At 56.6% G+C, this 114,146-nt stretch carries 115 protein-coding genes, 3 tRNA genes and 1 other RNA gene (2 of these 119 only partly in view); 56 read left to right on the top strand and 63 right to left on the bottom strand.

The window, feature by feature from the left end; all coding sequences use genetic code 11:
- The 13 genes from AC2FI8_RS02255 to AC2FI8_RS02195 all read left to right on the top strand — a co-directional run.
- Positions 1-1,695 carry the 3' portion of a PEP/pyruvate-binding domain-containing protein gene (locus tag AC2FI8_RS02255; RefSeq protein ID WP_496776831.1) on the top strand. 762 nt of this gene lie to the left of the window's left edge, so only the last 1,695 of its 2,457 coding nucleotides appear in the window; the start codon falls outside the window, past its left edge; it ends in the stop codon at positions 1,693-1,695.
- Entirely contained in the window at positions 1,688-2,788 is a 1,101-nt protein-coding gene (locus AC2FI8_RS02250; RefSeq protein WP_496776828.1) for a BtaA family protein, read from the top strand. The genes AC2FI8_RS02255 and AC2FI8_RS02250 overlap by 8 nt, the downstream gene beginning before the upstream one ends.
- The gene (locus AC2FI8_RS02245) at positions 2,785-4,116 is read left to right on the top strand and encodes a hypothetical protein (RefSeq protein ID WP_496776826.1); all 1,332 of its coding nucleotides are present in this window, start codon (positions 2,785-2,787) and stop codon (positions 4,114-4,116) included. The genes AC2FI8_RS02250 and AC2FI8_RS02245 overlap by 4 nt, the downstream gene beginning before the upstream one ends.
- Complete coding sequence (locus AC2FI8_RS02240; protein WP_496776823.1) at positions 4,113-4,958, top strand: hypothetical protein; 846 nt, start codon at positions 4,113-4,115, stop codon at positions 4,956-4,958. The genes AC2FI8_RS02245 and AC2FI8_RS02240 overlap by 4 nt, the downstream gene beginning before the upstream one ends.
- Positions 4,951-6,372 (top strand): AMP-binding protein, encoded by a 1,422-nt coding sequence (locus AC2FI8_RS02235; RefSeq protein WP_496776820.1) that lies wholly within the window; start codon positions 4,951-4,953, stop codon positions 6,370-6,372. The genes AC2FI8_RS02240 and AC2FI8_RS02235 overlap by 8 nt, the downstream gene beginning before the upstream one ends.
- Before the next feature lie 345 nt (positions 6,373-6,717).
- Positions 6,718-7,212, top strand: coding sequence for a hypothetical protein (locus AC2FI8_RS02230; RefSeq protein ID WP_496722821.1), 495 nt, complete (start codon positions 6,718-6,720; stop codon positions 7,210-7,212).
- Positions 7,213-7,395: 183 nt separating this feature from the next.
- A complete protein-coding gene (locus AC2FI8_RS02225; protein WP_496776817.1) occupies positions 7,396-8,424 on the top strand; it encodes an alcohol dehydrogenase catalytic domain-containing protein in 1,029 nt (342 codons plus the stop codon).
- Positions 8,425-8,499: 75 nt separating this feature from the next.
- The gene (locus tag AC2FI8_RS02220; protein ID WP_170557355.1) at positions 8,500-9,375 is read left to right on the top strand and encodes a branched-chain amino acid ABC transporter permease; all 876 of its coding nucleotides are present in this window, start codon (positions 8,500-8,502) and stop codon (positions 9,373-9,375) included.
- A 3-nt stretch (positions 9,376-9,378) separates the two neighbouring features.
- Positions 9,379-10,476, top strand: coding sequence for a branched-chain amino acid ABC transporter permease (locus AC2FI8_RS02215; protein WP_496764964.1), 1,098 nt, complete (start codon positions 9,379-9,381; stop codon positions 10,474-10,476).
- On the top strand, positions 10,473-11,237 hold the full coding sequence (locus tag AC2FI8_RS02210) for an ABC transporter ATP-binding protein (RefSeq protein ID WP_496776814.1): 765 nt from the start codon (positions 10,473-10,475) through the stop codon (positions 11,235-11,237). Before AC2FI8_RS02215 ends, AC2FI8_RS02210 begins: the two co-directional genes overlap by 4 nt.
- Positions 11,234-12,007 carry an ABC transporter ATP-binding protein gene (locus AC2FI8_RS02205; protein ID WP_496776812.1) on the top strand — a complete coding sequence of 258 codons (774 nt, stop codon included), beginning with the start codon at positions 11,234-11,236 and terminating at the stop codon, positions 12,005-12,007. Before AC2FI8_RS02210 ends, AC2FI8_RS02205 begins: the two co-directional genes overlap by 4 nt.
- A gap of 5 nt (positions 12,008-12,012) precedes the next feature.
- A complete protein-coding gene (locus tag AC2FI8_RS02200; RefSeq protein ID WP_496776810.1) occupies positions 12,013-13,899 on the top strand; it encodes an AMP-dependent synthetase/ligase in 1,887 nt (628 codons plus the stop codon).
- 30 nt (positions 13,900-13,929) lie between these two features.
- Positions 13,930-15,090 (top strand): ABC transporter substrate-binding protein, encoded by a 1,161-nt coding sequence (locus tag AC2FI8_RS02195; protein WP_496722807.1) that lies wholly within the window; start codon positions 13,930-13,932, stop codon positions 15,088-15,090.
- Between the two features lie 71 nt (positions 15,091-15,161).
- On the opposite strand, the gene rpsI is transcribed toward AC2FI8_RS02195, so the two are convergent.
- Positions 15,162-15,647: a 30S ribosomal protein S9 gene (gene rpsI, locus AC2FI8_RS02190; protein ID WP_058271904.1), complete on the bottom strand. Its 486-nt coding sequence runs from the start codon at positions 15,645-15,647 to the stop codon at positions 15,162-15,164.
- A gap of 5 nt (positions 15,648-15,652) precedes the next feature.
- Entirely contained in the window at positions 15,653-16,111 is a 459-nt protein-coding gene (gene rplM, locus AC2FI8_RS02185) for a 50S ribosomal protein L13 (protein WP_496722805.1), read from the bottom strand.
- Positions 16,112-16,348: 237 nt separating this feature from the next.
- Between rplM and AC2FI8_RS02180 the strand changes: the two genes are divergently transcribed.
- Entirely contained in the window at positions 16,349-16,711 is a 363-nt protein-coding gene (locus AC2FI8_RS02180; protein WP_496776808.1) for a nuclear transport factor 2 family protein, read from the top strand.
- A 4-nt stretch (positions 16,712-16,715) separates the two neighbouring features.
- Here the strand turns inward: AC2FI8_RS02180 and AC2FI8_RS02175 are convergent, their stop codons facing one another.
- Entirely contained in the window at positions 16,716-18,119 is a 1,404-nt protein-coding gene (locus AC2FI8_RS02175) for an aminotransferase-like domain-containing protein (RefSeq protein ID WP_496776804.1), read from the bottom strand.
- Positions 18,120-18,218: 99 nt separating this feature from the next.
- On the opposite strand from AC2FI8_RS02175, the gene AC2FI8_RS02170 reads away from it, so the two are divergent.
- Complete coding sequence (locus AC2FI8_RS02170; RefSeq protein WP_108858650.1) at positions 18,219-18,446, top strand: DUF1127 domain-containing protein; 228 nt, start codon at positions 18,219-18,221, stop codon at positions 18,444-18,446.
- Positions 18,447-18,504: 58 nt separating this feature from the next.
- Here the strand turns inward: AC2FI8_RS02170 and AC2FI8_RS02165 are convergent, their stop codons facing one another.
- Positions 18,505-18,948, bottom strand: a complete 444-nt coding sequence (locus AC2FI8_RS02165) for a PaaI family thioesterase (protein WP_282118460.1) — start codon at positions 18,946-18,948, stop codon at positions 18,505-18,507.
- A 58-nt stretch (positions 18,949-19,006) separates the two neighbouring features.
- On the opposite strand from AC2FI8_RS02165, the gene AC2FI8_RS02160 reads away from it, so the two are divergent.
- From AC2FI8_RS02160 to gluQRS, 4 genes are all read left to right on the top strand, one after another.
- Positions 19,007-19,792 (top strand): enoyl-CoA hydratase, encoded by a 786-nt coding sequence (locus AC2FI8_RS02160; protein ID WP_282168336.1) that lies wholly within the window; start codon positions 19,007-19,009, stop codon positions 19,790-19,792.
- A 264-nt stretch (positions 19,793-20,056) separates the two neighbouring features.
- Positions 20,057-21,397, top strand: a complete 1,341-nt coding sequence (gene trmFO / locus AC2FI8_RS02155; RefSeq protein ID WP_496764972.1) for a methylenetetrahydrofolate--tRNA-(uracil(54)-C(5))-methyltransferase (FADH(2)-oxidizing) TrmFO — start codon at positions 20,057-20,059, stop codon at positions 21,395-21,397.
- Positions 21,398-21,434: 37 nt separating this feature from the next.
- Positions 21,435-22,049 (top strand): class I SAM-dependent DNA methyltransferase, encoded by a 615-nt coding sequence (locus AC2FI8_RS02150; protein ID WP_496722790.1) that lies wholly within the window; start codon positions 21,435-21,437, stop codon positions 22,047-22,049.
- Positions 22,046-22,942, top strand: coding sequence for a tRNA glutamyl-Q(34) synthetase GluQRS (gluQRS, locus tag AC2FI8_RS02145; protein ID WP_496776803.1), 897 nt, complete (start codon positions 22,046-22,048; stop codon positions 22,940-22,942). The genes AC2FI8_RS02150 and gluQRS overlap by 4 nt, the downstream gene beginning before the upstream one ends.
- Before the next feature lie 6 nt (positions 22,943-22,948).
- Here the strand turns inward: gluQRS and hisI are convergent, their stop codons facing one another.
- Positions 22,949-23,338, bottom strand: coding sequence for a phosphoribosyl-AMP cyclohydrolase (gene hisI / locus AC2FI8_RS02140; protein ID WP_496776801.1), 390 nt, complete (start codon positions 23,336-23,338; stop codon positions 22,949-22,951).
- 48 nt (positions 23,339-23,386) lie between these two features.
- Between hisI and AC2FI8_RS02135 the strand changes: the two genes are divergently transcribed.
- On the top strand, positions 23,387-23,839 hold the full coding sequence (locus AC2FI8_RS02135; protein WP_496776796.1) for an iron-sulfur cluster assembly scaffold protein: 453 nt from the start codon (positions 23,387-23,389) through the stop codon (positions 23,837-23,839).
- A 59-nt stretch (positions 23,840-23,898) separates the two neighbouring features.
- Positions 23,899-24,537: a MarC family protein gene (locus tag AC2FI8_RS02130; protein ID WP_058271582.1), complete on the top strand. Its 639-nt coding sequence runs from the start codon at positions 23,899-23,901 to the stop codon at positions 24,535-24,537.
- Between the two features lie 184 nt (positions 24,538-24,721).
- On the opposite strand, the gene AC2FI8_RS02125 is transcribed toward AC2FI8_RS02130, so the two are convergent.
- The 5 genes from AC2FI8_RS02125 to sciP all read right to left on the bottom strand — a co-directional run bounded on the left by AC2FI8_RS02125 (position 24,722) and on the right by sciP (position 30,386).
- A complete protein-coding gene (locus AC2FI8_RS02125) occupies positions 24,722-24,844 on the bottom strand; it encodes a hypothetical protein (protein ID WP_496720389.1) in 123 nt (40 codons plus the stop codon).
- A 111-nt stretch (positions 24,845-24,955) separates the two neighbouring features.
- Positions 24,956-27,046: an ATP-dependent DNA helicase RecG gene (gene recG, locus AC2FI8_RS02120; RefSeq protein ID WP_496776914.1), complete on the bottom strand. Its 2,091-nt coding sequence runs from the start codon at positions 27,044-27,046 to the stop codon at positions 24,956-24,958.
- Positions 27,043-29,169, bottom strand: coding sequence for an NAD-dependent DNA ligase LigA (ligA, locus tag AC2FI8_RS02115; RefSeq protein WP_496776794.1), 2,127 nt, complete (start codon positions 29,167-29,169; stop codon positions 27,043-27,045). The genes recG and ligA overlap by 4 nt, the downstream gene beginning before the upstream one ends.
- A 124-nt stretch (positions 29,170-29,293) precedes the next feature.
- Positions 29,294-30,010 (bottom strand): response regulator transcription factor CtrA, encoded by a 717-nt coding sequence (gene ctrA, locus AC2FI8_RS02110; RefSeq protein WP_496776792.1) that lies wholly within the window; start codon positions 30,008-30,010, stop codon positions 29,294-29,296.
- Between the two features lie 97 nt (positions 30,011-30,107).
- Positions 30,108-30,386, bottom strand: coding sequence for a CtrA inhibitor SciP (sciP, locus tag AC2FI8_RS02105; protein ID WP_496722773.1), 279 nt, complete (start codon positions 30,384-30,386; stop codon positions 30,108-30,110).
- Positions 30,387-30,515: 129 nt separating this feature from the next.
- Here sciP and mnmA point away from each other — a divergent pair, with 129 nt between their 5' ends.
- Positions 30,516-31,661, top strand: a complete 1,146-nt coding sequence (gene mnmA / locus AC2FI8_RS02100) for a tRNA 2-thiouridine(34) synthase MnmA (RefSeq protein ID WP_496776790.1) — start codon at positions 30,516-30,518, stop codon at positions 31,659-31,661.
- Positions 31,662-31,671: 10 nt separating this feature from the next.
- Here mnmA and AC2FI8_RS02095 read toward each other — a convergent pair whose 3' ends face one another.
- The 18 genes from AC2FI8_RS02095 to AC2FI8_RS02010 form a co-directional block, all read right to left on the bottom strand.
- Positions 31,672-32,247, bottom strand: a complete 576-nt coding sequence (locus AC2FI8_RS02095; protein WP_496704259.1) for a hypothetical protein — start codon at positions 32,245-32,247, stop codon at positions 31,672-31,674.
- Positions 32,240-33,406 (bottom strand): lipid-A-disaccharide synthase, encoded by a 1,167-nt coding sequence (lpxB, locus tag AC2FI8_RS02090; protein ID WP_496704260.1) that lies wholly within the window; start codon positions 33,404-33,406, stop codon positions 32,240-32,242. Before lpxB ends, AC2FI8_RS02095 begins: the two co-directional genes overlap by 8 nt.
- The gene (locus tag AC2FI8_RS02085; RefSeq protein WP_496704261.1) at positions 33,406-34,200 is read right to left on the bottom strand and encodes an LpxI family protein; all 795 of its coding nucleotides are present in this window, start codon (positions 34,198-34,200) and stop codon (positions 33,406-33,408) included. The genes lpxB and AC2FI8_RS02085 overlap by 1 nt, the downstream gene beginning before the upstream one ends.
- A gap of 3 nt (positions 34,201-34,203) precedes the next feature.
- Entirely contained in the window at positions 34,204-34,989 is a 786-nt protein-coding gene (gene lpxA / locus AC2FI8_RS02080; protein WP_496776783.1) for an acyl-ACP--UDP-N-acetylglucosamine O-acyltransferase, read from the bottom strand.
- Positions 34,986-35,459, bottom strand: a complete 474-nt coding sequence (gene fabZ, locus AC2FI8_RS02075; RefSeq protein ID WP_496722762.1) for a 3-hydroxyacyl-ACP dehydratase FabZ — start codon at positions 35,457-35,459, stop codon at positions 34,986-34,988. Before fabZ ends, lpxA begins: the two co-directional genes overlap by 4 nt.
- A gap of 72 nt (positions 35,460-35,531) precedes the next feature.
- Entirely contained in the window at positions 35,532-36,116 is a 585-nt protein-coding gene (locus tag AC2FI8_RS02070) for an OmpH/Skp family outer membrane protein (RefSeq protein WP_496776781.1), read from the bottom strand.
- 7 nt (positions 36,117-36,123) lie between these two features.
- On the bottom strand, positions 36,124-38,484 hold the full coding sequence (bamA, locus tag AC2FI8_RS02065) for an outer membrane protein assembly factor BamA (protein ID WP_496765001.1): 2,361 nt from the start codon (positions 38,482-38,484) through the stop codon (positions 36,124-36,126).
- A 123-nt stretch (positions 38,485-38,607) separates the two neighbouring features.
- A complete protein-coding gene (locus AC2FI8_RS02060; protein WP_282151161.1) occupies positions 38,608-38,736 on the bottom strand; it encodes a hypothetical protein in 129 nt (42 codons plus the stop codon).
- A gap of 90 nt (positions 38,737-38,826) precedes the next feature.
- Positions 38,827-40,179, bottom strand: coding sequence for an RIP metalloprotease RseP (rseP, locus tag AC2FI8_RS02055; RefSeq protein ID WP_496776779.1), 1,353 nt, complete (start codon positions 40,177-40,179; stop codon positions 38,827-38,829).
- Positions 40,180-40,183: 4 nt separating this feature from the next.
- A complete protein-coding gene (dxr, locus tag AC2FI8_RS02050; protein WP_496776777.1) occupies positions 40,184-41,356 on the bottom strand; it encodes a 1-deoxy-D-xylulose-5-phosphate reductoisomerase in 1,173 nt (390 codons plus the stop codon).
- Entirely contained in the window at positions 41,356-42,138 is a 783-nt protein-coding gene (locus AC2FI8_RS02045) for a phosphatidate cytidylyltransferase (protein WP_496776774.1), read from the bottom strand. The genes dxr and AC2FI8_RS02045 overlap by 1 nt, the downstream gene beginning before the upstream one ends.
- Entirely contained in the window at positions 42,135-42,866 is a 732-nt protein-coding gene (uppS, locus tag AC2FI8_RS02040) for a polyprenyl diphosphate synthase (protein ID WP_496776771.1), read from the bottom strand. The genes AC2FI8_RS02045 and uppS overlap by 4 nt, the downstream gene beginning before the upstream one ends.
- An 8-nt stretch (positions 42,867-42,874) precedes the next feature.
- A complete protein-coding gene (gene frr / locus AC2FI8_RS02035) occupies positions 42,875-43,438 on the bottom strand; it encodes a ribosome recycling factor (RefSeq protein WP_496722742.1) in 564 nt (187 codons plus the stop codon).
- A 185-nt stretch (positions 43,439-43,623) separates the two neighbouring features.
- Positions 43,624-44,619: an acryloyl-CoA reductase gene (gene acuI / locus AC2FI8_RS02030; RefSeq protein WP_496765015.1), complete on the bottom strand. Its 996-nt coding sequence runs from the start codon at positions 44,617-44,619 to the stop codon at positions 43,624-43,626.
- A 59-nt stretch (positions 44,620-44,678) separates the two neighbouring features.
- Positions 44,679-45,782 carry a dimethylsulfoniopropionate demethylase gene (locus tag AC2FI8_RS02025; RefSeq protein WP_496776769.1) on the bottom strand — a complete coding sequence of 368 codons (1,104 nt, stop codon included), beginning with the start codon at positions 45,780-45,782 and terminating at the stop codon, positions 44,679-44,681.
- The gene (locus tag AC2FI8_RS02020; RefSeq protein ID WP_496776767.1) at positions 45,783-46,289 is read right to left on the bottom strand and encodes a DinB family protein; all 507 of its coding nucleotides are present in this window, start codon (positions 46,287-46,289) and stop codon (positions 45,783-45,785) included.
- Positions 46,289-46,993 (bottom strand): DUF1326 domain-containing protein, encoded by a 705-nt coding sequence (locus tag AC2FI8_RS02015; RefSeq protein ID WP_058271563.1) that lies wholly within the window; start codon positions 46,991-46,993, stop codon positions 46,289-46,291. Before AC2FI8_RS02015 ends, AC2FI8_RS02020 begins: the two co-directional genes overlap by 1 nt.
- A 4-nt stretch (positions 46,994-46,997) precedes the next feature.
- Positions 46,998-47,789 carry a DUF2182 domain-containing protein gene (locus AC2FI8_RS02010; RefSeq protein ID WP_496776765.1) on the bottom strand — a complete coding sequence of 264 codons (792 nt, stop codon included), beginning with the start codon at positions 47,787-47,789 and terminating at the stop codon, positions 46,998-47,000.
- A gap of 86 nt (positions 47,790-47,875) precedes the next feature.
- On the opposite strand from AC2FI8_RS02010, the gene AC2FI8_RS02005 reads away from it, so the two are divergent.
- From AC2FI8_RS02005 to AC2FI8_RS01975, 7 genes are all read left to right on the top strand, one after another.
- Positions 47,876-48,607 (top strand): FadR/GntR family transcriptional regulator, encoded by a 732-nt coding sequence (locus AC2FI8_RS02005; protein ID WP_058271561.1) that lies wholly within the window; start codon positions 47,876-47,878, stop codon positions 48,605-48,607.
- A gap of 10 nt (positions 48,608-48,617) precedes the next feature.
- Positions 48,618-48,980 carry a DUF4345 family protein gene (locus AC2FI8_RS02000; protein WP_496722729.1) on the top strand — a complete coding sequence of 121 codons (363 nt, stop codon included), beginning with the start codon at positions 48,618-48,620 and terminating at the stop codon, positions 48,978-48,980.
- 36 nt (positions 48,981-49,016) lie between these two features.
- Positions 49,017-49,362: a transfer-messenger RNA gene (ssrA, locus tag AC2FI8_RS01995) on the top strand.
- Between the two features lie 99 nt (positions 49,363-49,461).
- Positions 49,462-49,893: an ester cyclase gene (locus tag AC2FI8_RS01990; RefSeq protein WP_282168355.1), complete on the top strand. Its 432-nt coding sequence runs from the start codon at positions 49,462-49,464 to the stop codon at positions 49,891-49,893.
- A 126-nt stretch (positions 49,894-50,019) separates the two neighbouring features.
- Positions 50,020-50,832, top strand: a complete 813-nt coding sequence (locus tag AC2FI8_RS01985; RefSeq protein ID WP_496776763.1) for a chromate resistance protein ChrB domain-containing protein — start codon at positions 50,020-50,022, stop codon at positions 50,830-50,832.
- Complete coding sequence (chrA, locus tag AC2FI8_RS01980; protein WP_496776761.1) at positions 50,829-52,082, top strand: chromate efflux transporter; 1,254 nt, start codon at positions 50,829-50,831, stop codon at positions 52,080-52,082. Before AC2FI8_RS01985 ends, chrA begins: the two co-directional genes overlap by 4 nt.
- A 76-nt stretch (positions 52,083-52,158) precedes the next feature.
- On the top strand, positions 52,159-52,620 hold the full coding sequence (locus AC2FI8_RS01975; RefSeq protein ID WP_496765043.1) for an SspB family protein: 462 nt from the start codon (positions 52,159-52,161) through the stop codon (positions 52,618-52,620).
- A gap of 33 nt (positions 52,621-52,653) precedes the next feature.
- On the opposite strand, the gene AC2FI8_RS01970 is transcribed toward AC2FI8_RS01975, so the two are convergent.
- Entirely contained in the window at positions 52,654-53,217 is a 564-nt protein-coding gene (locus tag AC2FI8_RS01970) for a hypothetical protein (protein ID WP_496765046.1), read from the bottom strand.
- Between the two features lie 207 nt (positions 53,218-53,424).
- Between AC2FI8_RS01970 and fumC the strand changes: the two genes are divergently transcribed.
- From fumC to AC2FI8_RS01945, 5 genes are all read left to right on the top strand, one after another.
- Complete coding sequence (gene fumC / locus AC2FI8_RS01965) at positions 53,425-54,816, top strand: class II fumarate hydratase (protein ID WP_496776756.1); 1,392 nt, start codon at positions 53,425-53,427, stop codon at positions 54,814-54,816.
- The gene (gene aroQ / locus AC2FI8_RS01960; protein WP_496776754.1) at positions 54,813-55,337 is read left to right on the top strand and encodes a gamma subclass chorismate mutase AroQ; all 525 of its coding nucleotides are present in this window, start codon (positions 54,813-54,815) and stop codon (positions 55,335-55,337) included. Before fumC ends, aroQ begins: the two co-directional genes overlap by 4 nt.
- Positions 55,334-55,510 (top strand): DUF4169 family protein, encoded by a 177-nt coding sequence (locus AC2FI8_RS01955; RefSeq protein WP_058277875.1) that lies wholly within the window; start codon positions 55,334-55,336, stop codon positions 55,508-55,510. The genes aroQ and AC2FI8_RS01955 overlap by 4 nt, the downstream gene beginning before the upstream one ends.
- Positions 55,507-55,725: a ribbon-helix-helix domain-containing protein gene (locus AC2FI8_RS01950; protein ID WP_496776752.1), complete on the top strand. Its 219-nt coding sequence runs from the start codon at positions 55,507-55,509 to the stop codon at positions 55,723-55,725. The genes AC2FI8_RS01955 and AC2FI8_RS01950 overlap by 4 nt, the downstream gene beginning before the upstream one ends.
- Positions 55,726-55,789: 64 nt before the next feature.
- Positions 55,790-56,392, top strand: coding sequence for a DNA-3-methyladenine glycosylase I (locus AC2FI8_RS01945; RefSeq protein WP_496765052.1), 603 nt, complete (start codon positions 55,790-55,792; stop codon positions 56,390-56,392).
- A gap of 3 nt (positions 56,393-56,395) precedes the next feature.
- On the opposite strand, the gene AC2FI8_RS01940 is transcribed toward AC2FI8_RS01945, so the two are convergent.
- The 4 genes from AC2FI8_RS01940 to AC2FI8_RS01925 form a co-directional block, all read right to left on the bottom strand.
- On the bottom strand, positions 56,396-57,277 hold the full coding sequence (locus AC2FI8_RS01940; protein WP_496776749.1) for a fructose bisphosphate aldolase: 882 nt from the start codon (positions 57,275-57,277) through the stop codon (positions 56,396-56,398).
- Positions 57,278-57,349: 72 nt separating this feature from the next.
- On the bottom strand, positions 57,350-58,699 hold the full coding sequence (locus AC2FI8_RS01935; RefSeq protein WP_496776747.1) for a cytochrome P450: 1,350 nt from the start codon (positions 58,697-58,699) through the stop codon (positions 57,350-57,352).
- Positions 58,696-59,910 (bottom strand): hypothetical protein, encoded by a 1,215-nt coding sequence (locus AC2FI8_RS01930; RefSeq protein WP_496776745.1) that lies wholly within the window; start codon positions 59,908-59,910, stop codon positions 58,696-58,698. Before AC2FI8_RS01930 ends, AC2FI8_RS01935 begins: the two co-directional genes overlap by 4 nt.
- Before the next feature lie 63 nt (positions 59,911-59,973).
- Positions 59,974-60,726: a cytochrome c biogenesis CcdA family protein gene (locus AC2FI8_RS01925; protein ID WP_058271899.1), complete on the bottom strand. Its 753-nt coding sequence runs from the start codon at positions 60,724-60,726 to the stop codon at positions 59,974-59,976.
- Between the two features lie 105 nt (positions 60,727-60,831).
- Between AC2FI8_RS01925 and AC2FI8_RS01920 the strand changes: the two genes are divergently transcribed.
- Entirely contained in the window at positions 60,832-61,065 is a 234-nt protein-coding gene (locus tag AC2FI8_RS01920) for a sulfurtransferase TusA family protein (protein WP_058271547.1), read from the top strand.
- Positions 61,066-61,111: 46 nt separating this feature from the next.
- On the opposite strand, the gene AC2FI8_RS01915 is transcribed toward AC2FI8_RS01920, so the two are convergent.
- The 7 genes from AC2FI8_RS01915 to purC all read right to left on the bottom strand — a co-directional run bounded on the left by AC2FI8_RS01915 (position 61,112) and on the right by purC (position 70,275).
- Positions 61,112-64,000 (bottom strand): Rne/Rng family ribonuclease, encoded by a 2,889-nt coding sequence (locus AC2FI8_RS01915; protein WP_496776911.1) that lies wholly within the window; start codon positions 63,998-64,000, stop codon positions 61,112-61,114.
- Between the two features lie 509 nt (positions 64,001-64,509).
- Positions 64,510-65,844 (bottom strand): sigma-54-dependent transcriptional regulator, encoded by a 1,335-nt coding sequence (locus AC2FI8_RS01910; protein ID WP_496722971.1) that lies wholly within the window; start codon positions 65,842-65,844, stop codon positions 64,510-64,512.
- A gap of 12 nt (positions 65,845-65,856) precedes the next feature.
- Positions 65,857-67,635 (bottom strand): sensor histidine kinase, encoded by a 1,779-nt coding sequence (locus AC2FI8_RS01905; protein WP_496739934.1) that lies wholly within the window; start codon positions 67,633-67,635, stop codon positions 65,857-65,859.
- A gap of 36 nt (positions 67,636-67,671) precedes the next feature.
- Positions 67,672-68,340, bottom strand: coding sequence for a phosphoribosylformylglycinamidine synthase subunit PurQ (gene purQ, locus AC2FI8_RS01900; protein ID WP_496722696.1), 669 nt, complete (start codon positions 68,338-68,340; stop codon positions 67,672-67,674).
- A 23-nt stretch (positions 68,341-68,363) separates the two neighbouring features.
- Positions 68,364-68,594: a phosphoribosylformylglycinamidine synthase subunit PurS gene (gene purS, locus AC2FI8_RS01895; RefSeq protein ID WP_109311572.1), complete on the bottom strand. Its 231-nt coding sequence runs from the start codon at positions 68,592-68,594 to the stop codon at positions 68,364-68,366.
- 118 nt (positions 68,595-68,712) lie between these two features.
- Positions 68,713-69,381 (bottom strand): MarC family protein, encoded by a 669-nt coding sequence (locus AC2FI8_RS01890; RefSeq protein ID WP_496722693.1) that lies wholly within the window; start codon positions 69,379-69,381, stop codon positions 68,713-68,715.
- A 138-nt stretch (positions 69,382-69,519) separates the two neighbouring features.
- Positions 69,520-70,275, bottom strand: coding sequence for a phosphoribosylaminoimidazolesuccinocarboxamide synthase (gene purC, locus AC2FI8_RS01885; protein WP_058271542.1), 756 nt, complete (start codon positions 70,273-70,275; stop codon positions 69,520-69,522).
- 187 nt (positions 70,276-70,462) lie between these two features.
- Between purC and AC2FI8_RS01880 the strand changes: the two genes are divergently transcribed.
- On the top strand, positions 70,463-70,780 hold the full coding sequence (locus AC2FI8_RS01880) for a DUF1476 domain-containing protein (RefSeq protein WP_496765068.1): 318 nt from the start codon (positions 70,463-70,465) through the stop codon (positions 70,778-70,780).
- A gap of 117 nt (positions 70,781-70,897) precedes the next feature.
- On the top strand, positions 70,898-71,914 hold the full coding sequence (gene bmt, locus AC2FI8_RS01875; protein ID WP_496765071.1) for a betaine--homocysteine S-methyltransferase: 1,017 nt from the start codon (positions 70,898-70,900) through the stop codon (positions 71,912-71,914).
- Positions 71,915-71,919: 5 nt separating this feature from the next.
- Here the strand turns inward: bmt and AC2FI8_RS01870 are convergent, their stop codons facing one another.
- The 10 genes from AC2FI8_RS01870 to AC2FI8_RS01825 form a co-directional block, all read right to left on the bottom strand.
- The gene (locus tag AC2FI8_RS01870) at positions 71,920-72,696 is read right to left on the bottom strand and encodes an enoyl-CoA hydratase-related protein (protein ID WP_496776743.1); all 777 of its coding nucleotides are present in this window, start codon (positions 72,694-72,696) and stop codon (positions 71,920-71,922) included.
- Between the two features lie 75 nt (positions 72,697-72,771).
- Positions 72,772-73,227: a cytochrome c-type biogenesis protein gene (locus tag AC2FI8_RS01865; RefSeq protein WP_058271538.1), complete on the bottom strand. Its 456-nt coding sequence runs from the start codon at positions 73,225-73,227 to the stop codon at positions 72,772-72,774.
- Positions 73,224-75,188, bottom strand: a complete 1,965-nt coding sequence (locus tag AC2FI8_RS01860) for a heme lyase CcmF/NrfE family subunit (RefSeq protein WP_496776909.1) — start codon at positions 75,186-75,188, stop codon at positions 73,224-73,226. Before AC2FI8_RS01860 ends, AC2FI8_RS01865 begins: the two co-directional genes overlap by 4 nt.
- Positions 75,189-75,262: 74 nt before the next feature.
- Positions 75,263-75,841: a holin family protein gene (locus AC2FI8_RS01855; RefSeq protein WP_496765075.1), complete on the bottom strand. Its 579-nt coding sequence runs from the start codon at positions 75,839-75,841 to the stop codon at positions 75,263-75,265.
- On the bottom strand, positions 75,832-76,443 hold the full coding sequence (locus tag AC2FI8_RS01850) for a holin-associated N-acetylmuramidase (protein ID WP_496765078.1): 612 nt from the start codon (positions 76,441-76,443) through the stop codon (positions 75,832-75,834). The genes AC2FI8_RS01855 and AC2FI8_RS01850 overlap by 10 nt, the downstream gene beginning before the upstream one ends.
- A gap of 123 nt (positions 76,444-76,566) precedes the next feature.
- Positions 76,567-77,013, bottom strand: a complete 447-nt coding sequence (ccmE, locus tag AC2FI8_RS01845; protein WP_496739927.1) for a cytochrome c maturation protein CcmE — start codon at positions 77,011-77,013, stop codon at positions 76,567-76,569.
- Positions 77,014-77,020: 7 nt separating this feature from the next.
- Positions 77,021-78,049, bottom strand: a complete 1,029-nt coding sequence (gene argC, locus AC2FI8_RS01840) for an N-acetyl-gamma-glutamyl-phosphate reductase (RefSeq protein ID WP_496776741.1) — start codon at positions 78,047-78,049, stop codon at positions 77,021-77,023.
- Positions 78,050-78,143: 94 nt separating this feature from the next.
- Positions 78,144-78,953 (bottom strand): glutamate racemase, encoded by an 810-nt coding sequence (gene murI, locus AC2FI8_RS01835; RefSeq protein WP_496739925.1) that lies wholly within the window; start codon positions 78,951-78,953, stop codon positions 78,144-78,146.
- A gap of 8 nt (positions 78,954-78,961) precedes the next feature.
- Positions 78,962-79,840 carry a lysophospholipid acyltransferase family protein gene (locus AC2FI8_RS01830; RefSeq protein ID WP_496765084.1) on the bottom strand — a complete coding sequence of 293 codons (879 nt, stop codon included), beginning with the start codon at positions 79,838-79,840 and terminating at the stop codon, positions 78,962-78,964.
- Between the two features lie 80 nt (positions 79,841-79,920).
- Complete coding sequence (locus AC2FI8_RS01825; protein ID WP_496776739.1) at positions 79,921-83,340, bottom strand: indolepyruvate ferredoxin oxidoreductase family protein; 3,420 nt, start codon at positions 83,338-83,340, stop codon at positions 79,921-79,923.
- A gap of 171 nt (positions 83,341-83,511) precedes the next feature.
- Here AC2FI8_RS01825 and AC2FI8_RS01820 point away from each other — a divergent pair, with 171 nt between their 5' ends.
- The 6 genes from AC2FI8_RS01820 (at position 83,512) to grxD (ending at position 90,535) form a co-directional block, all read left to right on the top strand.
- On the top strand, positions 83,512-84,417 hold the full coding sequence (locus tag AC2FI8_RS01820; protein ID WP_058271530.1) for a LysR family transcriptional regulator: 906 nt from the start codon (positions 83,512-83,514) through the stop codon (positions 84,415-84,417).
- 277 nt (positions 84,418-84,694) lie between these two features.
- Positions 84,695-86,941 carry a mechanosensitive ion channel family protein gene (locus AC2FI8_RS01815; protein ID WP_496776735.1) on the top strand — a complete coding sequence of 749 codons (2,247 nt, stop codon included), beginning with the start codon at positions 84,695-84,697 and terminating at the stop codon, positions 86,939-86,941.
- A 189-nt stretch (positions 86,942-87,130) separates the two neighbouring features.
- A complete protein-coding gene (gene purL / locus AC2FI8_RS01810) occupies positions 87,131-89,290 on the top strand; it encodes a phosphoribosylformylglycinamidine synthase subunit PurL (RefSeq protein WP_496776734.1) in 2,160 nt (719 codons plus the stop codon).
- A gap of 136 nt (positions 89,291-89,426) precedes the next feature.
- Complete coding sequence (locus AC2FI8_RS01805) at positions 89,427-89,663, top strand: BolA/IbaG family iron-sulfur metabolism protein (protein WP_170412908.1); 237 nt, start codon at positions 89,427-89,429, stop codon at positions 89,661-89,663.
- 232 nt (positions 89,664-89,895) lie between these two features.
- Entirely contained in the window at positions 89,896-90,186 is a 291-nt protein-coding gene (locus AC2FI8_RS01800) for a hypothetical protein (protein ID WP_496776729.1), read from the top strand.
- On the top strand, positions 90,173-90,535 hold the full coding sequence (gene grxD, locus AC2FI8_RS01795; RefSeq protein ID WP_496765098.1) for a Grx4 family monothiol glutaredoxin: 363 nt from the start codon (positions 90,173-90,175) through the stop codon (positions 90,533-90,535). Before AC2FI8_RS01800 ends, grxD begins: the two co-directional genes overlap by 14 nt.
- Here the strand turns inward: grxD and AC2FI8_RS01790 are convergent, their stop codons facing one another.
- Genes AC2FI8_RS01790 through AC2FI8_RS01780 form a run of 3 tightly spaced genes read right to left on the bottom strand, consistent with a single transcriptional unit; the run spans position 90,536 to position 92,075 of the window.
- Positions 90,536-90,886, bottom strand: a complete 351-nt coding sequence (locus AC2FI8_RS01790) for an MliC family protein (RefSeq protein WP_496765100.1) — start codon at positions 90,884-90,886, stop codon at positions 90,536-90,538.
- Positions 90,883-91,278: a cell division protein ZapA gene (locus tag AC2FI8_RS01785; RefSeq protein ID WP_496776726.1), complete on the bottom strand. Its 396-nt coding sequence runs from the start codon at positions 91,276-91,278 to the stop codon at positions 90,883-90,885. Before AC2FI8_RS01785 ends, AC2FI8_RS01790 begins: the two co-directional genes overlap by 4 nt.
- The gene (locus tag AC2FI8_RS01780) at positions 91,278-92,075 is read right to left on the bottom strand and encodes a hypothetical protein (RefSeq protein ID WP_496765102.1); all 798 of its coding nucleotides are present in this window, start codon (positions 92,073-92,075) and stop codon (positions 91,278-91,280) included. The genes AC2FI8_RS01785 and AC2FI8_RS01780 overlap by 1 nt, the downstream gene beginning before the upstream one ends.
- 234 nt (positions 92,076-92,309) lie before the next feature.
- Here AC2FI8_RS01780 and tkt point away from each other — a divergent pair, with 234 nt between their 5' ends.
- Positions 92,310-94,334 carry a transketolase gene (tkt, locus tag AC2FI8_RS01775; protein WP_496776725.1) on the top strand — a complete coding sequence of 675 codons (2,025 nt, stop codon included), beginning with the start codon at positions 92,310-92,312 and terminating at the stop codon, positions 94,332-94,334.
- Between the two features lie 51 nt (positions 94,335-94,385).
- On the opposite strand, the gene AC2FI8_RS01770 is transcribed toward tkt, so the two are convergent.
- Positions 94,386-94,799 (bottom strand): hypothetical protein, encoded by a 414-nt coding sequence (locus AC2FI8_RS01770; protein ID WP_282151122.1) that lies wholly within the window; start codon positions 94,797-94,799, stop codon positions 94,386-94,388.
- A 15-nt stretch (positions 94,800-94,814) separates the two neighbouring features.
- A complete protein-coding gene (locus tag AC2FI8_RS01765; protein ID WP_282151121.1) occupies positions 94,815-95,786 on the bottom strand; it encodes a DUF808 domain-containing protein in 972 nt (323 codons plus the stop codon).
- A 181-nt stretch (positions 95,787-95,967) separates the two neighbouring features.
- Between AC2FI8_RS01765 and gap (AC2FI8_RS01760) the strand changes: the two genes are divergently transcribed.
- From gap (AC2FI8_RS01760) to gap (AC2FI8_RS01750), 3 genes are all read left to right on the top strand, one after another.
- Entirely contained in the window at positions 95,968-96,969 is a 1,002-nt protein-coding gene (gap, locus tag AC2FI8_RS01760) for a type I glyceraldehyde-3-phosphate dehydrogenase (protein ID WP_496722660.1), read from the top strand.
- A 71-nt stretch (positions 96,970-97,040) separates the two neighbouring features.
- The gene (locus AC2FI8_RS01755; protein ID WP_282151119.1) at positions 97,041-97,184 is read left to right on the top strand and encodes a hypothetical protein; all 144 of its coding nucleotides are present in this window, start codon (positions 97,041-97,043) and stop codon (positions 97,182-97,184) included.
- A gap of 82 nt (positions 97,185-97,266) precedes the next feature.
- Positions 97,267-98,271 carry a type I glyceraldehyde-3-phosphate dehydrogenase gene (gene gap, locus AC2FI8_RS01750; RefSeq protein WP_496733149.1) on the top strand — a complete coding sequence of 335 codons (1,005 nt, stop codon included), beginning with the start codon at positions 97,267-97,269 and terminating at the stop codon, positions 98,269-98,271.
- On the opposite strand, the gene coaD is transcribed toward gap (AC2FI8_RS01750), so the two are convergent.
- From coaD to AC2FI8_RS01735, 3 genes are all read right to left on the bottom strand, one after another.
- The gene (gene coaD, locus AC2FI8_RS01745) at positions 98,263-98,754 is read right to left on the bottom strand and encodes a pantetheine-phosphate adenylyltransferase (protein WP_170412872.1); all 492 of its coding nucleotides are present in this window, start codon (positions 98,752-98,754) and stop codon (positions 98,263-98,265) included. The two genes, gap (AC2FI8_RS01750) and coaD, sit on opposite strands and share 9 nt — an antisense overlap.
- A gap of 85 nt (positions 98,755-98,839) precedes the next feature.
- A complete protein-coding gene (locus tag AC2FI8_RS01740) occupies positions 98,840-99,277 on the bottom strand; it encodes a CBS domain-containing protein (RefSeq protein WP_058271514.1) in 438 nt (145 codons plus the stop codon).
- Positions 99,278-99,337: 60 nt separating this feature from the next.
- The gene (locus AC2FI8_RS01735; RefSeq protein WP_496765141.1) at positions 99,338-100,240 is read right to left on the bottom strand and encodes a LysR family transcriptional regulator; all 903 of its coding nucleotides are present in this window, start codon (positions 100,238-100,240) and stop codon (positions 99,338-99,340) included.
- A gap of 104 nt (positions 100,241-100,344) precedes the next feature.
- Here AC2FI8_RS01735 and AC2FI8_RS01730 point away from each other — a divergent pair, with 104 nt between their 5' ends.
- Positions 100,345-101,844, top strand: coding sequence for a CoA-acylating methylmalonate-semialdehyde dehydrogenase (locus AC2FI8_RS01730; RefSeq protein WP_496776722.1), 1,500 nt, complete (start codon positions 100,345-100,347; stop codon positions 101,842-101,844).
- A 405-nt stretch (positions 101,845-102,249) separates the two neighbouring features.
- A complete protein-coding gene (locus tag AC2FI8_RS01725) occupies positions 102,250-102,849 on the top strand; it encodes a L,D-transpeptidase (protein ID WP_496722651.1) in 600 nt (199 codons plus the stop codon).
- Between the two features lie 53 nt (positions 102,850-102,902).
- Here the strand turns inward: AC2FI8_RS01725 and AC2FI8_RS01720 are convergent, their stop codons facing one another.
- The gene (locus tag AC2FI8_RS01720; protein ID WP_496722649.1) at positions 102,903-103,379 is read right to left on the bottom strand and encodes a fasciclin domain-containing protein; all 477 of its coding nucleotides are present in this window, start codon (positions 103,377-103,379) and stop codon (positions 102,903-102,905) included.
- A gap of 71 nt (positions 103,380-103,450) precedes the next feature.
- Complete coding sequence (locus tag AC2FI8_RS01715) at positions 103,451-104,302, bottom strand: class I SAM-dependent methyltransferase (RefSeq protein ID WP_496776720.1); 852 nt, start codon at positions 104,300-104,302, stop codon at positions 103,451-103,453.
- Between the two features lie 140 nt (positions 104,303-104,442).
- Here AC2FI8_RS01715 and AC2FI8_RS01710 point away from each other — a divergent pair, with 140 nt between their 5' ends.
- The 5 genes from AC2FI8_RS01710 (at position 104,443) to AC2FI8_RS01690 (ending at position 109,172) form a co-directional block, all read left to right on the top strand.
- On the top strand, positions 104,443-105,558 hold the full coding sequence (locus tag AC2FI8_RS01710; RefSeq protein ID WP_496722645.1) for a carboxylate-amine ligase: 1,116 nt from the start codon (positions 104,443-104,445) through the stop codon (positions 105,556-105,558).
- Between the two features lie 117 nt (positions 105,559-105,675).
- Positions 105,676-106,818, top strand: a complete 1,143-nt coding sequence (locus AC2FI8_RS01705; RefSeq protein WP_496722643.1) for an acyl-CoA dehydrogenase family protein — start codon at positions 105,676-105,678, stop codon at positions 106,816-106,818.
- A 7-nt stretch (positions 106,819-106,825) separates the two neighbouring features.
- A complete protein-coding gene (locus AC2FI8_RS01700) occupies positions 106,826-107,866 on the top strand; it encodes an enoyl-CoA hydratase/isomerase family protein (protein ID WP_496776717.1) in 1,041 nt (346 codons plus the stop codon).
- A 3-nt stretch (positions 107,867-107,869) separates the two neighbouring features.
- The gene (mmsB, locus tag AC2FI8_RS01695; RefSeq protein ID WP_496776713.1) at positions 107,870-108,742 is read left to right on the top strand and encodes a 3-hydroxyisobutyrate dehydrogenase; all 873 of its coding nucleotides are present in this window, start codon (positions 107,870-107,872) and stop codon (positions 108,740-108,742) included.
- Between the two features lie 97 nt (positions 108,743-108,839).
- Positions 108,840-109,172 (top strand): hypothetical protein, encoded by a 333-nt coding sequence (locus tag AC2FI8_RS01690; protein ID WP_058271892.1) that lies wholly within the window; start codon positions 108,840-108,842, stop codon positions 109,170-109,172.
- Between the two features lie 9 nt (positions 109,173-109,181).
- Here the strand turns inward: AC2FI8_RS01690 and uvrA are convergent, their stop codons facing one another.
- The 3 genes from uvrA to AC2FI8_RS01675 form a co-directional block, all read right to left on the bottom strand.
- The gene (uvrA, locus tag AC2FI8_RS01685) at positions 109,182-112,040 is read right to left on the bottom strand and encodes an excinuclease ABC subunit UvrA (RefSeq protein WP_496776711.1); all 2,859 of its coding nucleotides are present in this window, start codon (positions 112,038-112,040) and stop codon (positions 109,182-109,184) included.
- Positions 112,041-112,216: 176 nt separating this feature from the next.
- A tRNA-Asp gene (locus tag AC2FI8_RS01680) sits at positions 112,217-112,293 on the bottom strand.
- A gap of 46 nt (positions 112,294-112,339) precedes the next feature.
- Positions 112,340-112,416: transfer RNA gene (locus AC2FI8_RS01675), tRNA-Asp, on the bottom strand.
- A 211-nt stretch (positions 112,417-112,627) separates the two neighbouring features.
- Here AC2FI8_RS01675 and AC2FI8_RS01670 point away from each other — a divergent pair.
- Positions 112,628-112,702: transfer RNA gene (locus AC2FI8_RS01670), tRNA-Val, on the top strand.
- Between the two features lie 127 nt (positions 112,703-112,829).
- A protein-coding gene (locus tag AC2FI8_RS01665; protein ID WP_496776709.1) for an APC family permease crosses the window boundary here: on the top strand, positions 112,830-114,146 show its 5' portion. Its footprint extends 270 nt past the window's final position; the window shows 1,317 of its 1,587 coding nt (coding positions 1-1,317); the start codon lies at positions 112,830-112,832; its stop codon lies beyond the right edge, outside the window.

Raw genomic sequence — 114,146 nt, 5'->3', positions numbered from 1 at the left:
TTCGAAGACCAGACACTTACTATTTTCGACAACTCCAATATCGTCGAAAGCTATCCGGGCATCGTCAGCCCGCTGACCTATTCTTTTGCTCTGCATGTGTATTCTCAGGTGTATCGCGCTTTCGTCGGGCTGTTGGGCGTGTCGCGGCACACGGTTGCCCGGAACCCAACTGTGTTTGACAATTTGCTGGGGCGGGTGGACGGGCGTGCCTATTACAATCTGATCAACTGGTACCGCGCGCTGGCGCTGCTTCCCGGGTTTTCGCTGAACCGCGACTATATGGAAACGATGATGGGCGTTTCTGAACCGATGCCGCGTGAGGTCACGGATGCTCTTGCTCCGCCCCCCACCACTGGCTGGACCAGGGTCGTGGAATACGCGAAACTCGCCAAGGTTGCGGGCGGTCTGATCTGGCAGGCTATCCGGCTGCCGCAAACCCGGCGCGATTTTAATCACAGGCTGAACGACATATTGCAGGCGGGGCTGGATGTGGACGCCTCCAACGCTACCGAGCTGGCGGCCGAGTACCGGCGCATCGAAAGCACCTTGCTGGATCGTTGGGACGCCCCACTGATCAACGATTTTCTATGCATGATTGCCTTTGGCGGCTCGCGCAACCTGCTGCAAAAGTGGCTGGGCGAGGACGGGTTAACCCTGCACAATGACCTCATGATCGGGCAAGGCGATATCGTTTCGGCAGAACCCGCTCAGCGCATTGCCCAAATAGGAAAGCTGGTTCGGGAGGCAGGTCTTGCTGCAACTTTGAAGGCCAACGCGCAGTTGTCGGTTTTGTCCGGGCACCGGCAAATCGAAGCCGAGGTTGATGCGTATCTTGAAAAATTCGGCGATCGGTGCACCGAAGAGCTTAAGCTGGAAAGCGTTCCTCTGCGCGACGACCCGACGAGCCTGTTGCTGGCGATTGCAGCCTGCGCCGAGCGTCCACCGTCCGGGCGTCAGGAGGGAGCCGAGCCGGATTGGCAAGCACTGTTTCCGGCAAACCCCCTCAACCGGCAGTCGGCCAAATGGATCCTGGGCTGGACCAAGGCGCGTGTGCGCGACCGCGAAAACCTGCGTTTTGAACGCACGCGAATCTTTGGCTATGCGCGGCGTGTGTTTTTGGGCATCGGCCGGGAATTCGCCGCCCATGATCTGCTTTCATCACCAAAGGATGTATTTTTCCTGACAACACATGAGGTTCTCGGAGCAGTCGAAGGCTATAGCCTGTCACCTGATCTGAAAGGCATCGTTGCGCGGCGCAAACAAGAGGACGAAGCTTCGTCCCGACGCCCCGACCCGCCGGAACGCATCGAAATCCGTGGTCCCGCCATCGCGCCGATCTGGTCCGAATGCGCGGAACTCGAGGTGGACACAGCACGGGTGAAGCACGGCACGGGCTGTTCTGCAGGACAAATCAAGGCGCGTGCGCGTGTGATCCGCGATCCACGCAGTGAGGCCTTGAACCCCGGAGATATACTGGTGGCGCGCCACACCGACCCGGGCTGGATCGCCGTATTCTCAAACGCATCGGCCATCGTCGTCGAGCGGGGATCACTGTTGTCACATTCGGCCATTGTGGCGCGCGAACTTGGTATCCCTTGCGTGGTTGGCCTGAAAGGGGCCACCAACTGGATCGAAGATGGAGAGATGATCTCGGTCGACGGGGCAAGCGGCGCGGTGGAGCGGTGCGATGGGTAGCAGTGAGATTGAGAATAAAGCGGATTTCGACTATGTCCGCTATGCCCAACTGTGGGAGGACGCAGATGTCCTGACTTCTGCACTAGGCGATTGTGCGGGCAAAACATTGGTGTCCATCTGCTCGGCCGGAGACAATGCGCTGGCTATGCTGACACTCGATCCCGTGCGCGTCGTGGTTCTGGACCTGTCACCGGCACAGATCGCCTGCCTCAAACTCAGAATCGCGGCCTATCAGCGGCTGACTCATTCCGAATTCATCGAACTTACTGGCTCGCGCCCAAGTACCCGACGGGGTACATTGCTGGGCCGGGTTTTGGACGCCACAGATACCGACACACGCGCCTTCTGGGAGGCTCTGACTCCGGAGGTCAAAAAACACGGCATTGGGGGCGTCGGCAAATTTGAACGCTATTTTCGCATTTTTCGGACCCGGCTTTTACCGCTGGTGCATTCACGCCGAACCGTCGACGAAGTGTTCACTCCACGCAGTCCAGAAGCACGACAAACTTTTTTCGACGCGCGGTTCAACACATTCCGTTGGCGTCTTTTGCTGAACATCTTCTTTTCTCGCTTCGTCATGGGGCGCATGGGCCGGGACAGCGCATTTTTCGATCATGTCGAAGGCAGCCCGGCGCAACATGTCGCCCGCCGCATCCGTCATGCGGGGGTCGCCACCGATCCTTCGCAAAATCCCTATCTGCATTGGATTCTCAAGGGCGACCACGGTGACGCGCTGCCGATGGCGTGGCGCCCCGAGCATTACGAGACAATCCGATCCCGATTGGATCGTCTCGACATCCGCCTCGGGTCGCTCGAGGCATTTGTATCGACCGGTGAAAAAGCCAGCGGGTTCAACCTGTCGGATATCTTCGAATACATGTCGCCTGAAAGCTTCCCGCAAGTCTACGGCTCTATCCTGACCGCCGCAGAGCCACACGCCCGACTGGTCTATTGGAACATGATGGCACCCCGGCGGGTTCCGCCGGTATACAGAAGCCAGATAGGCACACTGACCGACATCGAAACGCAGCAGAAAGCCCGTGACATGGCATTCTTCTATTCGGATTTCGTCGTTGAAGAGGTGCAGCCGTGACGGTTCCTGGGCAGGTTCTGCTGGCGGCGGGGTCCGTATTGGCTCTGGTCGGAGTAATGATGGTCATCCGAAGTCTGGGCAACACGGCGGGTTTGAGCGCCGAAGTGCAGCGCAAGCTGATGCATGTCAGCACGGGCCTCTTTGCGTTGCTGTTGCCCTGGCTCTTTCCTGATCGCTGGCCGGTTTACATGCTGATCGCAGCCACAATGCTGGTGATGCTTGTGCTGCGCCTGCCGCGTTTTTCATCGGGTCTTGGCGCGACCCTACATGGGGTTGAACGCACATCCTACGGTGATTTTCTACTCGCCTTGTCCGTTGGACTTTGCTTTTTGCTGGCGGGCGAAAACACGCTGTTCTACTTGCTGCCAATTGCAGTTCTGACACTCGCGGATGCTGCCGCAGCGCTTGCCGGGACCGCGTATGGAACCAAACGCTACGTGGTGGAAGATGGCGACAAGAGCCTAGAAGGGTCAGTGGTGTTTTTTGTCGTAACGCTATTGGTTGCGATCATCTGCTTCTTATTCTTGTCGAAACTCCCGCCATCTAACGTCATGATGTTGTGTCTTATGGTTGCGGCCTTTGGCACATTGGTCGAGGCGCAAAGTTGGCGGGGGTTTGATAACTTGTTCCTGCCGCTTGGCTTGCTAATTTTTCTGAACGGCCATTATCACAGCTCTTTGGCAGAGCTCGCCCTGTTGGCCGCCATGTTTTTTGCCGCCCTTGCCAGTTTCGGCGTGGTGGGAACCAAGCTGGGCCTGGCCAAGCATACGACCCGTGTGTATGTTGTCGCGGTTTTTTTGCTGCTTGCGGCCGCTAAACTGCAGAACACAGTACTCCCGATTATGGTTCTTGCCGCACATGGCTGGGCGCGCACCGCTTCTCCTTGTGACAGTAAGTACCCCGATCTGGATATCGTAGCCGCCTTAGGGTTTTTGGGATTCGGTTGGCTTGCGGCAGGAAATGCAACGGGATGGGATGCGATTTCTTTTTTTGGGCTCAGTGCGATGGGGTTGGCTATGGGGCTCACTGCTGTGGCGCTGTGTGCCAATCCTATTGCGATACCGTTTGCTGCGGCTTTCCTGTTCATAATTCGGACTTGGGCTGTTTCCCAGAATTCTGAACAGTCGAACTGGGCTGAGCCGCTGACGGCTCTGACCCTGCTCTCACTGCTGTGCACAGTTGCGGTTCCATTGGCCCGGCCACACTGGTTCGGAAAAGACCGGGTTCTTAGGTTGACGCTGTTGGCCCTCGCCCTGCCCTTGCTCTACTATGTTTGGGTCGTTGCTGGATCGCTTGGAGCGGGGTTCTTTGCCGGAGTGGTTTCATGACCAAAGAGACCATCAAAACGGCTGATGCTAAGCTGACCGTGTATCTGAACGGCCCAAACTGGGACGGCGTTCCCGCCGCAACCTTCGGCGATTTTTCCTGCAAAACGCCAGAAGCCGGCGCCGAAATCCTGCTCAACGGGATAAAGCGGGTGCAAGACACGGGCCTCGACCGCATCATTGGGCCGATGTCTGGCGATACCTGGCACAGTTACCGGTTTGTCTCGGGCAGCGACGGGTCTGCTCCGTTCCTGATGGAACCCACCAACAAACCTCATGAGCTCAAGGTGTTCCGGTCGGCAGGATTTACAGAGATCAGCCGGTACTTCTCGGCCCGAGTCCCACTGCAGGCCGCCGCCCGTTCGGCACCTCCGGAAACCGAAGGGTTCGTGGTGGAAGAGTGGGATGGAACAGACCCCGAGGCCCTATTCCGTCAGGTATTCGAACTTTCAACCCGGGCATTCTCAAGCAACGCATTCTATAAGCCGATTTCCGAGGCGGAATTTCTGGCCATGTATATGCCGGTTGTGCCAATGATGAAGCGCGAACTGATCCTGTTTGCGCGCCGCCGCGACGGGTCATTGGCCGGGTTTCTGTTCGGCATTCCCAACTATGCCGAAGGTCCCGATCCGACATCCGCAATCCTTAAAACCTATGCAAGTCTCGAACCCGGCGCCGGGCGGCATCTGGCACACAGGTTCCACAAGACGGCATTCAGCATGGGGTACGACACAGCCATTCATGCGCTGATCCATGATGACAATAACTCGGCCGACCGCAGTGCCGCGGAAGGTGCAACGATTTTCCGGCGATATTCCCTGCTTGGGCGGAAGCTGAATGGCTGACCTGCTCGCCCATTTCTCGGCTGCGGTTGAACGGTTTCCGGACAGGACCGCATTAGTGGACGGCAAGGGCCGCCAGATAAGTTTTCAAACACTGCACATGCGGGTTCAGCACTTGGCAGGTAGGTGGCAGGACAAGGGTATCCAACCAGGTGATCGCGTGCTTTTGGCCATGCCTGTCGATGCGGACCTGTATGCAAGTCTGGCCGCCCTATGGTCCCTTGGCGCCACCGTAGTCTTGCCGGAACCGGCCATGGGGTTGGCCGGTCTGCGCCACGCCGCCCGGACCACGAATCCAAAAGCGTTCTGTGCAGCGGGCGCGTATTCTTTGCTGAAGTTTCTGATTCCGAACCTTTGGTCCCTACCTCTGCTGAAGCCGGGGGGAAGTCGCTGCGATCCGGTGGTCCATGAGGTTCGACCGGAGGATATCGCCCTTATTTCTTTCACCTCCGGGACGACGGGCCAGCCGAAAGGCATTCCCCGCTCGCATGCGTTTTTGATGGCGCAACACGATGCCATCGCACCCCTCCTTGACAGCGATCAAGTCGAGCGCGATCTGGTGGCCTTTCCGGTGTTCACATTGATCAATCTGGCGGCTGGGCGCACAAGTGTTCTCCCGAACTGGAAGTTGAGCAAGCTGGACCGCCTGTCGCCGGAACAGTTGAACAGCTGGATCCATGTGCAGCAAATCACCCGAACGCTCATCCCGCCGTCGCTGTGTGAAAAACTTGCCCAATCCGGCGACACCAGTCCGTTGCACACGGTGTTCACGGGCGGTGGCCCGGTGTTTCCGGACCTGGTGGAGACGTTGAGAACTCGGCACAGGCTTTCGGTTGTTTGCGTCTACGGATCGACCGAGGCTGAACCGATTGCCCATCTCGACGCCAGGGACATATCGGAGGAGGATTACCGTCGGATGTCCGGTGGCGATGGGCTTCTCGTTGGATATCCGGTGCATGAGATCACGCTCCGTATTTACGACAATGAAATTCAGGTCGCAGGGGCGCATGTGAACAACGGTTATCTTGATCCGGCCCAATCAGTGGAAAACAAAATCAAAGAAGGCGGCGTCGTTTGGCACCGAACCGGTGACGCTGGCACGTTGGACGAGCACGGTCGATTGTGGTTATGGGGACGGATGGGGTCCGAAATTGAAGTGCACTCGGGTTCATTATTTCCCTTCGCAATCGAAGTCGCGGCAAGGCAATGGCCAGGTGTAGAACACTGCGCACTTGTGAATACGAAAGCAGGCCCGGCGCTTTGCATTCAAGGGTTCCCTGCTCAAGTTGAGGCTTGGAGTAGTTGTGCGCTTAGTTTTGGTGTTCCCAAGGTGATTTCAATTGACAAAATCCCCATGGACAAGCGTCACGCCTCCAAGGTCGATCGCGCGAAACTTGAACGCTTCTTGGGTTCTTAACGAAAAATGGGCCGAAACCGCACCGTTTTCAGTTGGCTTGAATTTCAGACCTGAGTGTCCGCGCCTGTACAGCGAGAAATTGGGCTTCGCTAGCGCGGTGAACGGCAGCTTCGCGGCCTTTGTGCAGAATGTGTCTGCTTCCGGCCCAATTCCGCCTCGGATTTTAGCGAATAATCAAGCTCACCTGCTGTGCTGTCCGCATGACGGCGTGTTATTGCCACCTGGTTCCATCAGATCGGCGTAGGCTGGCTCAAACCCCCGAATTGAAATGAATTTCTGGGAATTCCCCTTTGATCACCGATAATTTACCCTCATCTAAGCGGCACATATTTCAAGGAGAACCCCATGTCGCGTACTCTCATATTAGCTGTTATCGTCGCCGGACTTGGCGCCGGAGCTTACTATTATCTCAATCAACCCGAACCCACACCTGCCGAACAACTGCAATCGGCGGCCCAAGAAGCCGGTGAGGCTGTGAACGATGCCGTAGAAGCCGCGACCGAGCAGGCGAGCGAAGCCGCATCTTCCATTGCAGACCAAGCCAACGAAGCGGCCGAGCAAGCCGGACAAGCAGCTACTGATCTGGCCAACCAGGCCGGAGATCAGGTCGCCGCTTTGGCCAATCAGGGGCAAGATCTGCTGAATTCCTGGATCGAAGAAGGTACGCTTTCCGTCCAGAATTTTGACTATGACGCCATGGTGACTTCGGTTCAGGACAGCCAGTTGTCGCAGGACCTCAAAACAAAGGCTCTGGGTATCCTGGATGAAATCAAAGCATCCCCTCAGTTGATTGCCCAGAAGATCGAAGAGCTCCGTGTGCTTTTGACCGGACAACAATAATTTCCAAGGGCCGTTCGGAATTGAGCGGCCCTTATTCCATACGGCGCGCACGCTCCCGCAACGTCAGACGCAACTCTGATTGACGTCCCAACACCCGTTTGATTGGCTGCCCCTAAATCCAACGCAACACCATTGGCAACAGACCCGTTCTGTGCGGTGTCCGCACAGGAGATAGGAAACAAAATGACCACCCTGCCCCCAAACATGTTCGCTGTCATTCAAACCCATGACGGTTATTCCGGATCGGCCACCGGTCCGTTTATCGAAGATGCCGCCGATTGGCTGGCCGAGGCCGAGCTTCCTGTGCCCCAACCCGGCCCCGGTCAGGTCCTGATTAAATTGCGGGCATCGTCGGTGAACCCGTCCGACATCCACTTTATCAAAGGCGAATACGGGCAGCCGCGTGTAAAAGGCACGCCCGCCGGGTTCGAAGGCTGTGGCGACGTGGTGGCCACCGGCGCCGGTGCCGAAGCATTGCAGGATCAACGGGTTGCCTTTGTGGCGGCTGGTTCCGGGGCGTGGGCGGAGTATGTCGTGACGCAGGCGTTGATGTGCATCCCACTGCGACCCGATATCTCGGACGAAGATGGTTCCGCCCAGGTCATCAATCCCATGACTGCGATGGCCATGGTGGACATCGCGCGGGGTGCGGGCGATGCTTTTGTCGTTTCGGCGGCCACCAGCCAGTTGGGCAAACTCATGTGCTCATTGGGGCGCGATTTGGGACTGAAACCCATCGCAATCGTGCGTCGGGCCGAGGCAGTTGAATCCTTGAAGGAACTTGGCGCTCTTGAGGTCTTGGTCACGTCCGACCCGGACATGATACAGAAATTCGCAGCGCTCAGCATGGAACTAAAACCACGTGTCTTTTTGGATGCCGTGACGGATCAGGTTTCCGAGCAGATTTTTTGTTCGATGCCCAACGGTGCACGGTGGGTCATCTACGGCAAGCTCAGCCCCGAATTGCCAAAACTGACACAGACCGGTCAGTTGATCTTTATGGGCAAGCGGATCGAGGGGTTCTGGTTGACCAAGTGGATGACGTCAACGCCTCCGGCGGACCAGATGAGAGTTGTTGGAGAAGTACAGGCCCGGTTTGCTGACGGACGCTGGAAAACGGATGTTTCTGAACGGCTTGGCTTGCGCGATGTGGTGGCAAATCTGGCCAATGCTCTGAAAAAGAGTGACGGGAAGGTGATTATCACGCCATAGTAGAACAAAGCCCCGGACGAAGGAGGATGTCCGGGGCGTAAGGAACGCCGGACATACCGGCATGGGAGGACAGACTTGGATAACGCGCAGCTGCTGATCAGCGGGCTGGCGAATGGCTGTGTCTACGGCCTTATCGCTCTTGGCTTTGTTCTGATTTACAAGGCCACTGAGGCGGTGAATTTCGCGCAAGGCGATTTCATGATGCTGGGCGCCTTTGTGACAATCGGGCTTACGAATACCGAATATATGGGCCTGCCTTTCTGGTTGGCTCTTCCGATTTCGCTGGGGATCATGGGCGCGTTAGGTTACTTGGTAGATCGCCTGATCATTCGCCGTTTGTTTGGGGAAAGCCAAACAGCTGTCGTCATTCTGACCATCGCTTTGGGGTTCGTAATCCGGTTTGTGGCCGGGCTGATCTGGGGGCACGAGCCGCAGACACTTCAAAACCCATTGGCAGGCAAAGAAGTTCGGTTTGGAGGGCTGGTGCTGGGGATGGAGGACGTCGCCGTTATTGTCGTTACCATCCTTCTGACCTGGGGTCTGTATGTTTTCTTCAGCCGGACCAAATTGGGCCTGGCGATGCAAGGCGCGTCACAAAACCAGTTGGCAGCATATTACATGGGCATCCCGGTAAAGCGCGTTCAGGGTTTCATCTGGGCTTTGGCTGGGGTTGTCGCGGGGATTGCAGGGATCTTGTTCGCGGCCAAAGGCTCGGTTGATCCAACCACAGGTTTGCTTGGCATCAAGGCCTTTGCCGCAGCCGTTATTGGTGGTTTCGGCAGCCTGCCCGGTGCCCTCGCAGGCGGGCTGATCGTTGGGGTAATTGAACCCTTTGCCAGCCGTTACATCGCAGCAGGATACAGTCAGATCGCGCCTTATGCGCTGCTCTTGGCAGTGTTGATTTTCCGCCCCAACGGGCTGTTCAGTCAGGTTCGGGTCAAGAAGGTTTAAATCATGCGGATTGTGTTCAAAACCAACTATATGCAGGATATCCGACCTTGGAAGGACACCTATCAGCTGTGCCTGTATATGATCTTACTGACAGCCGTCGCAGCCGCGCCGTGGTGGCTGGATGATTTCTATCTAGGCGAGCTGACAAACGTGCTGATATGGGCCATAGCGGGACTCGGTCTGATGATCTTAACAGGTCACACCGGTCAGGTCAGTCTGGGTCACGCAGCTTTTCTGGCCTTTGGGTGCTACGCCAATGTCATCCTTTTGGAAGCGGGCGTACCATTTCTGATCGCCTTTCCGTTGGCTGGCATCCTAACCGGATTGGTTGGCGTGACCGTAGCAATCCCGGCCCTGCGGCTGCATGGCATTTACCTTGCGATCTTCACCATGGCCCTGTCCATCCTGATGGATGACGTCATTGTTCTGGCCGAGCCGATCACAGGCGGGGTCGCGGGTAAATATCTGGGCGGTGTCGAAATATTCGGGTTTCTGGTCGACCGCTGGGGCACTCCGGTTCAGTTCTTCTGGCTGGTCCTCAGTGTGGCGGTGTTGGTCACACTTGGCTACATCAACCTGTTGCGGGCACCTTTAGGACGCAGCTTTATCGCTGTGCGCGACTCAGAGGTATCGGCGCAGGCAATGGGCGTGGATATTGCCAGGACCAAGATGATCTCATTCGCGTTGTCCTGCGCTGTCAGCGGATGGGCAGGCGCGTTGATGGGCATGTTCTCGGGCGCATTCAACAATGAGACATTCAGCGTCCTGATTTCAATCCAGTTGCTGATGATGATCGTGATCGGCGGTCTGGGGTCCATCCACGGCGCGTTTCTTGGCGCCATTGTGATAGGGTTCCTGCCTCAGTTCTTATCTATCTCCAAGGAATACGTGGGTGCCCTTTTCGGTGGCAATACCGTCGCCATTCCGGGGCTGGAATTCGGCATCTTCGGAATGATCCTGATCGCCTTCATCCTTTTTGAACCGATGGGTCTGTACGGGCGCTGGCTGAAAATCCGGACGTGGTTCGAACTGTTCCCGTTTTATCGGAAAGACATGTTCAAACGTCAAAAATCCTATCTCAAGACGGAGCGCCTGAGATGAGCTTGCTTGAGTTCGAAAACGTCACTCTGAAATTCGGTGGACTGACGGCTGTCAACGATCTGTCTTTCGAGGTCGAAGAAGGCGAGGTTTTTGCTATCGTCGGACCAAATGGTGCAGGAAAATCTACCGTCTTCAATCTGATCTCGCGTTTCTACGACCCTTTTGCCGGGTCGATCCGGTATAACGGTCACGACTTGCTCAAGGCCAAACCGTCCGGCGTGGCCGCATATGGTGTGGCGCGGACATTTCAAAACATCGAACTCTTCGAGCATGCGACGGTCCTGCAGAACCTCCTTGTCGGACGACACCGTCACCGCAAAACCAACATGCTGTCCGAGGTGTTGTTTCTGCCCTCCGCGCGGCGGCAGGAATTGGAGAACCGCAAAAAAGTAGAGGAGATCATCGACTTCCTCGACCTGCAGGCATTCCGCGACAAGATGATCTCTGGCCTGCCCTATGGCGTGCGAAAGGTTGTCGAGGTGGCACGTGCTCTGGCCACCGATCCAAAGCTGCTTTTGCTGGACGAACCAGCCTCGGGTCTCTCGGTCGAAGAAACAACCGACATGCGCTGGTGGATCGATGATATCCGGCGGCAGATGGGGATCACGGTTTTGATGGTCGAGCATGACATGGGACTGGTATCTGGCGTCTCAGACCGCGTTCTTGCAATGGCAGACGGCGCGAAACTGGCGCTGGGAACACCTGCCGAGGTTCAATCGCATCCCGCCGTGGTCGAGGCTTACCTGGGGAAAGCCTCATGAACACTCCGATACTGACAATCCGCAACGTCGAGAGCTTCTATGGCCCGATCATGGCGATCCGAGGGGTTTCTCTGGATGTGCACCCCGGCCAAATCGTTTCGATCCTTGGTGCAAATGGCGCGGGAAAGACCACGTTGATGAAAACCGTTTCGGGCGTGATGGACCCGGAAAAGGGTAAAATCACATTCGACGGCGAAGAAATTCAGGGGTCCGAGCCGCACAAGGTCGTCCAAAAAGGCATTGTTCATGTGCCCGAAGGGCGTGAGGTTTTTCCACTGCTGACGGTCGATGAAAACCTAAGTCTTGGAGCCTATACCCTCAAGGACAAGGGCCAGATCGACCACGATCGGGATCTGGTGTTCTCATACTTTCCGATCCTCAAGGAACGCCGCAATCAAGAGGCCGGCACTCTGTCCGGCGGTCAGCAGCAAATGCTGGCGATTGGCCGTGGTCTGATGGCGAACCCAAAGATTATGCTTTTGGATGAACCGTCACTGGGTCTGTCACCGTTGTTGGTACAGGAAATCTTTGGCATCCTCGGGCGTCTGAACGATGAACAGAACATGACTATGATGCTGGTCGAGCAGAATGCCAACGCCGCCTTGGAGTTGGCCCATCATGGCTATGTGATGGAGGTCGGGCGCATCGTCATGGATGGCGCTGCAGAGGTTTTGATACAATCCGAGGACATCCAGAACTTCTATCTGGGCGTTCAGGAAGAAGGCGCGCGGGAAAACCGCCGTTGGAAGCGGAGAAAGACGTGGAGGTGAGACAGATGAATATCAGCACCCTGCCCCCTCAGATCACGGTCAACGGCGTTCGCCTGAATGCAACCCCCGGCCAACGCCCGGTTTGTGTCGACGGGAGCACCACGATTTGCGAGCTGTTTCGGAACCGCTGCACTGAGCTTGGTGATCGAACGGCGCACCGCGAAAAGGACCTTGGCATCTGGAAGTCGTATTCCTGGGCCGACTATTGGCAGCATGCCAAGTGGATTGGGCTTGCACTGCGCAAATTGGGACTGCAACGGGGCGAAGTTGTCTCGATCCTGTCAGAGGATAGAAAAGAATGGGCCTGGTTCGACATGGGCATTCAGGCCGTTGGAGGCATCGCATCGGGCGTCTACACCACCGATTCTTCCAGCCAGTTGAAATATCTCATCAATGACAGTGACAGCCGATTTCTGATCGTCGAAAACGAAGAACAGTTGGACAAGTTCCTGCAGGTCGAAGATGAGGTTCCCGGCCTTCTGAATGTCATCATTCTGGACGATGAGGGGCTGCACGATCTGGACCATGCGCGCTGCATGATGATCGACGCGTTATATACTTTGGGTCAGCAGGCCGAGGCTGAAGAACCCGATCGGTTTGAGGCCGAGATAGCGCTGGCATCACCGCAGGACACAGCGCTTCTGATTTACACCTCGGGCACCACAGGAATGCCGAAAGGTGCGATGCTGAGCCATGAGAACATCCTGGCTGCGATTGAATGCGGGGCTCATGCGTTGCCTGCCTTAGAGACGGACGAACAGCTGTGCTTTCTACCGCTGTGCCATATTCTTGAGCGGGACGTATCTATCTATTTCCCACTGGCTGCAAAATGCGTCGTTAACTTTGCCGAAAGTCCCGAGACGGTGTTTGCGAACCTGCAAGAAATCTCACCGTCGACCTTCACGGCCGTTCCACGGGTTTGGGAAAAGATCTATTCGTATGTTCAGATCATGACGCAGGACGCAACGCCCACCGGTCGCGCAGCCTTTGGCATGGCGCTGAGAGCAGGGTTCAAGCGCGCGGAATACATATTGGCTGGAAAACCCGTCCCTGCTGGCGTTGCTGCACAGTTCTGGGTGTGGGACAGGCTGGTTCTGCGTAATTTGCGCCGTATGTTGGGGATGGACAAGATGCGGCGTGGCGGTTCGGGCGCGGCCCCGATTTCGACGGACCTGTTAAAGTGGTACTGGGCCATTGGTGTGCCGTTGGTCGAAGGGTTCGGGATGACCGAAACCTCGGGCTTGGCGACGCTTAACACAATCGAAAACAACAAGGTCGGAACCATCGGACGCGCCGTTCCTGGAAATGACATCCGGATATCCGACGACGGTGAGATTCAGCTAAAGGGCCTCAACATTTTTCAGGGTTATTGGCGCAATAACGCAAAAACGGCCGAAACTTTCACTGCCGACGGATGGCTGCGAACTGGCGACCTCGGGCATATTGATGAGGATGGCTACGTCACCATCTCAGGCCGAATGAAAGACATCATCATCACTGCTGGCGGCAAGAATATCACCCCGGCCGAGATCGAAAGCCGGTTGAAATTCAGCCACTACATCTCGGACGCGGTGATAATCGGTGACAAGCGAAAGTTCCTGACCGCGCTGATCATGATTGATCAGGAAAACGTCGAAAAATTTGCGCAGGATCGGAAAATCCCCTTTTCAAATTTTGCATCCCTCTGTGCGGCCCCTGAAATCAAAGATCAGATTCAGGGGGAAATCGACGCGGTGAATAAGGATTTTGCACGGGTCGAGCAGATCAAGGATTTTCGCCTGATTGATGTACTTCTGACCGCAGATGACGATGAACTGACCGCAACAATGAAGCTGAAACGCAGTTTTGTCGAAAAGAAACACGGCCATCTTATTGAAGACATGTACAGTTAATCAAAGAGATAACCTAAAGGGAGGAGAAAGATGAAGAATGTGATCATGCGGCTGGCGGCGGCCACCGCCTTGACGGCTTCGGCGACCCTTGCCAATGCACAGACCCAGGGTGTCACGGATGATGAGATTATCATCGGGTCGGTCAATGACCTGAGCGGTATCTTCGCAGCCGTCGGTGTTCCGGCGACCAAGGGTGCAAATGTGGTGTTTGACCGCGTGAACGCTAATGGTGGCATACACGGGCGGACGATCCGCTATGTTGTTGAGGACAATGGGTATCAGATGCCGCGTGCGATGCAGGGCTATAACAAGCTGCTGAACCGCGACAAGGTGTTCGCAATGCTGCAGTCGCTGGGAACGCCGATGAATGTCGCGGGGTTCAAGCTGTTGGATCCAAAAGGTATTCCCAATGTTGCCCCTTTGTCTGCTGCACGGCAGATGTTGCAGGAGCCGATGGACAACAAGTTCACGGCCTTTTCCACATATTTTGACCAAAGCCGTGTCGGTGTGAAATATCTCGCTGAGCAGTTTGGTGGTCAGTCTGTGTGTTCGATGTATCTGCCAACCGATTTTGGTGAGGAGATCGTCGAAGGCACCAAGGCCGGTGCCGAAGAAGCCGGGATCGCTTTCGTCGCTGAGACCACGCACAAACCCGATGAAACGGATTTCGTGGGCTCACTCAGCAAGTTAAAGGAAGAAGGCTGCGATATCGTAACGATCGCTCTGGGCGTACGACAGGCTATCACAGTTGTCGGCACGGCCAAAAAGATGGGCCTTGCAGATATGAAGTTCCTTGGCACCTCGGCCAGCTTCCTGACCGTCGTCGCGCAAGTGCCGGGCGGTGTGACCGACGGTTTTTATGCCGCCGCATCCTGGCAGGATCTGTGGTCCCGCGCGGAAGATCCCGCTCCTGCCGCCTTTATCGAGGAATATAAAGCGGCAACCGGTGAAGATCCCGTCGGGTTCGCAATGCTGGGATATTCTGCTGCTGAAACGATGGTCAAAGCGCTTGAGGCTGCTGGCCCCGATCTGACTCATGAAAGCTTTATCGCGGCCATGGAAACGCTGGACTATCAGGATGAACTGGTTGGAAACCACATGACTTTTGGACCTGATGACCATCAGGGGGCCGACTCAGTGTACGTGAGCGTTGTCGAGGATGGCGCCTGGAAGATGGTGTACGAAGAATAACCGTACACGCATCCCAAACGAAAAAGGGCTCGCAACTGCGAGCCCTTTGAATTTGTGCACTCGGCAGCGAATTAACGCTTCGAGAACTGGAACGAACGACGCGCTTTGCGCTTACCGTATTTCTTACGTTCCACAACGCGGCTGTCGCGGGTCAGGAAGCCAGCAGCTTTCAGAGCACCACGCAGCGACGGATCGTACAGTTGCAGCGCTTTCGAGATGCCGTGCTTGACCGCACCGGCCTGACCGGTCAGGCCACCGCCTTTGACGGTTGCGACAACGTCGAATTCACCTTCAACACCGGCAACCTGAAACGGCTGGCGCAGGATCAGCTGCAGAACGGGACGCGCAAAATACTTGTCCTGGTCCTTGCCGTTCACGGTGACCTTGCCGGAACCCGGCTTGATCCAAACGCGGGCAACAGCGTCTTTACGCTTGCCGGTGGCATAAGAACGACCCAGCTCGTCACGTACGGGTTCACGCACGATGACTTCTTCGGCCACAACCTCAACGCCTGCAACGGCGCTCAGCTCTTCGAGAGTATTGATCTGATCAGCCATGGTCATTAGCTCCGGGTGTTTTTCTTGTTCATGGATGCAACATCCAGAACTTCGGGCGCTTGCGCCTCATGGGGATGCTCGGCACCGGCATAAACGCGCAGATTGGTCATCTGCTGACGTGCCAGACGGTTGCCCGGCAGCATGCGCTTGACCGCTTGGGTCACGACGCGCTCGGGGTGCTTGCCTTCAAGGATCTGCTGCTTGGTGCGCGACTTGATGCCGCCTGGGTGGCCAGTGTGCCAGTAGAAGTTTTCTTCGCGCTTCTTGCCGGTCATCTGGATTTTGTCAGCGTTGATCACGATGACATTGTCGCCCATGTCCATGTTCGGGGTGAACGACGCTTTGTGCTTGCCACGCAGGCGCATGGCGACGATCGAGGCAAGACGGCCCAGAACAACGCCCTCGGCGTCGATCAGGATCCATTTCTTGTCGATGTCTGCAGGTGTTGCAGAAAAGGTTTTCATGGCAGGATAGTCCTGTTTGATGTGAAAGACCGCCCACAAACGGAGCGGCCCGAATTCGATGTTGGGTATTTAGATGCAGGCGTAATGCGCGTCAAGAACGCTGAAGCTTATTTTAATAAGCAATTACAGTATGTTATAAAATAGGTATTATTTTACCCCACAACTCAACATATAAACCGCAATACATGATTGAACGTTAATTAACCCGACAAGATCCGGAAAGGGAGATATTGCGCAATGAACTGGCAGCAGACCGTAAACGACTATGGGGCAGCATGGAAAGAACCTAACCGGACGAAACGGCTTGAGATATTGGCTGGGTGCTTTGCTGAAGATGGCATCTATGTCGATCCCATGGCCGAGGTCAAAGGCCGCACAAACCTATGCGATCATATCGGAGAGGTGGCGCAAAGCACGGGCGGAATGCTTGAGTTGACCAGCAAGGCCAATGGCCACAACGATGTCATTCACTTCACATGGCGTCTGGTTGGCCCGGACGGCAGTGTAGTTGTCGCTGGCCACGACTTTGCGCATTTGGATGATGAGGGAAAGATCTCACATCTGGCCGGATTTTTCGGCGACCCCGAACCAACGAGCTGAGTCTTTAAACGCTGATCTGTTCCGGCGGATTGTCCAGAAGCGCCCGCAGGCGCTGCATCGCGGCCTCGAACCGCTCCAATGACACGTGCCCGTTCATCGCAATGCGTACGGCATTGGGTGCACGGCCGTCCCGCAGCGCGAACTCGTCGGCAGACCGTAACTGAATGCCTTCGCGTTCAGCAGCACGGCTGAATGCGGCGGCACGCCAACCCGACGGTAGGTTCAGCCAGACAAACGGCACGTCGGGCGCCCAGTTCAGGTCAAAACCGCCAAGCGCGTTGACCGTCACCCGCACATAGTCGCCCATCCGGGCGCGGACGTCCTTGGCGATCTGCCGTGTTCGCGGGTCGGATAACAACAGCCGGGTCAGCTCTGCGAGTGGTTGCGCCAAACCGAAATAGCCGTATTCGGCTGAACGCCGGAGGTCGACGCTGCGTTCGCGCGGGGCGATGGCGAACCCAACGCGCAGGGCTGGCGTCAGGATCTTTGAGATCGACGAGACATGCCAACCTCGTTCAGGCGCCAATGCACGATAGCTAGGCTCGCGCGCATCCCCCATCCGATAACAATCGTCTTCAATGATCTGCAAATCATGGCGGCGGGCGACTTCCACAACCTCTTTTCGACGTTCCAGCGGCGTATGTGTACCGGTTGGGTTTTGCACCTCGGGCGAGACGCAAACTGCTTGCGCCTGGGTCTGACGCAAAATGTGATCCATAGCCTGAGGGTCAACGCCCCACTTGTCCATCTTCACGCCGACAACCTCGGCTCGCATCAACTCACCTGCCCGACGGAAACCGGCATATGACAGATCTTCAACCAGAACGACCGGCTTGGGGCCGCGCAGGATCGTCTGAAACACAAGGCAAAGACCATTTTGCCCACCATGCGTCAGAACCACATCATCATGGGTCACTGCGCCAAGCGGCAGATCTGAGAGCCATTCAACGACCGCCTGCCGCATGGGTTGGTACGCATCGCGCGTCGGGTAATTCATCAGCAAACGCGGATCGGCTTGGGACACTTTCTTAAGACATTCCCTGATCAATGCCACCTGCCCCACGTCCGGTAATCTGGGGCTGAACAGGCTGACATCGGCGTTGTACTTGTCGTCGCGCAGGTGAAGTTGTCTTGCCCACACATCGTCCAGCAAAGGTGATTTTGGAGGGGCGACAAATGTACCACGTCCAACCTCTGCTTGTAGCAAGCCTTCTTCCGTCAGAATCGTATATGCCCGGGCAACCGTGCCGGGCGTTATTTGTAACCGATACGCAAGCTCCCGGACTGGAGGCAGTTTAGATCCTACCTCCAGCGCTTTGTTCTCAATCGCTTTTCGTATTGTGTCGGCGACCAGTGTGTACTTGGGACCTTTGGATTTTGGTAACGCCTCTGGCCAAATTGTATCCATTACAATTCTTCCTTTGCTTTTGACACAATCCTGAATGTATCACACACATGTACCGAACATTAGTACTTTGTGTCAATACAATTTGAAAGGATACCCAAGATGACACGCCATATGCACAACCCCGCCCTCATGCTGCTGAACGATAGCCCTCGGCTGCCGATGATCGCCGCGCTGGCCGTGCGGTTTGCGGCGACTGTCACACAGTGGGAACGACAGCGCCGCAGCAGGGTCAACCTGTCAAAGCTGGATGATCGCATGCTTAAAGATGTCGGCCTGACCCGCCCCGCGGCCGACCGCGAGATCAAACGCTATTTCTGGCAGTATTAATTATCCCCAGTCCCTATAGGGACCTCTTCCTAGGCCGGGTTTCATACCCGGCCCTTTTTTATCCAAACGCCGATGCTGCAGACCCCGCAGGTGGCAATGAGTAGGTCATCGTAGCCCGCGCAACGGGTTTGTCTGAGCCTTCCGAGAACATCAGAACATCGCCTACCGCAAGCGTTTTGCCCAGTTTTAGCAAGCTGCAGCGCGCGATCATATCGTTGGCCCCATCGGGTTTGCGCATGAAATCCATCGAACACCCCGTCGTCACCGCCAGCGACTGACGTCCCTTCAATGCAAGGATCATTGCATAGACGCTGACATCGGCCAGACCGAACATCGACGGGCCTGAAACTGTCCCCCCTGGCCGCAGATGCCTGTCCCCGACCTTCAGCCGCATAGTGATTGAGTTTTCATCCAGGCTGTCGATGACAAAGTCCTTCTCGACCTGTGGAAAAACCTCGACCAGATAATCTGACAGTTGTTCGCGGTTCAAAACCAACGACATACTTCCCCTCCTCGAATTGCCGCCCTAGAGTTGGCCCGACATCAGATCGGAGAGCAAGATGGGAATTCTGGAACGTAACGACATGAATGGCGTTGCCCGTTTAAAAATGAACGCGCCAGAGCGCCTGAATGCCCTGAGCGAAGAGATGCTGGCAGCACTTCAGGCTGAATTCGACGCCTTAAGCAACGACTCGAGTATTCGCGCCGTGATCCTGTCCGGCGAAGGCAAGGCGTTTTGCGCAGGTCACGATCTGAAACAGATGACTGCGGGACGTCAGAGCGAGGATGGGGGAAAAGCCTACTTCCAGGACTTGTTCGCGCAGTGCGCAAAAATGATGCTGTCGATTCAATCCCTGCCCCAACCCGTGATCGCGCAAGTCCACGGCATCGCCACGGCCGCCGGCTGCCAACTGGTGGCCACTTGTGATCTTGCGATTGCAGCCGAAGGCACGCGCTTTGGTGTAAACGGGGTCAATATCGGGTTGTTTTGCTCGACCCCTATGGTGGCCCTCAGCCGGAATATCCCCCGGAAACAGGCATTTGAGATGTTGACGACAGGCGCGTTCATCTCCGCAGAACGCGCGACAGAGCTGGGCCTGGTCAATCGCGCAGTACCCGAAATGTTGTTGGAACATGAAACGATGGCGCTGGCCGAACAACTGGCGGACAAGCTTGGATCAGCGGTCAAAGTGGGCAAACAGGCCTATTACAAGCAATTGGATATGCCGATCGAACAGGCCTACGCCTATACCGGCGAGGTGATGGCACAGAATATGATGCATCGGGATACCGAAGAAGGAATATCTGCATTTATCGAAAAAAGACCGCCAAATTGGGAACAATAACGAGATTATTTAAGGAAATTTTCGCGACTGTTCGCAATTTAGTCCTTTTCAAAAGGGCCACACTGTGGCAAAGCTGAGACATGGCTTAGGCCCAAATACGCTTTTGGGTCGCTGTAGGCGGAAGGTCCCTCCAAGCTGGTTTCTCTCACCGGCGCTGACATTCCCGCTGCGGCGACCCCAAGTACCCTCCTTAAATTACTAGCTAATCAACGCGAAACTTGGCGTGTGTTGCGTTGCGCGATGCTGTGCCCTATGTGGCACCTCATGACACAGAAATTGCATATAGTTGGCGGCGGCATGGCGGGGTCCGAGGCGGCCTGGCAAGCAGCGGAAATGGGCGTGGATGTTGTAATCCACGAAATGCGGCCCAAAGTGGGCACTTTTGCGCACCAGACCGGTAATCTGGCCGAGATGGTGTGCTCGAACTCCTTCCGCTCGGATGACGACGAACAAAATGCCGTCGGTCTGCTGCATTGGGAAATGCGCGAAGCCAACGGCATCATCATGGGCACCGCCGATACGCATCGCCTGCCCGCCGGTGGCGCATTGGCCGTGGATCGTGATCCGTTTGCTGAAGCAGTGACCGCCAAGCTGCAGGCCCATCCGCGGGTGGAAGTGACAGGCGAAGAAGTCACCGCCCTGCCCGACGACGGCCACTGGATCATTGCGACGGGTCCGTTGACGTCCTCGTCGCTGGGCGAGTCGATCAGGGCCCAGACAGGTGCCGAGGCTCTGGCGTTCTTCGACGCGATCGCGCCCATTGTCTATGCCGACAGCATCGACATGAGCCAGGCGTGGATGCAGTCCCGTTATGACAAGGGCGAAACCGAAGAGGAGCGGACGGCCTATCTGAACTGTCCCATGGACCGCGATCAGTATGAGGCGTTCATCGACGCCCTGTTGGCGGCGGACAAAACAGAATTCCACGAAGGTGAAACTGCCGGGTATTTTGACGGCTGCCTGCCCATCGAGGTTATGGCGGAACGGGGCCGCGAAACGCTGCGCCACGGTCCCATGAAGCCAGTCGGCCTGACCAACCCGCATCAGCCTGACGTCAAACCTCATGCCGTTGTGCAACTGCGCCGAGACAACGCGCTGGGCACTTTGTTCAACATCGTCGGTTTTCAGACCAAGATGAAATACGGCGCTCAGACCGAAGTGTTTCGCATGATCCCGGGGCTTGAGAACGCCAGTTTCGCGCGCCTGGGCGGGATTCATCGCAACACGTTCATCAACTCTCCGACATTGCTGGACGCGCAGATGCGGCTGAAATCAAAACCGAATATTCGGTTTGCCGGCCAGATCACCGGCGTCGAGGGTTATGTGGAAAGCGCTGCAATGGGCTTGTTGGCTGGGCGGCTGGCTGCTGCCGAGATCCTGGGGCGTTCCCTGCCCGAGATCCCGCAGGACAGTGCCATGGGCGCGTTGATACACCACATTACCGGCGGGGCCGAAGCCAAGACCTTTCAACCCATGAACGTCAACTTTGGTCTGTTTCGCCCGGTTGATGGCCTCAAAGGCGGTCGCCGGGGCCGTAAGGACCGGTACAAGGCCTACACCGACCGGGCCAAGACGGAATGGACCGACTGGTTGGCGCATTGCTGACTGGACGCATTGCACCCTACCGGCCTAACATACGGGTATGAGCGACAAATACCTCAAAGACGCCTACGGGCTTGATACGCCCGAGGCGACACGTACGCATTATCAGAAATGGGCCTCGTCATACGACGCCGAAGTTGGGTCACATGGCTACGCCACGCCTGGCCGCGTGGCCGAGGCGCTTTGGTCCCAGATGCCCGAACCGCAGACGCCTGTTCTGGATTACGGTTGTGGCACGGGTCTGTCCGGCAAGGCCCTGCATGATACGGGATTTCAGGTAATCGATGGTGTGGATCCCACGCCCAAGATGCTTGAAGGGGCAGCCGCTAAGGAGGTTTACAGAAACCTCACGACGTTTGAGATCACCGATCCGGAACCGCTGGAGCAAGATGCCTATAAGGCAATCACCGCGATTGGCGTGATCGGAACCGGTGCCGCCCCGCCAGAAACATTTGATCTGTTGATGAAAGCGCTGCCCAAAAGTGGCCTACTGGCCTTTTCCTTCAATGATCACACGCTTGACGATCCGTCCTATACCACCCGTTTGAACGATTGGCTGGATATGGGCGCCGCGCGGCTGCTGTTTCGGGAATACGGGCCGCATCTTCCCGGAATGGACCTTAAATCTGACGTATATGTTGTTGAGAAGACGTGACATTCATTACCAGATTTGCCCCATCTCCTACTGGGCCGCTTCATCTTGGCCATGCCTATTCTGCACTTCTTGCCAGTGATATGGCCGCCGCTGCAGGCGGTCAATTTTTATTGCGGATCGAAGACATCGACCGCTCCCGCTGCCGGGCAAATTGGGTAGAGCAGATTTATGACGATCTGACTTGGCTAGGATTGACCTGGCCAGAACCCGTGATGCAGCAATCGTCTCGTGTGTCGACCTACGAAGACGCTCTGAGGGCATTGTGGTCGCGGGGCTTGCTGTACCCGTGCACGTGCAATCGTCGGGACATTGCCGCAGCCGCCGGGGCACCACAGGAAGGTGTTCCGCTTCATGGGCCTGATGGGATCATTTATCCGGGCACGTGCAGGGATGTGTCAGATCGAACGGGGCCGATCCCGCACGAAACGCCCCTTCGATTGGACATCGAAATGGCAGCGCGTGTTGTTCCAGATCTGTTTAGGATCGCCACTCAACCTTCTGCCAGAAAAGCGTTTTTCGAAGAAACTGGCGTGGGACCAAACGGGGAATCGGGCCCAGTCGCTTTCACTGCCGATGAGTTGCGGGACACAATCGGAGACGTGGTTTTGTCTCGGCGTGATATGGGAACGTCGTATCATCTATCCGTCGTTCTGGATGATGCGGAACAGGGCGTGTCCCACGTCGTACGCGGTCAGGACCTTTTCGAGGCGACGCGTATCCATGTTCTGATGCAGGCCCTGCTAGATTTACCAACACCTGTTTATCACCATCATAAACTGATCCGAGATGATGCAGGCAAACGCTTGGCCAAACGCGACGACGCGCGCGCCATCGCAAAGTATCGTGGTGATGGAGTTACCGCGGATCAGATTCGGGCCATGGTCGGGCTGTGATCTGCCCTAATCCATCGGCCGTATCAATTCGACCTCATCGCCATCCCGCACTGCGGTGTAGAAACAGGTGCGCCGGTTCGTGTGGCAGGCAGCACCGGTCTGTCGCACCAGAACCAGCAGGCAGTCGCGATCACAATCGACGCGAAAATCGACCAGCTCCTGAACATGCCCCGAGGTTTCACCCTTGATCCAGAACGACTGACGTGACCGCGACCAATAGGTCACGCGGCCCGTTTCCAGTGTTTTTTCAACCGCTTCTGCGTTCATCCACGCCATCATCAGCACGTCGCCAGAGGCTTCATCCTGTGCGATCGCCGGGATCAGACCGGCGTCGTTAAACTTCAGGTTCGACGGATCGAAAGTGACGGTCTCGGACATTATAAAAACCTTTTGCATCCCGGTGGATGGCCACTATGTATGGGGAACACGCAACGAGGGAAAGCCATGTCTGGCGAGAACGACCTGATAAAGCTCTATTCTGGGCGCATTTTGGCCCTGGCTGCGGATATTCCGCATCTGGAACGACTGGAAAATCCAGATGCAACCGTAAAGAAACGTTCGCCTTTGTGCGGGTCTACCGTAACCGTAGACGTCAAGGTTGAGGACGGCCGCGTTTCCGGATTCGGTCAGGACGTTAAGGCCTGCGCCTTGGGTCAGGCCTCGGCCTCGGTCGTTGGATCCGCTGTGATTGGCACCACGCGCGCGCAAATCGAAACCGCGCGGGATCAGCTGTCGGCTATGCTGAAGAAAGACGGCCCTGCACCGGACGCACCGTTTGACGGGCTGGAAGTTCTCATGCCTGCGGGTGATTATAAGAACCGTCACGCTTCGATCCTGCTGGCGTTGGATGCCACTGCTGAAGCTATGGAACAAGCCGAACAGGCCAACTGCGCCTGAAGATGGTAATTCAATTCAAACCCATCTAACCTCCGCCATAGTTTTGGGGAGAATTTGGTTTGAACAGTTTGCTGGAACATTTTGTTACCCTGTGGGTCGTCATTGATCCGATTGGAACAATTCCCGTTTTTATCGCCGTTACAGCCGGGCTTGGGGCTGCGGCGCGCCGCAAAACTGCCCTGTTGGCCGCGCTCATCAGTGCCGGAGTTTTGCTGTTCTTCCTTGTATTTGGGCAATTGCTGATCGAGGCGCTGGATATCGGGTTGAACTCGTTCCAAGTGGCCGGAGGGATCATCCTGTTTCTGTTTGCCCTGACGATGATCTTTGGCGAAAGCAAGCAAGAGGTTGAACAACGCGCAGCGGAAGACGATCAGGAAGACAAATTCCACAAGCCCAACCCTGCGATCTTTCCGTTGGCGGTACCTTCATTGGCGTCACCGGGTGCAATGCTGGCCGTTGTTATCCTGACCGACAACAACCGGTTCAGCGTGGCGGATCAAGGTATCACGGCAATGGTTATGTTATCCGTTGTGGCCATCGCCTTCGTTTTGATGCTGCTGGCCGAGCCGATCATTCGACTGATTGGCCATTCAGGTGCCGCCATTATCAGCCGCATCATGGGAATGATCCTGGCGTCGGTTGCCGTGAATTCGGTACTGTCTGCGATGCTGGAAATCTTCAAAACCGGACAGCTATAAAAAACCGCCGCACCTTCCGGGCGGAAAGGGCGGCGGTAGGCAATGCGTGTCTCATGTGGGATCCGTATTTCCGCGCAGGGCCGAGGCATGGCCCTTTCAAGGGAATTGGGACAGGCAGGTCACCCTTGACTGAAATGGGGACGACAGCACGGTGTTTTCGGCACGAGATCGCAGGCAGAAAGGGTCAGAACGTTCCGGGAAGGTGAAGGGCAACCACCAGCATCACCACCAATGACACCGCACCTGCCGCATCCTGCAATAGCGTGGAATGCGAACGGCTTATGGCGGTCTTGATCTGGGTCAGCATGGTCTCACCTCCGGTCTTGTTTTAATCCTTTGTTGACCTTTTGTTCTCATATTTTACCGAGTCGGTAAAGAACTTTTTGAGAACATTTGTGAACTTTACGGAACGATATTGCTAACCCACTGAAATTAAACGGATTGCCTGATCCTGTTTCATGAGCCACAGCAGAACACGGACAGCTTGCCCGCGTTCGGTGGTCAAGTTCGGGTCTTTGGACAACAGGTTTCGTGCATCCGTCTGCGCAACAGCCATCAATCCGGCCTGACGCTCCAGATCAGCGATCCGGAACTTTGGTAGCCCGGATTGAGCCGTGCCAATCAGATCCCCTGCGCCGCGCATCTGCAAATCGGTCTCGGATATCCGGAATCCGTCTTCCGTCTCTCGCAAAACCTCCAGCCGCTTCCGCCCGCCCTCGCTTAGCGGTGGTTGATACATGAGCAAGCAGGTCGAATCCGCCTCGCCCCGTCCAACGCGGCCACGCAGCTGGTGTAACTGCGCCAAACCGAATATTTCGGCCCGTTCGATTACCATGATCGAGGCGTTGGGTACATTCACTCCGACCTCGATCACAGTCGTTGCGACCAGAACCTTTGTGTGCCCTTTCTGAAACGCAGCCATCGCGGCGTCCTTTTCGGCAGCGGGCATTTGGCCATGGACCAGCCCGACTGTGCCTTCGCCCAGCACCGCCCGCAGCCGTTTGAACCGCTCTTCGGCAGCTGTCAGGTCCGAGACCTCGGATTCGTCGACCAGCGGACAGACCCAATAGCACTGACGTCCTTCATCGATGGCCCGACGTAAATGCGCTACGACGTCATCCATACGCTCGGTACTAATAATCGCCGTTTTGATCGGTTTCCGTCCTGGTGGCTTTTCATCCAGAACAGAGACGTCCATGTCCCCGTATTGCGCAAGCGCCAAACTGCGGGGGATCGGGGTGGCGGTCATCACCAGAACATCCGCGCCCTGCCCTTTTTCCGACAACTCCATCCGTTGCCGCACCCCGAACCGGTGCTGTTCATCCACAATGGCCAGTCGCAGGGCATGAAATTCAACATCGCTCTGAAACACTGCATGGGTGCCGACAAGGATGTGAATGTTACCCTGTTTCAGAGCGGCCAGCTTTGCACGCCGTTCAGCGCCCTTGTCCCGCCCAGTCAGGATTTCCAGAACCACCCCGGCTTCTTCGGCAAGCGGGCGCAGGCCTTCCAGATGCTGCCTAGCGAGGATCTCGGTCGGGGCCATCATAACACCCTGCCCACCAGCCTCGACCGCGACCAGAAGTGCCATGAAGGCGACCAGAGTTTTCCCTGCACCCACATCGCCTTGCAGCAATCGGTTCATCCGCGAGTCTGAGCCCATGTCGGCAGTTATTTCCTTGATCGCACGTGTCTGGGCCCCGGTGGGTTTGTAAGGCAGATTAGCAAGAACTTTAGCTTGCAGAGCACCAGTGCCGACGCTCACGATGCCCCGAGCCTTACGCTCGCGCTGTCGCGCCAGAGCCAGCGTCACCTGATGGGCAAACAGTTCGTCATAGGCAAGGCGTTCCCGGGCTGGCGCGTGCGCGGCCACGTCATCCGCCCCCTGTGGGTTATGCGCCGCGGATACAGCCGTCGCCCAATCCGCCCAGCCCTGTTTTGACACTTGCGCAGGGTCAATCCACTCAGCCAGCTGTGGCGCGCGGGCCAATGCGCTACGTGCCGCCTTGTACGCCGTTTTTTGGGTGATGCCCTGTGTCAGGTGATAGACCGGTTCAAATTCTGGTATGTCATCCGCGCTTTCCACGGGCAGCATGTGATCTGGATGGACCATCTGCGCCATGCCGTCGAACAGTTCGAGCTTGCCAGAGATCACACGACGACTGCCTTGCGGCAAAACTTTATTCAAAAAATCTCCACGTGCGTGGAAAAAGACCAACTGAAACTCGATCTGCGTGTCTTCGACGTGAACGCGGTAAGCCCCGCCCTTGTTTCGCGACGGCCTGTGAGTGCCGACCGTGACCTCAACAGTCAATGTCGTTGGCAGATCAGACCCCTGGATTGTGTCGCGCCGCCTACGATCAACGACAGCATACGGTAAGCCAAACAACACATCGCGCGGCGACTCGATCGCCGCCTGCACCATTGTCTGCGCAGTCTTGGGGCCAACGCCCTCCAGCGTCTCCAGCCCCGCAAACAGGGGAAACAGGATCTCAGGACGGCCACTCATGCGGTACCGATCAGGTGCAGCCATTCATCTTCGTCCAGGGTTTCGATCCCAAGCTCTGCTGCTTTCTTGGCTTTTGAACCAGCACCAGGGCCGGCCACCAGCAAATCGGTCTTCTTGCTGACCGAACCAGAGACCTTGGCCCCCAGCGCTTCGGCCCGGGCTTTGGCTTCGGCACGGGTCATCTTTTCAAGTGACCCCGTGAAGACAACCGTCTTGCCAGCCACCGGACTGCCCGATGTGTCGGGTCGTTTGGCGTCCTGCACGTCCAATTGCGTGACCAATGCGTCGATGCTGGCGCGTTCTGCGTCCTGAGCAAATGCGGAAACCAACGCGCGCGTCATGACGTCACCTACGCCATCAATACCCAAAAGCTCATCCCACTCAGGACCTTCGAAATCAGCGGCTGCGGTGACGGCGCGCTCAAATTCTGTCCAGGCGCCATAGTGGTTCGCGATCAGATTCGATGCGGCCTCTCCGACATGTCGAATGCCCAATGCAAAAAGAAGGCGTCCGAATGGGATTTGACGTTTTTCATCAATTGCAGCCCAAAGGTTCCCGGCACTTTGCGCGCCCCAACCCTTGCGGTTGGCGAGCTTGTTGAGATTGGCCGCATCTCTGGTCTGCAGTGTGAAGATGTCCACCGGGGTTTTGATTGGCAAGTCCGGGTCATCGTAAAACATTTCAATCTGCTTGGCGCCCAACCCTTCGATATCGAACGCTTTCCGAGATACGAAATGTTTCAATTTTTCAACAGCCTGCGCCGGGCAAATAATCCCACCGGTGCAGCGTCTAACGGCATCGCCTTCTTCCCGAACCGCATCACTGCCGCATTCCGGACAGGTTGTGGGAAAATCATAAGGTTGCGCGCCATCTGGACGTTTCGAAATGTCGACATCCGCCACTTTGGGGATCACGTCGCCCGCGCGATAAACCTGCACCCAGTCGCCGACCCTAATGTCCTTCCCATCCCGGATCGTACCGCCCTTTGCATCGCGACCGGCGACATAATCCTCGTTATGCAGCGTGGCATTGGACACGACGACGCCACCAACAGTTACCGGGTGCAGCCGGGCAACGGGGCTGAGCGCACCCGTTCGACCCACCTGAATGTCGATGGCTTCCAGCCTTGTCCATGCAAGTTCAGCGGGAAACTTATGCGCAATGGCCCATCTTGGGGTCGTGGACCTGAACCCCAACCGGGCCTGCAGCGCCAAGTCGTTCACCTTGTAGACAACGCCGTCGATGTCATAGCCAAGAGTGGCGCGTTGGGCTTCGATTCTGCGGTAATGTCCGATCAACTGATCTGTTGTTTCGCACAATGCTGTCAGTGGGTTGGTTGAGAAACCGAATTCCGCCAACCGTTCGATGGCACCCATTTGTGTATCGGCCAAAGGGGCCGACAACTCACCCCAGGCATAAGCGAAAAACCGCAGCGGACGGGATCGTGTGATTTTCGCGTCAAGCTGCCTCAACGACCCTGCGGCAGCGTTTCGTGGATTTGAAAATACCTTTTCGCCCAACTCCGTCTGTCGCGAGTTCAGCTTATCGAAGTCTTCATGCGACATGTAAACTTCACCGCGTACTTCCAGAACATCCGGAGCGTTTTGGACGCTGTGCGGAATGTCCGAGATCGTCCGCGCGTTCGAAGTCACGTTTTCACCAATCTCGCCGTCGCCTCGGGTTGCCGCCTGCACGAGCTTCCCCTGTTCATATCTTAGCGATAGGGACAGACCGTCAATCTTGGGTTCAGCAGTAAAACCCAGCTCGGCCGTGTCGCTCAATCCCAGATATTTGCGGATTGACCTGTCAAAATCAGCAACGTCCTCATCGTTGAACGCATTGCCCAACGACATCATTCTGACGGCATGTACGAGTTTTGAAAATCCCTCCGCCGGTCTTGCGCCCACTTGATCTGTGGGGCTGTCGGACCGCTTCAACTCCGGAAAACGCGCCTCGATGTCCGCGTTTCGCCGCTTTAGCGCATCGTAGTCCGCATCCGAGATCTCGGGGGCGTCCTCGGCGTGATACAGCGTGTTGGCCCGCGCAATCAATTCCGCGAGCCGCGCCAGCTCGGCACGTGCTTGATCTTCAGTCAGCTCTGTTACCGCAATTGAGTCGCTCATGGCCTCGCCCTGTCACATAGTCTTTGAACCCAGTGATAGGGCGAGGCGATGGCTAGGTCCAGATGTGCTGTACCATGAGTGAGGGGGTCGCCCTGGACCAACGGCGACCGGATTTCATTTTAGGTCAGGCTCCAACAGCGATCCGACGTTCGTCTAAACTGTTGCTTTGCGGATCGCGCAGAACATAGCCCCTGCCCCAAACAGTTTCGATATAGTTTTCGCCGCCGGTCGCATTGCTGAGTTTCTTGCGAAGTTTGCAGATAAAAACGTCGATAATTTTCAATTCGGGCTCGTCCATACCTCCATAGAGATGGTTCAGGAACATCTCTTTGGTCAGCGTTGTACCCTTCCGCAGGCTCAGCAATTCCAGCATCTGGTATTCCTTGCCGGTCAGATGAACGGCTTTGCCTTCGACCTCAACCGTTTTATCGTCCAGATTTACCGCGACGCGGCCCGTATGAATGACAGATTGCGAGTGCCCTTTGGACCGCCGAATGATCGCGTGAATACGAGCGACCAGTTCCTCGCGGTGGAACGGTTTGGTCATATAGTCGTCGGCGCCAAAGCCGAAACCTTTGATCTTGCTTTCGGTATCGTCAGCGCCCGACAGGATCAAGATGGGGGTTTCAACACGCGCGATGCGCAGCTGTCTCAGCACTTCGTGCCCGTTCATGTCTGGCAGATTCAGATCCAGAAGGATCAGGTCATAGTCGTACAACTTGGCAAGATCGATGCCTTCCTCGCCCAGGTCCGTCGCATAAACGTTTAGATTGGCATGCGTCAGCATCAATTCGATGCTTTTCGATGTGGTCGGATCATCCTCGACAAGAAGTATACGCATTTACTGCTCCAATTTAGTCAACTTACCAATTTCATAATGAGCCTGATCAAAAATGGTTAATCTGACGTTACCGTTGAATCATTTATTCACATTCATCTTAAAGTTGTCGATATTTTTTTAAGGCCGTGACTTTCAAAGCGTCTGTTCCGTGCTCAGCGACTGCAGAAACCCAGGAATTGAACTCTTCATCGCTAAGCCCATACCGCTTCTTGGCGTCTGACAACGAAATCAGCCCGTAAAGAACGCCGCGCACCACAACCACCTTGCGCGATGCGACCCATCTGGTCGTCTCTGCAGGTGGTAGATCGCTACGCGATAAAACCGTTCCATCCGGCAGGGTTACGGACCTTGGCCCTTCGACTTTGTGCAAATACATCTCTTGACCCTTTTTCAGCTGCGACAAAGCTGCCGACAGCCTACTTAATGCCGGGTGAAACCGCCCCTTGAGAGTGTGTAGAATTTTCCTATATTCTGCCGGTCTTTCTTAACCCGCACTGGAATCGTCATGGCCCTCGATACCGAGACACCGCTGAACTCGCTTGGCTTTGCCAAACCCCCGTCGGAAACACGGGTGGTTGTTGCCATGTCCGGTGGCGTGGACAGTTCGGTTGTCGCTGCATATTTGGCTGATCAGGGTTATGACGTGGTTGGCGTGACGCTGCAGCTGTATGATCACGGCGCGGCCTTGGCCAAGAAAGGCGCATGCTGCGCGGGGATTGATATCCATGACGCGCGGCGTGTGGCAGAGGAACGCGGTTTTCCGCATTATGTTCTGGATTACGAGAACATCTTCAAAGATGCCGTGATCGACGAATTCGCCGACAGTTATCTGGCTGGTGCAACCCCTGTACCATGCATCCGTTGCAACGAACGCGTGAAGTTCAAGGACCTCCTGGAAACCGCCAAGGACCTTGAAGCCGACTGCATGGCGACTGGTCACTATATCCAGCGCAAGATGGGCGCGAACGGGCCAGAGCTGCACAGCGCCGAGGATGCGAACCGGGATCAATCTTATTTCCTGTTTTCCACCACGCCTGAGCAGTTGGACTTTCTGCGATTTCCTCTGGGCCACTTGCCCTCGAAGGACGCGACCCGAGAGATGGCCGCGCAATACGGGCTGTCGGTGGCGGACAAGCCCGACAGTCAGGACATCTGCTTTGTGCCCGATGGCAACTATGCCAGCGTGATCGAAAAGCTGCGCCCCGGTGCGGCGGAACCAGGTGAGATCGTACATTCCGACGGTCGGGTGCTGGCGCAGCATAATGGCGTCATCCACTACACCATCGGTCAGCGCCGTGGTCTGGGTATCGGGGGGCTGAGCGAGCCTTTGTATGTGGTGAAGCTGGACGTAGACAAAAAGCAGGTTGTGGTTGGCCCGAAAGAGCTGCTGGCGACCCGGACCGTTCCGGTGCGCGAGATCAACTGGCTGGGGGATGAACCTTTTACGTCGCGCGAAGAATGGCATCTGTCGGTCAAGGTGCGGTCGACCCGCCCGCCGCGTGAGGCGATTGTCCGACCTCTGTCGGAAACGACTGCCGAAGTCGAATTGCTGACACCTGAGGAAGGCATTTCGCCCGGTCAGGCCTGTGTGTTCTATTCCAATGAAAGCAGCCGCATATACGGCGGCGGCTGGATCTGGCGCGGCTACTGAGGAACCCCGATCACAAGACGTCTGTCGGGCTGTTCACCAGAATATACAGTCCGACTGCCACCATGATGTAAGGTGCAATCCTGTCAAGGCGGGCAAAACGCGGACCTAAAACCTGAGCGCGTGGTGCGCCCCAACTTGCAATCCCGATTAACGTCGCCAGTGCGCACCCGGCCCCGATCAAGGCCGTCAACCGAAACGCTGGCGTCGAATCCGCGAACAGCGGAGTCATAGCCGCAAGCGTATCAATCGATAGCGTCAAAAACAGCGCGACGACCGAGGTAATGGCCCCAGTATCGGGCAGTTGACGCCCGCCCGACCCTTTCCGTTGTTGCCAAATGCCATAAAGGCCCAGAGACAACGGGATAATCCCAAGATAACCGACCCAATTCAGAAACCGGCTGTGATCCAGCCCGCTGGCAATCACAAGCGACAGGCTCAGAATTATCATTTGCGCCGCGGCAAAGCCAAAGACGGCTCGGCGTGTCTCCATGACCATGATCAGGCCAAACAGGATGACCAGATTGTCCAGGTTAGTTGATATGGTCACGATCGCAGCGGAAAATGCGAACAGGATGTGTTCAATCATGGCGATTGGGCAGCCTGTTCAAAACCGCTCGGGCGGCGCGCAGACCCGGTGCCTCACCACTGCGCCCCAGACGGTCCATGGTCACATCCATCGCGCTGCGCTGCGCATCCGGACTGGTGGCAACGTCCGACAATGCCGTGGCAATCTTATTCGGTTCGCAATCATCCAGCAGGCATTCGGGAACCGCGCGTGTTTCAGACACCAGATTGACAAGGGTCGCCGTGTCAAGATTAACCATGCGCTTTGCGATCAGAGTCGTCAGCCAGTTCAGATTGTAGGCTATCACCATTGGCGTGGCCTGTGCCGCCAGTTCCAATGAAACTGTCCCAGACGCCGCCAATGCAAGGTCGGCTGCAGCAAAAGCCGCCCTTTTCTGCGCCTGCGCCTGGTCCGAGGGCAAGTCCCGCGGATCAACTACGACGGGCGACCCTGGCCAGTCCTGAACATGCTCAGTGACCGCATCAACCATATGGGCCACGGCTGGTACGACCACGCGCGTGTCGGGGCGCTGTTTCACAAACTCGATTAACGCCTGACCAAAGACCGGAGCCAGACGATCCACCTCACCCCGCCGCGAACCGGGCAAGGCCAGAACAATGGGCGCTTGGCCTAGACCGTAGGCCTCGCGAAAAGCCTGAATGTCTTGTTCGGTCGCCGCTGGTTCGCTGACCACCGGGTGCCCGACAAAGTCACATTCCATCCCCGCGCGCTGCATATAAGGCGGCTCGAACGGCAACAGCGCCAACACATGATCGATGACCTTGGCCATCTTGTCCGCACGCCCGGGACGCCAGGCCCAGACGCTGGGGGCGACATAGTGAACCGTGCGGATAGTACTTTGCGCTTTGACCAGCTTGGCAACACGCAGCGAAAAATCCGGACTGTCGATGGTGATCAGAACATCTGGATTGCTATCCAGAACAGCCTGCGCTGTCTCAGAAATCCGACGTTTGAGGTGAAAAAACTTGGGAAGAACTTCAACCAAGCCCATGACCGACAGTTCGGACATAGGAAACAGGCTGTCCAACCCTTGTGCCTTCATCAGCGGGCCGCCAACGCCCTGAAATTCAACTCCGGGTACAAGTGCGCGCAGGCCTTCCATCAAAGCCCCGCCAAGCCGGTCCCCCGAAGGTTCACCGGCGACGACGAAAACCCGCATCAGTTCGTCCGCTCGCGGACATACAAAAACAGGCCCAGTCGGTCACATTCCGCAATCACGCGGTCTTTCTCAAGTACAAGGACGCCGCCCTTTTCGATCACAATTCCCGACAGCCCCGCCGCAACTGCGCCAGACACGGTATCGGGCCCAATCGCCGGCAGATCTGCACGAACGTCCTGATCCGGTTTCGGGGCTTTGAACAATACGCCGCCGCCCGCATCGGGGCGCTGAGTCAGAGACTGCAACATCCATGCAGTGCCGAAGATACCCTCAATCGCCAGCGCCTGCCGTTTTGAGACCACGCAGGCCTGCCCCACATCCGCAACCCCCATCGCCCGCACGATGCCCGAGGCGCGGTCGGCATCAGCCAGATCAGCTTCGGACGGTTGCGCCTGCGTCAGACACCCAAGTTTCGGAAGAAGGTTGGGCGCGATTTCGTGGGCTGCCTTAACCTCCAGACCTGCATCCTCAAAAATGCCGATGACCGCACGCAGCGCCGCATCATCGCCAGACATGATGGCTTGTTGCAGGATTGGGACCAAAGGCATTGTTGCCGCGTCGATCCTTGCAGGATCAATGGGCGGGCGACCCACCGCACCTGCCATACAGATTTGGGTCACACCCCGCGCCTTGATGTCGGCGATAAAGCTTCCAACCTGCTCCAATGGAAACTCGACGTCCGGGGTCAGAGTATCCGGGCCGAAGCCCTCCATCGCACAGATCACCGGGCGGTCGGGCAACTGCGCGACCACTTCACCCGGCAAAACGCCTGTTCCCGCAATCAACGCCAGCATGGTTTATTTCCCCGGTGTCAGGAAAGACCGATCCGAATGTCCGGTCACGAAATCGACGATCCGCTGAACGTATTCGCTTTCGTTATCCGCGCCGACCCGATGTGCCCGCTCCATGAACGTGCCATCGCCAGTAGACAGTTCGCGGAAGGCCGCCCGCAAAGCGGCAATATCGTCGCGTGAGACACCGCGGCGTTTGAGGCCGACGAGGTTCAGGCCGTCAAGTTCGCCACGCGGCGCCTGAACCAGGCCATATGGGATCACGTCATTCGGAACCATGGTCAACGCGCCGATGATCGCGCCGCGCCCAACGCGGACCCACTGGTGCAATCCAGAGATACCACCGACAATCACGTCATCCTCAATGATGCAATGACCCGCAGCGCCGGCATGGTTCACCATGATCACCCGATTGCCGATCTGGACATCGTGGGCCACATGCACGCCCGCCATCAGCAGACAATCATCCCCAATCCGCGTGACACCGCCGCCACCATCGGTCCCGGTATTCACCGTGACATGTTCGCGAATCCGGTTGCGTTTACCGATCTCAAGGCTCGTGTTTTCACCGCCGAACTTCAGATCCTGCGGGATCTCTCCGATGACCGAAAAGTTGAAGATCACGGTCTCTTCACCAACCGAAGTATCGCCGGTCACGACAACATGAGACTTCAGCTCAACCCGATCGGCCAACTTGACTTGGGGACCCACATAGCAAAACGGACCTACGACGCAGCCTTCACCAATCTGCGCGCCGTCTTCGATGATTGCGCTTGGATGGATGCCGCTCATGTGGTCTTTTCCATATCCCAGTCGACATAGGCCGAAAACTCGGCCTCGGCCGCGACCTCGCCATCGACTGTGGCGCGACCGGCAAATTTGAAGATCTTGCCGCCTTTTTTGCCGCGGACCGTTTCGACATGCATTTCAAGCACGTCACCCGGGATCACCTTGCGACGGAATTTGCATTTGTCGATGTTCATGAAATAGATCAACAGCTCACTGTCGATCACATCCATGCCCACGCCCAGCATGACCCCTGCGGTCTGTGCCATCGCCTCGACAATGGTTACACCCGGCATGATCGGGGTTCCCGGAAAATGCCCCTGGAAATGCGGCTCGTTCATGGTGACGTTCTTGATGCCAACCGCCGATTGATAGCCCGAGATATCGACGACCTTGTCGACCAGCAGAAACGGATAGCGGTGGGGCAATATCCGCTGGATCAGCTGAATGTCTGCGCTTTTGGTTTCCGTGGTCATAGTGCAGTCGTCCCGTTGTGGATTTCTCTTTGACGCGTGGTTAGCAACACCGCGCCTCAAGGGCAAGCAAACCTATTCTTTGCTTTCGTCTTCAAGTTGGCTGCCATCGCCAATCTGTTCATTGATCCGCGCAATCGCCGTGTCCGTCACATCGGTTCGGTCCGAGCTGAGAAAGACATTGGAACGTTCGATAACGACCGACGCCCCGGATTCGCGCAACAGCTCGATAAGGATCGGTTGCGCCAGAACCAGAAAGGTCTGCCTGGCTTCCTCGCTTCGGCGTGCAAGGGCGTCCAGTTTGGCGCGCTGGCCTTCACGGTGCGACTGAACCTTGTTGTCAAACGCCTCGGCCAGCGGGCGAAATTGTTCGGTTGGCAGTTCTGCGCGCTTTTCGGTCAGGTCTTTTTCTTCCTTGCTCAGCTCAGCGACAATTCGTTCATTCTCGTCTGCCAGCAATGCGCCTTCGGTTTCGATCTCGCGCATGACGCGTCGACCGAATTGCGACTCGGAAAACAACCGGTCGCTGGACAGGGTCAGAACATTCGCCTGAGGAACACCCAATTGCTGCGCCTGAGCGGTCGACACGCAGGCCAGCGCCAGAAAAACGCACAGGGCCCGAAATGGGCCCTGTGCAGTTAATTTTATCAAGTTCAGCATCTGGCGATCAGAACCGCGCCTGAACGGTCAGGTCAAAGTTCTGTTCCTTGTCGAAGTCTTCTTTCTTCAAAGCTTTCGAGAAGTTGAACCGCAGAGGGCCAAAAGGCGTTTCCCACAGGACCGACACACCGATCACGTGGCGGACAGACCCGTCCGCGCCCACGATGTCGGCACCGGCAGTGTTCACGTTGTTGATGTTGTAGACGTTACCAACATCGTAGAACACACCGCCGCGCAGACCAAGTTCTTCGGGCAGGCCAAGAGGGAAGTCTGATTCAAAGCGGGCAACCCAGTAATAGTTACCACCGATCGCATCGTCCTGACCGTTCGACAGGTCACGCGGACCCAGACCCGCGGGTTCAAAGCCACGGAACGTGTTCGGACCAATCAAGAAGCGGTCGATCACGCGGCTGAAGTCGTCGCCCTGCCAATGCAGGGCACCTACTTCCATCGATGCCCGCAGAACAACTTCCTCGTTCAGGACACGTGTCTGCGCGATGCCGCGCGCTGTGGTCTTGTAGAACTCGTTGTCGCCGCCAAGACCGGCTGCATCAACGCCTACCTCAAACAAAACGCCCGCATTCGGGTTCAAACCACCGCGACGGCTATCATAGAGGTAGGATACGCCCAGCGTGCTGGATGTCCGCTTGCCCTGCTCGATTTCCGAAGCGATAACAGCACCGTTCACTTCATCGTCCTGCTGCGTCATCTCGCTGCGGTTCCATCCATAGCGGAGACGGAGCGAAGACAATTCGCTGATTGCGTAGCTCAGCTGCGGCTCGAAGAAGACGCGCTTGGTATCGTAGCTTGCAAAACTCGAATTCGTCGATGCCAGACCAAGACCGAGATCGAACTGCAACCGGCGACCCAGCAAATATGGTTCGGTGAAGTTAATGATGTATTGCTCGGAATCCTGCGCCGTCGAAAGGGTCAACCCAAGGTTTTGACCGCGACCCAGGAAGTTGGATTCGTTCAGGCCAATTGCAATCCCGAAACCGTCTGAAATCGAGTAGCTACCACCAAGGCTTAACGAGCCGGTGGGCTGTTCTTCGACGTCCACATCCACAATCACCTGGCTGGGCGTGGAGCCTTCGCGCGGCTCAACATCTGCCACGGCAAAGAATCCAAGGGCACGGATACGTTCGGCACTCTGGCGGATTTCACGCGGGTTGAACGGATCACCTTCGACCGTATCGAACTGACGGCGGATCACGCGGTCAAGTGTCGTTGTGTTGCCTTCGATGTCGATACGTTCAACAAAGATCCGCGGACCTCTGGTCAGAACAAACTGAACATCCAGCGTCAGATCACGAGGATTGCGCGTGACCCGCGGTTCGACCCGCAGGAAATCAACACCCTGTTTCAAACCCAACCGTTCCTGGCGGGCGATCGAGCTTTCGATCAGCGACGGGGAATAGGTCACACCTGGACGGATTTTTAACGCTGCTTGATATGCGGCAGGGTCCACCCCGGGAATTTCACTGACGGTCGAGATCTTACCGAACGAAAATTTTTGCCCTTCGGTGATGTTCATCACCAGAAAGAAGGCGTCACGTTCGCGGGTAAATTCGACGTTTGCGCTGTTCACACGGAAATCGACGTATCCGCGCGACAGATAAAAGTCGCGGATGACCTGTTTATCAAATTCGATTCGGTCAGCGATAAACGTGTCGCCGCGCAGGAACGTGCGCAGAATGTTGGCTTGCTTAGTCTCAAGAACTCGGCGCAAGCGGCGATCCGAATATGCCCGGTTGCCGACAAAGCTAACACGCTCGACCTCGATCGTGGTGCCCTCGGCAATTTCAAAGACAAGATCGACGCGGTTGTCGCTGCGGCGAATGATGCGCGGGATGACGGTCGCGGAAACGCGGCCCTGCGCGGAATAGATTTCGGCGATCTGATCCGCGTCGGCTTCAGCAAGCTGTGGAGTGAAAACCCGGCGGGGCTGAGAATTGATCGCCTCAAGCAGAACATCGTCCTTTACGCGACGATTGCCTTCGATGCTGATCTGGTTGATCGTCGGATATTCCTCGACCTCGATCACCAGAGTGCTTCCACGCGGCGTCAGTTCAACTGTCTCAAAAACACCACTGTCAAGCAAACGCTGAAACGCATCGTTTAACTGTCCGGCGGTCACTGTCTGGCCGGGTTGGATTCCAGTCCGGGCAATGATTGTCGAACTTTCGATCCGCCTGTTACCCTCAACATCGAACGAATTGATAGTGTAGCTTTGCGCGCGCGCAACCTCCGGCAGGAAGGTAAAGCTTGCTACAAAAACAAAAGAAAAAATACGTAGCGTCTGCCACAAAATATTGTTTGCTGGCTTCTGCCCCCCGCAGGATGTGCCTGCGCCTCGCCTATCAGTCATTTTTTTCTACCCGAATTTTAGGACTTTATTGTTGAGTAGCGAGATTAGGTTTCCTTGTCAAAAGACGAAAACACAAAGCGGCCCAGTGGGCCGCTGCTAATCATGTTCAATTTTTGGTAAGAATCACATGTTGGCCAAGAAAGTCCAGCCGCCGATGGCGAGCGCAGTCGCACCGAAAAACAGCAAAAAGTCCCAGTTCAACATGAACAGGAAGCTAAAGCTTTGATACGATTTTCGAAGTGCCTTGGTCATTTGAGCATCTGCCACATAAAATTGAGACGCGATAAAATTATCTGCGGATTGAGGCGAAATTGCGGCTTTTGTTGGCGCATAAGGCCATAATCAGCAAAACAGATCGTTGGTCAGTGCGAAGATCATCAAGCCGAGGATCAAGGAGACCCCTACCCCCATCAAAATCTTCAGCGCGCCATCGCTTGGCGGTTTGCCAGTTACAGCTTCATAGGCATAAAACACCAGATGACCGCCGTCCAAGGCCGGGATCGGAAACAGATTCAGCAAACCGACTGCTGTAGACAGCACAGCAATAAAGAAGATGAAGCTTTGCGCACCCTGGCTGGCCATCGCCCCCGAAGTTTCGGCAATACCAATCGGGCCGGTCATGTTGCAGGTGCTGATGGCACCGGTAATCATGTGCCAGATACCTGACAGTGAGCCGTCTATGACACGCAGAGTTTGACGTGCGCCGCCCGAAATGGATTCAAGAACACCAGCCGATTCAGTCGCAGGTTCCAGCATCATGCCGCCAACGATACCAATGCGCCAATGCGTGACAAAGCCGCCTTCTGCCTGTGGTTCATCGGTGCGGCGCGGGGCAAGGGCGAATTCAAGATCGGCCCCGTCGCGCCAGACATTCAAGAGCAGAACTTTCCCGTCGGACCCTTCGACATGCTCTTTCAACTGATCGAAAGCATAAATTGGGTCTCCGTTGACCGAAGTGATGACATCACCGCGCTGAAGGTCGATATCCATGGCCGCACTGCGCGGGCTAACCTGCTGGATCAGTGGCGGAAACAGCCAGGGGCCCGTCACATCCATGGTCTGATCATCGCGGATGACCGTATAATCCAGAACAGGTTCCACCGGCAGCGCGTCAACAAAGTCTGTCCATGCGCCCTCCTCGTCGAAATCGGGCACCGCAACGCCGCCAATGGCGACGATTTCGTCACCGTCCTGCAATTGCTGAACAGTGCCGGGCAAAGGGTGCAAGGTCCCAACTGTCAGTGGATCTTTGGTCACGCCCTGGGTCAGGAAAATCAAACCAAACACCAGGATCGACATGATGAAATTGAAAACCGGACCTGCGGCAACCGTGGCCGCCCGGGCCCAAAGAGGTGCCCCATGCATGGTGCGACGCAGATCTTCCGGGCTTTGCTCGGAAATTTCCTCCATCGCCGTTTCGTCTTTGCCCGACGCCGCGTTCGCGTCGCCCAGGAATTTGACATACCCACCAAAAGGCAGCGCGGCGATCTGCCACCGCGTGCCGCGCTTGTCGATGCGGCTCCAAAGAACCGGGCCAAACCCGACCGAGAACACCTCGGCATGAATACCGGACCAGCGTCCAACAATGTAGTGGCCGTACTCGTGCACCGCCACGATCACCGAAAGTGCGATGACAAAGGCAATGATCGTATACAGCAAATTGCCGAACTGAGGGATCAGAGAAAGTACGTCCAAAATTCTATCCTGCTCGTTGGATGACGATGTCATCGACCCACGTACGTGCCAAATGGTCCGTTTGCAGCACGTTATCAAGGGTTAAAGGGGCATCAATAAGGTCGCCTGCGGCCTCAAACCTGTCCAGAACGGTCTCGACTATGTCGGCCATCTGAAGGAAACCGATTTCACGCGCAATGAACCGATCCAACGCCCGTTCTTTGGCGGCGTTGAATACAGCACCTGACAGGCCACCGCGTTCCATCACGGCACGCGCCAAGCGCAGCGCGGGATACCGCGCCTCATCAGGTTCATTGAACCTAAGCTGCTTCAGTTTTCCAAGATCCAGTCGTTCGACCGGCAAGTCCTTCCGATCGGGCCAGTGGAGAGCGTACCCGATGGCGTGGCGCATATCCGGGGCGCCCATATGGGCCATGACAGCGCCGTCCTGGAACCCGACCAGAGCGTGAACGATGGATTCCGGGTGCACCAGCACTTCGATCTGATCCGGAGACACGTCAAAGAATTCTTTGGTTTCAATCAGCTCCAGCGCTTTGTTGAACATAGACGCGCTGTCGATTGTGATCCGCTGCCCCATATCCCAGTTCGGATGGCTCGAGGCTTGCTCGACAGTTGCATGTGCCAGTTTGCTCATCGGCCAATCGCGGAACGCGCCGCCACTTGCTGTGATAATGATACGCTCGACCGCGGCCATATCCTCGCCGACAAGCGCCTGAAAAACGGCTGAGTGTTCGCTGTCGACCGGCAAAAGCCGCGCATTGTTTGCTTTGGCCGTCTCAAGAACCAACGCACCGGCGCAAACCAGCGTTTCCTTATTGGCCAACGCCAGCGTGCCGCCCTGCCTGAGCACTTCAAGACCCGGCTCTAAACCGGCGGCGCCCACAATGGCCGACATAACCCAATCGGCAGGCCGCGCTGCAGCTTCTGTCAGCGCATTTTGACCAGCAGCCACTTCGACGCCTGAACCCGCAAGGGCCGCGCGCAGATCATCCAGCCGGTTTACATAGGCCGTAACTGCCAAATCTGCGTTCAAACGCCGGGCATCTTCCGCCAGTTTTTCGATATTCGCCCCGCCCGTCAGAGCGACGACGTCATACGCGGCAGGATCGCGATCAATCAGATCAATCGTGTTCTGCCCAATTGATCCGGTCGCGCCGAAGATTGAGATTTTGCGCATCACATCGCTCCGGGGGAATAGAGAATCCCGGCTATCAAAACGAACAAGGCCGCACCCATCATGCCGTCAAAGCGATCCAGAAACCCGCCATGACCTGGAATCAGGTTCGAGCTGTCTTTAACCCCGAACTTGCGCTTTGTCGCGCTTTCGACAATGTCCCCAGCCTGACTGGCCATCGACGCAAGCACCGAAATCACCACAAACATGATGCCAAAACCGGCATGCACGGCAAAGATCGTGCCAACCACAACTGCTGCAGCCCACCCGCCTGCAGTGCCCGACCATGTTTTCTTTGGGCTGACCTTTGGCCAGAACTTAGGGCCGCCAAAGGTCTTGCCAACAAAGTATCCCGCAACATCCGTTGCCACGACCACCGAGATCAGCCAGACCATCCAGCCGAACCCCATGCTTTCGCGGATTGAGATGAAGCCCAGACCCGACGCAGCGATCCAGAGAGCGAAAAGCGCATAGATCCCCTTGGAGCGACTGATTTGCCCTGCCCCGACCAAGGCCGGTGCAAGCAGGAATGGCAGCGTATAAAGCGGTGGAAGATGATAGCTGAGCACGACCGCAACACCGGTGAGAATGCCCAACTGGATCGCGACACCATTGCGGTCCGGATCGATCATCCGCACCAGTTCCCAGGTCATCAAGCCGCAGGCGATTGCGATAAAGGCTTCGAACCATAAGCCGCCCAGCCACACTTCGACCGAGCCGATGCACACAAGCACCGCAGCAGACAGAACACGGGCGGTTAGGTCAGACCATCGGCCCTCACTCATGCCGGAACCGCTCCGAACCGCCGGTCACGGCTTCCAAAGTTTCGGCACAGCCGTTCCAACTCGGCCGAGGTGAAGTCGGGCCATAGCGTGTCGATGAATTCGTATTCCGAATAGGCTGACTGCCACAAAAGAAAGTTGGATATACGGGCCTCGCCACTGGTTCGGATCACCAAATCCGGGTCGGGAAGAACATGCGTATCCAAATACTTGGGCAGAGTTTCCTCATCCACGTCATCGGGTCGCAGGCGGCCTTCGGCCACGTCACGCGCCAGCCGTTTGGTCGCCCGGGCAACCTCATCCCGCCCGCCGTAATTCAACGCAATGGTCAAGTGCACCAGATCGTTGTGCTGGGTTGCTACCTCCAAAGTGTCCATCAGTTCGGCCAGCTTGGAATCCAGACGAACCCGATCGCCGATAAAGCGCACGCGCACACCGGCTTTGGTCAGGTTGCGAGCTTCCTTGATGATGTACCGTCGAAACAGGCTCATCAACCCGGCGACTTCAACCTGGGTCCGTTTCCAGTTTTCAGTCGAAAAAGCAAATACTGTCAGATACTTGATACCCAACCCCGGACAGGCCTCGACTACTTCCCTTACCCGCCGGGCACCGGCCTGATGCCCAAACAGCCTGGGCCGGTTGCGCGCCTGAGCCCAACGACCGTTGCCATCCATGATGATGGCGACGTGGCGTGGTCCGGTAGCGGGTGAGGGTTGCGACGTGTCAGGCATTTCGTGGATCAGACCTGCATGATCTCTGCCTGCTTGGTTTCAAGCGCGGCATCTACGTTCTTGATCATCTGGTCGGTCAGGTCCTGGACTTCGCTTTCCCAGAACTTCTGATCGTCTTCTGACATGCCGTCAGCTTTGGCTTTCTTGATCTGATCCATGCCATCGCGACGGACGTTACGGATCGAAACACGGGCGTGCTCGGCATATTGCCCGGCAACCTTACCCAGCTCGCGGCGGCGTTCTTCGTTCAATTCGGGGATTGGCAGCATGATGATTGTGCCGTTCAGCTGGGGGTTGATACCCAGACCGCTTTCGCGGATGGCTTTCTCGACCTTGCCGACAAGGCCTTTGTCCCAAACATTCACCGTCACCATGCGTGGCTCGGGGACGTTTACGGTGCCGACCTGATTGATCGGGGTCATCGACCCATAAGCGTCAACCATGACCGGTTCCAACATCGAGGCCGACGCGCGGCCCGTTCGCAACGAGGCGAACTCGGTTCTCAGGTTGCCCATCGCGCCTTCCATGCGGCGCTTCAGATCGTCGGTGTCCAGTTCAAAATCGTCAGACATGCTGCTCACTCCCCGTCTTCAGGTGCTGTTTGCATGGCTCATAGTCCATCGCAATTGGGATGTATAGCAATGATGATCTGGAATTGAGCCAATGACCAGAGGTGTTTCTGGCATTTTCGGGTTCTTTCAATGGCAACTGAACCGGCCAACATTGATGTCAGCCGGTTCGACCATGTGCATAGGAATCAGGCGTTTACATCGACAACAACACGGCCTTTGACCTGCCCTTTTAGGATATCCGTACCCAATTGAGGCAGATCGCCCAGGGTTGCGGGATGAACCATTGCCTCAAGCTTGTCCATCGGCAGGTCGGTTGCGACGCGTTGCCATGCGCGAACCCGGTTGTCATAGGGCTGCATCACACTATCGATGCCCAGCAGGCTGACACCGCGCAACAGGAACGGAATGACGCTGGCAGGCAGCCCTGCCCCTCCGGCCAGACCAACGGCTGCGACTGAGGCACCGTATTTCATCTGACCCAGCACACGGGCCAACATCTCGCCACCCACCGCGTCAATGCACCCGGCCCAGGACTCGCTTTCCAACGGGCGTTTCACGGTTTCATTGAGATCTTCTCGTGGGACAATCGTGGTGGCGCCCAATGATTTCAGGTAGTCACCCGCCTCTGGCCGGCCGGTCACGGCAGCCACCTCATAGCCCAAATTGGCCAGAATGGCAGTCGCAACCGAACCAACACCGCCAGCGGCCCCGGTAACTAGCACCGGACCATGTCCCGGCTGCATGCCTTGATCCTCAAGCGCCATAACCGCCAACATCGCTGTGAAACCGGCAGTGCCCACTGCCATGGCCTGACGTGTGTCCAGACCTTCCGGCAAGGGAACCAGCCAATCCGCCAGGGCGTTGGCTTTCTGGGAATACCCACCCCAATGCGCTTCACCTACGCGCCAGCCAGTCAGAACGACCTTGTCGCCCGGCTTATAGCGATCGTCCGAGGACGCCTCGACCGTGCCGCTGTAATCAACGCCGGGCACGTGCGGATAGCTGCGCACCAGCCCGCCGCCCTTCGGCGACATGCAAAGGCCGTCTTTGTAGTTTACGGTTGAATACTCAACAGCGATTGTCACTTCGCCATGGGGCAGATCCCCATCGGAAAGCTTTTTGACCGAAGCGCTTGCCAGTCCGCTGTCTTCGTCCTTATCCATTACCAAAGCATTGAACATTTCAACTTTCCTTTCGTTTTCAATCAGTCATCAGCCTTTGCTGATCTGAGATATGCCGTTCAAATCCAGAATTTGTCCCGTACGACTGCGCCGCGCATCCCGTCCGGAGTTTCTACTTCGATCCGTGTGCCGGGCTCCCAATGGCTCAGTTTGACCATTCCTATGGAGACATTTGTGTTGAAATCAGGGGACCATGCGGCCGACGTAATCTGGCCAATCCGCTTGCCGCCCGCAACAATCGGCCAAGGGCGGTCGCATGGTGGCACGGCGTCTCCTTCGATTGCGATCGGACGGATTTGCTGAACCGGACCCTCCTTGGCCACGCGCAGCAGAGCGTCCCGGCCAATGCAACCAATTGCAGTGTGGGTGTTACAGAACTTGCCCAAACCGCATTCATGCGGCGTGTTGTCGTCGGTCATGTCGTTGCCGTATGACAGTAACCCACCCTCAATCCGTTCGATCAGATTGGGACAGCCCGCACGCACTTGCAGGTCTTCGCCCGCCGCAAACAGCGCCTTCCACAAGGGCATACCGATGTCCGAACCCTCGACATAGATTTCGAAACCACCTTGTTTGGAATACCCGGAACGTGCGATTGCGAGTTCACGTCCCTGGAACTCGAACTTGTCGAATTTAAAGAAACGGATGTCACGCACCCGGTCGCCAAAAACACGGGCCAGCAGGTCATCCGCCTTCGGCCCCTGTATCGCCAGCGGAGACACATCGGGTTCGTCGACCAGCACATCCAGACGGTATCCGTTGGCAATGCCCTTGACCCAAAGCAGCAAGTCACTGTCGGCAATCGAAATCCACCACCGATCTTCCGAAAGCTTCACCGCCACAGGATCATTCAGCATTCCGCCTGTTTCATCGACAATGGGAACGTAAAAGCACTGACCGGGCAACATCCTCCGCAGGTCCCGTGGCGTCAGCATTTGCATCAGCCGCGCGGCATCTGGCCCACGCAGTTCGACCTGCCGTTCGCAGGAAACATCCCAAACCTGCACATGGGTTTTCAGATGCCGGTAGTCCGCTTCGACGGATTCAAAAACAGTGGGCAATAACATACGATTATAAACCGTATATCCCTTAACTCCGGCAGCTTCGACACCATCAGAAAAAGGTGTTCGGCGCAGGCGACGCGAGAGTGAGATCTGAGCCACTTAAGCCTCCTTAGGCAGAAAAACCAGATCGCTCACCGGCGCGGCCGAACCTGTCTCAGTCAGCATCTGATGCAGCTGGCCCCGGTGATGTGTTTGGTGGTTGAAGAAATGAATGACGCATTGCGCATACGGTTTCGTGACATCGGCTTCTTTGGCGGCCGAGAACCATTTGAACGGGCCGCGTAGGTCCTCGTCGTTCAAGGACGCAGCCCATTGGGTGATCCGCAGGTCGATTTGATCGCGCAGCGGCAACCATTCGGCCAGGTCGGCGCACAATGACGGGCTTTCCGGGATGCCGCCGCCGGGACCCTGCCCCTTGTCAAACCGCGACATCCATATCCAGTCCCCCCAAAGCAAATGATTTGCCGTGCCCAGGATCGAACCAAAAAACGCTCCGCGCTCGCGGGTCAGTTCCTCATTCGAAAGTGCGGTAAGAAACCCCTTCAACTGGCTGTTTTGCCAGTGATTATATCGGGCCATCTCTTGCGCATAGGCGGCGGTGATCATCACTTTGGCCCGTGCCAGTCGATTGGGCAGATTTCGGCGGATTTGCCGCCAAAGTCCCAAACACGACCGTAATCGCGGACCTTGGACTTGGTGCCACGAGCCACAATGATGTCCGGACCCATCCAGTATTTCGAGTTTGACACCATGACCGGGTGTTCCGGATCTTTGCCGCCCAGCATCTCAATTTCACCCTGTATCTTGCGGCCGATCGCGATGCGGCGCTTGGTGCCGTCGCGCTCAATCTGAACCGGCGCGCGCTCGGCCCCGATAATCTCGCTGACCAGCATGGTAAACAAACCGGTGGTCCCGCCTGCCTGACCGCTGAAGATTTGCAACAGCCCGTTGTAGGCCTTGCCGCTGGCACGCTCATCGACATAAGCGGCCACTTTCCACTGGCCCTCGCCCATGCGGCCCGGAATATCGACCAGCAACCCGACGTTCAGACCGGACAGGTCTTCGCCTTCATAGTGGCCCTCATCGACGATAATACCCATCCACGCGTGGCAATGCCCTTCGGTCGGAGGGTGCGCGCCCAAAGAAACCACGCAGGGGCAGAATACATCGCACGAGCAGTTCAGGATCAATTCGCCTTTGATTGCCCAATCTGTCGGGCTCATCTCGCGCCGCTTGGGATTAGGCATACGGCTGTCAATGCGCTGACTGATCGGCAGCTTGTCTGCCTCGGGTTTTCTGTTCTTAGCCATAGGCTTATCCTCCGTAGCTTATTGGATAGACGAGCAGAACAAGACCGCCCGCAATCAATGCAAATCCCATCGGTCGGGTCACTGCGTGCCCGATCTGGGGTAGTTTCTCCAAAACCATGAACAGGGTCGCGAGACCCATCCACAACAGGCTCATGACACCGCCAACAAAACCAAGCGCCATGAAGCCCCAGCAGCAGCCCACACAGAATGCGCCCAGTCCCAGCCCCATGCGCAATCCGCCAGTGAACCCGGTTTTCCAGTGCCCCAGGAAATAGGTCATAGGGGCGTGGCAGACGCCGTGGCAGACCTCTTTCGCGCGGGTGAACTGAAATGCGCCGACGGCGATCATTAGGCCGCCTGCGAAATACCCGGATTTGCCGATGCCCAGCATGTCCACGACCCCACCAAACAACAGCGCCAACTGAACACAGGTGATCAAAGCTGCAAAGCCAACCCAGATGACCAGATACCCGGACAGAACACCCAACCAACCTAAGCGCGAGCCATTGGCGCTGCGGATCAGATCGTCATAGCTGCGCAACGTCGGCACGAGCGTCGGCAGCATCATCGCCGCCATCATGATAGCCCACATCCAGAACAGCGGGCCAAACTCGGCCATGGGCATATACATGTCCATGCGCGGGTCCATGGCCGCCATGGCCTGACCCATTGGGCCGGGGCGACCAATCCAATCCAGATCCATGTCGCGGCTCATGGTGAACATGACCCACCACGCGGACAGGATCAGGGCATAAAACCCCAGCCAAAATGCAGTGCGTAGAACTGTGCGACTCACGCGCTCCTCCCGACTCAGTCCTTGCTTTTCAAATGTCAGACTTTTAAATGTCAGACAAATAAAAATTCACCGACGGTCCCCGGAATATGAAAATCGACCCCAAAAAACCTGCTGATCTGTCTGCGCAGATCGCTCAGGCCATTCGTGACGCAATCATCTCGGGCGAATTGATCGTGGATGAACGTTTGCCCTCCGAGGCGGAATTGTCCGAGCAATTCCAGGTATCTCGCCCAACCGTGCGCGAGGCTTTGAAGCGTCTTGCAGCGCAATCCCTGATCCGCACGCAACGTGGTGCAAGCGGTGGTGCATTTGTGAACCGGTTAAGTTTCGAGGGCGCGTATTCCCAACAGATCACGACCTCGACCCTGCTACTGTCGATGAATGCAGTCAGTTTCGACACCGCCTGCGAAGCGCGCTTCGCGCTCGAACGCGCCTGCGCCGCCTTGTCCGCACAGCGCCGTACAGCGGATCAGTTGGCCACCATGCGAGCCGAAGTTCACCGCCAATCCCAACCCGGCCTGACGGATGAGGCATTCTGCGCCTCGGACGTGGCGTTTCACCGGGCGCTGGTTGATGGTGCCGGCAATCCCGTACTGTCTTATCAACTGGCCGGCGCGGTCGAAGCCATGCAGCCGCTGATGAACATGATCACTTTCACAGCGCGGTCCCGGGAAGCAATTATTGCCTTCCACAATCAGATCGCCGACGCGCTGGAAGATCGCGACTCGACCAAAGTGGACGCGACGCTAGTTGAGCTTGAGAGCTACACAAGACAATTGGCGCAAGACGTGGCGCAGCAGCGACGTAATCCGGCGTAAGGAAAATGAAATGACCACCGCTTTGAACGTGATTGCAGCCCTCATGACCATTGGGTTCGGCCTATTCGGATTTCTGGCGCCCAGCTTTACCTTGGGCGCGCTGGATTTGAGCACCACCAACAGCAACATGGGGCTGAGCGAGATGCGTGCTTCGGTCGGCGGGCTTTTCGTCGTCACTGGCGTGGCTGTTTTGTTCCTCAACAACCCGATGGCCTACGCCATGCTGGGGGTTGTCTACGCGGGCGCGGCATTGGGCCGGTTTGTTTCGGTTTTTCTGGACAACCCACCACTGGTCAAGGCGGCTACTTTTGGTGGAATCGAACTGGTCCTTGCACTTTGGCTGATACTGGCCAACATCAACAGGGCCACTTAACCCGCTGTAATTGCTTAGTACACCCGATTCAATTCCCAGTTTGCATCTGCTCGCACGCTCACCTATATAGGGTATGTCCTTCGGGACTATGGACATAAACGCGCTCGTAATAAGCGGATCGGACCCGGGGGCGGTACCCGGCGGCTCCACCAACATCCTTCATTTGGGGATCATGGGGCCGAAATAGGATCGACGAACGTCTAAAGGGGTTAGCTTTGTCTCGGCGGGGTGCCACCGTATCGGCCCGAAAAGTACAATTGCAAATGACAATCGTGCTCCGGTTGCAGTTGCTGCGTAAGCAGTAGCAAGACCGAAACTTAAGCCCTTGCGCCTAGCCGCGTAAGGCGGGGTTCGCAGGTACCTGGCAACAGAAACCTGCACCTTCCACTTGAAATCTGAGTTTTTCGCTGAGCATGTACATGTTCAGAGTTTTTTCACTATTTGGTCTCATGCTTACCCCAGCAGAATAAGGAGAGCCGGGATGTCGCACGCAGATCTACTCAGAGAGTGGTATTCCGAGGTTTGGGAAAACGGCAATACAGACGCTATTGACCAGTATTTCGCCCCCGAAGCCATGGCTGAAGGGCTTATTCCGGAAATGCAGGTCGGTGCGGATGATTTCCGGGATCTGGTCATGGCCTTTCGCCATATCCTTGGGGACATTCAGGTCGATATGCCCAAAATCATCGAAAACGGCGATTGGGTATCCGCCATCATTCACCTGCGCACAACGCGCGCCGATAATGGTGCCCCGCTTCAAGCCACGGGCAGCGTCATGGGTCGGATTAAAAACGGGCGCATGGTTGAAGCGTATAACCAGTTCGATTTCATCTCACTCTTTGAACAGCTCGGCCAGTTCCCGCAGGACACATTGCCTGTGTGTATGACCGGTCAAAGGCTGGACTGGGCCTGAACGCTCAAGCAATCTTGACCCCCTCAGCGCTTACGCGGTAGCAAGTGCCATGGGGTAAGATTGCGAACACCCCGTGAGGCGTCAGCCCAAGTTTCGCATGTATCCGACAAAACCAGGAGACATGCTATGCCCGCACCAAACTCGATCACCCCAAAGCAATTGTTAAGACTGATCGGCATGCCGCAATCCCCCATACTGATCGACATCTGTATGGATGCGGATTTTGAGGCTGACCCCTATCTTATCCCAGGCTCTATGCGCCATCCTGCGAAGGATATCGAAGGGCTGGTCAACCTGATCGGTGACCGACCTGCAGTCGTGATTTGCCAGAAAGGCAAGAAGCTCAGCCAGGCCGTCGTCTCGTGGTTGCGAGGCGTAGGTGTAAAAGCCGAGTATCTTGAAGGCGGCATGTTTGCGTGGCGAGACATGCCGGACGCTCCGCGTGTGCCTGCGAAAGCATTGTCGATGCAGCCCAAAGGTTCCCTTTGGGTGACCCGACACCGACCAAAGATCGATCGCATCGCCTGTCCCTGGCTGATCCGGCGATTTGTGGACCCAAATGCCCGGTTCCTGTTTGTTGCCCCGTCGGAAGTCGAAGCCACCGCTGCAATATTTGACGCGACCCCTTTTGACATCGAAGGCGCTCATTGGAGCCACCGGCAAGACAAATGCACCTTTGACACTATGCTGGACGAATTCGCATTGCACACGCCCGCGCTGGATCGGCTTGCAACTGTCATTCGGGGCGCAGACACCAATCGCCATGACCTTGCACCAGAAGCTGCCGGGTTGCTTGCGGTCTCTGTCGGATTGTCCCGGCAATACCGCGACGATCACGAAAACCTTGCTGCGGGAATGCACCTGTATGATGCGCTGTATCGCTGGGCGCGCGACGGGTTTGAAGAACAACACGACTGGCCAATGGATCGCAAGTCATGACCTCGACACTATCGGAGCTGGTCCGTATTTTTGGGCGCATTGGGCTTTTGTCCTTTGGGGGACCGGCGGCGCAAATCTCACTGATGCATCAGGAACTGGTGGAAAAACGCCCGTGGCTGGACGAGCAATCGTATCTGCGGGCGCTATCGCTTTGCATGCTGTTGCCCGGACCCGAGGCCATGCAACTTGCCACATATGCCGGCTGGCGGCTGCGCGGCGTGACTGGAGGGTTGATCGCTGGCGGCCTGTTCGTCATTCCCGGCGCGCTGATCATCGCCGTTTTGGTCGGGCTTTATGCAGCTTTCGGGGACCTGCCACTGGTTCAGGCCGCTTTCCTTGGGGTGAAGGCAACGGTAATCATCATTGTCCTTCAGGCGCTTAGAAACCTGTCGCGCAAAGCCCTGACCGATGTGGAGCACCGGGCAATAGCCGGATTGGGTTTTGTCGCAATCTTTGCCTTTAACCTGCCTTTTCCCTTGATCATTCTGGCCGCAGCGCTTTGGGGGTATCTGAGTCTCAAGGGTGAAGCCAACACCGCCCAAACACCCCCTGCCCCAAATGCGACGCGCCCGCTGCGCACCTGCGCCATCTGGCTGACCCTATGGCTTGGCCCATTGGTGTTGCTGAGCGTTACTGGTCAGAAATTGCTGAGCGATCTCGGGTGGTTCTTTGCCCGCCTGGCCGTTGTTACGTTCGGCGGCGCTTATGCGGTTCTGGCATATATGACCCAAACCGTCGTGGACAAATATCAGTGGATCAGCACAGATCAGATGATTGATGCGCTGGGGCTGGCCGAAACAACGCCGGGACCTCTGATACTGGTGACACAATTTGTGGCCATGCTGACGGGACAGATTTCGGGCGGCATCCCTTTGGCACTTGCCGCCGGCGCGGTGGCACTTTGGGCCACCTTTGTCCCGTGTTTCCTGTGGATCTTCCTAGCCGCACCATATCTGGACCAGCTGGCCGCCCGTCCACGGCTGTCCGCAGCCCTACACGGGATAACAGCAGCGGTTGTCGGCGTGATTCTCAACCTTTCCGTGTGGTTTGCTCTTAACGTTCTTTTCGGAACAATCCCGGAATTGGCATGGGGACCCCTAACCATCCCATGGCCTGAACTTGCGACACTGAACACAAAAGCGCTGGTTTTGACGTTCATGGCCGGGGTGTTGATATTCAAGCTAAAATTCGGCATGGGAATGACCTTGGCCCTGATGGCCGTGGCCGGAGTCGGTTTTCATTTTCTTTGAACAATCCACCCCCTCCCGGTCTTTCGTTTCCGAACGAATCCCCTATGCTTGGGGTAACCACTTTTGAGGATGACACATGTCGCAGGACATTGACTATGGAACCCTGATGCACACCGCCATGCGCGGCCTCATTCAGAAAGTTCTGACCAACGTTTCTGAAAACGGTCTGCCTGGGGCGCATCATTTCTTTATCACGTTCGATACACGGCAGGACGGAGTTGAAATAGCTGACTGGTTGCGCGAACGCTATCCCGAAGAAATGACTGTCGTAATGCAGCACTGGTTCGAAAACCTCGAGGTCGGCGACAACGGCTTTGCGATTACACTGAATTTCGGTGACGCGCCCGAACCGCTTTATATTCCGTATGATGCGATCAAAACCTTCGTGGACCCGTCGGTTGAATTCGGGTTGCGTTTCGAGAGCCCCGAAGACGAAGAAGAGGTTGCGACCCATATCGTCGAAGAATCGATTGAGGTTGAGGAAACTCCGGTCCAGCAAGACGCGGATGTCGTTTCACTGGACAGTTTCAGAAAGTAAGCTCAGACTTACAAACCCCGCCTCTCGCGGGGTTTACTGTTTTTCGAGGAACGTATCGACCGAGCGGGATTTAATCCCATTACGGAACCGCGAAAAGGACAGGTTAAGCCCACCGTCGGCCAGCGTGCGATCGAACTGCTGCAATTCATAGCCACCGTTTTCATCAATGAATAACGAGAACACCGTCAGAGTCTCGCCCTCGATCCGGCCCCAGACGAACGGTTCACCCTGCATTGGGTCCAGGGGCACCTCGTGACCAAACACATTGCGCTTCATCGCCGCTGAATACACGTCTGACCTGTCAGATTGCTTGAAATCGATCGAGAAGGACTGATCTTTGACCCGGCCATCCGGCTTATAGGTCGTGGTCTTCCAACTGACGTTGAACCCTTCTTTGGTTTCATGGATCGAAACGCTCATATCGCGTGGGGTTTCGGTACCATCATCGTCAACTAAATTGGCTGAACCGACGTAATCCCCGATAAAGGGCGTGATGTCCCCGGCCTGGGCCTGAAGATTGGCAAAGACAAGCCAGAATACGGCACCCACCGCGAATGCGATAAGCCGCAGCGGATTAACCCCGTTAAATTGCAGCACCTGACCCTCCAGCGTTTTGATCTTGCTATTCTACCCCAGTCACAGGCGCACACAATGGTCCTAGTACCTGTGTATCAAAGAAAAATGCGCCGCTTCAACGCCTATACCTTTGGTCGGCTTACGCTTATGGTGCGCGCAACTGGCCGATTGCGCGATGACGCCGTCACGGGTAAACGGCATACGACTGCATACTAGACGGAGTGACCGATGTCCCAGACCCGCACCGAATCCGACAGCTTTGGCCCGTTGGAAGTTCCCGCCGACAAGTATTGGGGTGCACAAACTCAACGCTCGATCATGAACTTTCCGATCGGCTGGGAAAAGCAACCCGTCGCCATCGTGCGTGCGCTGGGCGTCATCAAAAAGGCCTGTGCGATAGAGAACAAAGCCATCGGCAAGCTGGATGCCAAGATCGCCGACGCTGTAATTCAGGCCGCGGGCGAAGTGATTGAGGGTAAGTTTGACGACAACTTCCCGCTGGTCGTGTGGCAAACCGGTTCGGGTACTCAGTCGAACATGAACTCGAACGAAGTGATCGCCAATCGCGCGATTGAGATCATGGGCGGTGTGATCGGTTCCAAAGAGCCTGTGCACCCGAACGATCACTGCAATATGGGGCAATCGTCGAACGACACTTTCCCGACCGCAATGCATATCGCCACGGCGATGAGCGTGCGGGACGTATTGCTGCCCGGGCTTGAGAAATTTGCATCGGCACTGGAAGCGAAAGCCAAGGAATTCGCCGGGATCATCAAGATCGGTCGTACACATACACAAGACGCGACCCCACTGACGCTGGAGCAGGAATTCGGCGGCTATGCGCACCAGATCCGCCAAGGTATCGCCCGGGTCGAAGCCGCGATGCCTGGCATCTATGAACTGGCGCAAGGCGGCACCGCTGTCGGCACCGGTCTGAACACGCATGATGGCTGGGATGAGGCTGTCGCCAAGAACATGGCCGTCATCACCGGCCTGCCCTTCGTTACCGCGCCCAACAAGTTCGAAGCGCTCGCTGCCCACGATGCCATGGTCTTCCTATCCGGCGCGCTGGCGACCATTGCTGGCTCTTGCTACAAAATCGCCAACGACATCCGGTTCCTGGGCTCTGGCCCGCGATCGGGCTTGGGTGAGCTGATCCTGCCGGAGAATGAGCCGGGTTCGTCGATCATGCCCGGCAAGGTGAACCCAACACAGGCCGAAGCGCTGACTCAGGTAGCCGCGCATGTAATCGGCAACGATGCGGCGATGAAGTTCGCTGGCTCACAGGGTCATTTCCAGTTGAACGTCTACAACCCGATGATGTCGTACAACTTGCTGCAATCCATTCAGTTGCTGGGCGATGCCACCGACAGCTTTACCGAGCGTATGCTGCTGGGCATCAAGGCCAATGAACCACGCATTGATAAGCTGATGAAGGAATCCCTGATGCTGGTCACGGCGCTGGCTCCGACCATCGGTTACGACAACGCCACTACTGTCGCCAAAACGGCGCATAAGAACGGCACGACCCTCAAGGAAGAGGCCATTGCGCTGGGCTTTGTCGATGAGGAGACATTCGATGCGGTCGTACGCCCCGAACACATGATCGGCCCCAAATGATCGCGAGGCGTAAGTCTGCCTGCCTGTGCCTGCTTATTGCGGGCACAGCGACCTCAGCTCAGGCTGACCTGTTCAACCTGATCGACTCTCGGCTGGAATGGATGCAGGACGTTGCTGCGTTCAAACACGCCAATGACCGCCCGGTCGAAGACCTCGAGCGTGAAAAAGTCGTAATTGACAAGACCTTGGAACAAGCAGCGCTTTCGGGCATTGACCCGGACAGCGCGCAGCTGTTTTTCGAAGTGCAGATCGAAGCCGCGAAAGAGATTCAATCCTGTTGGATTGAACGGTGGACCAAAGACCAAACCTCTGTTCCCGAAAGCTATGCGGACCTGACAACCGAGGTACGCCCTGCACTGTTAGATCTGGGCGGGCAAATCCTTGAGACATTGTCGGATCAACCACCGGTCTCAACAGCGTCGCAGGCCGATTTTCTGGACACCGTGAATGTCGAATGCCTTTCAGATGACAGCCGTGCGGAATTGTTCGATAGTCTGACCAACGTGAGACATGCGCAATGACGGAACCGGTCAATCTGAACAAGTTTCGAAAAGAAAAAGCGCGGACCGAAAACAAGGCCCGCGCAGACCAAAATGCCGTCGCTTTTGGCCGCACCAAGGCCGAAAAGGATCTGGCAAAAAAGCAGCAACACAAGCTGAACCAAGACCACGAAGGCCGTAAGTTGGACAAATGAGCGGACGCCCGGTCAAACGATCCCTGACGCTGAAAGGCCATCGGACATCCGTATCGCTGGAAGATGACTTCTGGCAGGCGTTCCGGACCATTGCCAAGGAAAAAAACCTACCGATCAACGCTCTGGCGGCCGAAATTGATGTCGAGCGTGACCCGGACATCGGACTTGCATCGGCCATACGGGTTTTCATTCTGAACTGGTATCAATCCAAGTAAATCAGTCTTGCTCTGACATCCAGAAACCGCTTACAGTAAGGGGGAACAAAAGGAGTACGAAGCGGTGGTTGATACAGTTCTAGGTCCAGACGGAAAACCACGCTGCGCCTGGTGTCAGGCCGCGCCCGAATTCTTTGACTACCACGATCAGGAATGGGGGTATCCGGTTGGTGACGACCAACGCCTGTTTGAAAAGCTCTGCCTAGAAAGCTTTCAGTCCGGCCTAAGCTGGCGCACAATCCTGTCCAAACGCGAGAATTTTCGGAAGGCTTTCAAAGCTTTTGATGTCAACGCAGTAGCCGCGTTTGATGATGCAGATACACAGCGCTTGTTACAAGATGCAGGGATTGTGCGACATCGTGGAAAGATCGAGGCCGTGATTAACAACGCACGTCGCGCGCAAGAGTTAATCGCTGCCGAAGGGTCTCTGGCGGCATATGTATGGCGATACGAGGCGGACTCACCGCCTGCCCCGCAAACCGCTTCAACGTCGCCAGAATCTGTGGCGATGTCGAAAGACCTGAAAAAACGGGGCTGGAAGTTTGTCGGGCCGACGACCGTATTTGCCTTTATGCAGGCAATGGGGCTGTTGAATGATCACGCCGAAGGTTGCGTCATGCGTGAAAAAGCGGCGCAGTTGCGCCGCGAATTCACCAAACCCCAATAGTGTTTAGATTGACGCACGGAAAATCTTGTCGATGTTTCCGCCCAAGGCCGCGTTGAACTCGGCATCTGATTGCTTTTTTGACAATCCTTCGGTCAACGCGCGCGAGAAGGACGCGATCATCTTACCATTCTGGCCCAGCAGATCGCAGGCCTGTTCCGTCGAATAACCGCCCGACAGTGCAACCACGCGCAGAACACGCGGATGATCGGCCAATTCGTCATAGAGGTTAGCTCGGTTAGGGATCGTCAGCTTGAGCATGATGTCCTGTCCGTCAGCCAATTGATCAAGGTTTTTCAGGATTTCAGCCTTCAGGATGTCTTCGGCTTCGGCTTTGGTGGCGGAGTTGATGTTCACCTCGGGCTCAACAATCGGAACCATTCCGGAAGCCACGACTTCACGCGCAACGTCGAACTGCTGTGCAACAACCGCCGCGATGCCTTCGGCGTTTGCCTCATGAATGACCGAGCGCTCCTTGGTTCCGAAAACACCATCGGCTTTGGCCAATGTTGCGGCCAGACCCGGGATGGGTTTCATCATCTGAACGCCATTCGCTTCGTCTTCCAAACCTTTGTCAATCTTGAGGAAAGGTACAATGCCTTTCACTGACCACAAGTAGTCGGCGACCTTCTGACCATCAATTTGCTCGCCCAGAGTGCGTTCGAACAGGATCGCGCCGATCACTTTGTCCTTGGTGAAATCATCCGCCAGAATGATCCGCGCGCGCATTTTCTGGATTTCACCGAACATCTCTTCGTCCGAGCCGTATTCAGATGCGTCAACGCCATAAAGCGCCAGCGCCTTGGGGGTCGAGCCACCGCTTTGATCCAATGCTGCGATGAATCCTGCGCCGTCGGACATTTGTGTGCGCTGTTCTGCTGATGACATAAGACTTTCCCGTTCAATATGATTCCGCGATTTCAAACCGCATACAGCAAGGCGTGATAGGATGGTAGTTTGTTAGCGCTCAACCAAGCGCAACCAAATTCCGTCTTTCGATCGGACGGTCAAATGCGCGACCGGAATGGGCGTTTGTCCCGCGACCAACTCGAACCGGAAGTGTCGCAGCAGCATGGATAACAGAAGCGGCCCCTCGATCATGGCGAACCCAGTACCGGGACATACGCGGGACCCTGTCGAGAATGGAATGTACGCGTTGCGCTGACAGGTCTTTCCATTCTCAGTTCCCCACCGGGTCGGATCGAACTCGTCGGGACGGTCCCAGAGCCTTTCCTGCCGATGCAGATGCCACGGACTGATCACGATTTGCGACCCTTCGGGGACATCCCTGTCCCGGAAATGTTCGGGGCATGTCGCCTCGCGCACCATCATCGGCACGGGCGGGTAAAGCCGCAGCGCTTCGCGAAACACATCCCTGCTGAGCTTTAGCCGCGACAATACAGAAAAATCAGGCGAGTCGAGCGCCACAGCTTCCTCAGCCAGCCTGTCCTGCCATTCGGGATACATTGCAATCAGGTACAGCGTCCAGGCCAGTGCGGACGCGCTGGTTTCGTGCCCGGCAAGAAAGAAGATCGCCACCTGATCAACCATTTCCTGCGTGTCAAACCTACGCCCGGTTTCGGGATCACGCGTGGTCATGATCTTGGTTGCCAGATCATTCGGCGCGCTACCACGAGCGATCAGTTCAGCCCGGTCCGCCGTAAGTCGCTGGATTAGCGCCCTGATATCCTTTGCATTCTTCTTGGTGCGCCACGAATGCAGTCGTGGCAACCACTTTGGCAGGGGGACAAAGGCCGCAATGTTCAGAATGGGTTGTTCACGCTGATAGCTGCGAAACTTGTCAAACACTTGAGCGGCGATTTCGTGTTCGATGGGCACCGAAAACAAAGTGCGAAAGATGACATCCGCCGCGATATGGCTGGTGACCTCTTCAAATTCAACAACACCACCTGCCTGCGTGCGCAACCGATCCACGCCCGCTTGACCAGCCGCATGCATTGCTGGAAACGTATCTTTCAAACGGCCGCCTTCAAACGCCGGATCAATGATCCTGCGCTGCCTCTTCCAGGTGTCCCCGTTGGTCAGGAAGACAGAGTCCCCCAGCAACGGACGCAGCCCCTCACTTATGCGGTTAGATTTGGGGAAATCATCAGGGCGTTTTTTCAGAACTGTGTCGATCAATTCTGGCTGATTCACCAAGTATGATCGAAAGAACGGCGTGCGAAATTCGGCCATCCAGGCGCGGTACAGCCTACGGGGTTGGGCTGACAGAACGTCCTTGCGAAACAACCTCAGATACCGCCAAAGCGATACTTTATCAGGGCGTGAAGGTGGCTTGGGCGGCGTCATGCCGTCACCGAACTGTATTTTGAAACCGGCTTTTCCACCCGCGACTTAGAAGGCGCCCGGCCCTTGAACCTCTGCCCAAGCGTCAGTGGGCCGGCGGTGATGCGGAAATAATCATAACGATCCGGCTTGTCGAAGGCGCAGAGATACTGGAAATGCAGGCGGAAGAATTTCCAACGCAATGCTTGCCATCGCTCGGGGGACAGGGTCTGCGTGAAGGCCGCAGACAGAACCAGCGGCCATTTCTTTTCGGCGGTGGCGACACCGCTGACGGAAACCGGATCGCACAGCGCAAAAGAACAGCCATCGCCGGGGGCCGAGACGTCGACCCAGGTCAGGCCTTCCTGCGTGGACAAGAATTGCAAATCTGCCCTCAATTCACGGGCTTGGGGCAGAAAAGATACCATCGGCACGACCTGTCCCAACGTTAGGAACGAAAATACAGGGCCGTCATCACGTTGACTGTTGTCGCGGATAACATCGGCCAGAACGCTGACACCCAGATGGGCCCCTGAGCTATGCCCGACGACCAGCACCTCGTCTGCGTCTGAATTCAGCGCCTCTTGGATCAACGCACCGAATGCACGCAGGCGATTGCGCAATTCAACTGGCGTCGCCCCTTTGAGTTTTGCGGAATAGGCATAATCATGCATCAGGTAATAGGCAAAAAGCTGACCGTCTTGCCGGCGAAACCAGCGCAACAGACCGTAAGCGGCCACAACCGCAAGGATTACGCCCATCCAGCCGATAAACGGCATTAAAACCCATGTCATGGCCCCGGCTAGCAAGATCGCCAACAGCAGTTGAGCCAGCAACATTCCAACCGGATATAGTGCGGCAACCACCGGCCCCTTGCGCAACCGCATCAGGCGCCACAGTGTTCCTGTCGACATATAGATCCACGCGGTCCGCACCAGTTGCAGATAGGTCGCTGGGATCGAGTTGGACATGCTGTCACGAACCAGGTCCGACCAGACAAGAACATCCACATCAACGTGAACTTCGGTCCCGTCCTGACGTGAAGTGACATGCCACCCATAAGGGCCATCGCCAGACTTGGCGGACGTCGAAATTTCATAACCGGAAATCTCGGCCTGCAGCTTGCCTTCGGTTCGATACAGCTCCCGATATCGCCGCGGCGGAATCGGGTCGTAGCCGGGTATATAGAATACCCGGCGTTTACACACCCGAGGTTGATTTTTCTGACTGCTCATGGCCTTACCTTCTGCGGCGCAGGTTAACCCAGCAATGGGGCCAAGGTAAGTCAGATCAGCAGATCATCCAAAATTCGCCAGCGCCGGGAATGTCTCTAACAGCCACCAGCTGAATTCAGTGAACAGACCGGTGATCAGCATGATGCCCACGAACAGTAACAAGCCACCCATCACCTTTTCGATCGTGCCCATGTATGGCTTGATCCGATTCATCACCGACATCGACCGGTTCAGGAACATCGCAGCCAGCAGAAATGGAATACCCAGGCCCGCCGCATAGACGCCCAACAACAGGGTTCCCCGCGCGACCGAGGCCTCGGACGCGGCCAGTGACAAGATCGCCCCCAGCTGCGGCCCAATGCACGGTGTCCATCCAAACGCAAAGGCCAGACCAAGGATATAAGCGCCAAACACTGATCCACCAGAATCACCGGTCTCAATCCGCGCTTCGCGGTCCAGAAACGGGATACGGAAGACGTTCAGAAAATGCAGGCCAAAGACGATGACCACTGCGCCAGAGATCTTTGCGAACAACACCTGGTTCTGCAGGACAAACACCCCGAAGGCAGAAGCGGTGAAACCCAGCAACAAAAACACCGTAGACAGGCCCAGAACAAAGAACAGGGCGGCCAAGGTTGCCTTGCGGCGTGCTTTCGCCTCATCCTGCATCTCGTTGATCGTCACGCCGCTCATATAAGCCAGGTATGGCGGAACGATGGGCAGAACGCAGGGCGACAGAAAGCTGATCAATCCGCCCAACATCGCGATGAACATGGCAGGCAGCAGGCCCGCGTCTATGATATCTATTCCGAACATGTCTCAGCACATATGGTATGAGACGGCCAACGTCACGGGGCCATTCGGTCACATCCTCGTGGTTGCATGCTGGACACCCTGCCCAGTTGGAAATATCTGAACCATATGTCAAATCCGCCTGAAACACTCGATGCGTTGGGTCTGTTGTGCCCTCTGCCCGTCCTGAAAGCGCGCAAGCGTTTGAAATCCATGCCTGCCGGGGCCGTTTTGCGCGTGCTGGCAGATGATCCTGCCGCCATAATTGATGTCCCGCATTTCTGTTCTGAGAGCGGGCACCAATTGCTGTCGCAGGAAGACGCAGACGGCCATCAGATCTATTTGATCCAGAAATCCCACTGAGATCGGCCAAAAAGAAAAAGGCGGGCACCTGGCCCGCCTTTTCTTGTTACTGACCCAGTGACCACCAGCCACGCCGTTTGGGTTTGGCGGGCTGCTCCGGCTCTTCGGCTACGACCTCCAGAACTGGCTCAGGGGCTTCTTCAACCATGATGTCCGCTGGTTCCTGCAGGTCTTCTGAGACCACATCGGCCAAAGGTTCGGGTTGTTCAGCCTCTGCAGGTTCAACCTGTTCTTCAACGACGCTTTCCGCCTCGGGCGCGGGCTGCTCTGCCGCTGTTTCAGTCTGCTCAACTTTTTCGGCAGTTTCGACAGGGGCTTCAACAGGTGCATCTGTCACACCACCTTCCTCGGCCGGTGCTTCAGGGTTTGCGGCCTGGGCATCCTTGCTCACAACCCCTTCAGCGGCGACTTCTTCTGCAGCTTCAACAGGTTCCGCGTCCTTCTTCTTGCGACGCGGTGCGCGGCGACGCTTGGGCTTGGCCGCTTTTTCTTCTTCGGCAGGCTCAGGTGCTTCACCCTCAGGCTTTACGTCATCCGCCGCTTCGGTTTTGGCTTCATCCGATTCCTCGGACGCCGCCGCGTTACCCTCTTCAGCGTTCACCTCAGGGGTTTCGTCAGAACCATTGCTCTTCTTCCGACGGCGGCGACGACGCTTGCGCTTGGGCTTAGCCTCCTCTTCGGCCTGAACGGTGGTTTCCTCTTCGACCGGCTCTTCCTCACTGGCGTCGATAAGATCCATCAGGGACGCATCCACGGAAACAACGGGCGCGCTGGCTTCGGGAACGATCCGGCTTGCCGTCTTGAATTTCTCCATCGAGAAATCCGGGCTGACCAGATGTACGTCGCCTTCAACACGTACAGACAGGCCATAACGGGCCTCAATCTGTGCGATATGCTCGCGTTTCTGGTTCATCAGAAAGTTGGCGATGCTGACTGGGCAACGAACAAGCACCTCGCGTGAGCGGCGGCGGGTACCCTCTTCTTCGATCTGACGCAAGATGGTCAGCGCCATGTTGTCGTCCGAGCGGATCAGGCCAGTGCCATGACAGGCCGGGCATGGCTGTGTCGTCGCCTCCAACATCCCCGGACGCAGACGCTGGCGGCTCATCTCCATCAGGCCAAAGCCCGAGATGCGGCCGACCTGAATGCGCGCACGGTCTGTTTTTAGCCGTTCCTTCATACGCTTTTCGACGGCCAGATTGTTCTTGCGCTCGTCCATATCGATGAAGTCGATGACGATCAGGCCTGCCAAATCACGCAGGCGCAGCTGGCGCGCAACCTCTTCTGCGGCCTCAAGGTTGGTCTTGAGCGCGGTTTCCTCGATTGAACCCTCTTTGGTCGCCCGACCCGAGTTCACATCAATCGCGACCAGCGCTTCGGTCACGCCGATCACGATATATCCGCCCGATTTCAGCTGAACGGTCGGGTTGAACATTCCGGCCAGATAGCTTTCGACCTGATAGCGCGCGAACAAAGGCAGCGCGTCTTCATACCGTTTCACATTCTTCGCGTGTGAAGGCATGATCATCTTCATGAAGTCTTTGGCGATGCGATAACCGCCTTCACCTTCGACCAGAACCTCATCAATTTCGCGATTATAGAGATCGCGGATCGACCGTTTGATCAGATCGCCTTCTTCATAGATTTTCGCCGGCGCAATCGATTTCAGCGTCAGTTCGCGGATCTGCTCCCACATGCGCTGCAGGTATTCATAATCACGCTTGATCTCGGATTTAGTACGCTTGGCGCCGGCGGTCCGGATGATGAGTCCGGCTCCGGTAGGCACGTCGATTTCCGCCGCGATTTCCTTAAGTTTCTTACGGTCCGGCGCATTGGTGATTTTGCGGCTGATCCCGCCCCCACGCGCCGTGTTAGGCATCAGAACGCAATACCGACCTGCCAGAGACAAGTAGGTGGTCAGAGCAGCACCCTTGTTGCCACGTTCTTCCTTTACGACCTGCACCAGTAAGACCTGGCGGACCTTGATAACCTCTTGAATCTTATAGCGACGTGGCCGCGGCTTACGCACGGGGCGAATGTCTTCGCTGTCATCTTCGTCGGCGACGGATTCGATTGAATCGTCCTTCGAGGTCGCATCAGCCCGCGCTTCGACATCGGACTTTTCTTCATCTTCAGACGTGGTGTCCTCAGAGGCTTCAACCATTTCCACGGCTTCCTCCGGTTCGTCACCGCCAACCTCGGAATCTTCAACGGACTCCTCTGCGGCAGCTTCGACAGAGTCATGCTGAGTACCATCGGCGGCTGCTTCCTCAGCTTCTGCAGGGGCTTCGGCCACTTCCTCGACCTCAGCAGCACCTTCTGCTTCTGCCACAACCTCGGCATCAACTGGCTCTTCCGAAGATTCAGCTTCAATAGGTTGCTCTTTGGTTACTTCGGCATCGACCGGCTCTTCCACCGGAGTTTCAGCCACACGATCAGCCGGAGAGGTGCCTTCCGGAACCGACATGTCGGCCCCTTCTTCACCTTCGTCCAGATCGATGGTTTCCATGCCGGTGGGTTCGGATGAAACCTCAATCGACTCTACGGCATCATCGGATTTTACATCCGCAGCCTTCGTACGCGAACGCGAGCGACGCTTTTTAGGCTTCGCCTCTTCGGCTTCATCCCGCGCCTTCATTGCCTCGGCATAGGCGCGCTCTTCTTCCATCAGCGCTTCGCGATCTGCGACCGGAATCTGATAGTAATCCGGATGGATCTCCGAAAACGCCAGGAAACCGTGCCGGTTCCCGCCGTAATCCACAAAAGCCGCCTGTAGGGACGGTTCGACCCGGGTTACTTTTGCAAGATAGATGTTGCCAGCAAGCTGGCGTTTGTTTTCGGATTCAAAGTCGAACTCCTCAACCTTGTTTCCGTCAACCACCACGACGCGGGTTTCCTCCGCGTGGGTGGCATCGATAAGCATTTTCTTAGCCATGTTTCCTTGGTGCACCGCGCCAAACACGTTATCCTTACCCGTCCGGGGGGACGGGCGCTTTTGGGGTGGTGTCTTGTCAGGGCGATTTCGGACGGCGCGCGGCAGGGTCTGGCGCTGTGGCCCCCTGCCCGTATACTCAATCGTTGCGCGCGCGTCATCGCGGTTCTTCTCCGACAGGCGCAGATCTAACCGCTGCCTGCCCATTTATTCCTTTCGCTCGCTTTTGCGAGCTCAGGCGTTCAACTGCCCCCTTGGGGGCATAATCGGTCTGCTTTGCCTTGCGGGATTGATCACCATCAACGACAGAGCAGCGAAACTCAAAGATTCGGGACTTTTGGGCGCAAATTAGCCCTGCCCGTCCAGATACAATAAAAGCAGTCCTGTGGAAAACACAATGGGCAAACTGCGAGAAGAACAACACAAAGCCCCGGGATCGCTTCATCTGGCCAAAAATATCCCGGGGGTGAATTGAGCCGTAGGCTCAAAAGGGGGCTGGCCCCCTCTCTTTCTTACAAATAGTCCGAGCGCTGCAGCCCGTATTTCGCCATCTTCTCGTTCAAGGTTCGACGTGGCAAACAGAGTTCGTCCATCACAGATGCAATCGAGCCCTTGTGGCGCCGCATCGTGTTGTCGATCAGCATCCGCTCGAACGCCTCGACATATTCCTTGAGCGGCTTGCCTTCAGTCGTCATCACGGGCTGCATTTCTTCATGATCGGACATCAACAGCGACGCAATCGTTCCGGAACCGCGCCGTGATTGCAAAACGGCCCGTTCCGCAATGTTGATCAATTGCCGCACATTGCCCGGCCACGGCGCTTGCAAAAGCTGAGCCGCTTCCTGTGCACTTACCTGTGGCGCGTCACAGCCATATTCTTCCGAGAACTGCTCACTCAGCCGGGTGAACAGCGTCAGGATATCCTCGCCACGCTGACGCAAAGGCGGCATGGTGATCCGCAATGCAGCAAGACGATAGAACAGGTCCGGGCGCAGAACGTCTTCGCTGGTCTTGCCTGCTTCTTGCAGGTTCGAAATTGCGATGATCCGGGTTTCGGCCGGCGTTCCTTGATCGTTCATCACGCTCAGTAACCGGGCCTGCAGCGTATCGCTCAACGCCTCTACGTCTTCTAGCACAAGTGTACCGCCTCGAGCCTCTTCGATCGCTGGCAATTGCGCGTCTTCCGGCATCATTGGGCCAAACAGGCGTTTCGACAGCGCCTCCTCCTCAAGCGCGGCACAGGATACCAGAACGAACTTCTTGCCAGCACGGCTGCCAACCGCGTGCAAAGCGTGGGCCACAAGTGTCTTACCAGTGCCGGTCTCACCGTCGATCAGCACATGGCCATCGGCCTGCCCCAGATCTAGGATATCCTCACGAAGGCGCTCCATGACCGGACTGGCGCCGATCAACTTGTTCATGATTTGGGTTCCGCCCGACAGCTCGCGCCGCAAGGCACGGTTGTCCAAGGTCAGTCGGCGCGCGTTGCTGGCGCGTTTGGCCAGTTCCGACATGCGATCAGGGTTAAAGGGCTTTTCTAGGAAATCAAACGCCCCAACGCGCATCGCTTCTACCGCCATCGGCACATCGCCATGACCGGTGATCATGATGACCGGCAACGTACTGTCGGCGCCCATAAGCTTTTTCAGGAGCTGAATGCCGTCCATGCCGGGCATTTTGATATCCGAGATCACGATACCCGGATATTCCGGTCCCAACACTTTCAGCGCGTCCTCGGCGCTGGCGAAGGTTTCCGTGTCATATCCCGACAGTGCCAGCCATTGGCTGATCGACTGGCGCATGTCCTGTTCGTCATCCACAATGGCGATCTTCATGGCCTGTGCCATAGTCATTCCTCGTTATTCCGCGGCCTCTAGGCCGTCGCTTCCCAGTATCGGCAACTGCATCTCGAACACGGCCCCGCCTTGTGGGCTGTTTCGTGCAGTCAGCCTTCCGCCATGGTCGTTCACGATCCCGGAAGAGATGGCAAGCCCCAGACCGACCCCGTCGCCGGGCTGTTTCGTAGTATAGAACGGTTCGAACAGATTTTCGATGTTCTCGATTCCATAGCCGTTATCGCGCACTGTCAGCACCGCCGTATCGCCCGCTGCCAGTATGATTTCGATATCCGGTTCGGATACAGATTTGGTGGCGTCCAACGCATTGCGCAAGAGGTTCACCATCACCTGCTCGATCCGCATCCGATCGCCCATAACTGACACCGGTTCGTCGGGCAGTATCTGGGTGATCTTGACGTGACGCTGGCGCAGTTGCGGCTCCATCATGGACAGCGACGATGCCAGCGCTTCACTAAGATTTACTGGGGAAAACGTATCCGCACCCTTACGCGCGTAGGATTTGAGCTGGCGGGTAATCGCCCCCATCCTTTCGATCAGACCATCGATCCGACCAAAGCTTGCCAACGCCTCCTCAGGCCGGTTCCGACGCAGCAAAAGACGTGCGCCAGCCAGGTAGGTCTTCATTGCAGCCAGGGGTTGATTTAGCTCGTGACTCACGGCCGCCGACATCTCACCCAAAGCGGCCAGTTTCGAGCTTTGCGCCAGCGTCTGTTCGGCAACTTCCAGTGTTTTTTCAACCCTTTCCCGCTCAGCAATTTCCCGCTTTAGCCTTGAGTTCAATGCGCGAAGCTCTGCCGACTCGCGCTGGAACAACGCCATGCGGAACGTGGCTCGACGGCTAAGCGCATAGAAGGCCAGTGCCAGAAGAATCGCAAAACCCATGATCTCGAGCGCGATAACGCTGTTAACCTTTTCCCGAATCGACTCGTAAGTGGTGAACGACGTCATTTTCCATCCCCGGAACGGGATGCGCGTTTCCATCCGCATCACCGCCTCACCCTGCAGATAGGCGTCTGGCGGCAACGCGGTCCAGTCTGTTGTGGCGCGTATTGCCCGCTGAATGGCACCTTGCGCCGGCTGGCGAAGCAACGCGGCGTTCTCTTCAAGCCCCCGCCATTGCGGTTCAGTCGACAGAATGATCGTTCCGGTACTGTCAGTCACCATTACAGCGTCGGAAATACCTGCCCAGGCGCGCTCGAATTTCTGCAGATCGACCTCGACCACGATGACGCCCAGAACGTCGGCATTGGCTTCCATTCGTCTTGAATAGACAAAGCTGTAGCCGCCCGATTCCTTTTCAATCACGGTGAAGATCGTCGAATTCGCCCGCACTGCATCAATGAAATACGGCGAACTCCGGTGTGGTTCTCCCAAGCGAGCACGATCAGTGGCCGCAACAGTTCGCCCGTCCCCGTCAAGCAACATCAGCGAGGCCGCGCCAATCTCTTCGACAAACGAAATCAAACGCTGGGTGGAAAGGGAATAGTCACTGGACTGCAGCGCGGAAATCAACGTCGGGTCGCGTGCTAAAAGCTGCGGAACAATTGCGTTTCGGCGCAGTTCGCTCAGCAAGTTGCCGGAATACAACGCCAGCCGCACTTCGGCCCGGTTTCGTGTTGATTCAGTAAACCGGTCCGTCAGAAGACGGTTGGTTACATAAACCGTGGTGACCGTTGCGATCAAAAGAATGATAATCGCCAAGCGCAGCCGCCAACCCAATGGCGCACCACGAAACGGTTTTGTCAGAAAGGACCAGCCAGAGCGAACTTCGGAACTCATCCCAGAAAGTTACGCGGGCTGGATCATAACCTCAAGTCACGCTGGGGCAAGAACACCAGACAATGCGCGGAACAATGCCGTTCCGTCCGTTCCACCATGGCCGTCATCCGCCGCACGTTCAGGGTGTGGCATCATTCCCAGCACCCGGCGATTTTCAGACAGAATACCGGCGATATCCCCGACCGAGCCGTTCGGATTCTCGGTATAGGTGAACGCGACCCGATCCTGATCCTGCAGTTTGGCCAGTGTGGCGTCATCCGCAAAATAGTTACCGTCATGGTGCGCGATTGGAATACCGATCACATCGCCCGCATTGTAACCTTCGGTGAACGCGCTGTCGCTGGTTTCCACCTTCAGACCGACCGTGCGGCAAATGTATTTCAAACCGGCATTGCGCAGCAAAGCGCCCGGCAGGATGCCGGTTTCAGTCAATATCTGAAACCCGTTGCAGACACCAATGGCATAACCGCCACGTTTGGTATGTTCGACCACGGCTTTGCAGATCGGTGACTGCGCAGCAATGGCGCCGCAGCGCAGGTAATCGCCGTAGGAAAAGCCACCCGGAACGCCGACGATATCCACACCTTCAGGCAGCGCGGCGTCCTTGTGCCAGACCATATCGACCTCAAAACCTGCCTGTTCGAAAGCGACGGCAAGATCCCGGTCACAGTTTGAGCCTGGGAATACGATGACAGCTGCGCGCATGGCGGGGCCTCCGGGGATAAGGTTCAGACCAGTTCGATTTCGTAGCGTTCGATGACCGTGTTGGCCAACAGCTTTTCGCACATCTCGGTGATGTCCGCCTCGGTCGCGCCTTCGGCCAGCTCAAGATCGATCACCTTGCCCTGCCGCACGCCTTCGACCTGATCAAAGCCCATGGCACCCAATGCGTGACGCACCGCCTCACCCTGCGGGTCGAGGACCCCGTTTTTGAGCATCACATGCACACGTGCTTTCATTCTCGCAACTCCAGCTGAGGGCCGATATTGTCGGCCCGTTCCGTTGCGCGGGGGATAACGTGCTGAAAGGCGTTCGACAACCCTTCTTGAAGTGGGCAGATGACCGCACTTATGCCCGCTACCCGCCACCCCCGGAAATCAGACCAGGATAGTGCGCGTCAATTGCATTGAACGTGCCTGTCAAAACCATCTCGATTGCGACCGCCACAAGTATGAGAGCCATGACACGCGTGATGACATTAATCATCGTCATCCCCAATAAGCGCGAGATCGGATCGGCGAACAACAAGCCTAAGCCAACGATCAAACAAGCGATTACGATTGCCGTGCCAAGCGTCACCACTTCGGCACCATCGCTAAGCGTATGAGAGTAGACGATTGTTATCGCAATAGTGCCGGGCCCAATAGTCAACGGAATTGCAAGCGGTACAACGGCGATGTTTTCTTTTTTCTTATGCCCCTCCTCCACAGCTTGCTGATCCCCTTGTGGCCTGTCCGACGCGTTCAGCATCGACATACCAATACCGAAGATGATCAGACCCCCGGCAATACGGAACGAGGGTATGTCGATCCCGAACACAGCCAGGATCTCTTCTCCGATCACAACCGCTATCAGACCGATAATAATCACCGTACCCGTCACGATAAACGCTACCCGCCGGCGTTCGGGGGCCGAATACCCTTTCGTCATGCTAAGAAAAATCGGGATGCCGTAGAGCGGGTTGAAAATCGCCAGAAGGGCTGCAAGGAACTTTAGAAAAACTGCCTGATCAAACAATTCGGCCATGTATAGCGCTACTCTCGTTTTCCTATTTGCCCGACAATGCCGGACAACCGGCAATCCTGTCAAACCGCCAGATACAAAGAAAAAAGCACCGCTTTGAGTATAGCAGTGCTTTTGATAAAATCCGGTTCGCCCGTGTGATCAGTTGATCAGCGTGGGCTTAGCGACGTTGCTTTTCGGCAATACGCCCAGCCGGCGTGCAACTTCGGAATATGCGTCCGTCAGGCTACCCAGATCGCGGCGGAATACGTCTTTGTCCAGCTTTTGACCGGTTTCGATATCCCACAGGCGGCAACTGTCGGGGCTGATTTCATCAGCCACGATCAAACGCTGGAAATCCCCGTCGTAAACGCGACCGATCTCGATCTTGAAATCGACCAGACGAATGCCGACAGCCAGCATCATGCCGCTCATAAAGTCATTGACGCGCAGCGCGAGGCTCAGGATATCGTCCATGTCCTGTTGGCTGGCCCAGCCAAAAGCGGCGATATGTTCCTCGGTGACCAGCGGATCACCCAACGCGTCGTCTTTGTAGCAATACTCGACAATCGGGCGCGGCAGTTGCGTCCCTTCGGCAATGCCCAAACGTTTTGACATTGTTCCCGCCGCATAGTTGCGAACGATGATTTCAAGCGGAACAATCTCGCAATTGCGCACCAATTGCTCACGCATGTTCAGGCGACGGATGAAGTGGGTCGGAACACCAATCTGGTTGAGGCCAGTCATGAAGAACTCGCTCAGACGGTTGTTCAACACGCCCTTTCCGTCGATGACATCTTTCTTTTCCGCATTGAACGCGGTGGCATCATCCTTGAAATACTGGACAATGGTGCCGGGTTCCGGGCCTTCATACAGAATTTTGGCCTTACCTTCGTAGATCTTTTTGCGACGCGCCATGAGCGACCTTTCCAGTCCGGGGCGAGGGAATGAGTCCCTTCGCGTTGGCGCCCTCATAGTCCAAGCCCCCCTTTCCCGCAAGTTCAGCGGACCGAGAGGCTTTGACGCAGCGCAATTCCCTTGCACAGGCGCTCAGCTATAGTCATATCATCAATAAAGAAGATGTAATCTATGAGGTCCGCAACCAATGACCACTTTTGACGAACGCGAAAACGCTTTTGAGGCTAAATTCGCCCATGACGAAGAAATGCAGTTCAAAGCACAGGCGCGCTGCAACAGATTGCTAGGTCTCTGGGCCGCAGAAAAGATGGGCAAGTCCGGCGAGGACGCCGAAGCCTATGCCAAAACCGTAGTAATCGCCGATTTCGAAGAGGCCGGGCACGAAGATGTCGTGCGCAAGGTCGCCGGAGATTTGGGCGCGTTGTCGTCCGATGAGGAAATCCGCGCAAAAATGGCCGAGCTATTGCCTGAAGCCAAAGCGCAGGTCCTGAGCGAAACCGAATAAAAAAACACTCGGCTCATGATCTTCATGAGTTTTATGAATTTGATTTGATGCCCCGGTCATGAGACACGGGGCGTCTGAATTTTTAACGGCCCTATTCGGCTATTTGGGAATACCCCCATGACAAATGCGCTCAATAAACTTCTGGAAACAAATGATGCTTTGCTGGCCGATGGTGCCACAGGCACAAACTTGTTCAATATGGGCCTGCAATCAGGTGACGCGCCCGAACTGTGGAATGTCGAAGCACCGGACAAAATCCGCGCTTTGTACCAGGGTTCGGTTGACGCAGGCAGCGACCTGTTTCTGACCAACACCTTTGGCGGCACATCCGCGCGCCTGAAACTGCACGACGCCCAGAACCGGGTTGGTGAGTTGAACCGGATCGGGGCCGAACTGGGCCGTGAAGTGGCGGACAAATCCGGGCGCACCATTGTTGTTGCAGGCTCTGTTGGTCCGACCGGTGAGATCATGGAACCTATTGGCAGCCTGTCCCATGCCGGCGCCGTTGAGATGTTTCACGAGCAAGCCGAAGCGCTGAAAGAAGGTGGTGCGGACGTTCTATGGGTCGAAACCATCAGCGCACCAGAGGAATTCAAAGCAGCGGCGGAAGCTTTTGCGCTGGCCGACATGCCCTGGTGTGGCACCATGAGCTTTGACACTGCCGGACGTACCATGATGGGTGTAACGTCGGCCGATCTGGCCCAACTGGTCGAAACCCTGCCTAATCCGCCAATCGCATTTGGGGCCAACTGCGGCACCGGTGCGTCAGACATCCTGCGTACTGTGCTTGGATTTGCGGCTCAGGGAACGGAACGTCCGGTGATTTCCAAAGGCAACGCGGGTATCCCGAAATATGTCGATGGCCATATCCACTATGACGGCACGCCTGAATTGATGGGGCAGTACGCCGCGATGGCACGGGATGCGGGTGCCACGATCATCGGCGGGTGCTGTGGCACCATGCCAGATCACCTGCGCAAAATGCGTGAGGCACTGGATACAACCAGCCGCGGGACACGTCCGACGCTGGATCAGATCACGGATGCTTTGGGCCCGTTCTCTTCAGCTTCGGACGGTACCGGAGACGATGCGGCAGTGCCCGAACGGCGCAATCGCCGCCGGCGTCGCGCTTAAACTGTTCAACGCCCCTCGAATTTCGGGGGGCGTTTTTCCATGAAGGCTACTACCCCTTCGGCAAAGTCGCGCGAACGGCCACAGTAGCCCTGCAAATGCGCCTCCATCTCCAGTTGCTGCGGCAGAGTGTTGTCGTAAGTTCCGCGGATTGCCTGTTTGATCGCGCCAAACGCGGTGGTCGGTCCGTTTGCCAGATAGGCAGCTCGCTTGCGCCAATGCGCGTCGAAATCGTCGTCAGCCACCGCTTCCCAGATCATGCCCCATTCGTCCGCTTGTCTGGCACTGACTTTGTCGGCAAACAGTGCCGCCCCCATGGCTTTGGCGAACCCCATCTGTCGTGGCAGGAACCATGTGCCGCCCGCATCTGGCATCAAGCCGATACGGGAAAACGCCTGCAGGAAATACGCGCTTTCAGTCGCAATCACCACATCTGCGCTGAGCGCAATGTTCGCCCCGGCCCCGGCTGCTGGTCCATTGACGGCTGCGATGGTTGGGACCGGACAGTTGTAGATGGATTCCAGCATGGGATCATATTCGTCGCGCAGTGTGCGTTCCAGATCAATCCGGCCAGTGCTGGAAGAATCGCCCAGATCCTGACCTGAGCAGAAGGCGCCCCCTGCCCCTGTCAGCACGATTGCCCGCGCATGCCGGGCCGCATGTGTCATCGCATGGGTGACCTCGGCCCGCATCTGTGCGGTCAGCGCGTTCATCTTGTCGGGCCGGTTCAGGGTTACCACTGCCAGATTGTCAGTGATATCCAGCAGTATAGCCTCATAGTCCATGTAGTGCTCTCCCCATGCTCACGGCATTAGGGAACCCTGACTCAATTCAAGACGAAGGGAAAGAAATACGGTGGGTCAGTCGTCAAGAATCTGGCGCAGGCGTTCTTTCTCAGCTTCGCTGAGGCCGTCCTTGACTTCCGTGCCCACCGCCTGAGATCGGTTGCGTAAAAAACTCCAGCCTATCACGGCGGCGATCAACAACATGATCGGACCGGCCAGCCATAGCATCAGGTTCGCCCCCGTAACCGTAGGCTTTAACAGAACGTATTCACCGTAACGATCCACGATAAAATCGACCGCTTCCTCATCGGTATCGCCCGCGACCAGCCGTTCGCGCAGCAGCAGGCGCAGGTCGCGAGCAAGTTCGGCATTGCTTTCGTCGATGCTTTCATTGCGGCAGACAAGGCAGCGCAGGCCGGTGCTCAGGTCACGCGCGCGTTGCTCCAGGACCGGATCCTCCAGTACCTCGTCTGGCTGCACCGCAAACAAGGGCGATGCGATCAGGGCGAAAATCAGGATCAGACGCTTCATTCCGCCGGTACTCCGCCCGAGGGTGCTTTGCGCGCACCCGCTGCCACCCGGAACCTGCGGTCAGTTAAGCTCAGAAGCCCGCCCAATGCCATCAGGATACATCCGCCCCAGATCCAGTTGGCCAGAGGTTTGATGTAAGTCCGCATGACCCAACCACCATCGGCTTGCTGGTCCCCTATCACGACATACAGGTCGCCCCAAAAGCGATAGTCGATCGCCGCCTCGGTAGTAGGCATCCGGGCAACGGGGTAATTGCGTTTCTCGGGATGCAGCGTGCCCATAGACCGCCCGCTCTTTTCAACCTGAACATCAGCAGTGGTTGAAAAATAGTTCGGCCCTTGCACGTCGCGGACATTTTCAAGCGTCAGTGTGAACTGCCCAACTTCAAACGGCTGACCGGGCTGCGCAACGCGGATATCTTCAACCTCCCACGCGGTCAGACCGGCAATGGCAAAGATGGTCACGCCAAGACCGGTATGAGCCACCGCTTTACCCCAGTCTGCGCCCGGCAAGCGGACCAGACGTTGGATACTGCCTTTGCGACCGGTGCGGCTCCACAAATCAACGGCCGCACCTAAAGTGATCCAGGCCCCAAGAAACAGTCCGATCGGCCCAAGGGCGCTGCGTCCGGTCTGCATAACCCAGACCAACAGGGCCAACGCGACCGACAAGATGAACACATAGCGCAGGGAATAGGCCGTCTTGCCCAATTTGCCTCGCTTCCATGGCAACATGGACCCTATTGGCAACGCGATACCTAGGGCGACCATAAAGGGCGTGAAGGCCGCATTGAAGAATGGCGCGCCGACCGAGAGCTTACGGTCGAACGCCATCTCTGCCACCATCGGCCACATCGTTCCGAAGAATACCACGAAACAGCTGACCGCCAGCAGGATGTTATTTAGAATCAACGCGCTTTCGCGGCTAACCACGCTGAACACACCCTTTGCCTCCATCGCTTGCGCGCGGGCCGCGAACAGGGTCAGTGCGCCACCGATGAAGAGCACCAGAATGATCAGGATAAAGACGCCGCGTTCCGGGTCATTTGCAAAGGCATGCACAGAAGTCAGCAAGCCCGACCGCACGATGAATGTCCCGATCAGCGAGAAGCCGAATGCGATGATCGCCAAAAGGATGGTCCAGCTTTTCAACGCTTCGCGTTTTTCCACGACGATGGCGGAATGCAACAGCGCGGCGGCCAAAAGCCATGGCATGAACGAGGCGTTTTCCACCGGGTCCCAGAACCAGAAACCGCCCCAACCCAGCTCGTAATAGGCCCACCATGATCCCAGAGCGATGCCAATGGTCAGGAATATCCACGCGGCAAGGGTCCACGGACGCACCCAGCGGCCCCATGCGGCATCAACGCGCCCTTCGATCAGGGCGGCGACGGCAAAGCTGAAGGCCATGCTAAGCCCCACATAACCCAGATACAGGAACGGCGGATGGAAGGCCAAGCCGGGATCCTGCAACAACGGGTTCAGATCACGACCATCGAACGGGGCGACAATCAGCCGGTCAAACGGGTTCGATGTGAACAGGATGAACGCGAAAAAGGCGACCGCAATCATCGATTGAACCGATAGAACGCGCGCTTTCAATGTCGGTGGCAAGCCACCCCCAAAAAAAGCAGCCATCGCTCCGAACAATGACACGATAAGAACCCACAACAGCATCGAGCCCTCGTGGTTTCCCCATGTCCCGCTGATCTTGTACAGCATCGGCTTGGCCGAATGGCTGTTCTCGACGACCACACGCAGGGAAAAGTCCGAAGTCACGAACGCCCAGACCAAGGCTCCGAACGAGAAAGAAACCAGCAAGAACTGGACGATTGCGGCGGGTTCCGCGACCCCCATCCAGCCGACCCAGCGTTTGGCTGCGCCGATCAAGGGAACGATCGACTGCACGATTGCGACGAGGAAGGCGAGGATCAGGGCGAAATGGCCAAGTTCTGTAATCATGCCCCAGATATAATCCTGTTGCGTGACCAGCACCAATCACTTTCGCCCCCTTGCCGCGAACATAGTGTCGCGGGTCAGCCGGTCCTTTTGCGCCGCCATGTCTCTAACGCAAGGTTTTCGTCAGGTTTTATTACGGCTGCTGTTAGTGCCGCGTCGGGGCCGGATTTGGCCACGCCCACGCCGTCGCTACGCATCTCAGCCAGCGCCTTTAGGCTTTCAAGCACCTGCGGAGTGCGCATCATGGTGGCCGAAATTTCGCGTTGCAATTCTTGCACCTTGGCCTGATGCCGCGCGCCGAAATAGAAGGACACGATCACCCCCAGCAACCACCACAACGGCTCGGGTACCAGGGCGATCCCCTGCATACGCGCCGAAAACCAGATCGGATCGACCATCGCCGCCACAAAAAGACCAAGCGTTCCCAGTGCCATCGCGGGCCTGGGCAGGCGGTTAAGACCGTCGATAAACCGATCAAACGGAGCTTTTCCAGAGCCCTGAAATTCTGCCCCGAACTGACTGACAGCCTGCCGTCGAATCTGCAAACCCCTCTCGGCGCCGCTTTCTGCATTTTCCCGAAAGACCTCGGCGGTTTCTCGTATGATGTTGCGCTCGTTTCCAAACAGAAAAGCCAAAATACCCGAGATCAATCCCATCGTGAAACCCTCTTTTGAAACTCTGTGTCCGTCAGGTGATAGGAGGGTGAAACAAACTCTTCCGCCCGCCGGATCCAGCCTCCTTTACCGCCCGCCCTACTGCGCGCGAATTTCCGGGACGCGGGCCTTCGATCCGCAAGACGGAAGTAATAGTTGCGGCGTGCAACCCCATAGGCATCTGCAAAGGTAACCGGGTCAGACTTGGCCGCGCTTCGGCATGCCCGAGCTGTCTGTGGCCCAACAACCCCGTCCACCACCACGTCGAAACCCATTTCGCGCAACAATCGCTGCAGAATGCGGACTGCCTGCGCACCAGCATTGACATACATGTCGAACACCGAGGGTTGGACTATCTGAGGCAACAGTCTCAGGCGCGGAAGCTCAAAATAATGTCGGACGAAAATATCAATGGCCTGCGCTTTGCTGAGCCTTCGAACATCCGTCCGGTCCACCACTCCATCACCGGACAAATCCAGACCCAGACGCCGCATGGTATGAACGGTCACACCATAGTTTGTCGCGCCGCCCGGATCATCCCGGTCATCTACGAACCCACCCTCACGCCCCACGATCTCAATCGCAATTTGCCGAACCGTCTGCATCGGACCCTCCGCCTGTGATTGCGTAAAGGCTCGGGCAAATTAGTTAACCCGTGGCAATGAAAAAGGGCGCTGTGTGCCATGTGCACGCAACGCCCCTGTTTGAAGTTAGGTATCAGGCCCGGATCAGCCTCCGTCGACCTCTTTATAGACACCCTGTTCCTTCAGGGCATCGACGACCTCTTTCGGCATATAGGTTTCATCGTGTTTGGCAAGAATTTCAGTGGCTTCGAAAACGCCGTTTACGTAAGATCCGGTGCCGATCATCCCCTGATTCTCCGAGAACAGGTCCGGCAGAACTCCAGTGAATGCCACTGGAACGCTTTCGCCGCCATCGGTTACAACAAATCGCACTGTCTCTCCCTGCCCACGCACAATCGAGCCCTCTTCGACCAGTCCGCCAATCCGAAACACTTCGGTCGGCTTCGGGGGCTCGGCGATCACCTCGCTGGGCGAACGGAAGAAATTGATGCCATCCCGCATGGCATACCCAATCAACGCCGTCGACAGCGCCAATGCGACAGCGGCCAAAACAATGACCTGAATACGACGACGTTTCTTGAGCGTTTTCATACCGTCCTCACGGGAACAAGGGGGCCATCATCAGGCCCCGGGTTTCATCCTCACCTAACATCAGGTTGGCGTTCTGCAAGGCTTGCCCGCTGCTACCTTTTGTCAGGTTATCCAATGCTCCGATCACTATGGCCCGGCGTTCGATCCGGTCGGCGACCACGCCGATATGGCAGAAGTTCGATCCCCGCACATGGTGGGTCGAAGGCGCCTCACCAAAAGGCAGCATCTGGATAAAGGGTTCGTCTTCATAAGCCTTGGCCAATGTCTCGTACACGCTGGCCGGATCGCCCTTGACGTATGTTGTCGCCAGAATACCGCGGTTGGCCGGGATCAGATGTGGCGTAAACTGAACGTGCACTGTGCGCCCGGCGAGCGCCGAGAATTCCTGATCGAACTCACCCAAATGGCGGTGCGTGCCGCCAATCGCGTAGGCGTTGTATCCTTCGCTCAACTCTGCATGCAGCAAGTTTTCCTTAAGCGACCGCCCTGCCCCTGACACCGCACATTTCAGGTCCAAAACAATGTCATCCAGATCAATGACGCCGGTCGAAATCAGCGGGCGCAGCACGTACTGACCAGTCGCCGCATTGCAGCCGGTTCCGGCTACAAGGCGCGCATTGCGGATCTCATCCCGATAGAACTCAGTCAGGCCATAGACGGCCTCTTCCTGTTGCTCTAAGGCCGTATGAGGGTTCCCGTACCACTTTTCGTATTCGTCCGGATCACGCAGCCGGAAATCAGCGGACAGGTCCACGATTTTAAGTGTCTTGGGCAGGTCGCGAATGACCTCCTGGCTGGTTTTGTGCGGCAAGGCACAGAAACAAAGGTCGACTTTCGAGAAATCGATTTCGGAGATTTTGCACAGATCCGGCAAGTCCATGTGCCGCAGATGCGGAAAGACCTGCGCCATCGACAGACCGGCCTTTCGCTCGGCGGCCAGCGCGACGATGTCCATATTCGGGTGTTCGGCGATCAGCCGCACCAGTTCAGCGCCGGTATAACCAGATGCGCCCAGAATTGCGATTCTATGGGTCATGTGAGACCTCTTGTTTCAGTGTGACACGGGATACGATCGCCGGTGTGACGGTCGTTGAACTACGGGATCAAACAGGCTGCGTCCTTGACCTAAGTCAGGCGGCCTGAAAGGTGATTTGTCGTCGGAGGAATTGCGTCGCCCTGTCGCTGACAAACGCGGGCTTGCCGGTGGTCAGAAAGCCACCGTCGCCGTCACCCTGCATTCTCGGATGCCGTTGCAAGTAATCCGCTAGGCTTTCGGCGACCAAATCACCCTGACTGTACACCTGAACATCCGGCCCAAGAGCCCGCTGGAAGGTTTCGGCCATCAGCGGGTAATGGGTGCAACCCAGAATCGCCGCCTGCGGTTCGGGCATCTTGCGTTTCAGCGCATCCACATGCGACCGAACCAACGCTTCAGCGAGGATCATGTCACCGTCTTCGATGGCATCCACGACACCTCCACAGGCCTGCGCCTCGACATCGACACCGATGGCTCGAAACGCCAGTTCCCGCTGAAAGGCCCGACTGGACACTGTGGCAGGCGTCGCAAACAGGGCCACGTGCTTGACCGCAACCTCACGAGGCGGACTGTTATCGCCCCACTGCCGTTCCGTCAGCGCCTCAATAAGCGGAACAAACACGCCAAGCACGCGCTTGCCTTCGGGCACACCCTCTTCCTGCATCCGGCGCAATGCGGCCGCGCTGGCGGTATTGCAAGCCAGAATCACAAGATCACAACCACGGTTCCACAGATCGTTCACGGCTCTGCGTGTCAGGTCATAGATATTTTCAGCGTCCCGCACGCCATAGGGCGCGTGTGCGCTGTCCGCGAAATATAGAAAATCTACGTCGGGCAGACGTTTCTGCGCGGCGTTCAGGACGGTCAGACCGCCCAATCCGGAATCAAAGATGCCTACTGCCATTTGCCCCTTTAGGCGCGATGCCGTTCCTCAAATTCATAGCCGTAGTCATAAGACTTCAGCGGCTTTGGGGACAGCTCATACGTGGCTTTGCGCAAGAAATCCATCATCTTGCGTTTGTCGGTGGCTAACGGGTCCAAAACGTCGCGGGAAATCGGCTCACCGATGACCACTTTTACCGGCGTATCGACGCGCTTTTTGAACTCTTTGATCAGCAACCCCATGCGCAAAGTGTTGTGCAGATGGCTGGCAATCTGGAACAGGCGCGAGGTGTGACCGTCAAAGAAAACGGGCACTACGGTAGCCTCGGATTTGGCCACCATCCTTGCAGTAAACCCACGCCACCCCGGATCCATCGGATGTGAGAACGGCTTTACGCCCGTGCTCACCGTGCCACCCGGAAATATCCCAATGGCACCGCCATCACCCAGATAGTTCAGCGCGGTTTTCCGGGTTTCAATATTCTGCTTCATCGCCTCTTTCGTTTCTTCAAACGATATAGGCAAGACAATGTTGTCCAAGTCTTCGGCCTTGCGAAACACGTGGTTCGCCAGAATGCGAAAATCTCCGCGCGTTTCGGACAAGATATGCCCCATCATCATCCCGTCCAGAATACCATATGGATGGTTGGCAATCAGGATCAGTGGCCCGGTTTTGGGAATGTTGGACAAAGACCCGCTGACCACGTCCAGCGTAAGCCCGTACCTCTCAACCATGACCGACCAGAAATCACGCCCGTCGGCCACTTCTTTTTCATACCCGTCTGCACGCTTAATCAGGCGCATGCGACCCGTTGTGTTCTCCATCAACTTAATAACCATACGCCCGCCTTTGGTTTCGGCGGAATAGGCATAAGAGATGTCACGAGCAACGTGGCGGCGCGAGGGCATTTCGAACTCCGATACTTAGCACCTGCTAGATAGTACCAAGTAACATTTTTGCCTAGCTATCGTGACAGGCTTGTGACGGATTATTCGGCCGCCGCTTGCATTTCTGGACCGCCATTTCGAATGGTCGCCAACAGTTCTTCGCGCCTTTTTGCGGCCTTAGCCTCGTTTTCAAGTAGAACCGGGCCAAAACCCTTGATCTCTAGTGGCAACTTGGCCAAAGCAACAACCGCATCCTTGGTTTGTGGTGTAACCAAGGGCGTTATCTCTTTGAGATCATGTTCATATTGCCGGATCAAGGCGCGCTCCATCCGTCTCTCGGTGCTGTAGCCAAAGATATCCCATGGAGTACCACGCAGGCCTTTCAACCTGGAAAGCAACTTCAACGGACCCAACATCCACTCTCCGAATGCCCGCTTGCGTGGCCGGCCTTCTGCATCCTTCCCACCCAATATCGGTGGCGCAAGGTGCAGGGTCATCTTGAAGTCGCCGTCAAACTCGGCCTCTGCCTGTTCGCGACTGCGAAGCAACAGACGCGCAACTTCGTATTCATCCTTGTAAGACAATAGCTTATGATACCCTCTTGCGACGGCCTCTTTGACGGTTTCATCCTCGAAGCTATCGACAAGCTTACGATAACGCTTTGCCAGACGGGCGCCTTGGTAGTCGGTCAGGTGCTGCGCACGGAATTCAATCAGCTGTTCCAGAGTTTTTGGCAGCTCGGTCACCTGAGGGTTCAAAATCGCGGTGACATCTTCCGGATGCAGAACTGCCCAACGGCCAATATCAAAGGCGCGTTTGTTGCGCTCAACCGCGGTCCCGTTCAACTCGATCGCCTGTAACATCGCTTCATGGCTGATCGGTAACAAACCACGCTGCCAGGCCGCTCCCAAGACCATCATGTTGGAGTAAATCGAGTCGCCCATCACCGCGCGTGCCAGATCGGTGGCGTCGAACAGCGACAGACCCTCTTTCAACCGCGCCTGCAGCGCAAGCTCTAGTCGATCGCCGGGGATTTGGAAGTTGGTGTCGCGGGTAAAGTCGCCCGTGACGGTTTCATGGCTGTTTACCACGGCACCAGTTTGTCCGGTGCGAGTCAGTCCAAGCGTTTTGGCCCCAGCGGACACAACAAGGTCGCCCCCAATCAGCGCATGTGCCTCGCCCGTGGCCACACGAATGGCACTGATGTCCTCGGGCCGGTTGGCCAGACGGCAATGTATGTGCACCGCGCCGCCTTTTTGGGCCAGACCCGCCATCTCCATCATCCCGGCGCCCTTGCCGTCGATCTGAGCTGCTTGCGCCATCACAGCGCCCAGAGTGACCACGCCAGTCCCGCCAATGCCAGTAATGACAACGTTATGTGTACCGTTGATCGTCGGCAGAACGGGCATCGGCAAGTCCGGCAAATCGATCTCGGTCGTGGCCTCTTTGCGGATCTTGGCCCCTTCCAATGTCACGAAAGACGGGCAAAACCCTTTCAGGCAAGAGAAATCCTTGTTGCAGCTGGACTGGTCGATAGCGCGCTTGCGCCCCAACTCGGTCTCTTTCGGAACGATCGAGACGCAGTTCGACTGAACCCCGCAATCGCCGCACCCCTCACAGATGTCCGAGTTGATGAACACGCGCTTGTCTGGATCCGGGAACGTACCCCGCTTGCGACGGCGACGCTTTTCTGCCGCGCAGGTCTGAACGTAGACGATGACCGAAACGCCTTCGATCTCGCGGAATTTCTTCTGCACGTTCATCAGCTCGGCGCGTTCAAAGGTTTCCACGCCAGACGGCATTGCCTTGAAGTTCACGTCTTCTTTTTCATCGTAAACCACGGCCACATGCTGAACGCCCATGGCCTTGACCTCGGCCACGATCCGCTCTGCGCTCAGATCACCTTCGTTATCCTGCCCGCCCGTCATGGCGACGGCATCATTGAACAGGATTTTGAAGGTGATGTTGGTTCCTGCCGACAGCGCCGCTCGGATCGATTGAACGCCCGAGTGGTTGTATGTCCCGTCACCTAGGTTCTGAAACACGTGATCGGTCGTCGAGAACGGCGCTTCGCCGATCCAGTTCGCACCCTCTCCGCCCATCTGGGTGAACCCGGTGGTTTCCCGATCCATCCACTGCACCATGTAGTGACAGCCGATCCCCGCATAGGCCCGGCTGCCGTCGGGCAGTTTGGTCGAACTGTTATGTGGGCAGCCCGAGCAGAAATACGGCAAACGCGTTGCAATCTCTTCTGCATTATCCGCCCGGCGCGCCTCGGATAGCTTGGCCATTCCAGCGCGCACCCCGTCAGTATCGCGCCCTTCCTCAATCAGGATATCGCCCAGTTTTTCGGCGATCATGATCGGATCCAGCGCGCCGCGTGTCGGGAACAGTTCTTCACGATGCAAGGTACCGGCCCCGCCCTTGTACCAGCCGTAGACGCGACGCCCGCGGCGGTCGTCAAAGATGGCCTCTTTGACCTGAACCTCGATCAGCTTTCGTTTTTCTTCAACGATTACAATCAGGTCCAATCCTTCGGCCCAGTCATGGAAACCCGCCATATCCAGCGGGAATGTCTGACCAATCTTGTAAGTCGTAATGCCCAGGCGCTCGGCCTCGGCCTCATCAATATTCAGCAATGACATGGCGTGCGTCAGGTCCAGCCAATTCTTGCCGGCCGCTACAAACCCGATTTTCGCGCCCGGTTTGCCCCAGACGCGCTTGTCCATCTTGTTGGCATGCGAGAACGTCTCGGCCGCGAAACGCTTATAGTCAATGACCCGCCCTTCCTGTAGGTGCGGTGTATCACCCAACCGAATGTTCAAACCGCCTTCGGGCATGTCGAATTCGGGAACCACCACGTTCATGCGATCCGGGCTGCCATCCACGACCGAGGTAACCTCGATCGTGTCTTTCATCGTCTTCAGGCCGACCCAGACGCCTGCAAACCGGCTGAGTGCGAACCCGTAGATGCCATAGTCCAAGATTTCCTGCACACCAGCGGGACTGACCACAGGCATATACATGTCGACCAACGACCACTCGGATTGATGCAACACGGTCGAGCTTTCGCCGGTATGGTCGTCACCCATGGCCATCAGAACGCCGCCATGTTTGGCGGTTCCGGCCATGTTCGCGTGACGCATCACGTCGCCGGAACGGTCCACGCCCGGCCCCTTGCCGTACCAAAGTCCAAAGACGCCGTCGAACTTGCCGTCGCCGCGCAGGCCGGCCTGCTGACTGCCCCACAATGCCGTGGCCGCCAGATCTTCGTTCAGCCCGAACTGAAAGGTCACATCGCTTTCAGCCAGATGTTTCTGGGCTCGCATCATCTGTTGATCTACAGCCCCAAGGGGCGAGCCGCGGTATCCGGTCACAAGACCTGCGGTATTCAGACCCGCCTCATTGTCCCGTGCCTTCTGCATCAACATAAGACGCACCAGCGCCTGTGTGCCGTTCAAAAGAACGGGGTTTTTCTCAAGATCGAACCGGTCGTTTAGCGATATTTGTGGCTGACTCATCGGACGCCTCCCCTCGTCAGATCAGTGTGCTTCATTCATACGCATTTTAGGTCAAAAAAGCTGACCTGTATAGGACCTACCAGTCTGTTATTGTAACGTTTCAACAGTTTGAATGTAGAACTTGTTACCTATTTCATATAGGGCTTCGGAAGGATAACGAAAGTTGCGGCGATGGATTGGGACAAGTTAAGGATATTTCACGCGGTTGCGGATGCGGGCAGCCTGACTCATGCGGGGGACAAGCTGAATCTGTCCCAATCCGCGGTCAGCCGGCAGATCCGCGCGCTTGAAGAATCGCTTGATTCGACACTTTTTCACCGCCACGCCCGGGGACTGATTCTAACCGAACAGGGTGAGCTGCTGTTCGACGCGACATCGGCCATGTCGAAACGCCTGGATGCTGCCGCTGCCCGCATTCGCGACAGCGAAGAAGAAGTGTTCGGAGTTCTGCGCGTCACCACCACGTTTGGCTTTGGCACACTCTGGCTAGCACCACGCCTTCCGAAACTATACGAGCAATACCCCGATCTAAATATCGACCTGATGCTGGAAGAGCGTGTTCTCGACCTGCCGATGCGCGAGGCCGATGTCGCCATCCGCATGAAAGAACCCAGCCAAGCCGATCTGGTTCGAAAACGCCTGATGACCGTGCAAATGCAGCTTTATGCTACGCCGGAATACCTGGAAGAACGCGGCAGCCCAGAAAGTCCCGAAGACATCTCGAAACACAGGTTGATCTGCCAGACACCCTCGGCCCCGCAGGTCGGCGCAAGCGCAATGATGGTCCGGCACCTGATGACCTATAATCCGACCTCGCTGTTGACGGTGAACAACTATTTTGGTGTTTTGCAGGGTGTATTGCACAACCTCGGCATCGGTGTGTTGCCGGATTACGTGACCCATGACTTTCCGCATCTGCAGTCGATCCTGTCGGATATCGAAACCGCCGATGTCCCGGTTTATCTCGCCTACCCCGAGGAACTGCGCCATTCCAAACGCGTCGCGGCATTCCGCGACTTTGTTCAGGATGAGATCATTGCGCAGCGCAAGCAGTTGAAGCAGATGGGAAAACTGTAGCTATGCACCAGTGGCATAGCGGCAATGACCTACGATCAGTCTATAAAACCTTGATAGTACACAATCCGCCCCCTAAATGAGCAATCGAAGGCGATGATGCTGTAACGCTCATCATCTTCACCTCCCTGTTGGACTACGGCCGAGCTTAGTGCTCGGCCTTTTTTTTGCCCGCAACACTAAATTCATATCTGAAATGGGTGAAACATCTGGGAAAATCCTGCACTTAAGCCTATGATCACGAAAAAATCATTAAGACTTATGGTCGAGGACAGATTCGATGTTTCACTTCACTCGCCTGTTAATGGCGTTCCTCTCTATTGCGCTATTATCTGGGCCAGCACTTGCCCAGGTCACTAGTACCTCTAGTGCACCGGCTACCGTCACAATTCCCGAGGATCTGACGCCCGAACAAGTCGATGACATGGTCGCACGTATGTCCGACGACCAGGTCCGCGCGATCTTGCTGGAGCGTCTGGACGCAGTTGCGGAAAAAAACGCCGCCGAAGCGGAAGAGCGCGAAGACCCAATTACGGAAATCAATGAGATCTGGGCCGAAATGGTGGCGTCGTGGACACAGGTTATCGTCACGGTCCCGAACATCTTCAGTGCGCAAGCCGACGCTTTCAAAAACTTTTCGGCAACCTTTGGTACAACCGGTGCGTTTACCCTGTTGGGCCTGATCCTCAGCGTACTTGTCGTCGGCTTCCTCGCGGAAAAGCTGTTCGAATTCCTTACTCGGCGGTGGCACGAACATGCTGAAGTTGGGGATGAAAATGACCTTTGGGGCGCCGTCAGGTATCTGTTTCGCCGTTTTTGCCGCGAGATCGCAGGATTGGTCGTGTTCTATGTCGTCATCCGCGCGGTCGGGCGTGGCCTTCTGACTCCGGAACAAATCACCTACGCGGCACCCTTCGTTTTTTATCTGATCTGGATTCCGCGCTTGGGCGCAGCGGCCTCGCGGTTCGTACTTGCACCAAGCAAACCTCACTATCGGCTGGTGAATATCGATGATCACTGGGCGAAATACCTACACCGCAACCTGATCGGTCTGCTTATTTTGGTCGGTTTCACGCTGTTCCTGCTTCATTTCAACAGGCTGAACGGCATTACCAGCGGCGAAACACGCATTGGTTTCTGGCTGAACGCAGCGATCCATATCTATATCGGCGTCATCGCCTGGACCGCGCGCGAAGGCCTGTCTCAGATGATGTTGGGTACCGACCCTGATCATTCCAAATTTGATGAGGAAGTCGCCCACTACTACCCCTACTTCGCAATCGGCGTGTCGGCGGTAATCTGGCTGCTGGTCGAGTTTATCGTGGCGCAACGCAATCCTTCGTCCTTGGCGCTGCTGGTCAAGGGGGCGCATTTCACCACCATGGCATGGCTGCTGATCGCACCTGCGTTGGATACGCTGATACGTGGGCTGGTTCGCCATCTGCAACCGCCGATGCTCGGCGAAGGACCGGTGGCCGAGCGCGCATACAAGTCCACTAAACGCAGCTATATCCGGATTGGTCGGGTTTTGGCCGGCATTCTTGTCATCCTGATGATTGCCCGGGCATGGGATCTCGACCTCAGTGAAATCGCGGGTGGTGGGGATGAATCCGGTAGCAAGGTCATCCAGTTCTTCATCATCATTGCTGTTGGCTACATCCTGAACGAGGTCGTTTCGCTTTGGATCAACCGTCGGCTTGCGAAAGAGCAAACTGCGGTTGAACAAAGTGCCGATCAAGAAGCGGGCGAAGGCGGCGGTTCCGGTGGATCACGTCTGGCGACGGTTCTGCCCCTGCTACGTGTGACCGCTCAGGTCGCGATTGCGGTGATCTTTGTCCTGCTCGCGCTTGGCGCGCTGGGTCTGGATATCACGCCGCTGCTTGCTGGTGCCGGTATTCTTGGCCTGGCCATCGGCTTTGGTGCGCAAAAGCTTGTTTCGGACATTGTCGGCGGAATCTTCTTCCTGATCGACGATGCGTTCCGGGTTGGTGAATATGTTGATATCGGCGGCACCATGGGAACGGTCGAAAAGATCTCGATCCGCTCGATGCAATTGCGCCACCACCGCGGTCTGGTTCACACCATCCCCTATGGTGAGATTCAGAAGATCACCAACTTCAGCCGCGACTGGGTCATCATGAAGCTGAAATTCACCGTGCCCTTCGATACCGATCCGAACAAGGTGAAGAAAATCTTCAAGAAGATCGGTGCCGAGATGATGGAGGATGAAGTTCACAAGGACGGATTCCTGCAGCCCTTCAAATCTCAGGGCGTGTTCGACTTTGACGATGTCGGCATGATCATCCGCGGCAAGTTCATGGCCAAACCGGGTAAGCAGTTCACCCTGCGCAAGGAGATCTTCAACCGGGTCAAGGCCGCCTTTAAGGAAAATGGCATCGACTTTGCCCGTCGCGAAGTTCGTGTCGCCATCCCGGGACTGGATGAAGCTGAAAACCTGACCGAAGAACAAAAAGCAGCAGTTGGCGCTGCGGCTGCAGATGCGTCCAAGGCGCAAAACCCGGCCTAGCGGCATCGGTTCAGCCGCTGATTGGACAGTGACTGACACCCTCATTTTCAAAACAACAGACGGAACCGGCCCAATCGCCGGTTCCGTTTTTTACTTTCACAATTGGCCTGCGCTGACTTGACCCTTTCCACAGACGGCACCTTGCCCTAAAAGGCCCGCAATCCCGGCCAACCTGGACAAGGACAAACGATGCAAGAGCCCGCCATCACCCCGGATCTGATTGCCGCACACGGGCTGAAGCCCGACGAATACGATATGATCCTCGAAATCATCGGGCGCGAGCCGACTTTTACCGAACTCGGCATCTTTTCGGCCATGTGGAACGAACATTGTTCCTACAAATCGTCCAAGAAATGGCTGCGCACCTTGCCCACCTCCGGGCCTCAGGTGATCTGCGGACCGGGCGAAAACGCAGGTGTGGTCGATATTGGCGACGGGCAGGCAGTAGTTTTCAAAATGGAAAGCCACAACCACCCTTCATACATCGAACCCTATCAGGGCGCGGCCACGGGTGTTGGCGGCATCTTGCGTGATGTCTTCACCATGGGCGCGCGCCCTATCGCATCCATGAACGCGCTATCCTTTGGTGAGCCGGGCCACCACAAAACCCGCCAACTGGTCAATGGTGTGGTCGAAGGCATCGGCGGCTACGGCAACTGTTTCGGAGTACCATGTGTTGGCGGTGAAGTTCGTTTCCACCCAGCCTATAACGGCAACTGTCTTGTAAACGCCTTTGCCGCCGGATTGGCCGACAGCGACAAGATTTTCTACTCGGCAGCCTCCGGTGTGGGAATGCCGGTCGTCTATCTGGGCGCCAAGACCGGTCGTGACGGTGTTGGTGGCGCGACTATGGCCTCGGCCGAATTCGACGACACCATCGAGGAAAAACGTCCCACTGTTCAGGTTGGAGACCCGTTCACCGAAAAGCGCCTGATGGAAGCCACGCTTGAGCTGATGCAGACTGGTGCCGTGATTTCGATCCAGGATATGGGTGCCGCAGGTCTGACCTGTTCTGCTGTTGAAATGGGCGACAAAGGCGGTCTGGGCGTACGTCTGGACCTCGAGAACGTGCCCCAACGCGAAGAAAATATGACCGCTTATGAGATGATGCTGTCTGAATCTCAGGAACGCATGCTGATGGTCCTCAAGCCCGAGCTTGAAGCCGAAGCCCGCGCCGTGTTCGAAAAATGGGACCTGGACTTCGCCATCGTCGGCGAAACCATCGCCGAAGACCGCTTCCTGATCCTTCACAACGGCGAAGTCAAAGCCGATCTGGTCCTGTCCAAGCTGTCCTCGACGGCGCCGGAATACGACCGCCCGTGGGAGGCTACGCCGGAAGCCGAAGAACTGACTGAAGTCCCGCAAATCGACCCGATCGACGGTCTGCGCGCCTTGCTCGCTTCTCCAAACTATGCAGGCAAGCAGTGGGTTTATGAGCAGTACGACACCATGGTCATGGCCGACACCGCCCGAACCCCAGGTCTGGGCGCAGGCATGGTCCGCGTGCACGGCACTGACAAGGCACTTGCCTTCACCAGCGACGTAACCCCACGCTATGTCCGCGCCAACCCTGTTGAGGGCGGCAAGCAGGCTGTGGCCGAGGCCTACCGCAACCTGACCGCCGTTGGAGCCAACCCATTGGCGACCACCGATAACCTGAACTTCGGCAACCCCGAAAAGCCCGAGATCATGGGCCAGTTCGTCGGCGCGATCCAGGGCATCGGCGAAGCCGTAGCCGCGCTGGATATGCCGATCGTGTCGGGCAACGTCTCACTGTACAACGAAACCGATGGCCAGGCGATCCTGCCGACCCCGACCATTGGCGCAGTAGGTTTGCTGAACCACACGGACGAGATCATCGGCAACGAGGTTCGCGAGGGCCATGTCGCGCTAGTCATCGGCGAGACAAACGGCCATCTTGGCCAATCCGCCCTGCTGGCCGAAGTGTTCAACCGCGAAGACGGCGACGCGCCGCATGTTGATCTGGATGCCGAAAAACGCAACGGCGAGTTCATCCGGGCCAACCGCGAGATGATCAAGGCCTGCACCGATCTAGGTGACGGTGGCCTGGCGCTGGCAGCCTTTGAGCTGGCGGAATCCGCAGGCGTCGGCGTTCACCTCGATGAAGCCTCGACCGAGTTCCTGTTCGGCGAGGATCAGGCCCGTTATCTGGTCGCGTGCAACTTTGATCAGGCCGAGGCGCTGATGATCGCTGCTGGTCAGGCAGGCGTTCCTCTGGTGTCCGTAGGTCGGTTCACTGGCGATAGCATTCGGGTTGGCAACTCTGAGGCCGCGTTAGAGGATCTGGCTACCACGTTCCGCACCAGCTTTGCTGAGGCCGTCGCATAACACCGAAGCAATCTTTGCAAAATGAAACCTGCGCCTGCCCCGGCGCAGGTTTTGTCGTTTCAGGTTCCCTATCCTCCTCTTGCACGCCCCGTCCGGGCGCTCTACATCTTGAGAAAGACCTTCAGGAGAAACCTACATGCCGATGAGCGCCCACGAAATCGAAGCCCTACTGCGTGAAACCTTTCCGGATGCGGAAATTCAGGTTGGCGGCAGCGATGGCGTGCATATGTCCGCAATGGTCGTGGACGAAAGCTTTCGCGGGAAAAACCGGGTGCAACAACAGCGCGCAGTCTATGCCGCCCTGAAGGGCAAGATGGACGGCTCGGACGGAGAGCTGCACGCTCTGGCGCTCACGACGAAAGTGCCTGAATGACGTTTACTGCTTGGGTATATACTGTTTCCGGGGTGTTTACGTTCATCGGAATTGTACTCATCATCAAATCGACGTTTGGCAAAACGCGCTATTCAACCAAACGTGGAACAACACCCAATCAGAACGCTACACTGGTTGCGTCAAGCTTTAACGGACTAAATGGGGATCAAGGACAAGCTGGGCTAATACCTAGAGACCCTCATGAATACGCCAAAGCCATGGCTCCAAAAAAATGACCGGCTGGCTCTTCTGGATAGGCGCACTCGCGACATTGATAGTTGCCGCGGCGCTTATCGAAGCCTATGTGAAGCGCAACAGAAAGCGTAAGCTGGCCGACATGCGCCCCGATCCGGACAAGATCAGCAAAGTCGGCGGCATTGAAAGATACGGGCTGGATCCGCTGGCTCTGGCACAGGCCGAGCATCGGCGACTTGAGGAAGAAGGATGGGGTCCCGACCCGTCACAAGATGAAACGACCGCCCCCGACGCGGGTGAAAAGGACAAGCAAGATGACCGACGTTAAGACTCAGATCGACGAAACCGTCAAAGCCAACGATGTGGTGCTCTACATGAAAGGCACCAAAGAGATGCCCCAATGTGGGTTCTCGTCCCGCGTGGCCGGCGTGCTGAACTACATGGGCGTTGAATATGCCGATGTTAATGTTCTGGCCGACGAAGACGTTCGTCAGGGCATCAAGGATTATTCTGACTGGCCAACAGTTCCACAGCTGTATGTCAAAGGTGAATTCGTCGGTGGCTGCGACATCATCACCGAGATGACCCTGTCGGGCGAATTGGACACTTTGTTTGACGAAAACGGTGTCGAATTCAACAAGGAAGCTGCTGACAAAATTCGCGAAGCAAACGCCTGATCAGCGACTGTTGCAATTCTCCAAAACAACCTGCTCACTGGCGGCCCCTCCGGTCGCCAGAAAGCTGACTGTCGCATCCCACCCTTTTGATCGCAGGATATACGACCCGGTCTCTCCTACGGTTTCATAGCGAATACCCGATCCGCTGGGCACTTGCTGCAGGGCAACCAATTGGTTGTCCACCATCATCGCCGCCGCACCAGACCCATCAGCCGCATTGAAATACGCAACCTGCAATTCAACGCCATTCTGGCAGGTGAAGGTAACCGGTAGGATATCTATTTCCGCCCAGGCCAAGCCCCCCGGTAGACCAATCAGACCGGTCAACGCTACCGTTTTCAACACATTCATTTTGCCGTTTTCTCCTCAACCACCGAGGCCAGGGCTTCGGCGCGTGCGGCCAGTTCGGCCAGTGTGTCCGTGACCGAAGGCGGGACGACGGCCACTTCAATTCTTTCAGGCTCGGGCTCAGGTCGGTTGCGCAGGCTTTGCAATTCGGCTTCAACTTCGGCCAACCTGGACTCTGCCCGTTTGAGCTTGTCATCTGTAGCGGCGGTCTTGTCGGCCAGCATCAGCCCGGCCATCAACAGCATGCGTGCTTCGGGCATCCGACCGATCTGATCAGACAAAACCTGCGCTTCGTCATCCAGCATTTTCGCCGCAGATTGCAGAAATGGCTCTTCACCGTCCTGGCAGGAAACGTCAAAACCACGGCCACCGATATGAATGGTCAATTCGGGCATTACTCTACCTCCCCCTCAGCCAGCTTTGCCTGCGACAGCAACGGTTCCAGCCGGGCCAGTACCGCCTGAGCTTCGGCAGCGTCCGTCGCCTGCGCAGCCTTCGTCGCCTCAAGCTCGGCCACAGTCGCGCGGTTCAACAGCTCGGCATCGGCCAGACCGTCCTTGCTGGCCGCCCGCAACTCATCAACCGAGTTGCGCAGTTGTTCGTTCGCCTTGCGCATACGTTGAAGATCATCATCCAAACGCGACATGGCCGCGCCGTGGCTGGCACGTTCCGCACGCAGCATCTCAAGCTCTGCGCTTAACTCCGCAACACGCTCGCTGTCGGCCAATTCGGACCGCAACTTTCTATTCTCATCTTCAAGCGACTGCGTTTTGCTCACAACCGATTTAAGTTCATCGTTTTCTGTCTTGAGAACAACCAGTTCGTCCTGGTTTTCCAATGCAGCCTTAGCCTCTGCCAACTCGGCCCTGGCCGCTTCGACCGCCGCCAATTTGGCGGTGGCCTCTGACAGCTGCTGACGCAACGCGCCGTTTTCAGGATCTTCGGCTGGCGTTGCTTTCAGCGCATCCATGTCGGCGCGCATCGCGTCGACTTCTTTCTCGTGCCGTTCCTTGAGGGATTTCAGCCGCTCTTCCAGCTGCGCATTGGCGACGCGCTCGTCTTCCAATGCCGTGTGTAGAGCGGTGTCGTCACCGCCACTTGCAGGCACCGCGTCACGCAGGGCGTCGACCCCGGTTCCGATCCTCTCCATCGCGGCAACGATACGGCGCTGTAATTCTTCGATCTGGCTCATGCCCCCGCCACCTCTTTACCAAGGTTCACTTTTTCGCGGCCCATCCGAATCAATACAGGCCGGGTATTGGCCTAGTCTAACCGAATGAAACGGAAAATACCCACTGTTTGCTTTCAATCACTTGGACAGCATTCTTGAACCACGAATGCGACGCCACCCTCGGTTCCACTTGCACTTTGGGGGGTGGATGGTATTGAGCGCCCCATCTGCCTGTAATCCAAAGGAACAACGCCCGTGGACCTGACTGCGCTGCGCAATGCCAATCCTGAACACTGGAACAAGGCTGCGGCTATCCGCACCCTGACCCTTGACGCCGTCGCTGCCGCCAATTCCGGCCATTCCGGTATGCCGATGGGCATGGCCGACGTTGCGACCGTGCTGTTTGAAAAGCATCTGAAATTCGACGCCTCGGCCCCGAACTGGCCCGATCGTGATCGGTTCATCCTGTCTGCAGGTCACGGTTCGATGCTGGTCTATTCTCTGCTGTATCTCACCGGTCATGCGGACGTGACGCTGGACGAGATCAAGAACTTCCGCCAGCTGGGTGCGAAAACTGCAGGCCACCCGGAAAACTTCCTGGTGGACGGGATTGAAACCACGACCGGACCACTGGGTCAGGGCATTTCCAACGCAGTTGGTTTCGCCATGGCCGAAGAAATTCAGCGCGCCCATTACGGTAAAAAGGTTGTCGACCACTATACTTACGTCATCGCGGGTGACGGCTGCCTGATGGAAGGCGTCAGCCAGGAAGCCATCACTCTGGCTGGCCGTCATGAGCTCAGCAAACTGATTGTTTTCTGGGACAACAACAACATCACCATCGACGGCACCGTGGATATTGCCGATCGCACCGATCAAGTGCGCCGTTTCAAGGCTTCGGGCTGGAACGTGATTGAAATCGATGGTCATGATCCGATCGCGATTGATGCGGCCATTGTGCAAGCCAAATCATCGAACAAACCATCCATGATCGCCTGCGAAAGCCATATCGCGCTGGGTCACGCCGCACAGGACACTTCCAAAGGTCACGGCGCATTGACCGATCAGGATCAGCTGAAAGCCGCCAAAGACGGCTATGGCTGGCCCCATGACGCCTTTGTGGTCCCTGCTGACGTCAAATCGGCTTGGGAGGCCATCGGGGCCCGTGGCGCGGCTGAACGCGCCGAATGGGAGGAGCGTTTCGCGCAGATTTCCGAACGCAAACAGGCCGAATTCAACCGCGCCTATGCGTTTGAAGCGCCCAAAAAACTGGCCGGTGCCATCCGTGCGTTCAAAAAGCAGATGTCGGAAGATCAGCCGAAACTCGCCACCCGCGCGTCTTCGGAAAAGGTTCTGAACGTAGTGAACCCGATCATGCCCGAGACCGTTGGCGGTTCCGCCGACCTGACCGGGTCGAACAACACCAAATCTGCGGATATGGGCGTGTTCCTGCCGGAAAACCGCAAGGGTCGCTATATCCACTACGGAATCCGCGAACACGGCATGGCCGCCGCGATGAACGGTATGGCGCTGCATGGCGGTATCCGCCCCTATGGCGGCACGTTCATGGCGTTCACCGACTATGCCCGCCCCTCGATGCGTTTGGCCGCCTTGATGAAGGTGCCGACGGTCTTCGTGATGACCCATGACTCGATCGGTCTGGGCGAAGACGGCCCGACCCACCAGCCTGTTGAACATCTGGCCATCTCGCGCGCGACGCCGAACACTTATGTGTTCCGTCCCGCCGATGTGGTTGAGACGGCTGAGGCCTGGGAGTTGGCGCTGACGTTCAAGGACAGCCCTTCGGTTCTGTCGCTGACCCGTCAGGGCGTGCCGACGGTGCGTAAAGAACACAAGACCAAGAACCTGACCGCACAGGGCGCGTATGTTCTGGCCGACGCGGACAGCAAACGTCAGGCCATCCTGATCGCCACCGGGTCCGAAGTATCGCTGGCGATGGAAGCCAAAGCGATGCTTGAGGCTGAAGGCATTGGCACCCGCGTCGTCTCAATGCCCTCGATGGAGCTGTTCGCCGAGCAGGATGAAGCCTATCGAAAGCGCGTCCTGCCAGGTGGACCCGTCCGCGTTGGTATTGAGGCCGCCGTTCGCGCCGGTGGCTGGGATCGCTGGTTGCTGGGTGAACGTGGTCGCGAAGCCAAAGCCGGTTTCATCGGCATGTCCAGCTTCGGTGCGTCGGCCCCAGCCGGTGAACTGTACAAGCAGTTCGGCATCACCGCCGAGGCGACAGTGGCCAAGGTCAAGGAACTGCTGGGTCAATAAACGCTCGGCTCATCAGCCAGATACAAAAAGGGCGGCTTTGGCCGCCCTTTCCTATTTTGGCTGCTTTAGCTCGGCCTTCAACGCCGTATAGGCCCGTTTCGCATAATCCAACCGCAACTCATACCGTTCTGCTGGCACAATCCCATCGGGCACGTTCAGCCCTGCAGCAGACAAAACCTGCCTAACATGCGTTCCATATAGCGGAATGAATTGCGCCGACTGGCCGCTGAGCAGGTTAAACAATCGCCCCCCTGCCCACTTGGCGCGTCGGGCCGCAGTCTCCGCCGTGTCGATCCGGAAATGCAGTACCTGGTAAAGCCTGAGCGGTTCAAACGGCATTTGTTCCGCGCCAAGGTTCATGGCCGACAAGGCCGCCGTTTTGCGTTTGGCTGCGCGCCCCTTCAATTGTATGCGGACCCAACTCTGAACCGGTCGATAAGCCGGTAAATGGCTCAGGTCACTCATTTCAGGATTATCAATTTAATGCGCATCAGTCTTCTTTGAAAACAACCCGATCATCGGCCCGACCACCTTTGTCGCCACCGGGATCAGAACAAACCCCCATGCCAGACCGAACACACCGTCCATCGTCGCCTTGGATACCCATTCAACAACGCCGGTCCACTGCTCAGACACGGAATGACCAATGGCATAGGCCCAGTCGTGGATGTGGTGTCCCAGCCACCCAAAGCCCAGAACCTCCATCCCGTGAATGATGATGGAACCGCCGACCCACAACATCGCGGCGGTGCCGACTATGGACAGGATTTTCATGACAACCGGCATGGCTTTGACCAACCCGCGCCCAAGCCCTCGCCCAATCGGTGTCGGTGCGTTTTGCGCGAGGTACAGCCCGACATCGTCCATCTTCACGATCAGGGCAACTGACCCGTAGACCGCCACGGTGACACCGATCCCCACAACCGCCAAGGTCGCGGCCTGCATCCATAGGTTTGGGGCCTCAATCGCGGCCAGCGCAATCGTCATGATTTCAGCCGAAAGGATAAAATCTGTCTTGATCGCGCCTTTGACCTTTTGCTCTTCCAGATGGCCGGGGTCGCGAATGGCCATGTCTTCGTCGATAACGTGACTGCCATGAGGGAATAGGACATGAAATATCTTCTCGGCCCCTTCGAAACACAAATAAGAGCCGCCGATCATCAACAAAGGCGTAATCAACCACGGAGCAAAATTCGCCAGTAGCAAAGCAACCGGCAGCAGCAGGATAATCTTGTTGAATATGGAACCACGCGCGATGCGCCAAATGATGGGCAACTCGCGCGCCGGGGCGAATCCTTGAACGTATTTCGGCGTCACGGCCGCATCGTCGATGATCACACCAGCGGTCTTTGCACCCGCCTTTCCGGCCGCCGCGACCACATCGTCCACGGACGAGGCCGCAACCTTTGCAATACCTGCAACGTCATCCAACAGGGCCAACAGACCGCTCATGGTGTTTCCTTTCAATTCACCTGCCGCACCCGGAGCCTACCCGATCCGACGGCTAGCGCAAGCGTTAGCGCAACCGGTATAGGTTTGCGCTAACACGTTAAAAATATGTCACTTTTGGTCTTTTGAGAATGCGCTTTGACCGCTATATGGCGACCAAAGCAAGCGCATTTGGAGACAGCACATGACCATCAAGGTCGGTATCAATGGTTTTGGCCGCATTGGCCGCTGCACGTTGTCGCATATCGCGGCATCCGCCCGCAACGACATCGAAGTGATCAAGGTCAACGCAACCGGCCCGCTGGAAACTACAGCGCACCTGCTAAAGTATGACAGTGTCCACGGACGTTTCCCTCGCGATGTCGCAATCGACGGCAAAACCATGGATCTGGGCCGAGGCCCGATGGAGATGTTCTCGACCTATGACATGAATGAACTGGACTGGGATGGCTGCGATGTCGTTCTGGAATGCACCGGTAAATTCAATGACGGTCTGAAAGCCAAAACGCACCTAGATCGTGGTGCGCAAAAGGTCCTGCTGTCAGCCCCCGGCAAGAACGTCGATAAGACCATCGTGTATGGTGTAAACCACAACAGCCTTGTGACCGATGATAAAATGGTCTCGAACGGTTCGTGCACCACGAACTGCCTTGCTCCGCTTGCCAAGGTACTGGACGAGGGCATCGGCATCGAGAACGGCATCATGACCACGATCCATGCTTATACCGGCGACCAGCCGACCCTGGACCGCCGTCACAGCGATTTGTACCGCGCCCGTGCTGCCGCGATGTCGATGATCCCGACCTCAACAGGTGCCGCGAAAGCACTGGGCGAGGTTCTGCCCAACCTGAAAGGTCGCCTGGATGGTTCGGCCATTCGTGTTCCGACCCCGAATGTTTCTGCGGTTGATCTGACATTCCGCGCCGCACGTGATGTAACGGTAGAAGAAGTGAACGCCATCGTACGCGAGGCCTCGCAGGGTTCGATGCAGCGCGTTCTGGGCTATGAGCCCGCTCCGCTGGTTTCGACCGATTTCAACAACACCGAAGAAAGCTCGATCTTCGCACCCGATCAGACCCGCGTGGTCGGCGACCGCATGGTCCGCGTTCTGGCATGGTACGACAACGAATGGGCGTTCTCGGTCCGCATGGCAGACGTTGCAGTTGCCATGGGTCGCCTTAACTAAGGTTGCTTTGAAATCTTGAACCTTTTCGCCCGCTCAGGTTAACTGGGCGGGCGTTTTCGTCCGGGGCTAGCATGACAAATCAAATCGCCATTTGGCTTGCCCTGCTCATTCTGGGCTTGTTCGTTATCAGCTATGCCCTCTTTGGAACCGAACAATTCGTGTTCCTTGGCAAGAAACTCTACTTCTTTCTGGACTGGCTCGCCTTCTGGCGTTGACTGAGGTTTTGCTTGACTTTTTCTCTGATCTGGCTTTGTTAGCGCTAACTTCATATTGGCCGCAATTCGCACGGAGCAGGACATGACACTCAAGCTGGCAATCAACGGATTTGGACGGATCGGACGCGGCGTGCTGCGGGCCGTCATGGAATCCGGGCGGACGGACGTTGAAATCGTTGCGATAAACGACTTGGCGAAGCCGGAAATGAACGCGCATTTGTTCGAATTCGACAGCGTCCATGGCCGGTACGGCAAACCGGTCACTTTAACCGAGGCAGGCCTGGACGTTGGAAACGGTCCGATCCGCCTGAGCAGCGAACGCGAGCCGGAAAAACTGGATTGGTCCGATGTGGACGTCGTTCTGGAATGCACTGGCGTATTCCGCACACGCGAAGCTGCATCCCGCCATTTCACGAACGGATCGAAGAAGGTTTTGATCTCGGCCCCAGCCCGCGGCGATGGCGCGGTAAAAACGATTGTGTTCGGCGTCAACGATCACGAGCTGACGGCTGAAGATAACGTGGTGTCCAACGCGTCTTGCACGACCAATTGCTTGTCACCGGTTGCCGCAGCACTGGATGCAGGGCTTGGCATTGTGCATGGCAACATGACCACGGTTCACGCCTACACAGCCAGCCAACCCGTCCACGACACTGCCGGGAAAGACCCATACCTGTCCCGCGCGGCAGCATTGTCGATGATTCCGACCACAACAGGCGCGGCCTCTGCCGTTGGCCTCGTCTTGCCGCAATTGGCCGGAAAACTGACAGGTCAGGCTATTCGTGTCCCAACCCCGAACGTGTCCGTGGTTGATCTGGTCGCCGAAGTCTCGCGCCCGACAACGGAAGAAGAAGTCAACGCGCTGTTTACCGAAGCCGCAGCCAGAATCCCCGGAGTTCTGGCGGCAGAGAACCGCCCGTTGGTCTCGGTGGATTTTAACCACGACCCACACAGTTCGACCGTTTCATTGCCGGAAACCAAGGTGACCGACGGCACACTGGTGCGTGTGCTGGCGTGGTATGACAACGAATGGGGTTTTTCGAACCGGATGCTAGACACCGCCGCGGCGATGGGAGCCCTATCCTAAACGGTCACGCAGCGCAGCATTGACGCGGGGCGTGACGAATTTCGACACGTCCCCGTCCAACCGGGCGATTTCCTTAACCAACTTGGAGGCAATGGCCTGATGCCGCGCCTCGGCCATCAGGAAGACCGTCTCGATCGAGTCGTCCAATGCCCGGTTCATTCCGACCATCTGGAATTCATACTCAAAATCCGCAACCGCCCGCAGCCCGCGGACAATGATCTGCGCCCCAACATCGCGGGCGCAGTCGATCAGCAGGTTTTCAAAGGGATGCGCAACGATTTCAGTTCCCGTTTGCTCAGTCAGATGGGCGCATTCCGCCTCGATCATCGCAACGCGTTCCTCAAGTGAGAACAATGGGCCCTTGTCGCGGTTGATCGCGACGCCAATGACGAGCTTGTCCACCAAAGCAGCCGCACGGCGAATGATATCGATATGACCCAGGGTGATTGGATCGAATGTTCCGGGATATAATCCAACCCTCATCGTGGCCTCCTGCGCAATAAACTTTCTGCGTTAGCAAACATAACTTCGCCGCAGGTGCAAGAGGCAGCTATGGGGATCAAGGGCGTCAATGCCCCATGATCATGCCTTGCAGCGCGTCTTTTTCCATAGCCAGTTCCGCCAGCTGCGCCTTAACCACGTCGCCCAGCGTCACGATCCCCACCAGCTTGCCGTCTTCAACAACGGGCATGTGGCGAAAGCGCCCTTCGGTCATGCGCGTCATGATATCCTGAACCGTGTCCTGCTGAGTGGCTGTCACAAGGTTACGGGTCATATAGGCGCTGACTGGCTGCGCCAGGCAACCACTGCCGCTTGCGGCCAACTCCCTTACGATGTCCCGCTCGGAAAGGATGCCAGATGCCGTTTCGCCGCCATCTTCTGATACAACAACCGTCCCGATCCGTTTTTCGGCTAGGATTTTCGAGGCGTCAGCCACAGTGATTGTCGGGCTGACTGTCTCGACCCCTCCGGTGGCCTTGGATTTCAGAATGGCCTGAACGAGCATAAGCGTAACCTCCGAAATAATGTCCTGTTTTCCAAAGCGTTGCCGGAATGCTTAAACCTGTCAAGGTGACACTTGAGCCTCAAGCCGCTCAACCTCTTCCCGAATACCCTGAGACAAGGCCTGCGCAAACCGGTTCAACCTTTCATTCCGCTGATCGCCCTGATGTCGCACCAGGTGAAAACTCCGGGTCAAACTCACCTGATCCGTCAGGATTTTCTGCAGGTTGGGATGAAACGGCAAGGTGAAGTCATGCGCAACACAAACCCCCGTTCCAAGCGTGGCCTGCCGCAGCTGAACCGACACCGAATTCGATGCAAGCGCGACACGGTCAACACCGATATCCACTAGATAATCCAGCTCGCGGTCAAAGATCATATCCGGAATGTAGCCAATCATGCGATGGCCACTCAGGTCTTGGACCGTGCGGATTGCCGGGTAAGAGGCCAGATAGTCGCGCGTCGCAACAAGGTGCAGTTTGTAATCGGTGATTTTCTGGACCAGAAGGCTCCCAGCTGTTGGTGCACTGACGGTCACCGCCATATCAGCCTCGCGCCGGGACAGGTTGATCACGCGCGGCAGGGCCAGAATCTGAATATCCAGATCGGGGTTTGCATCGCTGATTTTCGCGCAGACCTGCGGCAAAAGATAGTTGGCCGACCCGTCCGGCGCGCCAATCCGTATTTGTCCGCTGAGCGTTTTTGACGTTCCCGCCATTGCACCCGCCGCCGCGCGCATCGCCTCTTCTGCTTTTTGCCCGTGTTCCATTAGGCGCTCACCCGCAGCGGTCAAAAGGTAGCCTTGCTGCGACTTGGTAAACAGGGGGGCTTCCAATGAGGCTTCTAACCGAGCAATCCGCCGCCCGACGGTGGCAGGGTCGATCTTCAGCTGACGCCCGGCAGCCGAAAGGCTTTCTTCTCGCGCGACGGCCAGAAAGACCCGCATATCATCCCAGTTCGGTGTCACGCCCTGCCCTTTGCATTTTTGCAAAACCTCTTTGGGACATTGCCTCTGTTCAAGCAATTTATGCAAGCCTATTGTGCGCACAAATGCATCGGAGGAGATCTGCAATGACCGAGCTGTCCCATTTCATCAACGGCAAGAATGTCGCCGGAACCTCAGGACGATTTGACGACGTCTTTAACCCTGCCACTGGAGAGGTTCAGTACAAGTGCCCGATGGCAAGTGCTGCTGAAACCACAGCCGCAATCGAAAGCGCAGCCGCCGCGCAGCTGACCTGGGGGGCAACCAACCCGCAGAAACGCGCACGTGTCATGATGGCAATGGTTCACCTGATGAATCGCGACATGGACAAGCTGGCCGAAGCGCTGAGCCGCGAGCATGGCAAAACTATCCCTGACGCAAAAGGCGATCTGCAGCGCGGTCTGGAAGTGATCGAATACTGCATCGCCGCGCCTCAGATGCTGAAAGGTGAATTCACCGACAGCGCAGGTCCGGGCATTGACATGTATTCGATGCGTCAGCCGCTGGGTGTTGTTGCTTCGATCATGCCGTTCAATTTCCCGGCCATGATGCCGCTGTGGCACGTGGGTCCTGCACTGGCCTGCGGCAACGCCGTGGTTCTGAAACCGTCTGAGCGTGACCCCTCGGTACCGCTGATGCTGGCTGAACTGTTCGTCGAAGCCGGCCTGCCCAAGGGCGTCTTCCAGGTCGTCAACGGCGACAAAGAGGCCGTGGACACTCTGCTGGACAGCGATACCATTCAGGGCGTGTCCTTTGTTGGCTCGACCCCGATCGCGCAATACATCTATTCCCGCGCAACCGCGAACGGTAAGCGCGCGCAGTGTTTCGGCGGCGCCAAGAACCACATGATCGTCATGCCTGACGCGGATTTGGATCAGGCTGCCGACGCTCTGGTCGGTGCCGGGTTTGGCGCGGCGGGCGAACGCTGCATGGCCATCTCGGTTGCTGTGCCAGTTGGCGAAGAAACCGCTGACGCTCTGATCGAAAAACTGATCCCGCGCGTCGAAAAGCTGAAGGTCGGACCTTACACCGCCGGTGATGACGTCGACATGGGCCCAGTTGTAACCGGCGCTGCCAAAGAGCGTATTCTTGGTCTGATCAATTCGGGTGTGGAACAAGGCGCGAAGCTGGTTGTTGATAACCGCGACTTCAGCTTGCAGGGCTATGAGGACGGATTCTTTGTCGGCCCACACCTGTTCGATAATGTGACGCCTGAGATGGACATCTACAAGCAAGAGATTTTTGGCCCGGTTCTGTCGACCGTGCGCACAGGCTCTTATGAAGAAGCTCTGAAACTGGCGATGGACCATGAGTATGGCAATGGCACCGCGATCTTTACGCGCGATGGCGACACTGCGCGCGACTTTGCCAGCCGTGTGAATATCGGCATGGTCGGTATCAACGTTCCGATCCCGGTTCCGTTGGCCTACCACACCTTTGGCGGCTGGAAGAAATCCATGTTTGGTGACCTGAACCAGCACGGTCCGGACAGCTTCAAGTTCTACACCCGCACGAAAACCGTTACGGCCCGTTGGCCGTCGGGCATCAAAGAAGGTGGCGAGTTCAACTTCAAAGCGATGGACTGATTTTTAGCGTCAAATTGACCAAAGGCCGCCTCAATGGGCGGCCTTTTTCGTTCCTCGTCAAGGTATCAGTTGTTTAGGAGCTCGCTCAGATCTGCCAATTTGGTTTTCAGCTCATAAGATACGGGACTTTCCAGGGTTTCTGATTTCTTGGTCATATCGTGCGGTCTCCGAACATCTGTGGGCCTGTCCCTTGGAAATGGAGGGGCCAAGTTAGAAAAATACCCCAAGCCTTATCCGGCAAACAGCAAAACCCTGTCCGGACACCGGTCAATTCCCCGTCCGAGCAGGCAAAAAACCGCGTGAAACATGTAAATCTCACGGAAAATTTAAGCCAAGCATCTGGCCCTGAAGCAACGCAGTCACTAAATTGCTGGAAACTCTCGAGCAGTCCTTCAGGAGGCATCCGTGTCCAGTTCCCGTATTAATCGTCGTACCGCCTTGCTGGGTGCTGCGTCCGTCCTTGCGACACCGACGCTGTTGCGCGCCCAAAGTTCAGATGCTTTCCCAACAACAGAAGAGGCGATCAGCACGCAACTGCCGGTGCGCCGCAATGTCTCGTCCTTCTCGCAACAGAACTGGCAGGACCATTTTGACCAGCTGGGCGCTGGCGCTTTGCTGGCCGATATCACAAGCCGCGCGGTGCACTATTGGGGACCCGATGGCACCTACAAGCTGTACCCCAGTTCGGTACCGATGAGCGAAGAGCTGACCAAGCGCGGCTATACCAAAGTTGTGCGCAAAGCGGAAAACCCAAGCTGGACGCCGACCGCCTCGATGCGCGAACGCGACCCGCTTTTGCCGGTTCGTATGGAAGGCGGGGAGCCCGGCAACCCGCTGGGTACACGCGCCATGTATCTAGGTTGGCCAGCTTATCTTGTGCACGGAACTCATGATACGCGAAAGATCGGACGCCAAAGCTCGTCAGGGTGCATTGGCCTGTATAACCAACATGTCGAGGAGCTTTATCCTCTGGTAAAAGTCGGAACCCAAGTCAGACTAGTCTAACGAAAAAGCCCCGGTCATCAGAACCGGGGCTTTCTTCTACTCAGATGGGGGTCTTATTCCGGCAGGATCACCGCATCGACGACGTGGATCACACCATTGCTGGTTTCGATGTCGGCCTGAACGACTTTAGCGTCGTTCACTTTTACGCCGTTCTTGGCGTTCACGCTCAGACGGTCGCCTTGTACGGTAAGCACCTTCGCACGTTTGCCAGCGATATCACCCGACATCACCTTGGCCGGGACCACGTGATAGGTAAGGATTTCGACCAACTGATCTTTGTTTTCCGGCAACAGCAGCGTTTCTACCGTGCCTTCGGGCAATGCAGCAAACGCCTCGTCCGTTGGCGCGAAAACGGTGAACGGTCCGTCGCTTTTCAGCGTATCGACCAAACCGGCGGCCTGAACAGCGGCGACAAGGGTGTTGAACGAACCGGCTGATACTGCGGTGTCCACGATATCTGCAGCCTGCGCCTTTACAGGCAAGGTCAGTGCAATTGCGGCGGCGGCGCCCATAAACGTGCGACGAAACATGGCTGTCATCTCCTCTCCAGCTTGTTATGGAAAGGGGTACGGGCGCTTTGTCGCACCGGATCACTATCAGATCAATTTTCTTTGACCTGCACCCAGATGCTTTGGGCACGGCCGTCTTTCAAAAACGGCAAAGCTTCGACCGCGTCGGGGCGATCCTGTTGCAGGTAATATCCGGGCCAAAGCATTGAATATACACCAGATTGCAGCAAGGCATGCAGCATGTACTGCTCACCCCAGCCCGGGCAATCATAGAAGAACCGGTTGGGATATTCGTAGGGCAGAAAAACATCGTGCACATGAATGACCACACCGGGTTTGAGCGTCGGAATGATGCGGCAGAACAGGTGCGCGACGTCATTGCTCATGCGAACAACGTGGCTGGAATCGATGAACAACACGTCACCGGATTCGAGTTGCTCGAACAGTGCCGGATCGACTTCTTCCAGACGTTTTTGTTCGAACTCATCCACCACATGCGCGATATCTGCCCGTGGATACGGATCGATTGCGGTAACCTTGGTCTGCAACCCGCCGTCAATTACCGCCTGTCGCGTCACACGGGTCGAGTTGCCGCAGCCCACCTCGATCACACGCTTGGGTTTGAACCGGCGGATCATCAGATACAACGCGTCCGCATCCGGGCTGTCGTAGTACCCGTTGTTGATACGATATCCGGTCTTGTTGCGCGCAGGGTCTTTCAGAGCTTCCAGCGAAGCGGAGTGTTCTTGGTATTCCGACAACAAGTGAGTGATGTCGAACCCTTCCATCCCCGGAGACAGAGCATAGGCAGGTCGGGTCAGACCCCCTGCACGTTCAAACGCCTCAAGGCGCGCGCGTTCGTCCCGTTCGGTCACTTTGTCGATCAGTTTAACACCAAACCGATCAAACGCGGCGTTCAGCCGGGGGAATTTCCTTGGTTTCACGGGGGGGCTCCGGGTTTGGTGACGGTCTAGACGCCTCCTTACCTGTGCGTATGGGGGCTTCGCAAGAACCCAGCTGGCAAACACTTGGCAAAAAGACAATTTCCGTATTCACTGGTCAGAACATAGTTGCGAGGGCCGGAATGCAGCAGGAATTTACGCTGGGCATTGAAGAAGAGTATCTGCTGGTTGATCGAGACAGTCTGGAACTCGCCGAAGCGCCTGCCGCGTTAATGGAATCCTGCCAGGCCGATTTTGAAGGACAGGTCAGCCCCGAATTCCTGCAATGTCAGATTGAGGTCGGTACGCGACCGCATGTGACCATCAGCTCTGCGCGCGAGGATCTGAGACGTTTGCGGTCCTGTGTTTCGAAACGCGCCGCCGAGCACAACCTTGCCCCAATCGCTGTATCCTGCCACCCCTTTGCCGACTGGAAAAAGCAGCAACATACGCGCAAAGACCGATATGACGCCCTCCAACACGCGTTGGGCGGAGTGGCGCGGCGTATGCTGATCTGTGGCATGCATGTTCATATCGGGGTGGCCGATTCAGCCTTGCGCGCCGACCTGATTCCGCAGCTGTCCTACTTTCTGCCGCATCTCTTGGCCTTGTCGACGTCATCGCCCTATTGGAACGGAGAAGACACAGGTCTGTCTTCGTACAGGTTAACGGTATTTGACAACTTGCCCCGGACCGGTCTGCCCCCGATCTTTTCCGGCTGGTCCGAATATGAACGCACCACGGGCGTTCTGGTCGAACTGGGCGTGATCGAAGACACCACGAAAATTTGGTGGGATCTACGACCGTCGCACCAATATCCAACGCTGGAAACCCGGATCATGGACGTGCAACCCCGCATGGAGCATGCACTTTCACTAGCCGCAATGGTGCAGGCGTTAACGCGCATGTTGTGCCGCCTGAAAGACAGAAACCTCAGGTGGCGGCAATATGATCGGTTCTTGATTGGCGAAAATCGCTGGCGCGCGCAACGCTATGGCGTGGGCGAAGGGATGATTGACTTCGGAGATCGCTCAATCAAACCCATGCCGGAACTCATGGGCGAATTAATGGGTCTGCTGGCCGAAGATGCCGAAGCGCTGGGCACCATGACCGAGTTGGCCAAACTACAGCAGATTGCCCAGAACGGCACCTCGGCCACTCGCCAGCGCCGGGTACATGCCGAGGCAGCGGCAAAAGGCGATGACCCCGGCAAGGCTGTGGTTCAACACTTGATTGACGAATTCCATCAAGACCTCTGAACGTTGGCACGTTTTCCCGCACAAGAATGTGCCCGTGATTGCTGGCCGTGCAAAATTTCTGTAAGGATTGAGAAATAAACACTCGTTCAATTCAACGGGCAGCGTGGGAGGCAATCCATGGATTTCGCAACAACCGAAGAGCAGAACGCAATCTTCGACATGGCCCATGATTTCGGGCAGGAAAACATCGCCCCATTTGCCCGCCAGTGGGAGGCCGACGGCACCATCCCCAAAGACCTGTGGCCGCGCATTGGTGAGCTGGGTTTCGGCGGCCTTTATGTTTCTGAGGACAGCGGCGGTTCTGGCCTGTCTCGTCTGGACGCCACGCTTGTGTTCGAAGCTTTGTCGATGGCCTGCCCCTCTGTCGCGGCCTTTCTGTCGATCCACAACATGTGCGCCAAGATGCTGGACAACTTTGCCAGTGACGAGCTGAAATCCCGCATCATGCCCGATGTTCTAAGTTTGAACACCGTGCTCAGCTATTGTCTGACCGAGCCGGGCTCAGGTTCTGACGCAGCCGCTTTGAAAACCCGCGCTGAACGCACAAACGAAGGCTACACCCTGAACGGCACCAAGGCGTTTATCTCGGGCGGCGGGTACTCGGATGCCTATGTCTGCATGGTGCGCACCGGTCAAGATGGACCCAAGGGCATTTCAACGGTTTATGTCGAGGATGGCACCCCAGGCCTTAGCTTTGGCGCACTGGAACAGAAGATGGGGTGGAAAAGCCAGCCTACCGCGCAGGTGCAGTTCGACGATTGCAAGATCCCCTCTTCCAACCTCGTTGGTGTCGAGGGCGACGGTTTCAAATACGCGATGAAAGGGCTGGATGGCGGACGTCTGAACATCGCCTCTTGTTCATTGGGTGCCGCGCAAACCGGGTTGAACATGACACTACAGTACATGTCCGAGCGGAAGGCTTTCGGGCAATCCATCGACCAGTTTCAGGCGCTGCAGTTCCGTCTGGCAGATATGGAGATCGAATTGCAGGCCGCCCGGACATTCCTGCGTCAGGCGGCGTGGAAGTTGGATCAGGGCGCGCCCGATGCAACAAAGTTCTGCGCTATGGCCAAGAAATTCGTGACAGAAACGGGATCGAAAGTGGTGGATCAATGCCTGCAATTGCACGGCGGCTATGGTTATCTGGCCGACTATGGCATCGAAAAACTTGTGCGCGATCTGCGCGTGCATCAGATTTTGGAAGGCACGAACGAGATCATGAGGGTCATCGTTGCCCGCCAGATGCTCTCTCAGCGCTGAGGACTTTATGTCAGACATCTATATTCGCACCGCAGGCCGTGCCGGTCGTATCACCCTGACCCGGACCAAGGCGCTGAATGCGCTCAGCTATGATATGTGCCTGGCCATCGACACCGCCATGCGCAACTGGCGTGAGGATGACGCGGTCGATCTGGTCATTCTGGATGCCGAGGGCGACAAGGCCTTTTGCGCGGGCGGTGACATTGCCGAGCTTTATGAGACCGGCACCAAGGGCGATTTTGAATACGGCCGAAAGTTCTGGCGCGATGAGTACCGCTTGAATGCTCTGATCTTCGAATACCCAAAGCCAGTAGTCAGCTTTCTTCAGGGGTTCACGATGGGTGGTGGCGTCGGCATCGGTTGCCATGGCAGCCATCGCATCGTGGGTGAAACGTCGCAAATCGCCCTGCCTGAATGCTCGATTGGTTTGGTTCCGGATGTCGGCAGCACACTGATGTTGGCACTCGCACCCGGACGGTTAGGTGAATATCTCGGCACTACCGGTCATCGTATGGGTCCAGCAGATGCCATTCTGGCCGGTTTCGCAGATCATTACATTCCGATCCAGCAATGGCCGGATCTGATCGACATGCTTGAAGCATCCGGCGACGCCAGCATTCTTGAAAGCCATTCCGAAACGCCGCCCCAAGGCTCGTTGGGCGCAATGCAAGATGCGATTGAGTCAGATTTCGGTGGCGAAACTCTTGCAGATATACAGAACCGCCTGCGCAACTCGAACAATGACACCGCCTGTGACGCGCTGAAGTTGATCGGGCGCAATTCGCCACTCTCCATGGCTTGCACGGTCGAAATGCTGCACCGTCTCCGCACTCCAAACCTGACCATGCGCAAAGCGTTGGAATTGGAGTATCGATTCACCTATCGCGCGATGGAACACGGGGACTTTCTGGAAGGAATCCGTGCGCAGATCATCGACAAGGATCGCAACCCGAGCTGGCGCCATCAAAACCAAGACGTACCGGCTGTCGCTGTTTCAAAGATGCTACAACCTTTGGGCGCGGACACGCTGACTTTTGAGGAGGATTAAAGAATGAAAATCGGGTTTATCGGTCTGGGCAACATGGGCAATCCGATGGCGGCCAACCTTGCCAAAGCAGGGCATGATGTCAGCGGCTTTGATATGGCGGATGTCACCGTGCCGGGTGTCACTATGGCCAGCTCCGGTCCTGAGGCCGCGACTGGTGCCGACATCGTCGTGACCATGCTGCCGAACGGACAGATCCTGCGGGCGGTGGCAAAAGAGATCATTCCCGCCATGGTGCCCGGAGCGGTCTGGATCGACTGTTCAACGGTCGATGTCGACAGCGCCCGTGCCGTCGCTGAGCAGGCCAAGGAAGCGGACGTTCTCGCAGTAGACGCCCCTGTGTCAGGTGGCATCGGCGGTGCGGCAGCGGGTACGCTAACCTTCATGGCAGGCGGTAGCGACGCGGCGTTTGAAAAGGCATCGCCGCTGTTCGCCATCATGGGTCAGAAGGCTGTGCATTGCGGCGAATCCGGTGCTGGTCAAGCGGCCAAGATTTGCAACAACATGATCCTGGGCGTAACCATGATCGCCACCTGCGAAGCCTTTGCGCTGGCCGACAAGCTTGGGTTGGATCGGCAAAAGATGTTCGATGTGGTCAGCACGTCCTCGGGCTATAGCTGGACGATGAACGCCTATTGCCCTGCCCCAGGTGTCGGCCCTGCAAGCCCCGCGGACAACGACTATCAGCCCGGTTTCGCGGCTGAACTGATGCTGAAAGATCTTCGCCTCAGCCAGCAAGCTGCTGAAAGTTCGAACGCAGACACGCCCATGGGACAGGTTGCAACCGCGCTTTATGAGAAATTCGTCGAATCCGAAGACGGGCTGGGCAAGGATTTTTCCGCCATGCTGCCACGTTTTGAAAACCGTACCAGGAGCTAGGCGCCGCAGGGTGGCAACTTCCTGCCCATCGGGTTGACCGGCGGACAAACAGCGGCCATCTGTTTCCTAACCGCGCTTTAACGCGAAAGGAAACATGATGTCGCGAATTCTGTCTGTTACTTTGACCATTGTCGCGCTTTCATTGAGTCCGGCTACAGCAATGGCAGGGAACGGAAAGAGTAAGGCGGGTCATTGCCCGCCAGGCCTGGCAAAAAAAGCAGTGCCCTGTGTTCCGCCGGGTCAGGTAAAAAACCTGTACAAAAAGGGCGACTATATCACGCGCGACTACCGCTGGATCAATGATCCCTACCGTTATGGTCTGAATCGCGGCGGATCCTACATTCGCGCGGGCGATTACGTTTATCGTGTCGACCCCGAAACGCAAAAGGTGCTGAACCTGATCGGCGCAGTGGCTGATATTCTTTACTAAAGAACTGCACTATTCCGCTGCAACGCGCGCACCGTCCAACATCGGTTTGAGATACCTGCCGGTATGGCTGCGGTCGACTTCGGCCACGTTCTCGGGCGTCCCGGTTGCCACGATTTCACCACCGCCATCGCCGCCTTCCGGGCCGATATCAATGATGTGGTCGGCGGTTTTAACGACATCCAGATTGTGTTCGATCACAACGACCGTATTGCCCTGATCGACCAGTTCATGCAGCACTTCCAACAACTTGCGCACGTCTTCGAAATGTAGGCCAGTGGTTGGTTCATCCAGAATGTACAAAGTCCGCCCGGTCGAGCGTTTGGACAATTCTTTTGAAAGCTTCACGCGCTGCGCCTCGCCACCCGAAAGTGTGGTCGCCTGCTGCCCAACCTTAATATAACCAAGCCCGACCCGCGCCAGTGCGTCCATTTTATCGCGGATCGACGGCACGGCCTTAAAGAACTCCTGCGCGTCTTCGACGGTCATATCAAGGACATCGGCGATAGACTTGCCTTTGAACTTGATCTCCAGCGTTTCGCGGTTGTACCGCGCGCCCTTACAGGTTTCGCAGGTGACGTAAACATCGGGCAAGAAATGCATCTCAATCTTGATGACGCCGTCACCCTGACAGGCCTCGCAACGACCACCCTTGACGTTAAAGCTGAACCGTCCCGGCTTATAGCCGCGCGCCTTTGCCTCGGGCAGACCGGCAAACCAATCGCGGATCGGCGTGAAGGCCCCGGTGTAAGTCGCTGGATTTGAACGCGGAGTTCGCCCGATGGGGCGCTGGTCAATGTCGATGACCTTGTCCAGATGCTCCAACCCTTTGATGGTTTCGCAGGGCGCCGGCGTTTGCCGAGCGCCGTTCAGACGCATGGAGGCAGTTTTAAACAGCGTCTCAATCGTAAGCGTCGATTTCCCGCCGCCAGAGACACCCGTGACACAGACAAACTTGCCCAACGGGAATTCCGCCGTCACGTTTTTCAGGTTGTTCCCGGTCGCTTTGACGACCGTAACCTTCTTTTTGTTCCCTCTGCGTCGCTCAGCCGGGACCGAGATCTCGCGGGTTCCCGACAAGTATTGCCCGGTCACAGAGGCCGCATCAGCCGCGATTTGATCAGGTGTGCCTTTGCTGACAACCTGACCACCATGCACTCCAGCCCCCGGCCCGATGTCAAAAACATAATCCGCCTCGCGGATTGCTTCCTCGTCATGCTCGACGACAATCACTGTGTTACCCTGGTCACGCAGGTTCTTTAGCGTCCCAAGCAAGCGATCATTGTCCCGCTGGTGCAGACCAATGGACGGTTCATCCAGAACGTACAAAACTCCTGTCAAACCAGATCCGATTTGGCTGGCCAGACGAATGCGCTGGCTTTCACCACCAGACAAGGTACCACTTGAGCGGGACAGCGTAAGGTATTCCAAACCAACGTTATTCAGAAATCCCAGCCGCTCCCGAATTTCCTTGAGAATGGCGCGTGCGATTTCGTTCTTCTGGACACTTAGATGGTTCGGTGCATCTTCGATCCAGGCCAAGGCCTCGCGGATCGACATCTGAACAACCTGCCCGACATGCGCGCCTGCGATCTTAACCGCCAGCGCCTCGGGCCTCAGGCGATAGCCTTCACAGGCACCACAGGGTCGGTTGTTCTGATACCGCTCAAATTCTTCACGGATCCACGCGCTGTCGGTCTCGCGATAGCGGCGCTGCATATTCGGGATCACGCCCTCAAAACTGCGGGTGACCTGATAGACCCGCCCGCCTTCATCATAGCGGAATTGGATTTCTTCGTCGCCGGAACCGCGCAGAAACACTTGCTGCACCTTCGGTGGCAGGTCTTTCCACGGCGTGTTCTTGTCGAACTCATAATGTCGGGCAATCGCTTCGATCGTCTGCAGAAAGTACGGCGATTTTCCCTTGCGCCAGGGCGCCAACGCCCCGTCGTACAGTTTCAGCGTCTGGTCCGGCACTACAAGGCGTTCGTCAAAGAACAGCTCGACACCCAGACCATCACAATCCGGACACGCCCCAAACGGAGCGTTGAACGAAAACAAACGGGGTTCGATTTCGGTAATGGTGAAGCCGCTGACCGGGCAAGCAAAGTTCTCGCTAAACGTGATCCGTTCCGGATCGCCCTCACGCGGCGCGGTTTCGAGAACGGCGATACCGTCGGCCAAGTCCAAAGCAGTACGCAAACTGTCGGCCAGCCGGGTCTCCATCCCTTCGCGCACGACCAACCGGTCGACGACGACATCAATGTCATGGCGATATTTCTTGTCCAGCGTCGGCGGTTCATCCAGTTCGTAGAATTCTCCGTCGACCTTCACGCGTTGGAAGCCCTGCTTGCGCAGTTCGAGGAATTCCTTTTTGTATTCGCCTTTGCGGTCGCGCACGATGGGGGCGAGCAAGTACCCGCGTGTCCCCTCCTCCATCGTCATGATGCGGTCGACCATGTCCTGAACCTGCTGCGCCTCAATCGGCTGCCCAGTGGCCGGGCTGTACGGCGTTCCGGACCGGGCGAATAACAAGCGCATATAGTCATAGATCTCGGTGACCGTTCCGACGGTCGAGCGCGGGTTCTTGGATGTTGTCTTCTGTTCAATCGAGATGGCCGGTGAAAGGCCGCTGATGTGGTCCACGTCCGGCTTTTCCATCATGTCTAGAAACTGGCGCGCATAGGCTGACAGGCTTTCAACGTAGCGCCGCTGGCCCTCGGCATAGATCGTGTCAAAAGCCAAAGACGACTTACCAGACCCCGACAGCCCGGTGATCACCACAAGCTGATCACGTGGGATGTCCACGTCGATACCTTTGAGGTTATGTTCGCGCGCACCGCGCACTTCGATATTCTTCAGCTCAGCCATTTTTGGCCCCCAACACACAAGTGTCTTAGAAATAGGTGAACGACGCTGGAACTCCAACAGAAAAGTTAGAACAAAGCAAGAACTGTCATCTATTCGCCGATCCGACAAAGCAGCATCGCCTTTGACACGCGGAAGCGTGGTACAAATTACTAATTTGCCGCTGACTTAAAGGAAAATGGCGCGGTTGACGGGGCTCGAACCCGCGACCCCCGGCGTGACAGGCCGGTACTCTAACCAACTGAGCTACAACCGCGCATCTATTTTCGTGATCCCTTAACCCGGATCCAGGCTGACAGCAGTGGCGCGGTTGACGGGGCTCGAACCCGCGACCCCCGGCGTGACAGGCCGGTACTCTAACCATCTGAGCTACAACCGCCCGCTGTCTGTTCATCGCTGAACGTTTGGGTGTATTATGGCTACGCCCCGACATCGTCAAGCGGCGTTTTGAAGTTTTTTCAAAGAACCTGATTTTTTCCAATTGAGCCACCTGCCCACGGGGGCAGAAAACCAGCTTTTCATGAGCAGGATCGAATTCACCACCGGCCATCTTGCCAACCGATCCGAGTCGCTGTAACAGCACCGCCTACGGGTGATTAGCTCAGTGGTAGAGCGCTTCGTTCACATCGAAGATGTCAGGAGTTCAAATCTCTTATCACCCACCATTCCCCTTCCACAGAATCAACGCCCTCTAAGGCCTTGAAATTACAATGCTTGCCAGCTTGCATTTCAGCTGCGTATCGTTCCTGCATCTGCCGTGTGATCAATCGGCGCTGAGGCATGGGGTTTCGCATGGCCAAATTGAAACGGGATATTGGCCTTGTCGGCCTGACCTTCATTTCGGTCGGTGGAATTATCGGTTCCGGCTGGTTGTTCGGCCCCCTCCTCGCAGTTCAACACGCAGGTCCTGCCGCTATCCTTTCGTGGATCATTGGCGCGGTGGCCATGTTCGTTCTTGCGATAACCTTCGCCGAGATTTCGGCCATGCTGCCCATTCCCGGAGGGATCGCCCGCGTCCCCCAGTTTTCGCACGGCAACATCGTTTCGATGGCAATGGGGTTGACGGCCTGGATTGGGTACAACACCACCGCCCCGATTGAGGTCGAGGCGATGCTGAAATACCTCGGGCCTTATGCTCCGTGGTTGCACACGGCCGATACGGGCACTCTGACCGGCGCGGGTATCGCCGTGGCGTTGTTTTTCATGTTGTTGTTCGTTGTCATTAATGCGTTGGGGGTAAAATTCTTCACGCAAGTCAACGCGACGCTGACATGGGCCAAAATTGCCATTCCTATCGTGCTGTCGGTTCTGCTGATCGCAAGTCGATTTGACACCGGAAACTTCACCCAACCGGGTGGTTTTGCGCCTTACGGATTGCAGGGCATCATGGCGGCCGTTTCAACCGGAGGCGTCATCTTTTCCTTCATCGGTTTCCGCCATGTGGTCGATATGGCCGGTGAGGTTCGAAACCCCAAAATGGCCATTCCTGCGGCGCTGGTGCTGTCCATCATTCTGTGTGCAGCCATTTACGTCGGATTACAGATCGCGTTTATCGGCGCACTTGACCCGGTGATGCTGAAGAACGGCTGGGCAAGCCTGAATTTTAGCGGTCAGGGGCCATTGGACGGGGTTATACTATCGGTCGGGATCGTCTGGTTCCTGAGTGTTTTGAATATTGGCTCGGTCATTGGCCCCTTTGGCAACGGTTTGGTGTCCACCGGCTCGAACGCGCGTATCGCGCTGGCCTTGTCACAGAACGGTTTCCTGCCAAAGCGTTTGCAAATACTGTCTTCATTTGGGGTGCCCTTGTGGGCCTTGTCTCTGAACTTTCTGATTGGAATTCTGTTCCTTCTTCCGGTCCCGTTCACCACCGTTATTGCCCTGAATGGCGCGGCCATAGTCGTATCTTTTGCCGTTGGGCCAATCGCCGTTGTGTGCCTGCGCCGCCTGATGCCGGACCACCCGCGTTCCATTCGTATCCCTTTCGTCAAAGTGGTGGCCATCACGGCCTTCGCTGTCGCCACGCTCATCGTTTATTGGAGCGGATGGGACACCGTTTGGCGGCTTGGCATCGCGTTGATCGTCGGGTTTGTTCTTCTTCTGGCACGG

The sequence above is a fragment of the Ruegeria sp. CDSB029 genome, from assembly GCF_059611125.1.
This window is presented reverse-complemented; position numbering and strand designations above follow the sequence as displayed.

Bases quoted from the DNA above. Each gene is read 5' to 3' on its own strand.
- AC2FI8_RS01890 (WP_496722693.1), bottom strand. From the start codon at position 69,381: ATGGCCGAATTGTTTGATCAGGCAGTTTTTCTAAAGTTCCTTGCAGCC.
- AC2FI8_RS02160 (WP_282168336.1), top strand. From the start codon at position 19,007: ATGGGAATTCTGGAACGTAACGACATGAATGGCGTTGCCCGTTTAAAA.
- AC2FI8_RS01985 (WP_496776763.1), top strand. From the start codon at position 50,020: ATGCCCGCACCAAACTCGATCACCCCAAAGCAATTGTTAAGACTGATC.
- AC2FI8_RS01930 (WP_496776745.1), bottom strand. From the start codon at position 59,910: ATGAGCAGTCAGAAAAATCAACCTCGGGTGTGTAAACGCCGGGTATTC.
- AC2FI8_RS01740 (WP_058271514.1), bottom strand. From the start codon at position 99,277: ATGCTCGTTCAGGCCATTCTGAAATCCAAGGCCACCGGAGGGGTCGAG.
- murI (WP_496739925.1), bottom strand. From the start codon at position 78,953: ATGGCAGTAGGCATCTTTGATTCCGGATTGGGCGGTCTGACCGTCCTG.
- AC2FI8_RS02005 (WP_058271561.1), top strand. From the start codon at position 47,876: ATGAAAATCGACCCCAAAAAACCTGCTGATCTGTCTGCGCAGATCGCT.
- purC (WP_058271542.1), bottom strand. From the start codon at position 70,275: ATGGCGCGTCGCAAAAAGATCTACGAAGGTAAGGCCAAAATTCTGTAT.
- bamA (WP_496765001.1), bottom strand. From the start codon at position 38,484: ATGACTGATAGGCGAGGCGCAGGCACATCCTGCGGGGGGCAGAAGCCA.
- aroQ (WP_496776754.1), top strand. From the start codon at position 54,813: ATGATCGCGAGGCGTAAGTCTGCCTGCCTGTGCCTGCTTATTGCGGGC.
- fabZ (WP_496722762.1), bottom strand. From the start codon at position 35,459: ATGACCACGGAAACCAAAAGCGCAGACATTCAGCTGATCCAGCGGATA.
- sciP (WP_496722773.1), bottom strand. From the start codon at position 30,386: ATGTATTTGCACAAAGTCGAAGGGCCAAGGTCCGTAACCCTGCCGGAT.
- AC2FI8_RS02205 (WP_496776812.1), top strand. From the start codon at position 11,234: ATGAACACTCCGATACTGACAATCCGCAACGTCGAGAGCTTCTATGGC.
- AC2FI8_RS01865 (WP_058271538.1), bottom strand. From the start codon at position 73,227: ATGAAGCGTCTGATCCTGATTTTCGCCCTGATCGCATCGCCCTTGTTT.
- AC2FI8_RS01820 (WP_058271530.1), top strand. From the start codon at position 83,512: ATGGATTGGGACAAGTTAAGGATATTTCACGCGGTTGCGGATGCGGGC.
- recG (WP_496776914.1), bottom strand. From the start codon at position 27,046: ATGAGTGGCCGTCCTGAGATCCTGTTTCCCCTGTTTGCGGGGCTGGAG.
- AC2FI8_RS01765 (WP_282151121.1), bottom strand. From the start codon at position 95,786: ATGAGCGGTCTGTTGGCCCTGTTGGATGACGTTGCAGGTATTGCAAAG.
- lpxB (WP_496704260.1), bottom strand. From the start codon at position 33,406: ATGCGGGTTTTCGTCGTCGCCGGTGAACCTTCGGGGGACCGGCTTGGC.
- AC2FI8_RS01915 (WP_496776911.1), bottom strand. From the start codon at position 64,000: ATGGCTAAGAAAATGCTTATCGATGCCACCCACGCGGAGGAAACCCGC.
- AC2FI8_RS01700 (WP_496776717.1), top strand. From the start codon at position 106,826: ATGTCAGACATCTATATTCGCACCGCAGGCCGTGCCGGTCGTATCACC.
- mmsB (WP_496776713.1), top strand. From the start codon at position 107,870: ATGAAAATCGGGTTTATCGGTCTGGGCAACATGGGCAATCCGATGGCG.
- AC2FI8_RS01705 (WP_496722643.1), top strand. From the start codon at position 105,676: ATGGATTTCGCAACAACCGAAGAGCAGAACGCAATCTTCGACATGGCC.
- AC2FI8_RS02125 (WP_496720389.1), bottom strand. From the start codon at position 24,844: ATGCTGACCCAGATCAAGACCGCCATAAGCCGTTCGCATTCCACGCTA.
- gap (WP_496733149.1), top strand. From the start codon at position 97,267: ATGACACTCAAGCTGGCAATCAACGGATTTGGACGGATCGGACGCGGC.
- AC2FI8_RS01800 (WP_496776729.1), top strand. From the start codon at position 89,896: ATGACCGGCTGGCTCTTCTGGATAGGCGCACTCGCGACATTGATAGTT.
- ligA (WP_496776794.1), bottom strand. From the start codon at position 29,169: ATGAGCGACTCAATTGCGGTAACAGAGCTGACTGAAGATCAAGCACGT.
- AC2FI8_RS02170 (WP_108858650.1), top strand. From the start codon at position 18,219: ATGACACGCCATATGCACAACCCCGCCCTCATGCTGCTGAACGATAGC.
- purQ (WP_496722696.1), bottom strand. From the start codon at position 68,340: ATGCGCGCAGCTGTCATCGTATTCCCAGGCTCAAACTGTGACCGGGAT.
- AC2FI8_RS02135 (WP_496776796.1), top strand. From the start codon at position 23,387: ATGTCTGGCGAGAACGACCTGATAAAGCTCTATTCTGGGCGCATTTTG.
- rplM (WP_496722805.1), bottom strand. From the start codon at position 16,111: ATGAAAACCTTTTCTGCAACACCTGCAGACATCGACAAGAAATGGATC.
- rpsI (WP_058271904.1), bottom strand. From the start codon at position 15,647: ATGGCTGATCAGATCAATACTCTCGAAGAGCTGAGCGCCGTTGCAGGC.
- bmt (WP_496765071.1), top strand. From the start codon at position 70,898: ATGACAAATGCGCTCAATAAACTTCTGGAAACAAATGATGCTTTGCTG.
- AC2FI8_RS01710 (WP_496722645.1), top strand. From the start codon at position 104,443: ATGCAGCAGGAATTTACGCTGGGCATTGAAGAAGAGTATCTGCTGGTT.
- AC2FI8_RS02230 (WP_496722821.1), top strand. From the start codon at position 6,718: ATGTCGCGTACTCTCATATTAGCTGTTATCGTCGCCGGACTTGGCGCC.
- ccmE (WP_496739927.1), bottom strand. From the start codon at position 77,013: ATGAAAACGCTCAAGAAACGTCGTCGTATTCAGGTCATTGTTTTGGCC.
- AC2FI8_RS02215 (WP_496764964.1), top strand. From the start codon at position 9,379: ATGCGGATTGTGTTCAAAACCAACTATATGCAGGATATCCGACCTTGG.
- AC2FI8_RS01720 (WP_496722649.1), bottom strand. From the start codon at position 103,379: ATGTTTCGTCGCACGTTTATGGGCGCCGCCGCCGCAATTGCACTGACC.
- AC2FI8_RS02060 (WP_282151161.1), bottom strand. From the start codon at position 38,736: ATGACCAAGGCACTTCGAAAATCGTATCAAAGCTTTAGCTTCCTGTTC.
- AC2FI8_RS01860 (WP_496776909.1), bottom strand. From the start codon at position 75,188: ATGATTACAGAACTTGGCCATTTCGCCCTGATCCTCGCCTTCCTCGTC.
- trmFO (WP_496764972.1), top strand. From the start codon at position 20,057: ATGACACAGAAATTGCATATAGTTGGCGGCGGCATGGCGGGGTCCGAG.
- AC2FI8_RS01850 (WP_496765078.1), bottom strand. From the start codon at position 76,443: ATGCAGACGGTTCGGCAAATTGCGATTGAGATCGTGGGGCGTGAGGGT.
- AC2FI8_RS01770 (WP_282151122.1), bottom strand. From the start codon at position 94,799: ATGAGTGACCTGAGCCATTTACCGGCTTATCGACCGGTTCAGAGTTGG.
- AC2FI8_RS01755 (WP_282151119.1), top strand. From the start codon at position 97,041: ATGACAAATCAAATCGCCATTTGGCTTGCCCTGCTCATTCTGGGCTTG.
- fumC (WP_496776756.1), top strand. From the start codon at position 53,425: ATGTCCCAGACCCGCACCGAATCCGACAGCTTTGGCCCGTTGGAAGTT.
- frr (WP_496722742.1), bottom strand. From the start codon at position 43,438: ATGTCTGACGATTTTGAACTGGACACCGACGATCTGAAGCGCCGCATG.
- AC2FI8_RS02180 (WP_496776808.1), top strand. From the start codon at position 16,349: ATGAACTGGCAGCAGACCGTAAACGACTATGGGGCAGCATGGAAAGAA.
- AC2FI8_RS01905 (WP_496739934.1), bottom strand. From the start codon at position 67,635: ATGAGTTCCGAAGTTCGCTCTGGCTGGTCCTTTCTGACAAAACCGTTT.
- AC2FI8_RS01950 (WP_496776752.1), top strand. From the start codon at position 55,507: ATGAGCGGACGCCCGGTCAAACGATCCCTGACGCTGAAAGGCCATCGG.
- AC2FI8_RS02225 (WP_496776817.1), top strand. From the start codon at position 7,396: ATGACCACCCTGCCCCCAAACATGTTCGCTGTCATTCAAACCCATGAC.
- mnmA (WP_496776790.1), top strand. From the start codon at position 30,516: ATGGCCCTCGATACCGAGACACCGCTGAACTCGCTTGGCTTTGCCAAA.
- hisI (WP_496776801.1), bottom strand. From the start codon at position 23,338: ATGCAAAAGGTTTTTATAATGTCCGAGACCGTCACTTTCGATCCGTCG.
- AC2FI8_RS02095 (WP_496704259.1), bottom strand. From the start codon at position 32,247: ATGATTGAACACATCCTGTTCGCATTTTCCGCTGCGATCGTGACCATA.
- AC2FI8_RS01780 (WP_496765102.1), bottom strand. From the start codon at position 92,075: ATGAGCCAGATCGAAGAATTACAGCGCCGTATCGTTGCCGCGATGGAG.
- AC2FI8_RS02165 (WP_282118460.1), bottom strand. From the start codon at position 18,948: ATGTCGTTGGTTTTGAACCGCGAACAACTGTCAGATTATCTGGTCGAG.
- gap (WP_496722660.1), top strand. From the start codon at position 95,968: ATGACCATCAAGGTCGGTATCAATGGTTTTGGCCGCATTGGCCGCTGC.
- AC2FI8_RS01730 (WP_496776722.1), top strand. From the start codon at position 100,345: ATGACCGAGCTGTCCCATTTCATCAACGGCAAGAATGTCGCCGGAACC.
- AC2FI8_RS01955 (WP_058277875.1), top strand. From the start codon at position 55,334: ATGACGGAACCGGTCAATCTGAACAAGTTTCGAAAAGAAAAAGCGCGG.
- AC2FI8_RS01910 (WP_496722971.1), bottom strand. From the start codon at position 65,844: ATGGCACAGGCCATGAAGATCGCCATTGTGGATGACGAACAGGACATG.
- AC2FI8_RS02195 (WP_496722807.1), top strand. From the start codon at position 13,930: ATGAAGAATGTGATCATGCGGCTGGCGGCGGCCACCGCCTTGACGGCT.
- AC2FI8_RS02235 (WP_496776820.1), top strand. From the start codon at position 4,951: ATGGCTGACCTGCTCGCCCATTTCTCGGCTGCGGTTGAACGGTTTCCG.
- AC2FI8_RS02085 (WP_496704261.1), bottom strand. From the start codon at position 34,200: ATGCTGGCGTTGATTGCGGGAACAGGCGTTTTGCCGGGTGAAGTGGTC.
- AC2FI8_RS01880 (WP_496765068.1), top strand. From the start codon at position 70,463: ATGACCACTTTTGACGAACGCGAAAACGCTTTTGAGGCTAAATTCGCC.
- AC2FI8_RS01990 (WP_282168355.1), top strand. From the start codon at position 49,462: ATGTCGCACGCAGATCTACTCAGAGAGTGGTATTCCGAGGTTTGGGAA.
- grxD (WP_496765098.1), top strand. From the start codon at position 90,173: ATGACCGACGTTAAGACTCAGATCGACGAAACCGTCAAAGCCAACGAT.
- AC2FI8_RS01805 (WP_170412908.1), top strand. From the start codon at position 89,427: ATGCCGATGAGCGCCCACGAAATCGAAGCCCTACTGCGTGAAACCTTT.
- ctrA (WP_496776792.1), bottom strand. From the start codon at position 30,010: ATGCGTATACTTCTTGTCGAGGATGATCCGACCACATCGAAAAGCATC.
- purL (WP_496776734.1), top strand. From the start codon at position 87,131: ATGCAAGAGCCCGCCATCACCCCGGATCTGATTGCCGCACACGGGCTG.
- AC2FI8_RS02070 (WP_496776781.1), bottom strand. From the start codon at position 36,116: ATGCTGAACTTGATAAAATTAACTGCACAGGGCCCATTTCGGGCCCTG.
- lpxA (WP_496776783.1), bottom strand. From the start codon at position 34,989: ATGAGCGGCATCCATCCAAGCGCAATCATCGAAGACGGCGCGCAGATT.
- AC2FI8_RS01940 (WP_496776749.1), bottom strand. From the start codon at position 57,277: ATGTCATCAGCAGAACAGCGCACACAAATGTCCGACGGCGCAGGATTC.
- AC2FI8_RS01920 (WP_058271547.1), top strand. From the start codon at position 60,832: ATGTCAAATCCGCCTGAAACACTCGATGCGTTGGGTCTGTTGTGCCCT.
- AC2FI8_RS02210 (WP_496776814.1), top strand. From the start codon at position 10,473: ATGAGCTTGCTTGAGTTCGAAAACGTCACTCTGAAATTCGGTGGACTG.
- AC2FI8_RS02150 (WP_496722790.1), top strand. From the start codon at position 21,435: ATGAGCGACAAATACCTCAAAGACGCCTACGGGCTTGATACGCCCGAG.
- AC2FI8_RS01935 (WP_496776747.1), bottom strand. From the start codon at position 58,699: ATGACGCCGCCCAAGCCACCTTCACGCCCTGATAAAGTATCGCTTTGG.
- AC2FI8_RS02240 (WP_496776823.1), top strand. From the start codon at position 4,113: ATGACCAAAGAGACCATCAAAACGGCTGATGCTAAGCTGACCGTGTAT.
- AC2FI8_RS01785 (WP_496776726.1), bottom strand. From the start codon at position 91,278: ATGCCCGAATTGACCATTCATATCGGTGGCCGTGGTTTTGACGTTTCC.
- chrA (WP_496776761.1), top strand. From the start codon at position 50,829: ATGACCTCGACACTATCGGAGCTGGTCCGTATTTTTGGGCGCATTGGG.
- AC2FI8_RS02015 (WP_058271563.1), bottom strand. From the start codon at position 46,993: ATGGCTAAGAACAGAAAACCCGAGGCAGACAAGCTGCCGATCAGTCAG.
- acuI (WP_496765015.1), bottom strand. From the start codon at position 44,619: ATGTTCAATGCTTTGGTAATGGATAAGGACGAAGACAGCGGACTGGCA.
- uppS (WP_496776771.1), bottom strand. From the start codon at position 42,866: ATGCCTGACACGTCGCAACCCTCACCCGCTACCGGACCACGCCACGTC.
- AC2FI8_RS01825 (WP_496776739.1), bottom strand. From the start codon at position 83,340: ATGAGTCAGCCACAAATATCGCTAAACGACCGGTTCGATCTTGAGAAA.
- AC2FI8_RS01790 (WP_496765100.1), bottom strand. From the start codon at position 90,886: ATGAATGTGTTGAAAACGGTAGCGTTGACCGGTCTGATTGGTCTACCG.
- AC2FI8_RS02200 (WP_496776810.1), top strand. From the start codon at position 12,013: ATGAATATCAGCACCCTGCCCCCTCAGATCACGGTCAACGGCGTTCGC.
- AC2FI8_RS01690 (WP_058271892.1), top strand. From the start codon at position 108,840: ATGTCGCGAATTCTGTCTGTTACTTTGACCATTGTCGCGCTTTCATTG.
- coaD (WP_170412872.1), bottom strand. From the start codon at position 98,754: ATGAGGGTTGGATTATATCCCGGAACATTCGATCCAATCACCCTGGGT.
- AC2FI8_RS02175 (WP_496776804.1), bottom strand. From the start codon at position 18,119: ATGGATACAATTTGGCCAGAGGCGTTACCAAAATCCAAAGGTCCCAAG.
- AC2FI8_RS01925 (WP_058271899.1), bottom strand. From the start codon at position 60,726: ATGTTCGGAATAGATATCATAGACGCGGGCCTGCTGCCTGCCATGTTC.
- AC2FI8_RS01975 (WP_496765043.1), top strand. From the start codon at position 52,159: ATGTCGCAGGACATTGACTATGGAACCCTGATGCACACCGCCATGCGC.
- AC2FI8_RS01855 (WP_496765075.1), bottom strand. From the start codon at position 75,841: ATGGGATTGATCTCGGGTATTTTGGCTTTTCTGTTTGGAAACGAGCGC.
- uvrA (WP_496776711.1), bottom strand. From the start codon at position 112,040: ATGGCTGAGCTGAAGAATATCGAAGTGCGCGGTGCGCGCGAACATAAC.
- dxr (WP_496776777.1), bottom strand. From the start codon at position 41,356: ATGCGCAAAATCTCAATCTTCGGCGCGACCGGATCAATTGGGCAGAAC.
- AC2FI8_RS01870 (WP_496776743.1), bottom strand. From the start codon at position 72,696: ATGGACTATGAGGCTATACTGCTGGATATCACTGACAATCTGGCAGTG.
- AC2FI8_RS02045 (WP_496776774.1), bottom strand. From the start codon at position 42,138: ATGAGTGAGGGCCGATGGTCTGACCTAACCGCCCGTGTTCTGTCTGCT.
- AC2FI8_RS01815 (WP_496776735.1), top strand. From the start codon at position 84,695: ATGTTTCACTTCACTCGCCTGTTAATGGCGTTCCTCTCTATTGCGCTA.
- AC2FI8_RS02000 (WP_496722729.1), top strand. From the start codon at position 48,618: ATGACCACCGCTTTGAACGTGATTGCAGCCCTCATGACCATTGGGTTC.
- AC2FI8_RS02250 (WP_496776828.1), top strand. From the start codon at position 1,688: ATGGGTAGCAGTGAGATTGAGAATAAAGCGGATTTCGACTATGTCCGC.
- purS (WP_109311572.1), bottom strand. From the start codon at position 68,594: ATGAAAGCACGTGTGCATGTGATGCTCAAAAACGGGGTCCTCGACCCG.
- AC2FI8_RS02020 (WP_496776767.1), bottom strand. From the start codon at position 46,289: ATGATCACCGCCGCCTATGCGCAAGAGATGGCCCGATATAATCACTGG.
- AC2FI8_RS01830 (WP_496765084.1), bottom strand. From the start codon at position 79,840: ATGCCCTCGCGCCGCCACGTTGCTCGTGACATCTCTTATGCCTATTCC.
- argC (WP_496776741.1), bottom strand. From the start codon at position 78,049: ATGACCCATAGAATCGCAATTCTGGGCGCATCTGGTTATACCGGCGCT.